Below are 115,343 nucleotides of genomic sequence, written 5' to 3'. Positions count from 1 at the left end.
CATGAGAAAACGTGGGATTACGAAAAGCAACACCAATAAGGAGCACAAGTGGCATCAACGATGGATTCAGTAATATCTTTGGCGAAACGCCGCGGTTTTGTTTACCCCTGTGGTGACATTTATGGCGGGACGCGCGCGGCGTGGGATTACGGTCCCCTTGGTGTGGAGCTAAAGGAAAACATCAAAAAGGCCTGGTGGAACTATATGGTGCGGTCCCGCGAAGATGTGGTGGGTCTGGACTCCTCGGTGATTTTGCCCCCGAAAGTGTGGGACGCTTCCGGTCACCTCAAGGCTTTTACTGATCCCCTCATCGAATGTCTCAGCTGTCACAAGCGTCTGCGTGAGGACGACTTGCAAGAAGAGTACGCCGAGAAACACGGCGTTGAGAACCCAGACGATGTCAGTATGGATGACGTCCCCTGCCCGAACTGTGGCGTAAAAGGTAAATGGACGGAGCCTCGGGCGTTCTCGGGACTGCTTAAGACCTATCTGGGACCGGTGGACGACGAATCTGGTTTGCACTTCCTACGCCCGGAAACGGCTCAGGGCATCTTTATCAACTTTGCCAATGTGATGACGACTGCCCGCAAGCGTCCACCCTTCGGTATCGGTCAGATTGGTAAGTCTTTCCGCAATGAAATCACTCCCGGCAACTTTATCTTCCGCACTCGTGAGTTTGAACAAATGGAGCTGGAGTTCTTTGTGGAACCCGGTACCGACGAAGAATGGCATCAATACTGGATTGATCACCGCTTTGAGTGGTACACCGACCTGGGTATTAAGCCGGAAAACCTGCGGTTGTATGAGCACCCGAAAGAGAAGCTCTCGCACTATTCCAAGCGTACGGTAGACATCGAGTACGCCTTCGGCTTTGAAAACTCCAAGTGGGGTGAGCTGGAGGGTATCGCCAACCGTACTGACTATGACCTGGGCGTACATATGAAGGCTAGTGGTCAGAAACTTGATTATTATGACCAGGCCAACGATAAGCGTTGGGTTCCCTACGTTATTGAGCCTTCTGCCGGTCTGACCCGCTCCCTGATGGCTTTCCTAATCGAGGCCTACACCGAGGACGAAGCCCCGAACACCAAGGGTGGGGTAGACAAACGGACCGTGCTGCGTCTCGATCCGCGCTTGAGCCCGGTGAAAGTGGCGGTGCTGCCGCTGTCGCGTAAGGACGAACTGCCCGAAATCGCCCACAATATCGCTGCTGAGCTGCGTAAGCACTGGAATGTGGAATATGACGATGCGGGTGCGGTGGGGCGCCGCTACCGTCGCCAAGACGAAATTGGTACGCCCTACTGCGTCACGGTGGATTTTGATTCTCTGGAGGACCAAGCCGTGACGGTGCGTGAACGAGACACCATGACCCAGGAACGCATTGGGCGGGATAATCTGCTCGCGTATCTGCGTGATCGTCTGCCGACTTGCTAGTGTTGCGGCGAGTCTCTTCCACGACAGAAATACCGGTCGGAGGCGTTTTTGGCTCCACAGTATCCACAGTGTAAATATCCGCCCCTGCGAATTGGTGGGGTGGAGTTTGTGACCCCCATTGCGCTAGCGCCAATGGCAGGGGTGACGAATGCACCGTTTCGTGATTTATGCGCGGCATTTTCCCGCCAAGGTTTGCCGTCTGAGTCTGATAGCTCGCTTCGTCGTGACGGCGAAACGGGGGCGTTTCGTAGCGTTGAGGGCATGTTCGTCAACGAAATGATTACCGCGAAAGCGCTCATGATGAACTCGACTCGCTCGTGGGTCATGGCGCAATCCGGTCCGGGGCAAACTGTTCGAGTGCTGCAGCTTTACGGAGTAGTGGGAGCTGATTTGGCCTGGGCGGCTCGTGAACTAATTGCCCGGGATCTGGTGGATGTCATTGATTTGAATTTTGGTTGCCCGGTCCCCAAGGTCACCCGCAAGGGTGGGGGAGCCGCTCTGCCGTGGAAGACCGCGTATTTTGGCGACCTCATCGGTCAGGTGGTTCAGGCGGCGCAGGAGTCATCGCAGGCAGCCCGACGCGAGGTCGAGGTGCCGGTAACCGTAAAAATCCGGGTCGGAATTGACGAAAGTCATGAAACAATGCTGGACGCGGGACGGGCAGCACAGGACGCGGGAGCAGCCGCGCTCACGTTGCACGCCCGCACCACGAATCAGTATTATTCCGGGCACTCTGATTGGTCGCGGATAGGTCAGCTGGTCAACACGCTGGATATTCCGGTGTTGGGCAACGGCGACGTGTTTTCTGCCTCAGACGCACTGGAAATGTTTGCGCAAACGGGGTGCGCAGGTATCGAGATTGGTCGGGCTGTGCAAGGTCGTCCCTGGATTTTTCGTGAAATCACGGCAGCTCTGTGGGGTCAGCCGATTCCCGCGGGTCCGACTTTGGGGGAAATCGTCGAGGTCATTCGCGCTCACGCCTGTGGCTTAGTGGAACATTTCGGTAATGAAAAAGCGGCGCTGCGGGATATGCGTAAACATGTGGGATGGTACCTGCGAGGTTTCCACCTGGGCGGGGATACTCGCGCGGAACTCACTCGCGTCGAGACGTTGGATGACCTGGAGAGACGTCTGTACGACCTTTTGCAAACGCTCGACCCCAACACCCCTTACCCCGAGGCGGCGCAGGGCAAACACGGACGTTCGCGCGCTCAGCGTCATGTCAAACTACCCGAAGGCTGGCTCGACACCCGCGAAATCGACGCGGCGGCGACCAAAGCCCTGCACCTGGCAGCAGACGATTTCGATGACCCTTACGCCAAATCAGAAGCGGAACCGTACCCAGCGGTTAGGCTTGATAAGTGAGTGAAATTGGAGCATATCCCCGGGAGGTACACGAACGTTTTGTTACGGAGACCCACAAGCGGGGTAACCGCACGGACTTTGAGCGTGATCGGGCGCGAATCTTGCATTCCTCGGCGCTGCGCCGCCTGGGTGAAAAAACTCAGGTTTTGGGACCGATTGCCAATGATTTTTCACGGACGCGCCTGACACATTCCCTAGAAGTTGCCCAGGTAGGGCGCGAACTCGGTAAGGGACTGGGCTGTGACCCGGACGTGGTCGATGCCGCTTGCCTGGCGCACGACTTGGGGCATCCACCTTTTGGGCATTCCGGAGAACGGGTGCTCAATGACTTGGCTAAAGATATTGGCGGGTTTGAAGGCAATGCTCAGACGTTGCGCTTGGTTACCCGCCTAGAGCCGAAAGTTATCGGTTCACAAGGGCAGTGGGTGGGGTTGAACCTGACTCGTGCCACTCTCGATGCCATCGCGAAATATCCCTGGCTGCGGGGGGAGGGACCGCACGGTGCGGATTCCCCCAAGTTTGGGGTCTATGCCGAAGACCGGGAGGTCTTTCAATGGCTGCGGCTTGGCGCTCCCGATAATCATCGCTGTATAGAGGCTCAAGTAATGGACCTCGCTGATGATATTGGTTACTCAGTCCATGATGTCGAGGATGCTGTTGCCCTAGGATCAGCCAACTTGGGTGATTTGGAAAATGAAGAAACCTTTGTTGATGTGGTTGACATAACGAGGCGTTGGTACGCGGGGTCGTTCGGTCCGGGCAAGTTCAGCGCAGACGACTTAGCGGCAGCTCATGAAAGGCTGCGGCAAATGCCTTTCTGGCTCACCGAGCCAGTGTCGGATTACCGTTCCCAAGCCACTCTGAAAGATATGACGTCACAGCTCATCGGGCGCTTTGCGCTAGCCTGTCATGACGCTACCCGCCAACGATACGGAGACCGTCCCCTGGTGCGTTACGACGCGGACGTAATCGTGCCTCCTGAAACTCAAGCAGAAATACTCCTGTTGAAAGGCATTGCCGTGTACTATGTCATGGCTCCGCGCGAAACGACTCATGACCACCTCAGTCAGAAACAAATTCTCTCCGACCTGGTGTGGGCACTATTGGAACAGGAAGCTACGGGGCAGCGTGTCTTGCAAGAGCCTTACCGCGCCGAGTGGCTGCGCGCGGAAGAACATCATTTGGGTCGAGATGCGGGTCGTCTCCGGGCGGTAATAGACCAGGTAGCGAGCTTGACTGACCTGTCGGCAGGCGCTTGGCATGCGCGTTTGGTGGGGATGATTACACAACCTGTCTGACCTAAAACTTAGGCTAGTATGATTGCATGGTTTCCAAGTTCGACCCCGAGGACCTGCAAAAGGTCCGTGATATTCCCATAGAGTCGGTGGTCAGCGACTATGTGAGCCTGCAGCGCAAAGGCAGTTCACTGCTGGGCTTGTGCCCATTCCATGACGAAAAAACAGCATCTTTTAGCGTGACGCCGGTACGAAACATGTGGCATTGTTTCGGCTGCTCTCAAGGTGGGGACACCATTGATTTTGTGCAGCTCATCGAAGGGTTGACGTTTCCCGAGGCGGTCGAATTTTTAGCCGCGAGAGCCGGCATCACGATGCATTACGTGGAAGGCGCAGCCATTACGAAAGAGCGCGTGGAGCCGGGAACTCGGCAGCGGTTGCTGGAATGCAATCGGGTCGCCCAGGATTTTTTTGTGTCTCAACTCGTGTCTCCGGAGGCGCAGCGAGCGAGGGATTTTGTCGAGGGGCGAGCTTTCACCTCCCAGGATGCTGCTCATTTTGGGATGGGCTACGCGCCGCCGGGCTGGAACAACCTCACCGATTACTTACGTTCGAAAGGCTTTACTGACCAGGAAATTGTGACGGTCGGTCTGGGCAAACCGGGACAGCGCGGGATTTATGACGTGTTTCGCGACCGTGTCATGTGGCCTATCAAAGATGTAACCGGGGCAGTTTTAGGCTTTGGCGGACGGCGTTTGGATGATTCAGATCCGCAAGTCCCGAAATACATCAATACCCCAGAATCCCCGATTTATCACAAATCTTCCGTGCTCTACGGACTGGATTTGGCGCGACCGAACATCGGGAAAGAGCGGCGCTGTGTCATCGTCGAGGGCTATACCGACGTGATGGCGGCGCATTTGTCCGGAATCACCACCGCGGTCGCGACCTGCGGTACGGCATTTACGGACGAACATGCCAAACAGATTCGTCGGTTTATCGGGACTTCTGCGGATAGCGCTTCGTCTTTGAAACTCCCTGGAGGTCTGCCCCCGCGCGGCGGTGAGGTCATCTTCACTTTTGACGGTGACGCTGCCGGACAAGCCGCAGCCCTCAAAGCTTTCCGTACTGACCAGGACTTTGCCTCTCAGGCTTTTGTGGCGGTGGCTGACGATGGCTTAGATCCCTGTGATTTACGGATGCAGCGCGGACCGGGAGCCGTACGGGACCTGATTGAGGGTCGCAAACCACTGTTCGATTTCGTGTTGAAAACCATCATCTCGAAATACGACTTAGATAGCCCCGCGGCTCGCATCGAGGCTATGCGTGCCACCGCTCCGGTGCTGGCAGAAATTCGTGACAAGGCATTGCGAACTGAATATGTGAAACAGGTCAGCGGTTGGCTGGGGGTTAATGTCAGAGACACTTGGTACACAGTGAATGAAGTGTGGCGAAGGATTCGCTCCCAACAGCGCGCCAGCAGCGCTAGCAGTTCTCAGCCAGGGGGACTCGGGGGACCCGGCAATGCCGCGGGTGGTTCTGAAAAAAGCGCCAACCTGGGAAATCTGACCGGGTCAGACGCGTCCGGCAGCCCACAGGTGATTCCGCAAACTCGGCTGGACCCGGCGGTAAACACTGACCCGGTGTGGCGAGTCGAACGTGACGTGCTGATAGCAGCTTTACAGTTTCCGGGTTTCGCAGCCCAGACCGCTTTCGACACCCTGGATCCGCAGAGCTTCACCCAACCCACATTGCGAGCCATTTTTGAAGTCATCGCGGCGGTGGGCGGTGCGGGGGAATATCGGCGTCTCGCGGAGGTCGCTCAAGCAGCGGGAGAACCCCATCCGGGAAACGTGGCTCTAAACCGGTGGGCGGCGGCAGTGAAAGCCCAGGCTGGATCCGTTTTAGTGGGAGCGTTGACGAACCTGGTGACTCGTCCGGCTCCTCTCTATGAAGCGAATCAGTCCGCGGAAGAAACTCGCATCGCGGCGGAATCTTGGGTGCAAAACGCCGTAGAATCCATGGAACGCAAGGGTCTGAACGCTCAAATTGCCAGTCTGAAAGCTCAGTTGCGACGTCTCGATTCCAACTCCCCGGAAAAGGCGGAAGTATTTGGCAAACTCATCAATCTGGAAAATCGGATGCGCGAACTGAACCCCGAATTCTGAACTGTTATGTCTCTGTACGGTCGGGTTAGAAAAATTTGCGCCCTCACATAACGTTTCGCCACGAGCCGAAATATCTCAAAGTTAGGGAAAATCGGGGAGGCAACCTAAAAACCAGATGCCGGATAGCGCAGTTCGAGCTGTGCCAACGGCAGTTGTCCCGGTGCGGACTGTGGACCTCCTACGGTGACGAAAGTACCCCAGTTACCCAGTTGCGGACCTGCTAGGCGAGTAGGCTGACCCAGCGCGCCCATCCCAATCAAAATCGTGGGTCGGTGAGTGAGCAGGAAAGTGGTCTTCCCGCCCTTTTGAAGGTTTGCTAGCTGTTGTGGGGTTTGCGGCGAAAAAGCTGCTTTGGACACGTCTGCTCCCAAATTGAGTTGATAAATGAGCAGGTCGCTGACTTCTTTTTCGCTGTTCGGGGAAGGCTCCCAACAGTGACGGGACAAAATAACGCCCGTACCGTTGCCGTGTATGTTGCGCAACAAACTGGTCAAACGTTTCTCATTGTCCTCTTGGACGTGGGGATTCTCGGCCGCGGCGGTGGCTTGTTCCGCGGTCATGCCTAGGTAGGGATAGTTTGACTCGACATCCACCCAGTCAGCGCACTTCGCGGCTTGTGCCACGAGGCTTTCATAGACTTCCGCAGTAATCGAGACGTGCCCGCCTTCGGTCCGGAAAGTCGCTAAAATCGGGCGTTTTACCTGTTCGCGAGCTTGTCGCAAGAGATTTTCGATTTCGGCAAAGTCACGTTTTGTACCTTGAAAAGATCCACGGGACAGCCACACCCCATCCAGACGAATCTCGACCAGTTCGACTCGTGGATGCATATCGCGGATGAGCCGGTCATAGCCCAGCATCCCCGGATTCACCGAGGTAATAAACGTGGGGCGACGCCAATCCGCAAATAAATCAGACATGATTCTACTTTAGCCTTTCGCTACGCTGCTCGAAGAGCGGGAACGTTTTTTCTTTAGTCAGACTTGCGAAAATCGAAGCATAGCACAACGGTCTGCAGACCCGGAATTCTCCGGTTTAAAGCCTTATAAAAAAGGCGCTGCAGCCGGAGCGTTAGAATCAAATCGCACAAAAGCACCAGAGCAAGGGGGCAACAGTGACCGATTTTTTCTATGCTGACATCTTGCCGCACGGCGAAGACACCTATACCTACCGCAAGCTGACATCCGAGGGGGTTAGCGAAGTCGAGGGACCGGATGGCACCAAATTCTTGAAAGTTTCCCCCGAAGCACTGACTCTCCTGTCTGAGACAGCTTTCCACGACATTTCCCACTACCTGCGCACCGCTCATCTTCAACAGCTGCGCAAGATTCTCGATGACCCGGAGGCGTCGGGCAACGACAAGTTCGTAGCGATGGACCTGCTGCGCAATGCCAACATCGCGGCAGCGGGGGTCTTGCCCATGTGCCAGGACACGGGTACTGCCATCATCAAGGGAGAACGCGGTCAACGCGTGCTGACACCCGGTCCGGATGAAGAAGCGCTGTCTCGTGGGGTTTACAACGCCTACACGAAACTGAACCTGCGCTATTCCCAAAACAGCCCCCTGTCCATGTATGAGGAAAAGAACACCGGGTGCAACCTCCCGGCGCAGGTGGAGTTATATGCTGAGACCGCCCCAGGACACGAAGCAGAGTACCGTTTCCTGTTCATGGCCAAAGGTGGCGGTTCAGCCAACAAGTCCTACCTCTACCAGATGACCAAGGCGATTCTTGACCCCGAACATATGATGCAGTTCCTGGAGGAAAAGATTCGTTCCCTCGGCACCGCCGCCTGCCCGCCCTATCACTTGGCAATCGTCATTGGTGGCACTTCCGCGGAATACGCGCTCAAGACCGCGAAGTACGCTTCGGCGCACTATTTGGACGGCTTACCCACTCACGGCGGCGAACAGGCGCAAGGGTTCCGTGACCTCGAGATGGAGGAACAAGTCCTGGATATGACCCGCCACATGGGCATCGGTGCTCAGTTCGGCGGTAAGTATTTCTGCCACGACGTGCGGGTGGTGCGTCTGCCGCGTCACGGTGCCTCACTGCCGGTAGCAATCGCAGTCTCTTGCTCGGCAGACCGGCAGTGCGTGGCAAAGATCAACAAGGATGGGGTGTTTATCGAAGCTCTGGACACCGATCCGGGACGCTTCATGCCCGACCCCAGCGAGGCGGAACTTGGCGGGGATGAAGCGGTGAAGATTGACTTGAACCGCCCGATGAAGGACGTCCTCGCCGAACTCACCAAATACCCCATCAAGACGCGGCTTTCCCTGACCGGAACCCTCATCGTGGCTCGTGACATCGCCCACGCCAGACTCCGCGACCGTCTGGAAAAGGAAGGCGACCTGCCCCAATACTTCAAAGACCACCCGGTGTACTACGCGGGTCCGGCGAAAACCCCCGAAGGCATGCCGTCGGGGTCGTTCGGGCCGACCACGGCTTCACGTATGGATCCCTACGTGGACTTGTTCCAAGCTCACGGGGGCTCGATGATTATGCTGGCCAAGGGCAATCGTGGTCAGGTCGTCACCGATGCTTGTCGCAAACACGGTGGTTTTTACCTTGGTTCTATCGGCGGTCCCGCCGCGGAGCTGGCAGCTCATTCCATTAAGAAGGTCGAGGTTCTGGAGTACCCCGAGCTGGGGATGGAGGCCGTGTGGAAGATTGACGTCGAGGACTTCCCGGCTTTCATCGTAGTGGACGATAAGGGCAACAATTTCTTTGAGGGCTTGGACAAGGTCGTGCTCACCTTGAAAGTGCCGCCAAAGAAGTAGTCATTAGCGATTTGTTTCCGGGCGGGCGTCTCGAAGGGAGTTCTCTGCGGGATGCCCGCGCCCTATAGCTGTTGGTGGAATTGGTTTACGGAACAGACTGGTGCTGAACAATACACCCAACACCTGAATGCGCTTCACGCGAAAATCCGGGGCTAAATACACTGATAAAAACAACTTCCATGCGGTACACTTTGTATCGTCCAACTCATGAACCCATGAGCTGTGTGTACAACGAGGTATTCGCGGAGGGCTTTAAGATGATTATTGGTGTACCCAAGGAAATTATGAACGGTGAAGACCGTGTGGCTGCCACCCCCGAAACAGTGGCGGATATGGTCGGCAAAGGCTTAACCGTTTTGGTCGAAACAGGTGCCGGGGAAGGGTCCTTCTTCCATGACCCGGAGTATGTCTCAGCAGGCGCGGAGATGGTTAGTGACCCGGAGGAAATCTACCAGAGAGCGGACCTGATTTTGAAAGTTAAGGAACCGCTGTTTAACGAGGCTAAAGGGCGATCCGAAGTCTCGATGATGCATAAAGGTCAATACTTGATTACCTTTATTCACCCGGCGGCTCCACCCAATCACGAGATGGTCAAGGAGATGGCGGCGCAGGGTGTCATTTCGCTGACTTTGGATGGTGTGCCGCGTATTTCTCGGGCGCAAAACTTAGACGCCCTGACTTCGATGAGTACCTGTGCCGGGTACAAAGGTATCCTGTTGGCGGCGAACTATCAGCCGTCCTTCATGCCCCTGATTCACAGTGCTATCGGGCGGATTGATCCGCTGAAGGTGCTGGTCGTCGGGGTAGGCGTGGGCGGCTTGCAAGCCCTGGCTACCGCGAAGCGTTTAGGTGCGGTGGTGTACGCGGCAGATATTCGCCCGATGGCATCCGAACAGGCCACTTCTCTGGGCGCCAAGCCGGTAGAACTCGGGGTGGATCCTGAAAAGGCTATAGGTGAAGGCGGCTATGCCCAGGCTCTGCCGGAAGATGAACTGGTCAAGGAACGTGCCGCTCTGGCACAGGTCATTCCGGATATGGACATTATCTTCGCTTCGGCGCTGGTGCCGGGTCATTTGGCACCACGGCTGATTACCGAGGACATGGTGAAAACTATGAAGCCCGGTTCAGTTATCGTGGATATTTCTATTGACCAAGGCGGTAACTGTGAAATTACGCCTCCGGGAAAGGTGGAAGTCAAGCACCATGTCACCCTGGTGGGGATTAAGAACATCCCCGGTATGCTGCCGAAGAGCTCGACCTTCATGTTCGCCAAGAACATTGCCAACTTCGTGGACTTCCTGGTGAAGGACGGTCAAATCGTCCTGGATCGTAGCGATGAAATTATTGCCAAGACCCTCACGACTATCGACGGAGAAATTGTTCACGTCGGTGCGCGTGAGGCGATGGGCCTGGCATAGCCTGACTCGAGATTGTGACGATTGGGGCGACCGACCGGTCTACGGTGAGGTCGCCCTAATCGGTACCACGGGATGTGGTGACAGATTCGTCCCGCCACCACCGTTGGGTCAAATTCAATACATTCCTGACAAAACCGTAACTCAAGGAGAAACCGATGACTCCATTCCAAGGTGTGTTATTGGTCGTACTGGTGGTGTTTACCCTGTTCGGCTATAAAATCATCAGTCAAGTTCCCAGTCTGTTACACACTCCGCTGATGAGCGGGATGAATGCTTTTTCTGGGGTAACCGTGCTGGGCTGTCTCAGTGCAGCCGCATTAGCGGTGAGTCTGGGGTCAAAAGCGCTGGGCTTGCTGGCAGTCGCACTGGCGATGGTGAACATTGTCGGCGGGTTTGGGGTTACTGACCGGATGCTGCGGATGTTCGACAAGAAACCCAAGTCCGTTGCTGATGGAGGCGCTCAGTCGGGAGAGGGTGAGTGACTATGAATAACGCTTTGGCTCTGGTGGGAGCACCAGCCCCGAACAGCCTGCTCTACTATGCCGTTTCGGTAGTGTTGGTGATACTGGTGCTGGCGGGATTAAACATGCTGTCGAGAGTGCAGACGGCAGTGCGCGGAAATCTTTTGGGCGCCTTGGCGATGGCTTTGGCTATCGTAGCGACGCTGTGGAACTTCGGGATTCTCAGCGCGGTCGAGCTCTATGCCGCGATGCTGGTCGGATCGCTATTCGGGGTCATCATTTGGCGTAAAACTCAGATGATTCGGATGCCGCAAACCGTGGCTCTGCTCAATGGCTTGGGCGGTATGGCCTCGATGCTCGCCGGGGCGCTGGCTCTGACTGGGCACGCCGATAACAATGCTTTTGCCCAGTTCACTGCCGGTTTAGCGATCGCTGTTGGTGGCGCTACCTTCTTTGGTTCCCTCATTGCAGCAGGGAAGTTGCACCAGATACTCGATCAGCACCCGAAAGTGCTCCCCGCGCACTCCGTGTGGGTGGGGCTGAGTCTGCTGGTCAGTTTAGGTGCTGCCCTCGCTTACGTTTTTCCACCGTTCAGCAGTCCGGGTGGGGCACAAACAGTGTTGCTCATCGTCCAGATTGTGGCTGCCAACCTGTTTGGTTACCTGTTGGCGGTACGGGTAGGCGGAGCCGATATGCCCATCACGATTTCCCTGCTCAACTCCCTGTCCGGGGTGGCGGGAGCCATCGCTGGCTTGGCGATTTCTGACCTGCTGCTGGTGGCTATCGGGGCTATCGTCGGGGCTTCCGGTCTGCTGCTGACCCAAATCATGTGCCGGGCGATGAACCGGCATCTCATGGAAATCTTACTGGGCAATACTTCCGTCAGCACCGCTGCCGCAACTCCAACTGAAACTGAATCGGAAAAACCAGACGACTCGGCTTGTGCAGGCGAGACTGACACCAGCGAAACCACCCGTGGGGACCGACCGACACTCGCAGCGCCTGTCGCGGATCCGGAAAATACGTTCGCAGACTGGGTAGAAAATGCTCAGCGCGTCATCCTGGTGCCCGGCTATGGAATGGCATTGTCTCAAGCTCAAGCCCAGGTCAAACGCCTGTTGGACTACCTGGAAAAGTCTGGAAAGACCGTGGACTTCGCAATCCATCCGGTGGCGGGACGGATGCCCGGACACATGAACGTGCTGCTGGCTGAGGTCGATGTGGATTACGAAAAGCTGCGGGAGATGAAAGACATCAACGATGATTTCGCGAGTGCGGATTTGACCGTGGTCATCGGGGCTAACGACGTGATGAACCCGGCGGCAAACACTGCTGAAGGCACCCCAATCTACGGAATGCCCGTGCTGAACGTGGGGGACTGCGCTCATGTGGCCATCTTTAACTTCGACTTGAAACCGGGCTATGCCGGAGTGGAAAACCCGCTGTATGCCCGGGCAGAAACCGAACCGGAACGGGTGTTGATTTTCCCAGGCGACGCCAAAGAAACTCTGGCGGCACGGTTGGACGCACTTGGGGCGCCGCCGGCGATTGAGCTGTTTTAGTCCCTGACTTTCAATCTGATTTGGCGAGAATTACGGGTCAACAGCCGGGCGCTCCGTAGATACGGGGCGCCCGGTCGGTTTACCCTCTGAGTGAGTTTTTGGCGGCGGTTTTAGCTGTCTTCATAATGTGGGCGTCGAGAGTTTTCTTGGAGGGAACCCCAAACAGCAACAGCACTCCGAACAGCGACACGAGGGTATAGAACCAGAACAAGCGGATAAATCCCCGATTGAGCTCCAGCTGGAACGTCGACTCGATAGTGTCCGCGTGAGCGTCGATGTCCTGGAGATAATCCTGGCGGGCTTGCTCTAAAGCTGGTGGGACGAAACCCAGCCGTTTCTTCATGGCGTTACTTTGGCTGGCGAACGTGTAATTCGCCAGCTCCTTGGAACGTGCCACAATGTTGGTGACATCCGCGCTCTGGAGGCGATTGAGCAACTTATCAGGCAAGTTAGACATGGAAAAATTGGGGTTGATTGTGTCTCGAGGAGGGACAGAGGATTGCGTGTCACCGCGGGGGTTACCGGTTGACGTTTGGTTTTTGCTGGAGTCTTGCCCTGCTGAGGGGGGCATTTGCCCCTGGCTCGATTGATTGCCGACCCCCGGCATTCCATCAGGAGCCGCTGCCATAGTGCTGGACAGGGCAGACATATCCGGCTTCGGCAGGACATCCATAACCTTTTCGGACAGACCACCCATAGCGGTGGCGAGCAGACCCACCATGATAGCTGGGGCGAGAGTGGTAGCTAGCGATCGTGTTAAGGACAGCGTCGCCTGACCGGTATTCGCGTCACGGCTGGGCACCAGGTGCAAAATCAGGTAGGTCAGGGGAGCTCCCATCAAGAACCCTAGTCCGAAGCCCATCACAAAGATGGATACGCTGGTTGACAGGAAACCGGGATACGGGGAAGTCCAGAAGATTAGCAACAGACCTGAGATGGCGGAAATCAGCATTCCTAGCCCCAGCACAAAGCGAGGACCGAGTTTATCGGTGAGTCGTCCGGAAATCGGTGCTGCGATACCGGAAGCCAGCCCGATGATAATCGTGGGGTAGCCGCCATCACCCGTAGACAGGCGCATAGAGTTCTCGGCGAACTGCGGGATGAACATCACGGTCATCATGAGCGCGCCTGCCACCATCCCGAGCAACAAAGTCACCCCGACCGGAATGTTCGCGAAATAATCAAAGTTGATTAACGGGTCATGGACACGATGCTCGGTAACCCAGAACACTATCCCCGCAATCGCGAAAATCAGCAGGGAAACCCGCACATTGGAATCCTGGAAAGAGTAACCGAGGTCGGTGAAATCCAGGTGTTGAAACATCCACAACAGGGCAGTGATAGCAACGACGATTAAGACGGTGCCCGGAATATCCAAGTGGCGACCTGCTTCGGCGCGCTCGCGGTCCAAGAACATTGCTCCCAGAACTACCACTGCCAGGGCAATCGGCACGTTAATGTAAAAAATCCACTGCCAGTTATCGGTGCCAGCGATGTCCATGATGAGAGAGCCTGCAGAGCCGCCAATGACTGAAGCCACGCCGTAAACCATGCCGACCAGCCCCAGAGCCATACCGCGCTTTGCGGGAGGAGCGATGACCCCAGCAGCGGCGGTAGCGACTGGCATCATGCCACCGCCACCCACGGCTTGCACCACGCGGGAGGCTAGCAGCAAACCGAAAGATTGAAAGTCTTGGGCGAGTCCACACCCTAGTGAACCAATCCCGAACAGGGCGATAGCCAGCACATATACCGGTTTGCGCCCTAACACGTCTGCCAGTTTACCGATGACGGGGATAGCAATGGCATACGCCAGGGTGTAAATCGTAAAGACCCAGACGCCAGCCTGGTCATCGACTCCTAAACTGTTTTGGATGACGGTACGCGCCGGATTCACGATGCCCATATCCAAAGCACCCATGAAAATTCCTGCCAGGTACAGCGCCAGAATCAATCCCCAACGATTCGGCACAGTGTGTTCCAGTGAAGCTAAACCTGTGGGGTTTTCGTGGTCATTTTGCGTTTCTGCCTCACTGTATGCCGGGGCAGCTGCGGGTTCATCAATGGTAGTAATCACGGTCATGTGATTAAGTATATTGATAGTTAAGAAACTTAATCAAATTAATAGAAAGCTCCCGCGGAACTGTGGGGAAAGGCAGGTTTTCCTCAGAGGTTACTGGTTTTTGTGGGGTTTAGGAGAAGACTTCGTGTGGTGGGACTCGCCAATCTGGTCGGTGAATTCTGACAGCATCTCCGTGAACTGTTTGATTTCCTGGTTAGAACGGTCGGCGAACACGCCATTCAGGTCCACATTTACGGAACCGACAAAGTTGTGACCCAGCTTGTCTCCAGATTCCGCAATCCGCAGCACTGCCCGGCGGCGATCTTCTGGATCTGTTTGCCTGCTGATGTATCCCAGATTGACCAAACGATCCACCAGATAGCTGGCGGCAGCGCGAGTAATGTGCAACCCATCGGCGAGTTCCGAGGGCGAGAGGGGTTTTCCGGCAATCTCGGAACGCCAAATCATCAGCAGACCATCGCCATCCTTGCCGTGCATTCCTAAGTCGGCTGAGATATTGGCAATCAAATTGTTAGCGGAGAACACCAGGCGGTGAAACTCGTAAACCAACTGTTCACTCAGCGCCGAGCGCTCCTTATCGACTTTAGCAACCTCACTCATGATGTTAAGTATATTGACAGTTAAGTGATTTTAACTAAACTGGGCAGTTTTCCGTGGCTGCCAGATCCCGAGTCGATGTCAGGTTTTCTAAAACAGAATGAACCCCGGCATATCCAGGGCTCACTCCATTTAAATCAAGCGAACCACCTGACGTGCGATGGCGAGCTCCTCGTTGGTGGGTACCACCAGCACCAGCACTTTTGAATCATCGGTAGAGATGCGCCAAATTGCCTTGGAACGGTCACGGTTTTCGTTGCGTTCGCGGTCAATCTTGACCCCGATGAACTCGAGTTTTTCACACAAGCGCCGCCGGATGCGGTCATCGTTTTCACCAATGCCGGCGGTGAAAGTCAGCACGTCCAAGCCGCCTAACTCAAAAGTATAGGCACCGATGTACTTCAACAAGCGCTGCTGATAGGTCTGCAAAGCCAGCAGGGCATCGGAATCGCCCTCATCACGGCGTTTCCAGACATCGCGCATATCATTATCGCCGCACATACCTTTCATACCGGATTGCTTGTTAAACAGGGTGTCGACTTCATCCACGCTCATTCCTTTGCGCAGCAGGTGGAACACCACAGCGGGGTCAATATCGCCGGTACGGCTGCCCATGACCAGACCCTCCAGCGGCGTCAAACCCATAGAAGTGTCCATGGGCAGGCGCCCCAGTTCTGCGCAGGCGGACGCACCATTTCCCAGATGCAGGGTGATTTGTTTGACTGTGTCGTCGCCCAGGTAGTCACAGACTTTGTTGGCTACAAATTCATGGGAGGTACCGTGAGCGCCATAGCGACGGATACGGTAGTCATGCGCTACCTGCTTGTTGAGGGCGTAGCTGCGGGATTTTTCGGGCAGACCGGCAAAGTATGCGGTATCAAAAACAGCTACGTGGGGCAGGTCGGGCCACAGTTCCATAGCGGTGTCGATGCCGATGAGGTGGGCGGGATTGTGTAAAGGCGCCAAGTCGCACAGTTCCTCAATCTTGGCGCGGACATCATCGTTCACGATAGCCGGTCCTTTGAAATGCCAGCCACCTTGGACGATACGGTGACCAAAACCGGATAAATCTACGTGTTGCAAGTCAGGCCCGTGGGCTGCGAACATCTCGATAATCTGGGTCAAGGCTTCCTTGTGACTCGGAAGGGGCAGCGCCGCGCTGAACTTGCTGGCATGGACTTCGTGGGTAACTTCCCCTCGATCGGTGCCGATGCGTTCCGCTTGACCTTTGGCCAGCACGTCACCGCTGACGGGTTCGATTAGCTGGTACTTCAGGGAGGACGAGCCGGAGTTAATCACAAAAATGGTTTGGTGGCGCATAATGATTGTTCCTTTTTCTCTTCACAAGGGCGTTCGTGGGGTTTCTTCCCGCGGGAGCCTAACCTTGGGCTTGGATAGCAGTAATGACGATGGTGTTGCTGATGTCATCCACGGTGGCTCCGCGTGACAAGTCGTTGACCGGGGCGTTTAGTCCTTGCAAGATAGGTCCCACCGCCAGCGCGCCACTGGTGCGCTGCACTGCTTTGTAGGTGATGTTTCCGGAGTTCAAATCGGGGAAGATAAACGTGTTTGTTTGTCCGGCAACGGGGGAATGCGGAGCTTTCTGGGCAGCCACGGACTCGACTACTGCGGCATCAAACTGGAGCGGACCGTCGATGGACAACTCGGGGGCTGCCGCACGGGCTTTTGCCGTCGCCTCCCGGACCAGGTCAACCAGCGGACCTGAACCGGAGTCAAGCGTGGAATAGGACAGCATGGTAACTTTCGGTTCCAAGCCAAACTGGGCCGCAGTCTTTGCGGAAACCACCGCAATGTCTGCCAGCTGGGCGGCATCCGGGGAAATCGTCACTGCACAATCTGCATATAGGTCAAAATGATCGTCAAAAACCATGAGGAAAGCCCCCGAAACCAGTTTCACGCCGGGCTGGGTCTTAATGAGTTGCAGCGCGGGACGAATGGTGTGGGCGGTAGTGTGAGCCGCTCCTGAAACCATGCCATCGGCATCCCCGCAGACAATCATCATGGTGCCAAAGAAAGAAACATCTTTTAGAGTCTCCCGCGCAGTGGCTTCGTCCATACCCTTATGCGAGCGCAGTTCCACCAGCTTGGCGGTGTATCGTGCCAGCTTTTCGTCATCGTGGAGACTAACTATTTCAGCCGCGTCCAGGTCTAGGTGCAGTCGTTTGGCAGATTGTGCGATTTGTTCCGTTTCTCCTAGGAACACAATGTCCGCGGCGCCGGTTTGCAAGACTCGAGCGCCAGCTTGCAGCACGCGATCATCGTCTGATTCCGGTAACACGATGCGTTTTCGACTGCCCGCAGCTTTTTTAGTCAAGCCGTTGAGGAATAAGGTTTTGAAGTCGCTCACGTCCAGCTCCAATTCTTTAGTCAGGGTTTGGAAACCACCGGTGGGATTAGACTAAGTCTAGAGATAATCCTACTAACGTTTTCCCAGACAGATTTAAATCCGGTATTGGTAATCCGTTGAAAACCTGACCGGTTTGCAGTCTTGGGGTGTAGCCTTAGTAAAAATTTTGCTCAGCGGGATGACAATTTCAGAAAGGAATCCGTATGTCCGGTCGCGTTACTCTGCCCATTGAAAATGGAATGGACGATGAAATCCGTCAGATAGCCAGGCTTTGGGGGGCTGATGCGGTACGCAACTCGGACGGAACCAAATTGCCCCCCATCACTTCTGAATTGGGGGCGAAAGTATATGAAACCTATTTCGTGGGGCGCGGAGATAATGATTGGGCTGCTGCTCATCCCCAGGACAGGCCACAAATTTTCCTGATGAGTCAGCGTTGCCCGGCCCTGGGTGAGGAACCGCTGCGTATCTCTGTCATGGACGGTTACCTGGATAAACAGGTCGAGCCGGATATTCAAGCTGACCTCCAGCGCTACTGGCAAGTAATCGATCGCACCACCGGGGAAACCCTTCCTTCTGAAAAGTGGAGTCTGACAGGAAAGGGAGCGGACACCCAGGTGTGTATCGCAAAGCCCGCAGCAGGTCACGTCTATACGGTAGATTTCCTAGCTTGGCAAAACTGGGATCCGGTGCAAATGTATAACTACATCACGAATCACTGGGAAGACGATCCGCAGCGGATACGCGAACAACCTTATGACATCCGTAATCCCGAAACTTGGGAATATGCCCAAGCCCACATGGACAAATGGCTAAAGGACCATCCGCACGTGGACGTGGTGAGATTTACGACCTTTTTCTATCAATTCACGTTGGTATTTAACAATCGAGAAAAAGAAAAAATGGTCGACTGGTTTGGCTATCTCGGTTCCGTAACAAAGTTAGCGCTGGCTGAATTTGAATCTAAATATGGGTATGCGCTGACTCCGGAGGATTTCGTTGATGAGGGTTACTATAACTCGCCTTTCCGGCTTCCTCGCTTGCCATTCCTCAATTGGATGGAGTTTTTAGGTGAATTCGTCACGGAACGGGCGCGCATTATGGTGGACAAAGCTCACCAGTCTGGTAAAGAAGCCATGATGTTTCTGGGCGATCACTGGATTGGAACCGAACCCTACGGGGATGATTTCCCTTCCATAGGTTTGGACGCCGTCGTTGGCTCGGTGGGGTCAGCGGCGACATGTCGGATGATTTCTGATATTCCGGGGGTGAAATACCACGAGGGGCGTTTCCTGCCGTATTTTTTCCCGGATGTTTTTTTCGAGGGAGCCGACCCGGTGCCCGAGCTAGAGGCGCGTTGGTCCCAAGCCCGTCGCGCGATTGTGCGTAATCCTTTGGATCGCATGGGATACGGTGGCTACCTGTCCCTGCCCGTGAAATTCCCTAAGTTTGTCCAGAGAGTCTCAGAAATCACCGATGAATTCCGTTCTCTCCACGAGGTCAGCGGGGGTGCGAGACCGGCAGTGTCCACAATTAAAGTGGCGGTATTAAATGCTTGGGGGAAAAAACGCTCCTGGATGACGTCGATGGTGGCTCATGCCAAGCCGTATTTCCAAACTTATGCCTACGAAGGTGTGCTGGAATCACTGGCAGGACTGCCGTTCACGGTGAGTTTTATTAACTTTGATGATGTGTCGCGCGGAGCCCTCGCGGATGTTGATGTGCTCATCAATGCCGGTCAGGCAAACACAGCATTTTCTGGGGGAGATTACTGGGATAAACCTGATATTTCGGCGCGAATTCGTGAGTTTGTAGCTGGTGGCGGCGGTTTTATCGGAGTCGGCCAGCCCAGTGCCTGTTTCGTTGAGGGGAGTGGAACGTTCTTCCAGTTGAGCGACGTTTTGGGGGTGGATCAGGAAGTTGGTTGGACGCTGTCTACGGACAGGTACGTTAACGTAGCCGAAAGTCACTTTATTATCGAGGGATTTGACGCCCTGGAACAACGCAGTCGGGGTAGGGGATTAAAGGAGATTAACGTCCTTGAAGTGGAGTCGCAGCTCCAGCCCGGACGGGAACAAGCGCTGCTCGATATTGGTCCCGGAGTGGGGAGCATCATTCCTACCGGTGGTCAGGTATTGCAATTTATCGACGGTTCGGTTGACTTGAGTGTTCACGAATATGGCAAAGGTCGGTCGGTTTACTTTGCGGGGCTCCCCTACAACAGTGTGAACTCACGGTTATTGCATCGTGCAATTTATTGGGCAGGTCACGCGGAGGAACGCCTTACGGAGAACTATTTTGCGGATCGACCAGAGGTAGAGGTGGCTTTCTACCCGGAGGCTCACAAGGCTTTTGTCTATAACAACTCTGACACTGCACAGAGTGTCAATGTGAGAGGACCGAAGCCTTTCCAAGTAACTTTAGGGGCACGAGAATCCCGTTGGGAAACTGTCTGAAATAATTTAGAAAACCCTCCCCAAGGTGGAAAAAACTGTGGTTGTATTTAACGTGTGGTTTCCTTAAACCATGCTCATAAATAACCGAGGAAGGTAGATTAAACATGCAATTAACGTCTAAACTGCGTTTTGCTGCGATTTTTGCGGGCGTTGGGGCACTAGCTTTGACCGGCCTGACTGCGTGCTCTGATGGAGGCAAGGGGGGCGATACGGGTGCTTCCGGTAAGCCGGTGACGATTAAATACCTGCACCGTTTGCCTGACGGGGAAGGCATGACCAAAGTCGACGAGGTAGTCGCGCAATGGAATAAAGATAACCCGGATATTCAGGTCGAAGCTGTTAAATTCGATGGTAAAGCTCAAGAGCTGATTAAGAAACTTGAGACTGACGTGAAAGCAGGCACGGCGCCGTGTCTGGCACAGGTCGGTTATGCAGATTTAGCTGAAGTTTATGTGAAACAGCTGGTAGAGGATGTTTCCGGAGAAATCGATAAGTACCGCGATAAATTTGCCGCTGGTCCGCTGGATTCCATGAGTATTGATGGAAAGTATTTTGGGCTGCCTCAGGACACCGGTCCGCTGGTGTACTACTACAACAAGGCAGCCTTTGATGAACTAGGTTTGACTGTCCCCACTACCGCCGACGAGTTCGTGGAGACTGCCAAGAAAGCTGCTGAAAAGGGCAAGTTCATTGTGGACTTCCAGACCGATGAGGCCGGTAATATGCTTCCGGCGCTGAGCGCCGCTGCCGGAGATCAGTGGTTCAAGGTCGACGGTGATGCGTGGAAGATTGATACTGCTGGAGCTGGCTCCTCGAAGGTGGCTGACTTCTGGCAGAAACTCCTTGACGCGAAAGCGACGGCTACCGTGCAGCGTTGGGATGAAGAATCCTGGAAGGCAGCTTTGAACAACAACCTGATTGGCACCATCGGAGCGGCTTGGGAAGCTCCGCTGCTGGCAGGCGACATGGCTGGCACTCCGAACGAAGGCAAGTGGGCAGTAGCTCAACTTCCGAAATTTGGGGATGAGGCTGCGTCCGGTCCTGACGGTGGTTCCGGTGTGGCTGTGGTCAAGGGATGCGCTGCCCCAGCAGAAGCTATGAAGTTCAACGCTTGGTTCAACACGCAGATTGATGCTCTGGTTTCTCAAGGTCTGGTAGTCGCCGCCAAGGGCACCATGACTACCCCCGAAAAGGTTTCCGCATTCTACGGAGGTCAGGATGTGTTCGCAGAGCTGACCAAAGCTAACAGTGCGATGAAACCCTTCACCTACATTCCGGGTTGGTCGGCAGTACAGGCAAACGCTGAAGTTGCTGCTAAGGCTGCGGATGGTTCCGGTAAAGTGGCTGATATCTTCAGCTGGAACGCGGATACCGCCAAGTCTACGTTGAGCAATCTGAATTTGAAGGTTTCTGAAAAGTAGCGTGTTTTGTTCCCAACGGAACAAAAGCGAAAATTTTGAGTCATGGGTGTTCACTGAGCAGTTAGTTTCAGCGAACACCCATGACTCTGCTCGAACCAAATTGATGGGGAACCAGAATGGAAAAACAAGTTGAGGAAACAACGTCAGCACCGCTGACGAGACCGGAAAAACAATCGTCTCTGTCTAGAGAGTCTCGGAGTGCGGGGAATACACGGCGAAAGACATCACCGCAGGCAAAAATCCAAATTCGTGCGGGTTGGGCTTTTTTAGCTCCTTTTGTAATTTTATTTGTTCTGGTATTCCTGGTTCCCATTCTGGTATCGATATACTCCAGTTTTTTTCAGCTCAAGACTACCGGTGGGGGTGCGTACGGTGGGGGCGAGTCTGCTAACACATTTGTAGGACTGCAAAACTATCAGTACGTCATCACCTCTCATGATTTTTGGATGGGAATTGGTCGCGTCATCCTCTATACGTGTCTGCAAGTTCCAGTAATGATTATTGCTGCCTTGGTTCTGGCGCTGGTGCTGGATTCATTCTTAGTGAGACATGCGACGATATATCGATTAGGTTATTTTCTGCCTTTTGCCATCCCCGGTGTCGTGGCGGCAATGATATGGCTCTACCTGTATAACACGGAGGTTTCTCCCCTGGTGAAGGGCTTAGCGGCAATAGGGATTAACGTCAATTTTCTGAGCCGGAACGTCGTGTTAGCTTCTATGGCAAACATGACGACCTGGACCTATACCGGATATAACATGCTGATTTTTTTGGCAGCGCTCCAGGCAATCCCGCAGGAACTCTCCGAAGCGGCGCGTATTGATGGCGCCAGCGGGCTGCAAATTATGACTCGAATAAAGATGCCTCTGCTGCGACCAGCGGCGCTGTTGGCGGTCTTGCTCTCTATCGTGGGCACTATACAGCTATTCAACGAGCCAACAGTCATCAGCTCGACCCAAACTTGGATGGGTAAAGCCTATACGCCCATGATGATGGCATATAACACCACTATGGGAACTTTAACTCCCAGCGGAGATGGACCTGGCTCTGCGGTGGCGATTGTCATGGCGCTCATTGCCGGTGTGTTGGCAGTGGGATACTTCTTTGTCGATCGAAAGGTGGGCGGAAATGATTAAGAATCGTAATTCTAAACTTTCACATATGGTGACTGAGCATTCTCCGCAAGGCTTCGACTACATTCCGTCTCGAGAAGGAATGCCGCCGCGGGCTATTGCTCCCTCCATGATTTCCCGCGGAATTACAGCCTTTATGCTGATTCTGGTACTCCTTTATTTCATATTCCCGGTCTATTGGGTCATCATCTCAGCCACAAAAACTAACGCAGAGTTGGCTAACACGTTTGGATTGTGGTTTGCGACGCATGGTGAGGACACTGAGAGTAAAAGTCTCATCGAGGCGATTGGTGTCAATTACGACAAGTTAATGAGCTGGACTCGAGGCAATTTCTGGCGCTGGGTAGTGAACTCTTTGCTTTATTCCACAGCCTCAGCCGCGATCGGAACTCTGATTTCTGTTATGGCGGGGTATTCCTTGGCTAAGTTCACTTTCCCCGGAAAGAACTTGTCTACGGGTATCATCATGGCGGGATTGTTAATGCCTGCCGCGCTTTTGACGGTTCCGATGTATATCGTCTTTTTACATCTGGGGATTTCTAACACTATGGCATCCATTATCGTGCCGTGCTGTGTGTCCCCGTTCGGAGTTTTCCTGGGACGAGTTTACGCGCAAACTTCGGTTCCCACCGAACTAATCGAAGCTGCACGTATTGATGGTGCCTCGGAAGCGCGCATTTTCTTTACCATAGTATTGCGCATCCTTGCCCCCGCTATGGTCACGATTTTCTTGTTCATCTTTGTGGCTTGCTGGAACAACTTCCTGCTGCCTTTGATGATGATTTCGACCGATACTCTGAAACCGGTCACTTTAGGGCTGTACGGGATGATGAGTTACTTTAACCCAGAAAAAGGCGCCGTTATGATGGGTGCTCTGTTCGGGGTAATCCCGCTGATTATCCTGTTCTTAGGTCTGCAAAAGTACTGGCAGTCCGGGCTAGCTGCCGGTTCGGTCAAAGGTTGATTTTCGTTCCTTACCTACCGCGGTGACTACTATCTAAGGTTCAGAACTTTCACAAGAGGTGGCGAGAACAACATGACTTTTGCTTTCCCGGAGCGTGGCGTAACTTTGTGTGCTTCACAAGTTGGTATTTCGATAGAATTTATTGAGGCTCTGCTGGAGCGGATGCACGAACTCGAACTAAACACGCTAATTTGGGAGCTGAAACTGAAATCACCGCGTTGGGAACGCGCGAATACCTGGCATTATTACACATCATCGCAAGTATCGCAGATATTAGCGTTAGCGCAACGCCTCGGGATTGAAGTTATTCCCGAGGTGAATGCGCCCGGGCATATGGGAATTTGGCTAGAAAACTATCCGCAATATGCCCTGCGGCGACCCGATGGAAGTGTAGACCCGGAGGGTAGATTAGATATTACCAATCCGCAAGCAATTGAGTTCTATCTCCGGATAGTCGCTGAATACCTGCGTATTTTCCCCAGTCGTTGGTGGCATATGGGCGCAGATGAATACATGATTCACGATTCCTTCGCTAACTATCCGTACCTCGCGGAATATGCCCACCAGACCTTCGGACCCGATGCTAGTGAATACGATGTTTTTAACTCTTTTGTTAATCAAGTTAACCAGTTTGTAAAAGGGCAGGGCAGGCGTTTACGAACCTGGAACGATGGAGTACACGAAACTTCCGTGGTGCATCTAGATACCGATATTTTGATTGAATACTGGAAAGACGAAGGTCTGCGGATCGCAGATTTTAGACAGCGGGGACACGAGGTCATTAATAACAGCGAGGTTCTATATTGGTCCAGATCTCATCCCCCGTATCGAGTCGACGCCCCCGCCCTGTGGGAAAGCAACTGGGATGCCCGCACTTTTATCGGCAATCAATACCTCTCCGACCCACCACGGGACGGTGCAGGCAGGCAGCGAGGCTTGCGAGTTTCAATCTGGCCTGATGAATCCTATCGGCAAACCGAGCATGAGGTTTGGGAAGCCATTCAAGATTCCTTGATGCTGGTCGCGGAGCTGGGTAAAGACGGCACCAAATGCAATCATGATTGGCGCGCCGTCCGGATGAGTTATCCACCTGTGCCCACAATCGCGGGCAGTACCGTGTCTCCCGGTCTGTATGAGATACCTGGACTGGACGCGGTAGGAAAGGGGCCCTGGCGAGTCCAGCACACGCCAGACGGATATTGCACCCTCGCGGATACAGCTTGCGGAAAGAACTTGACCTTGAAAGACGGGCAAAAGCATTTGGGTGTGGTTACCCAAGCCGGGGCGCGACCGTCGCTGGAGCCCCCAGCTGACATGTCCGTGAGTTGGCCTGCAGGATGGGATGAAGCTGAAAGCCGAAACACTCAAAAATGGATAATCAGCGCTGCAATTTTCACAGATAACCCAAACCTATCCCAGACTGATGAAGTTTTTTGCATAAAACCTGCCCTAACCGGTCAAATCCTAACCCACACTTGTGAAGGCGTGGCACAGTGGCCCTTCGACAGCCTACAGGGCGAGGGCACGTTCACCCTCCGTAAAGTAACGCTCTCGACAGTCGATAAAAAACCCAGCTCTGACATCATTTGATGCCAGAGCGAAGAAGGGGTTCGAAGAATCTAGTGTGCGAAGAGTATGTTCTTCAGGGCAAAGCGGTCTGCCCGGAACAGATATTCGCCATAGGCGGCAATCTTTCCGGATTCGTCATAAGAGACATTTTGGATGCTCAGCACCGTGGAACTCGCAGGAATCCTCAGGAGCTGAGCCTCTGGACCACTGGCCTTACGGGCAGACACCGCTTGACGAGCCATTGTCACGACAACGCCACGCTCGGCTAGGGCACTTTCAAATGAATCACGTTCTAAGGCGGTGGCAGCCGGAGCAATAGAGGAACGAATCATGTCAAACATGAGTCCCGCGGGCTGCCGATCAATCATGCGCAGGCGACGGATAGTGGTTACGTTGGTGCCTGGAGCCACCTCCAGTTTCGCACTGACTTCCTGGTTAGCTGGGGAGGCGCCGTAAGACAAAACTTCCGTAGACGGCTTGTGCCCGTCCGCCTTCATCTGGTCAAAGATGGTGGAGAGGGCATTGGGGCGATGCACTCGGGTCGGAGCTACCTGAGTGCCGACACCACGGCGACGCACCAGCAGTCCATGGTCACCCAGCTGCTGGAGGGCTCGACGAGCAGTAGGGCGAGAGACATTGAGGCGTCGTGCCATGGAAAGCTCATCTTCCAAACGCGTACCGGGGGTAAGCTGACCAGAAAGAATCAATTCTTCAATCGGCTGAGCTATCTGATGGTAGAGCGGAACTGGGGAGTTGCGATCCAGTCGAACGTCAGCTTCGAAGTAAGTTGGTACCTGACTCATGGCGGGTCTCCTTTCCCTTATGTCATTGGTCTATCCTTTGACCCTACATATTATTGTATCGACAATTAATGCCTATACATTAGCGAAAACCGTTGAAATATCAACGAAATATCCCTGAATAAAGTCTGGGAAATTCGGAGTCAATTTATAGCGAAGAAATGTTTTAGGATTAACCCATGGCTGAAAACTTGCAACACGGTAAACCCGTAGGACCTGTCTTAGTTGTCGACTTTGGTGCGCAATATGCCCAACTTATTGCGCGCCGAGTTCGCGAGGCGAAAGTTTACTCGGAAATTGTGGGACATAACCTGACCGCCCGGGAAATATTGGATAAACAGCCTTCAGCCATCATTCTCTCAGGTGGACCGTCCTCTGTTTATGCTCCGGGGGCTCCGACCTTTGACCCGGCAGTTTTTCAGGCAAATGTGCCGGTACTGGGCATTTGCTACGGGTTTCAGGTCATGGCACAAGCCCTGGGGGGCACTGTTAGCCCTACCGGAACTTCCGAGTACGGTCGAACCAACTTGGAAGTGACCCCGGACAGCCGGCTGCTGGAAGGAACCCCTTCTGAACAGGTGGTTTGGATGAGTCATGGGGATGCAGTTTCGGCTGCTCCCAGCGATTTTCAAGTTACCGCGGCGACGGATGATACAAAGGTAGCAGCCTTTGAGAATCCTGAACGAGGGCTGTATGGAGTGCAGTGGCATCCCGAAGTTCGTCACAGTGCCTACGGTCAACGGCTCCTGGAGCATTTTTTGCATGACCTAGTCGGGCTGGATCCGGTGTGGACGCCACAATCCATCATCGACACTCAGGTGGAGGAGATTCGCCAGCGCGTGGGCGATGCCCAGGTTATCTGCGGATTGTCTGGCGGGGTGGATTCTTCCGTGGCGGCTGCCCTGGTTCATAAGGCTATCGGTGACCAGCTGACATGTATCTTCGTAGACCACGGTTTGCTGCGTGCGGGGGAGCGCGAGCAAGTGGAACGAGACTACGCCGCCAACATGGGAATCCGGGTCAAGTCTGTAGACGAGTCCGCCCGCTTCTTGGGAGCGCTGGCGGGGGTGAGCGAACCGGAACAGAAACGCAAGATTATCGGTCGCGAGTTTATCCGCTCTTTTGAAGCCGCCCAACGTGAGCTCGTGGCAGAGATTGGCGCCAGCGGTGGGGAAGTGAAGTTCCTGGTACAGGGGACTTTGTACCCCGATGTGGTGGAATCTGGTGGCGGCAGCGGCACGGCTAATATCAAGTCGCATCACAATGTGGGCGGATTGCCTGAGGACTTGAAGTTTGAGTTGATTGAGCCGCTGCGCAAACTGTTTAAAGACGAGGTCCGTGCTCTGGGGCGCGAATTGGGGTTGCCCGATGTCATCGTGAACCGTCAGCCTTTCCCTGGCCCGGGCTTGGCTATCCGCATCATTGGGGAAGTTACCGAAGAACGCTTGCGGATATTGCGAGCGGCGGATTTGATTGTGCGCAACGAGCTGAGCGCAGCCGGGCTGGACACGGAGATTTGGCAGTGTCCCGTGGTGTTGCTGGCAGATGTGCGTTCTGTAGGGGTACAGGGTGATGGGCGGACCTATGGGCACCCCATTGTGTTGCGCCCAGTTTCCTCCGAGGACGCCATGACTGCGGACTGGTCGCGCTTGGATTGGGAATTGGTGGCGCGGATTTCTAACTTGATTACCAACCAGGTCCCCGAGGTCAACCGCGTGGTACTGGACTGCACGTCCAAGCCGCCGGGGACCATTGAGTGGGAGTGAACTTAGCCCTCGTTCCATCTAGCTGCAAGCCGCCCGTCTAGTGGCGGTGGGCTAGCATCTAGTGGTAGGAATAGGACAAAGCCACCGGAAATTTCGATGAGTGGAATTCGCCGACCAGCCCCGAAATCAAGCGATTTCGGGCTTCTCTTACCTCCTTTGAACTGCGGAAATACTCTTAACGCCTGTTCAACGCCTGCACAGGATGAGATTAGTTGGCATGAAACAGGACTTGTCCCGAAAACGTGCCAATGCCAACGAAATGATTCCATCGCGTTTTTCGGTCACGGCGCCATCTTGGGGCCCTGCGTGTAGTCACCGTGTAATCACCCCGCCTTTTGGCGCTCCGATTCCGTGTATGCGCAGGTAGGAGCGAAGAGTGACAAACCTCCCGGAAACCGGGTTCGGACGCGTTTCCGACAGGTTCTGACGGCATCCGAAGACCCTGGAGTCACTCTCGCCGCGCGTCCCAGAACCCTACTCCGAACGTTTATGGGACGCTTCCGAATTGCAGTAGTTGCCGAAGAGTGACAATCCCGGCGGAAAGAGAAGGGGGCGCCCGCGCCCCCGACAGCTTTATCTGTGCGCCCTCAGCCCTTGAAACGGGCCTTCCAGGCCCCGTAGTCCTCCTCGGAGATCTCCCTGGCGGAGAGCCAGCGCGCATGCGCTTCCACGCCTCCAGGGCCCGGTCGGCCTTCTGGGAGCCCGGGCGCCGGCCGCGTGCCTGGCTCGGCCGCCCTAGGCGTCGTCCTCCACGGCAAGCCGGTCCTCCCTCGACCGGTAGCTGCGCCAGCAGCAGTAGAGGTATCCCAGCACCGCTGCCGCCGACAGCGCGGACACGATGACGAAGATGGCGACGTCATTGAGCCACATCACGGAGGTCCAGCCGCCGAGGTCGACCTCGCTGGACAGCCTCCCGAGTGCCGCCGCGACCCCTATCAGCAGGGAAACACCCGCGCCCTTCCAGACGAGGCCCGTCCCGCCGAAGGTCTTGGCCTCCAGAACGCGGAGAGAGTCGCTGACGGCACCGCTTCTCGCCTTGGCCAGCGCGACGAGAGCGAGCGCGGCGACCAGGGCTGCGAACTCGACCGACTCCCCGAGGGAGCCTCCGCCCGTCCTGGCTAGGTAGTTGAAGCGAGAGGAGATGTCGAACAGCACCCCGCCGGCCAGGATGTAGAAGCCGGCCCGGTAGACTGGGGCGAGGACCGACGACATGCGCTCGTCCTTCCCCTCGCTCTGAGATGTGATGATTTCTTTCATGATGCCCCTTTCGGCTAGTCCCAGAACAGCTCGTCAAGCGTCTTGCCGAGCTTCTTGCAGATGAGCTTGCAGAGATTGAGGCTGGGATTGTAGTTGCTGGCCTCGATGCTGCAGATGGTCTGGCGGGTTGCGCCGACGTCCTTGGCAAGCTCGGCCTGCGACAGTCCCGCCTCCTTGCGCGCGGCGCGCATCCTTTCGTTTCGTTTCTGAATCACGCTCTTCTCCTCCGCGAAGCAATGGTAAATGTCAAATATATCCGACATGAAAAGTATCCACGATATTTCTCTTAATGTCAAATATATATGACACGAAACGCCCCGCATCGCCGCATGGGCGGTGAGTCGCGCCTGCATCGTGCCGAACGGCGTGCTGTTCCGCAGTAACTCGAAGGCCTACGAGCAGCTGCGTCGCGAGCTGGTGGAAAACCAGAAGCTTGAGACCATAATCTACATGCCGTCCGGCGTTTTCAAACCCTACTCCGGGGTGAGCACCGCGATTCTGGTATTCACCAAGACTGACGCGGGTGGCACCGATGATGTGTGGCTCTACAATATGGAGGGCGACGGTTACACTCTCGACGACAAGCGCGACCCCGATGAAAAGCACGATGACATCCCCGACATCCTGAGCCGCTGGCACAATCTCGGTGCCGAGCGCGACCGTGCTCGCACCGAGAAGAGCTTCCTGGTGTCCAAGAGCGAGATTGTAGAGAACGGCTATGACTTCAGCTTTAACAAGTACACGGAGACTGTCTACGAGCGCGTAGAGTATCCGCCCACCGAGGAAATCCTGGATGACCTGGCCGACCTGAACAGGCAGATGACTGAGAGTCTCGCGGAGCTTCGCCGTATGCTCGGTGGTGGTCAGAATGACTAACAAACCCCAATTTGTAGACCTGGGAAGCGAAAGAAACGAAGTCCTTTCTATTCTTGATGTGGTTGCGTATGTCTGCTAAAAGCGTACAATTGCAACGTGACTTATTCGAATCACATAGCTGCTCTCAACGAGCTCTCCGCCTCGGAGGGTGTCTTCACCACGGCTCAAGCCGCACGGCTTGGAATCACGCGCAATGCCCTGTCCCAAGCCGTGGTCTCCGGCCGAGCCGAGCGAATAGCGCACGGCGCATACCGGCTTGCCGGAACACAAGGCGATTTCATAGACGAGCTTGCGGCTGTCTGGAAGCTAACTGATCCAGCCGCATTCACCCACGAGCGCATAGAGGTCGGCGCCTGGGACGGAATCGTCATCGGCGGAGCGACTGCGGCAAGTCTGCAGAACCTCGGCGACTTCTACCTGTCACCGTATCGCATCTACGCACCGCGTAGAATTAATTCCCGCATGAAATCCGCGAGTTTCGCCATCAGAAGAGTCAACCCGGACGACGTGGGCTGGATTAAGGGGCTACCTGTTACACTTCCCGAACGAACGCTCGTCGATCTTTGCCTGGACAACGAAGAATGGTCTTTGGTGGAAGACGCCTTCAACTCTGCGGGAAATCTCGACTATGACCGCCTGGTGAAGATAATTGCCGACCAGCCGGAGAGGAAGAGCGTCCAGGAATCGTTATCGGCGATTCGCGGACTCATGGAACAGCACCTCGACAAGGAGTGCGCCAGATGAGATACCAGACTCCAGCGGCACTCGAGATGGCTGCAAAGGCGGCAACCAGACGATCGGCGCTCGACACGGGTCGAGCCATGACCGGGTTCTATTTCCACAGACTTCTTTGCCGTATTTTCAGCGACCCGCATCACGCTTTCGTGCTTAAAGGCGGCCAGAGCATGCTCGCCCGAACCGTGGACGCGCGTGCGACGAAGGATATCGATCTGCTCTGCAGGGAGCGTTCTCTGGAGCGTGCCCTCGAAGAGCTGAAGAGGCTTGCCTCTGCGGACCTTGGCGATTACATGCGGTTCACGCTTACATCCGCTGACCCGATAAAGGTAGAGGACGAATATCGGAGCGGACTGCGTGTTGTTTTCCTGCCTATGCTCGGCGCGAAGAGCCTGCAGCCCATTGCCATCGACCTCGTTGTCGACGAGGTTCCCCTAGAACGTGCGGAACTCGTCACCCCTGCGGACAGGATTGAGGTCGAAGGGCTGCCGGTATGCGACTATCTGGTCTATCCCGTCGAGAGCGCGTTGGCGGATAAGCTCTGTGCACTGGTTGAAAGGCACGACAGGAGAGCCTCCTCCCGTGTGAAGGATCTTGTTGATATTGCGGTCTATGCGGTGACATGCTCCATAGATGGAGGAAAGCTACGAGAGCGCGTGCTACAGGAAAGCGCCGTGCGCGGCATCGCCCTACCTGAGACATTTTGCATCCCAGATGAATGGGGCGCTCCTCATGAGCGGCAGTACGAGAGGCTGTGCTCCCAGACCGGTCTGCCCCATTCGCTTCGGAGCATTGACGCGTCAGTCGAACTCGCAGGCAGACTTTTCAATCTTGTGTATGCCGGTTTTGCAGATGGTATGACCTGGAATCCGGTAACGTGCGAATGGGAGTAGGCATCCACGTCCTCAAATGAGCAGTGCTTCCAGTCGGGCAAATTGAGGGCACATGGAAAATCTCCGGGTTTTTTGAGGGAGGAACCCATTGGGCCTCGCTCTAGTTTTATAAGGAAGAGATGCTCCCCGGCGGGTTCTTTCAGTCTGCAGTTCGGTATGCAATAAAAGGGGTGTCGCACCATGTGGCTGTGGCGATGTGGTGAGAGGCTCCCGCGAGCAGGCGCACAGCAATGGGATGCCCGATCAGATGTCGTTGCCCATGGTGCGGAGCGCTTCGTCTAGCTCGTCTTTCCTGACACGCAGAAGTCTCCCAATCCTTATGGCGGGAACCTCCTGCCGCTCGGTGAGCTTGTAGACAACGTATTCGATACGAGCAGGTAGTCCGCGGCCTTCGGCAAGTCCATGAAGCCGTCGGGCAGGTCGTTCGCATCGGAGGTCAAGAATGCAGCAGATCCTCGTATCTCCGCCCCGGCATTCTCGCGGTTACGTAACTATTATCGGACAAGTCAGCATTCGCGGCTTTATCCCCTTGCAGGGGTCCGCTCCTGTGTGAAAATCTCGTCTGCCATGTGTCACCTCTCGTTTGGCATCTATTCAAATTAAATTCTCTTAATGCCAAGGAGACCTTTCCTTGGACGACATCTAGAAATCTAATAGTTCTTTCGCGGTCCCGTAACGCGGCACAGGACTCTAGGCCACGCTAAGCCACTGTAAGACGCTTTTCTGGAAACAATTCCCCGCAGAATTGGCCACAATAGATTTCGTCGATGTCGTCTAACACTCTCCAGGTGAGATAATGCTGTAGAGCATTAGAGTGTTATAAAGACCCTTGGAGCTATCGGCGAAAGAATAGGACAGACGGTGAAGATATCTTCGATAACAATCAAAAACCACAGCCGACTACCTGACTGCGTGTTGGATGTTCGGAACAATTTGATACTCGTAGGTCCGAACGGAAGTGGAAAGAGTTCGTTAATCAGGTGCCTTGACCTGCTCTTGGGCAAAAGCATGCAGCAACTGTATTACAGCATCAGCAATTCTGATTTTCGGGATGCAGAGCAACCTCTTTTTATTGAAGCGAAACTAACAAACCTTAACAGTGACGAACTCTCCTTTTTCCCAGATGAAGTAGACGTCCAAGACAACTCCCTGACGATTCGATTGGAAGCAAATCTCAACGGCGAGGATCTCACCATTAGCCGCTTCTTCCCATATGGGGTTGGTAATGCCCCTTTAAGCTCAGCACAACTTAAAATCACCGGATGGAATATGGTCCCATCCGACTTTTCGACGAAAACGCTCGCCCCAGGCCGGAGGAACATCGTCGATGATTACCTTAAAGAAATCGATGCATCGGGCGATCAGGTTAAGTTGGGGGAAGCGATAGACGCGCTTGGCAGCGCCATTAATGACTCCAACGCCTTTACCGGCGCTTTGAGCTCCTTGGCCTCTAAGCTCAATCCGGCGCTAGAGGGTGGAGTGACAACCGAAAATCTCCGATTCGTCCCAGGGGCAGCAATCGAGGGGAATCTTTTAAGCGATGTGCGGCTTGAGATGAAGGATAAGTCTGGCTCTATGCGGGAGGTAACCGAGCAGTCAGATGGCACGAAGGCTCTAATCTCGTTTGCAATATTTGGACTGATTAATTCGAACGGGATTATCGCGATTGATGAGCCTGAAACTCATCTTCATCCGTCTGCGCAGCGAAATTTGATGCAGGTACTGCAGTCTTCGGATAGGCAGCTAATAATTGCTACGCATTCCGGTGTTGTTGCGAGCGAGTTTAGCCCGGACAACATTGCGGCAATGCGAGAATCCATGCCTCCCGCTCAGCCAAAGAGTGGATTCCTCGAAGGGCAAGAGGACCAGAAAATGCTTGCCAGATGGTGGATTAGCAGCCGAATTGAGTTGCTAACAGCTAGGAATATCATTGCCGTAGAAGGTCAGTCGGACAGAATGGTAGTAGAACGGGTTGCCGAGTTAGTCGGAAATCACTTGAAAAGAGATGGTATTGAGATTCTCGAGGCAGGTAGTTGCAATGAAATGCCGTACGTTATGGACATTTTTGGCGCCAATGGGTTTGGAAAGCAAGTAAGTATTCTGATTGATGAAGACGCTGAAAATAAGACAGCCAGCGCACTCAGTATTGCACTCAAAGATCTCGCTTCAAAATCCGTGTTCGTATCGAGAGTCGATCTCGAAGACGAGTATGTGGCGGCTATTGGATCCAGCTCACTTTGGGAAGCGCTCGGCAAATCTAACCTGTTTCCTCCAAACAGGCTGAAATGCTGCCGTATTGCCAGAGGAGCCAGTCTGCCAAGCGCAACCGAATTGGCAACCTTCTGCAGGAGGAAGAGAAACAAAATCGCTTGCGCTATAGTCGCGTGCAGCCTCATGGATGGTACTTCTGCTTCAAGGTTATCCAGCGTTGTAGAGATGCTTAATAATGCCGTCTAGCACGAATCCAGCAACTCAAGAGCAGCAAGAAATCTACGATTACGAAGCGTTCGACATGGTTATCACCTCTCCGGCGGGGTGCGGCAAAACAGAAGCTCTTGCATATAGGGCTAAAGGGCTTCTCGAACGATTCGATTTCTCCGGAAACGGCAGGAAGCTTCTCATTGTCGCATTCACGAATCAGGCGCGGGACAATATTACTGAACGACTAGCAAAGTACATCAGCGTTCAAGCATTGAAGCGGCACGTTACTGTGTGCAACTTTCACGGCTTGGCGTCAAGAATAATTAAGGCGCATGGAAACGTTGTTGGCATCGACGACACTTGGGAAGTCGCGAGTTTCGATTGGACGAGGAAAGTCGTTCAGAAACTGAATTGCGACAAAGAGACAAGAACGCAAGTGGAAAATGCCCTGAGGACTGCAAAGCTCACTTGTCTGTCTGACGATGGGGTTATGGAAGCGCTCCAGGCGGAAAGTGGCCAGATTGGGCGGCTGGCGACATCAATTGAATACAGTCGTCGCGAGCGAAAGATTGTTACATACGATGATCAGATAAGAACCGCATTATGGATACTGCAAGACGAGAGGGTCGCACGGTTGTACGAAAATCACTTCTTTGCGGCACTCGTCGACGAGTTTCAGGATTTGACACCTCAGCAATTGAAGCTTGTCAAAGCGCTGTGCGGAAATAACATTTCGTATGCAGGAGACCTTGCGCAAAGTATTTTTTCGTTTGCGGGTGCGGATGCGAGCTTTACGTATCGGGAAATCTCCAAGAGTTGTGGCAAGCAAGTCAAATTGATCAAATCATTTCGGTCAGCACCAGCAGTACTAGATGCAGTCAACTCGCTTTCCACGCTAACTGATAGCGAGAACCTATCTACTGCTATGCCCTTCCATTGGGGTGATGGCGGGCTTTCGGGCTATTCGTGTTTTAGGTCTGAGGAAGATGAAGCCAGATGGGTAGTGGCCATGTCACAGGCAATTTTGTGGCACTGTCCAAATCAACGAGTTGGTATTGTGACCAGGACGGGTTTCCGATCAAATGCTATTAAGCATATTCTTGCGTCGGAGAAAATTGGTTATACCGACTGGGGAAACGGGCTATTTAGACCTGAGGTGGCAAAGACCCTACGAAACATTTGTGACGATATGGAAGGCAAATCCTTTGATGGCACGCTGGAAATCTATCGGTACATAATGGAGCAGGCCGCTCAAGCTCAAGGGGGATTGCCCGAGGAACTCGAAGAGGCGAGCGCGTGGCTTTTTGATCAGATTTTGCAGCACAAAAATGGCCTTTCTGTAATACCTGAGATCAGGCGGTGCATCGCCGAAAGAAAAGGCAATGAGACGATGGCAACACGTGTCGGTATACATTGCCTCACAGGACACGCCGGGAAAGGCCAGCAATTCGACTGGGTATTCATTGTTGGTCTTGAGCAGGGATCGATACCGTTCTACAAGGCAGGCACAAAGGAAGAGTTAAAGGAAGAGGCGAGGATTCTTTCGGTAATGATTTCTCGCGCGAGAATCGGATTCGTGGCTACTTCGACCTTAATCAGCCCCTATAACTACTCTCGAGAACCTTCAAAATTCCTTCCTTATCTTCAAAAGAATCCGAGTTTCCTCAACAATAAAGATCGGATCGAGGAATGGTGTGCTGCTGCAGACTGGGCAACCATTGCTCAGATGTAATGCGCCTTACCCGGCTGTCAATTGTGGTAACAACAGCAAATAGCAGACGGGCGTGTAGTCAGGTGCGTGCAAGAAATCCACGTTTCTGCAGTTCAAACGGTTACTCTTCAGTCGGGTGAAAATACTCTTCCCGGGTGACTACAGAACATGTAGTCACCACTGACTACACGGAAACGGGCTCTGTAACGATTAAGTGGGAATAAACGTGTGACTCTCCCGATGCGGATTACCAGGTCAAGCCCTACGATGGGTTCAGAGGTGACTTGAAATGCAACGGTTTGAAAACAATGTCTTTGACACGGCTTTGCTGTTTGAAGGCGGGGCTATGCGGGGCAGCTACAGCGGGGGAGCAGTAAACGCCCTGTTGGAGGCTGAAGTTTACGTGGACTACGTGGCAGGGATTTCTGCGGGGGCAACCTGCCTGGTGAATTATCTGGCTCGGTTGCCGCAACGCTCCCGGCGCTGTTTTGTTGATGTTTCTACCGATCCTGCTTTTGGCGGCTGGAAGACCGCCATCAAAGGTAAAGGGATTTTTGATACCCATCACATGTACTACGACATGACCGAACCAGGGGGAATGCTGGAACTGGATTATGAACGGTTTGCGGCTAACCCAGCGCTGTGGCGTGTAGGGGTGTACAACGCTGAGCGTGGAGAAAATGTTTATTTCTGTGCAGACCAGGTGGACACGGAGCAAAAGCTGACCCATGTGTGCAAGGCTTCTGGATCCATGCCGATTGCTACCCCGGTCACCTACATCGCCGGGGAGGCTTGCATGGACGGTGCTATAGGTCCCAGCGGTGGGATTCCTCTAGATGTGGCGCAGGCAGATGGTTACGAAAAGTTTCTGGTCATCCTGACACGACCGCGGGATTATGTTAAGGAAAACCGTCTGCCCGATTGGATTTATCGGTCTTTGCTGGCGCGTTATCCACGGGCGGCGCAGGCCTTGGTAGACCGTCCCGCGAATTACAACCGGACCCGGGCGGAGCTGGAACGCTTGGAGGCTGAGGGCAAGGCCTACGTGTTTTATCCCGAACATATGGGGGTGGCGAATTTCGAAGATAATCCCGCCAAACTGGAAGAAAATTTTGCTGCCGGATACGAACAGATGCAACGTGAACTCCCAAAGGTCAAAGAGTTCTTAGGGCTGTAAAGTCGCGTGGGATTCCTAGCCTGAATCTGGCTGTGAACGCTCAAAACACCGCGCGAACCCGGAATCTTCCATGTTGGATTTCGCATGGAAGACCGCGCGAACTACCAGAATTCCAACACAGGGTTATGATTGGGGAGTGAAAGATAGCTGGCGGGTGTTCACCCGTGACGTGAAGCGGATTATTGCGGTTCCGCGGTCCCTGATTATCATCATCGGCATCTTAGTCACCCCAGCCCTCTACACTTGGCTGAATATTGCGGCCTTTTGGAACCCTTATAAGGCAACGGAAAACCTGCCCATAGCGGTAGTGAATAATGATGTGGGAGCGGCATCTGCACTGACTGGTCAGCTCAATGTTGGCGACCTAGTAGTCGAACAACTGTCCGAGAATAAACAGCTCGGCTGGCAGTTTACGGATCAGGACACGGCCAATCACAAAATCAGAGCCGGGGAAGTTTATGCGACTTTCGTCATCCCTCAGACCTTTAGTAAAGATTTGGTAGATATTTTCAGCGGTCAACGCCACCAGCCGACCATCGAATACTATGTGAATGAAAAGAAAGGTGCTATTGCGCCAAAAATTACCGATGTCGGAGCAAATGAACTTGATATTCAAATCACGTCTACTTTCCGAGGCCAGGTTGGCGAAGCCATTGCACAGTCTTTGCGCGATGGTGGGTTAGAGATTGACGCAAATGTTGTCGGTGCTCAGGGTAGTGCTTTAGATGCCTTAAGCGGTATCAACCGGGATTTAGCTGATGCGCAAGTCGCCTTGGATTCAGCCAGTACGTCTCTGACGGGTTCCTTAGAGACTATGAAAAAAGTCCGGGCTGCGCTGGCTGCAGCTGACCCCGCATTGGCTGATGTTTCTGCGGCTTTGAGCAACTCCCAAGACATTTTAGGAACGATCGTCTCCGATGCTTCCGAATTCGCGGTCACGGCGGGGCAAGCCAGCATTAACGCCCAAAAAGCGCTCAATGAGTCCTCGGCGGCCGCGGGTTCGGCGGTATCGAATGCGACGAGTAAACTCACCGAAATGAACTCGCAGCTGCAATCCGGTATTCAGCGGGCGAATGCTTCGACAGCGAAAATGCGTGATCAGATTGCGGTTTTACAAGGTTACCCGCAGACACAAAAGCTCGCTGCGAAGTTGAATTCCCAGCTGAGCGACATGCAGAATCTGCTCGCTAAGGTCGGGAAAACCGGATCAGATGCGGCAAATGCCAGCGAGGATTTGCAGGCGCTAATGAAAGCCTTTGATCAGGCTCAGACCGATGTGCAAAGAGTTACCACTGGTCTGCGTGAACAGTCCAATCAGGCTGCATCCACATTAAATGCCCGGGTGACGCAGCTGTCGGCACAGCTGGGAGCCATCAAATCCGCGGTGGGTGTTGCGCGAATTTCCCTTACGGAAATTTCTGCGCTGACCCACGGAGTTGATGACCAGATTGTGAACATGCAAAACGTGCTTGACCAGGTGCAGGGCAACCTGAATGGGCTGGCCAGTACGACTCGCGTGGCGCAAACCGATGTGGCGACTCTGGCCACTGCGCTGCGGACCGGAACCTTGGAAAAAGTCATTGGTTTGGACCCGACCAATATCGGACGCTATCTGACCTCACCTGTGGAATTTGACCAACAAACGCTCTTCCCCATCAACTCTTATGGTTCGGGAATGGCGGCCATGTTCATCAATCTTTCCCTGTGGATTGGTGCGCTTATCCTGGTCATTATTTTCCGGGTGGAAGTCGATAAAGAGGGCTTTGGCTGGTTGAGCTTGCGCTCGGCTTATCTGGGACGATTTATGCTCTCTGGTGTGCTGTCTATAGGGCAGGGGTTGATTGTCAGCGTGGGCAGTTTACTAATGGGAGTTCAAGCGGTCAATGCTCCCGCTTTTATTGCTACATCCATGCTGATTGGGCCGTGTTATTTGGCAATTATCTATGCTTTAGCGGCCGCTCTCAGTCACGTTGGTCGAGCCCTGGCAATCTTACTGGTGGTGTTGCAGATTCCCGGCGCCTCGGGCATCTATCCGATTGAGCTCATGCCCGGATTCTTCCGCCAGCTTTCCCCAATGCTCCCGTTTTCCTATGGTATCAACGCGATGCGAGAAACTATCGGCGGGTTCTATGAGGGGCGTTTCTGGCATGTTATGGCGGTTTTATTGATTATGAGCGTCACGGTGTTCCTGTTGGGGTTTGTGGGGAGGCGTCGCTTGGGTTACTTCACCCAGCTGTTCTATGACGAGTTGGCTCGCACTGAACTGGTCGTGAATGAAAACGTGCAGCTGCAAAGCCCTGGTTATCGGTTGAGTAACATCATTGCGCTGCTGGGCAACCGGAAAGAATTTTCCACCCGTATCAGTCGACGTCAAGAAAATTTCAATGCTCGTTATCCCGCTTTGATTAATGGACTGAGCAGCGTGGGGATTTTGGGACTGGTTGTGCTGGGGTTGATTTCCCGGCTCACCTCCGCCAGTAAGCCAGCGCTTCTGGGCATAGTAGCGATTTGGGGACTGGTCATTATTGGGTCGCTGGTTAACGTGGTCGCGCTAAAGAGCTCAATAGAACGGGCCGAAAGGCTGTCGCATCTGACGGAAGATGAGCTTTTCGAGAGCCTCGCCCGCCAGCGAGATGCAAATGCTACCAAAACCACTACTCGGTCGGAGAGCCTGAACAGCGGACATAACTCGAGCCGCGGTGAACGCCACCTGATTACCGCGTCGGAGCAGGAAGACGACGCGGTGGAATCCGTTCTGGGGACCGCCGTCGGAACATTGGATGAAATCGGAGGCGAAAGCGCGGGGAACAACCCCGAGGAAACTCAGAACGAAACCGTGGACCAATCTGCTGATGAAATCCCGGACGAATCCCAGGATTTAGCCCGGAACGACGCAGCGGATCAAAGTACCGAGAAGCCGACGGGCGAAACCGATGCCTCAGTAACCGGGGAGGCAGCACGATGAACAAAGTACTTTTTATCATTCGTGACGACTTCCGCCAGATTCGCAGCAGCGTCATGGTTCGGATTTTCATGGTTCTGTTGATTACCGTGCCCTTGTTCTTCACCTGGTTCAACGTACTGGCGACCTGGGATCCTTTCTCGAATTCGGGACGTTTGCAGATTGCCGTGGCCAGCACCGATGAGGGTTACACCAGCAAGCTCCTGAACGTCAAAGTTAATGTGGGGGATACGGTACTCAAGGAACTGGCCGTGAATGACCGGTTCGACTGGGTTCTGACCAGCAAAGATCAGGCTTTGGAAGGTGCACGCTCAGGGGAGTATTACGCGGCAATTGTGTTGCCGGAGGATTTTTCGCAGTCCATGTTCACGTTCTATGCCGGCGGGGCCGCCCCGGCGGATATCACGCTGTACACCAACGAAAAGAAGAACCCACTGTCCGCCAATCTCACTACGCAAGGCGCTCAGGGTGTCACCGCGCAAATTAACACGACTTTTTCGCGAACCTTGGCCGAAGTCGCCGTGGGTATTGCCGAGGACGTGTCCTCCTACTTGGGCACTGCCGACACTCAGGCGGCCTTGGATCGGCTGAGCAACCGCCTCGAATCCCTCTGTGCACAACTGAATTCCGGGGCGAATACAGTCAGTTCTCTGTCTACCGTGATAGGTTCGGCGGTGCCCCTGGCCACAGGGGCTAAGCAGCTGGCTGCGGGGGTGCAGGACTCTTTCGATGAGGCTGTTGGCGACACAGTTGGTTCCGGGGTCAATAGTACCGGGGGGACGGATAATCCCTTCGCGGTTGTTTCCTCTGGGCTCGATGATGCTGTGAGCCTGGCCGCAGGCAATATTTCCAACCTGCAAAATCAGTTGGACAACTTGCTGGATTCGGCCAATAGCACCACCCAAAGCACCGCTGCTGCAATCGAAGAGCTGCAGACCTTGTTGAATAAACAAATCAGTGGATTCCAAAAGACTCGGGACGTAATCGAGCAGTCACTGGGCTCGGACGGGGCGGATTTGCTGGGGAAGGATCCGACTGTAGACCGGTTCCTGGCCGAGATGGACGCGGCGGTTGCTCGCCAACAAAGCCTGTCGAAGCAACTGGGCACTATCGCTGCTGACCTGCACCGGGGGGTGCCTCTCGATTCTGACCTGAGAGAGTCGGCCCACCTTGCCATGTCGGACGCGCAACAGGCTATTGACACGGCCCGTTCCCACTACGAGAACAACTTGCAGCCAAAGATTGAAAGCCTGCGCGAAAACCTGGATTCTGCCGGCAAGAATGAGGAAGTTTTCCGTTCATACCTAGAGGCGATGCGAGCCGACCTGTCGGAAAGTTCAGGCGGGATGATTGCGAGTATGCGCCGCTCCCAAAAGACCCTAGCCGATACCGCGCAAAAGATGCGTGACGGGGCTAGCCGCCTAGACCGGGCTCGTGAACAGATAACGTCCACTCGGGGGGAAGTGGACTTGGACCAAATCGCAACGACGTTGGGAGCTGACCCCAAAAGCTTTGCCCGCCTGATTTCTTCCCCCGTAGCAGTACAACGCAATGCGGTGTTCCCAGTCGCCACTTTCGGGGTGGGCATGGCTCCGCTTTTCACCGTCATAGCCCTGTGGGTTGGGGCGCTCCTGGCGGGGGTATTCCTGCGCACTGACATTTCTCCGAATGTGGGTCAACGCTACCTGGACAGCGTTGCAGACCGGAAACATCCGGATACAGCCGCTAGCGCGGATACGAATGCTGCGGAATCGTCACGATCAGCAGAACCAAGTACGAAATCGGGCGAAATAAGACCGACTCCAGCTGCGAAATCGGTCGTGAAAGCCGCAGTAAAAAAGCCTGTCTTCATCGGGGCTCAGGAGTACCTGGGACGCTACTTCATGTTTTGGGCAATAGGGATGGCTCAATCCACCTTGCTGATGATTGGGCTGATTGTGTTCGTGGAGATTGAACCGGCGCATCCCTTCCTGCTGATTTTGGCGGGATGGATCATTTCCACCGTCTTTACCAATATTGTTTATACGCTGGTCGTGGCGCTTTCCAATGCAGGCAAAGCCTTAGCCGTGGTGTTGCTGGTGTTACAGATTTCTGCCGCTGGCGGCGCCTATCCGCTGGAACTGCTACCGCAGTGGTTCCAAAACATCAGTCCCTGGCTGCCGGCCACGTATGCGATTAACCTGATGCGTTCAGCTATCGCCGGGATTTATGCGGGGGACTTTGCTTATAACTTGGTGATAATCCTGTTGTTCCTGATTCCGAACCTGGTGCTCGGGCTGGTCTTGCGGCATACGATTGCCGGGCGGATTCACGATATGACCAAAGCCATTGAAAAAACGAAGGTCATGTAGTCGGGGGCTATCCTTACGGGGACCAATTGGCATTGTTTCGTTTGTAAATTAACCATCAAAATGCCAAAAGGGCAGAAAACCACAACACAACCCGGACTACCACAAATAATTCGAGAAATCCTAGGCAAACTCGGTCACTAAAGTTGCACGAGTAGGGTTCAGTGGCGACCAAAGGTACGGAGTCGCGACTCGCCAAAATCTATCGCTTATCACCTTTACGGAATGTGTAAAGGTGATAAGCTGAGATTATGAGCAACGTCGCTGATTCTTTCGATTCTTTTAATTCTAATTTGGACTCGACGAATTCCGAGTGTTTGGTTCCCCTGCCTCCTATGGAGCACAACCTGTGGGGGACGCCAGATGAATCCAAAGAGCTGTCTGCCTCGGTGCAAAAACTGCTGCACAAACTGCTGGGAGTAGGGGAGCTGACGCTGCATCGTCGCACCACAGCACAGACGGAACTGTCCCCAATCCGTCTGGGCGATGCTGACCTTGCAGAGCTTGGGGAAATCGTAGGACCCGGCTACGTCACCACCGACAAAGAGCAACGCATCCGTCGCGCCCGCGGCAAGTCCTACCCTGACCTGGTCGATTGGCGGATGAATCGGGTGATTGAAGCTCCCGACGCGGTAGTTGCTCCGGGAACAGAAACGGAAGTCTGGGAGGTCCTCAAGTTCTGCAGCCGCGAAAAGATTGCGGTGGTTCCTTTCGGAGGGGGATCCTCTGTCGTAGGTGGTCTCAGTCCCAAGAAAGGCGGGATGCGGGCAGTCATCAGCATTGACCTGCGCCGCTTTGACCAGCTTGAGGACGTGGATCCGGTGTCTTGTGAAGCGACCTTCGGGGCGGGGCTCTCCGGACCGCACGCCGAGTTGCTGCTGGGCGAGTATGGTTTGCAGATTGGTCACTATCCGCAGTCTTTTCCTTATGCCTCCCTGGGCGGATTCGCGGCGACGCGGTCGTCGGGACAAAGCTCCGCTGGATATGGGCGTTTTGACGAGATGGTGCGTTCGCTGACCGTGGTGACCCCCAAGGGCATTATGGAAGTCGGATGGAAAGCGCCTATGTCAGCCGCCGGCCCCGATTTGCGTCACGTATTTTTAGGTTCCGAGGGTAGTTTCGGGATTATCACTAAACTGCGGTTACAGGTGCACAAGATTCCGCAGACTAAACGTTACGAGGCTTTTCGATTCCCAGATTTTGCAGCCGGCGCCGCTGCGGTGCGCGCTGTAGTACAGGAAGGCTGCGGTCCAACGGTGATACGCCTCTCTGACGAGATTGAATCCTCACTGAACCTGTCCAATACCGACTCGATGGGTTCCGCTGCGACCAGCAAAGTCGGATGCTTGTGCTTGACCATGTTTGAGGGCAGCGAAAATCACACCAAGTCCCGCCATGAAGAAACGCGGGCAGTGCTGCTGGCGCACGGGGGCACGTCGTTGGGCGAAATGCCGGTGCGGGAATGGGAACAGGGACGTTTTGGGGCTCCGGTACTGCGTGACGGATTGATTGACAACGGAGCTATCTGCGAAACCCTGGAGACCGCTACTGACTGGTCAAACATCACCAGGCTTAAGACCGCCGTGACAGAAGCCCTAACTACGGAGCTTGCTAAAACCGGCACGATTTCGGTGGTTATGTGCCACATCAGTCACGTCTATGCGGGAGGCTGTTCCCTATACTTTACGGTGGTGGCGGCGCAAAAGGGCGATGACCCCCAAGCTCAGTGGTGGCCCGTGAAACACGCGGCATCCCAGGCAATTATTGATGCGGGAGGGACAACTACACACCACCACGGGGTAGGCACGGATCACCGTCCGTTCCTGAAAGGCGAAATCGGCACACCCGCAGTGGAGCTTATCCGTGCGATTAAACACGAACTTGATCCGGTAGGGATACTGAACCCAGAGAAGCTGGTGTAGTGATGGAAAAAACGTTTGATCGTCACGAGATTCGGCATATTGCCCTGCTGGTGAACCCGGCTGCGGGTAAAGGGAAAAGCAGTGCCGCAGCAAAACTCGCCCACAGCGCTTTTGCGGAGGCGGGAGTGAAAGTAACGGTGTTGGCGGGAGCCTCCCCCCAGGAGTCCGATGAACTGATTCGGCGCAGCATTGACGATAGGTCTCTGGATGCCCTGGTGGTGTGCGGGGGAGATGGTCTGGTCAGCCTGGCTTTGCAAGCACAGGCGAAAACCACTGTGCCGTTGGGAATAATCCCAGCTGGAACTGGAAACGATCACGCTCGGGAGTATCGTATTCCGCTCGATCCCCGGCACGCCGTCAAGGTCATTACTTCCGGTTACGCCACCCGCACGGACCTCGGTCTGATGCGCGATGAGGAAGGGCGGGAGAAGTATTTCGGGACCATTGCCTGCATGGGGTTTGATTCATTGTCATCGGCTCGTGCCAACACGATTTCTTTTCCGCGGGGAGCTACACGCTACGTTGTGGCAGCTTTGATTGAATGGGTACGGTTTCGCCCGCACAATACCCGCATTTATGTCGATGGGCAGGAGGTCTGTTCCGGTCCAATCACCACCTGCGTAATGGGGAATACCAAGTCATACGGGGGAGGTCTGAAGGTGTGCCCCCATGCCAATCCTCGAGACGGACTGTTGGAACTTTCCATTTTGGGAGACCTGACGAAACTGGGAATGTTGCGCCATGCGGGTGTCTATAGTAACGGCACCTGGTGGAGATTACCCCAAGCACAGACCGCTCGTGGCAAGGTAATCCGCATCGAGATGCCCGCAGTCACCGCTTATGCGGACGGAGACGCCTACTTTGATTCTGCCATCGAGTGCACAGCCGTTCCCCACGCCGGATACTACCTGGTGCCACGCTCATGAAGACGCCAGGTTTCAGCTCCAAATCCCCGCAGCGGGAACACACGCCGGATGAAATGGCTATCGACCAGGCTATTGAAAAGGCTGCTCGAGATAGCCTCATCCGCAATGGATTTTCGCGCACCACCATCGCTCAGGTCGCCCGCGAAGCTGGGGTATCGCGCCCCACCGTGTATGCCCGCTATCACAATGTGACGCAGCTCGCTGCTGACACTCTGACACGAGAATTGCTGCCATTGGCGCAGCGGCTGCAAACGGTACCACAGACGGTGGAAGAGTTGGTGAAAATCCTGGTACAAGCCGCTCATGATTTGCAGCAAAATGAGCTGCTCGCTGCCATGATTGAGCGCGATCCGCAGCTGTTGCAAACCTATCAATTCCAACGCTTAGGTCGGGTACAAACCCGATTTATCGATTTGCTGGCACAGATTTTGGAACAGATGTCCCGTAACACTGAGTTGCGCGATGAAGACCCGCGTGTACTCGCTGCGATTGTGGTGGTGTCAGTGCAGACCGCCGCTGTACAACAAAATATTTTCCGAGCTGTGAGAGACGACGCTGACGTGTGGACCAAACAGCTAGAAGTACTGCTAAAGGAGTATTTGTTACCATGAAATTTTCGGCTGCTCTCAATGCGGCAAGGCGTCGCAACGACCTTGACGAGGTGATGAACGCGAACGAACCGGTGGATTTGGTGATAATCGGGGGAGGAATCACCGGGGTAGGTACGGCTTTGGACGCGGTGACCCGCGGGCTGAACACGGTATTAATTGAGAAACATGATTTGGGATTCGGGACGTCGCGCTGGTCGTCCAAGCTGGCGCATGGTGGTTTGCGATACCTGGCCAAGATGGATCTTCAGATTGCGCACAATTCGGCGGTGGAACGAGGAATCTTGATGACCCGTACGGCGCCACACCTGATTCACTCTTTGCCGCAAGTGACGGCCTTGGGGGCAGATACGAATTTATTTCAGAAGTCCGCGATGCGGCTTGGTTTCATCGCCGGGGATTTGCTGCGGATTTCGGCAGGGACTTCGAGTCGAGTCTTGCCTCACTCACACTACGCGTCACCTAAACAGACATTGGCGCTGTGTCCTGCGGTTTCACGAGACAGATTGCGCGGCGCTTGGGTTAACTACGATGGTCAAATGGTGGATGATGCCCGTATTGTTTCTGCCATCGCGCGGACCGCTGCCGGTTACGGTGCGAAAATTCTGACCCGCGTGGAGGCGTTGCGGATGTCTGCTCACGAGGTCCAGGTCCGCGACACGGTACGTGGTCAGACGGGGGTCATTCCCGCTAGAGCGGTCATTAATGCGACGGGCGTGTGGGCTGCCGGACTGGATACGGATATTCATATCCGTCCTTCTCGCGGCACGCATTTGATTTTCAGTGCCGAACGTCTGGGGAATCCGCGAGGTTCCCTCACGGTACCGTTGCCGGGGTCAATCTCTCGCTATCTGTTTATTTTGCCGGCACCGCACCATCGGGTGTACTTGGGATTGACGGATGAGGATAATCCCGGTCCGATTCCTGACGTGCCTGAGACTCCGGATGCGGATATCGATTTTCTGCTGCGTAACATCAACCTCGCTCTTGAACAGCCCTTGAGTTGCGATGATGTAATCGGGACGTTTACCGGGCTAAGACCCCTTATTGATAACGGTGGGGGAGGGGCAGCGGCAGATGTATCGCGTAAGCACGCCCTGATTCGTTCCTGTGAAGGTGCGTTTTCTGTAGTGGGCGGGAAATACACGGAGTACCGCCTGATGGCTGAGCAGTGCTTGGATCGGGTGCTGGCTGCAAGCGGGATTCGCGCCGGAGCTTGCCGTACCAGGGACTTGCCGATAATCGGGGCGCATCGTCACCCGGACTTCCGGGGAGTTTCGCGTGATGCCTTGGTGGGTTTACCCAAGCCTCTGGTGCGTCGGTTTGGGAGGGAAGCGCCGCTGGTGGCTCAGGCAGAGATTGCCCGACCTTTGGAATACTTGGATGGTACCGATGTGACGCGTGCCGAGGTAGCTTTTGCGCTGACTCACGAGGGAGCTATGAATGTTGCGGATATTTTGCAGCGTCGTACCAGGTTGGGGCTGGTGAAAGACGATGCCTCTCGGGTGGATGCGGAAGTCCAGGAGATTATTGCCGAAATAGCCGAAAAGGGGAATTACGATGTCATTGCCTAAATGGATGCTTATGTTGATAGCAAAGGTACAGGCTCGTCATCCCCTGGTGGTGGCTCGGGTGATACACCGATTGACCGCAAAGAAGCATCATAATGTCCCAAATGTTCCTGCCGCCGCGCCGCAGCTTCCCAGTAAGGGCACGGCGCATCTGACTTTGACCCGCACCGATGGGGTGCTGGCAGCTAATCGCGCCGCGAGAATCCCCGGTGCTTGAGGACCGCCTGCGGTGAGTCTCCATGCGTGAACGGTGAGACGTCACAAGGGTCGGTCGGGCGGTTTAACTGCCAGATAGGGTCGTTCTGTGGGAACGACCCTATCTGAATCCAGAATTTTGTTTGTATGGTTGTTGTTTAGCCCACACTTACGGGTGCGGTCGTAACCTCTTTCTCAGGTTGTGGGGATTTATTCGTTGATGTCTCGGCATTGCGAGCGGCTTCGCGTTCAGCCATGCGACGGTAAATGACCGAGAGTAATGCCCCAGACAGGTTGTGCCAGATGGAAAAGATAGCGCCGGGCAGGGCAGCTTCGGGAGTCATCGCAAAGTGGGTCTTTGCCAGAGTGGCAGCCATGCCAGAGTTTTGCATCCCGACTTCAATCGAGACCGTGCGTGACACCCGGTTATCCGCCCGCAGCAACTTCGAGAAGCCGTATCCCACGCCGTAACCCAGCATGTTATGCAGGATGACCGCGACCAAAACCAGCAGCCCGGTTGCCTTGATGGCGTCTACGGAGGCACTGACCACACCTGCTAAAACCGCGGAAATACCCAGGGTAGAGATCCAGGGGAGAGCCGGCAGGATTCGGTTGATGAACTTGGGGAAAGCCAGTCGTAGCACCAAGCCAGCCACAACGGGAACCAGCACCATCTTCACGATGCTCACCGCCATCGCCCCGGCATCCAACGGCATATATTTACCAGCCAGCCACTGCGTCAGCAGCGGGGTCATCATGGGAGCTAGCAGTGTAGAAATCGCGGTCATGGTGACGGAAAGAGCTACGTCAGCTTTCGCGAGGTAAGAGATCACGTTCGACGAGGTGCCACCGGGGGCGCATCCGACCAGGATCACACCTACAGCTACGGCATCGGGGAGACGTAGCACAGTAACGATTAATACCGCTAGTGCGGGCATGATGACGTATTGGGCGACAACACCCAGCAGGATGGGCCACGGTCTGGTGAATACCAAACGAAAATCCGGCAACGTTAGGGTCAGACCCATTCCGAACATAATGACACCCAAAAGAATCGCGACGTGCGGAGTAAGCATCCCAGCTGTAGCGGGGGAAAAGAATCCCCACAGGGCTGCCGCAATAATCAGAACTGGGAAAATCGTCACGGCCTTTAGGGCGCTGCGATCTTCGGGGGTAAGCGCTTTTGGCGCTACGGATTGGTTATCAGTTCGAGTATTTGTTTGAGTAGTCATGCTCCGACTATAGTCGTTTTGTCCATATAGCGGATAGCTGTATCAATATATGAGATAAAGATGGTGTTACCAAACCAAAGACGAGGTTTGAATTTGATTAAAATAGCATTTGTCGGTCGGTCAATGATTGATGATGCTCGCTACGACGCGGTATGCCGGTGGGTGTGGGTGTACCTAATAGGTTCCTCTAATGGTTATGGAGTTTCCGTAGTGCCGAGTCAACGAGTTTCATTTTTGTGGGTTCTGACTGCACCATCCAAGGTAAATATTTGTTGGTAATTATAGCCATCTGTTCATTAAGCGTGAGTGAATTGGAGAAGTTGGGCCGAGGAATGCCGGTGCTAGATTCATCATCGAGATACCATCGGAGTTGATTGAGTAAATGTACTCCTTTGACGGTTCCTATATTGCCAAGTTTAAAGCCGTGGAAGTTATGAGTCGCTAATGCTTTAGCAAAAGCATCTACTTTGAGAAATGCTTTATCGTTACCGATAGACTCTGCATCTGCATACATTACACCCAACAGAGCTTTTTGATTTGAAGACAATGAATTTGCAATTGTATCGATGCGAGATACGTATTTTGTAAAGGTGTCTGCACCTTGCGTGAGAGTAGTTTTACCCAAGGTGTTCGCTGCATCTTCGATTTGTAGACCGAGGCTTGGACCTTCTTCGGGATCAAGACCGGTATATTTGTTATATACACTGGCGGAGGCGTCAAAACGACCTAGAATACGTTTTAACGCATCTGAAAAACCGTCTAAATGAGAAGTATCTTCGAGGCGTGCTGCGGCGATTTGGTAATCATGTTGCCAAACTTTAATATCCAAGCGTGTAGCCCAGCGCCAATCGGATGAAGCATATTTAGCGGCAAGTACATCATTGTGAGGACGGTTCTTACGTTCGTTTGCTTCGTTAATCCTGAGATTATCTTGCTGCATTTGTTTGGATGAAACTGTGCGGGCGAACACTTCTAGCTTGTGAAAAAAAGACGATCCGGTTAAGTCTGCAGCAGTGAGATATTGACCATGATAATCAGAGCGTTGGTTGTTTTCAGTGGGGATGTTCCCCTTTGAATCGCTGAGAGCCTGAGTAAAGAAGCTGATGATATCGGTTTTGATGCCGTGAGCCTCTGAATCGCGCAGAAATAGTCCTTCGCTACCTTTATATCCGGAAATCCAATCCATAGCCACCAAGCTGGCGTCACTAGACGCCGCCTTGGTGGCGACGTTGTTGATGAGACCGACACAATCGTCGGCGTAGCTAGAAATGCGTTCCCTAAATTCAGAGTCGAGAGCTTCTAACAATTTATGTTCGTTAGCTTTATAGGCCTCATTTGCTGAGCAGGCTTTAAGTATTAAATCCCGGCGATGATTGTAATCTGTGACAAGTTCAGTTAGTGAGTCCTTTGAACGGTGTAGAATAGTATCAATTTTAGATAGATTACTAAAAGCGTCAGCGATAAAGTGCGCTTCGCTGTTAATATCTATAACGTCTCCCAGAATAGCCCGTAAACGAGAATTGCTTAGATTCGACTCTGAAGTAGAATCGATTCTGGTGTGAGAAATCTGCTGGGTGTATATCGACGGATTGTTGGATCCAATAAATATTTCGCTCACGTTTATAACTCCTCGTATTTTCCATTGTTGTTTAGCAAAACTATGGAGTTTTGGGTGGAGGTTACATTTTTCGCTGTTGTGGCGGTGGTGAGCCCTGTCTCACCCTTGAAACCATCTGCAAAAGTGCTGGATGTGCCCAGTGAACACCCTAGGATAAACGCTGCGACCAGGGTAATTAGGCGACGCGGAACGTTAATCATTTGAAATATCCCTTCTGGTTCGCACCAGTAATATAATACCTATTTTACGGCGGGTTATTTCAAGTGTAAATACACTATTTTCGGCGTGTAATGTCGTGAGTGCTCAGAGTAACCTATGCCTACATATCTTTAATCGTTGGTTTAACCAATCTGGACGCTTAGCCACCAGATGATTAATTTTTTTCCTAAATGCAGTTAGGCTGCGACTATATCGTCGAAGAAGTCGATGATGCCCCAGGCTACTTCGTCTTTTATGTCCGTGTAGTTGTGGATTTCGTGGCGATATCCGAAATAGAGCTGCGCCTGGGTCTGGTGTCCCGTATCCTCCAGCCAGTTCACGACCTCCATGAACCCGGTACCGAACATGCCGATGGGATCCTCAGAGCCGGCAATCAGGTAAACAGGCAGGTCCTGGGGGACCGCCTCCGCCCACTGCGGACCTTCGACCTGTTTCAGCATCTGGGCGAAATCGAGCATGGAACGGTTCGACGTCGGCTTGGTGAAGGCATCAAAAGGGTCCTCGGCGTGATCCTTTTGCACGTAAGGGTCCTCACAAATCCACTCGTTGCCAATCTTTACGCCCTCGGGAATGCGGGCAAAAGAAAAGCCGAAGAACTGCTGGATGATTCCGGGATCGCTGTTTTCACCCTCGCCAGCCGCCACCAGCTCTTGCAGCCGTGCTATCACCGCGTCCGTTTCGGGGAAGCGCCCCGTCACGCCGCACAGGGTGATTCCCGCGAGTTCGTTGCCATATTTCACCATGTAGTCTCGTCCAATCATCGAGCCCATAGAGTGACCGAAAAAGAACAGTGGCAGGTTTGGGTATTTTTCTTTCACAAGCACGGACAGGCGGTGCTCGTCCTCCATCATCGTGTGCGGGCCCTTGTCGCCCCAGTCGCCCCAACGGTCGTTCTCGACAGCGGTTTTACCGTGGCCAACGTGGTCGTCAGCTGCCACGATGTAGCCTGCCTCCAACAGATTGACGATGAGGTGCAGATAGCGGCGGGAATGCTCGCCGAAACCGTGAACAAGCTGAACAATGCCTTTCGGCTGCGCCGCCGGAACGTAAATCCAGCCGTAAACGGTGTCTCGTTCGTTGAAAGAGGGGAAAGTAATTTCGTGCAGCATTGCGCGTCCTTTCGTGGGGTAACGTATCGGGTGGACGCTCCTATCCTCACACATTTTCGGTCGATTTATACCGGGTTTGCAGCGAACACGTTGCCTCGGTGATGGTGCCAGTGCAGCAGGGCGAATGGATTACTGTCATGATGCGTCGTGAGTTATCGGGGATTTCGGGTACAGCAGAACTATGCCCGCTGTGCATGAACGACCGATTTCAAAGTGGGATTTGTGTTCATGCCTATGCGCTCTTTGGTAAAGATGCAGGTAGGGATGATTCGGGCTATAGAGAATTGCGTACGGGAGAAGTGAAATTGGTCGTTCGCGTCTCAAGCTTGAAAGCTTCGCTTTTGTAGTGGAAAAATTCTCGGTCTTTGGGTGCTCAACCTGCTGCGCGGCTTGCGCACCATTTCCTCGTTTTGTCACTAGGTCTGGGTGCGCAACCCGCCGTTTTCACGTCGGCTTGCGCATCCCTTAGCCGAAGCGGCAAATGCCTTGCGGCTTTTTCGTGGCGGGCTTCGCCCGCCGCGCGCCTCTCTCAACAAGCCGCTTACGTAAGCAAGCTTACGACGCGCTTGCCGAGAGAGACACCGCCTGCTGTGCAGACACGAAAAAGCCGGTCAAGGCGCATGCCTTGACCGGCGTCCGGGTATTAGCAAGGACTCGCTCCGCTCGCCTTGCATACCCTCCCTCGTTCGCGTCTCGAGCTCGAAAGCTTCGCTTTCGGCTTGAGACGCTCTCTCAGTCGGGTGGCTGACGAGATTCGAACTCGCGACATCCTGAACCACAATCAGGTGCTCTACCACTGAACTACAGCCACCATCGCTTGCGAAAAGCAACCCCCTTATCTTACCGGATTTTGCCGCTCAGACGAAACTCATGCCCCGCCTAATGCGAAACCAGTGTTTGCCTACCGCCGTACCGGGGGAACTCGTGCAGAAACGCCTCTGTTTACTTGAAAGGCGAAGTCTGCAAAATGTGGGCGGCTGCACTCTGCAGTTCTTCCGTGCTGGGACCCTCGCCTGCCGGCAGCAGTACCGAACGGTAATAGCGCAGTTCGTTGAGGGAATCAATGATGTCGCCCAAAGCTCGATGATTGCCGGTTTTTTCCGGAGCTAAACCGTACACCTTTGGATACCAGCGCATCGCCAGTTCTTTCAGAGTAGACACGTCAATAATCCGATAGTGCAACCAGTTGATGAGCTCCGGCATCTGTTTCGCCAAGAACGCTTTATCAGAATGTACTGAATTGCCCGCCAGCTGGGCTTTTCCGGGTTCAGGGACCAGGCGTTTCACGTAGTCCAGAACTTGACGACCGGCTTCCTCCACGCTCAAACCGGTATCAAGTTTCGCCAACAGCCCTGACTTAGTGTGCATTTCGCGGACAAATTCTCCCATGTGATTCATCGCGGTCGCGCTGGGCTTAATCAGCAAATCGATACCGGAATCCAGCGGGTTCAGTTCGGCATCGGTGACAATCACAGCGACCTCAATCAGCTCGTCAACATGCAAATCGAGCCCGGTCATCTCGCAATCAATCCACACCATCGGGTCGGTTTTTTTGTTTCCCATACGGTACTCATCTCCCATTCAATAGTTGTTTCTGGTGGCGAAATCTTCGCCTACCAGCAAAAGGCTTAGTTGCTTTCGTCAGCCAGGAATCGTTGCAAAATCACGTCAAGATCCACCATCGAAACTGCTTTTGCCATCGCTCCACGCAGGGGAGCGGACGAACCTAAGGCGCTCAGGCGCAACGTTGTGTCGGCGGCGCAATCCGGCAGGGCGAATTGGTTAATCGTCTCCCGAATCTGGTTTAAGAAACTCTCGCCTGCAAAGGACAGCTCGCCCCCGATAACAATCATCTTTGGGTTCAAAATGTTGCACACTTGCGCCAAGACGTAACCGATAGCACGACCGGCTTCTTGAATACGCCGAGTGACCCGCACGTCGCCCTCTTCAATCAGTCGATAGAGGTCCCTCAACGTGTGGACTGGAATCTCCAAGCTGCGCAGCGAAGCCATAATCGCGCTGACCGAGGCAATCATCTCCAGACAGCCACTGCCTCCACATTTACATAACTCATGATGGCTCGGAATCGGGAAGTGTCCGATTTCTCCCGAAATCCCGCCGGTTCCGTACAGGATTTTGCCACCTGCCATAATGCCGGCGCCAATCCCGGACGAGGCTTCAACATAGACGAAATCATCAACGTCCTTTGCGACTCCCCACATGTGCTCAGCTAAAGCCCCAGCATTAGCGTCGTTTTCGGTCAGAATTGGGAAAGGGGAAACTTCTTGAGCGATGTCTTCCAGGTTGATTCCGTTCAGTCCTGGAATCATGGAAGTGTAGTTGGACATGCGACCATCCGAACGCACCGCATCGGCAACTACGATGCAACCAGCCACAATCTGAGCGTTTTCCAGCCCCTTGGCTGCCATCATCGAGTCGAACAGGGCAACTGACATTTCCTTATTAATGGTTGCGTTAGCCTCTGGGGGAAGGGGGATGACTTGCGTATCCACAATCTCGTGATCCAGAGTGACAATCCCGACTCGTACCTGTTCACGTTCCAGAGACACACCCATGGCGTAACCAATTTCGGGGGCGAACGCAATCGTGTTGCCGCGTCGACCTGATGCGGCCTCCGCCAGACGCAAAATTTCGGCTTCGGTCAGTTCGCGAACGATGTTAGAAACGGTCGCGGGGGCCAGACCGGTGCGACGGCTAATCTCGGCCTGTGAAATCCCTCCGGCATCAATAATGGCAGACAAAACTCGCTTTTGGTTCGCTACGCGCAGAGACGAGGGGGAGCCGGGGCCTAAAAGGTTTTCCATAGTCACGAACCCCATTTTAGTGATTTTTCCCTATCAATGGTCAGCCTCCCCCACAAACTGAATACCGGTATCGGTATATTTCGGGAGGGTTGGTGCCCTCGGTGGGACTCGAACCCACAACCTACGGATTAGAAGGCCGTTGCTCTATCCATTGAGCTACGAAGGCTTACCGGTTAAACAAAATCTGTTAACTCGACCAGTTTAGCCTATTTCCGCGGTTTTTTCCCCTGTGCATAAAAGGGTTATCCACAGGCAAAAAAATATTTAGTTGGACATGACAAACCTTTGCGAAACCCTCGAACTGAGAGCTGTTTGCTTGACAGCTATCGACAGTAACGAGCGCAGAGGCGTTCGGGAAAGGAAAACAAAATGAGCTCCATGACAGTAACAGTAAGCGGATATTTGGGAAACACTCCATTTTTGCGCAAGACCTCCGCCGGTACGCACTGGGTCCGATTCTCTCTGGCCTGCAACGCCAGTTATCGTGATGTTAACGGCAACTGGACCAGCGGGGAAACCACGTGGTTCAACTGCAAAGCTTGGGGGACTTTCGCCGTCAACATTGCGGAATCGCTGCACAAGGGCGATCCGGTGGTTGCGCAGGGACGTTTAGTGCCCGGGACTTACGAACACGCCGATAAAACGACTGGCGTCGTCGAAAAACGCCCAGAACTGGCTCTGCACCTGACCCATATTGGGGTAGACCTGGTACGTACTCCTTCCATAAACATCAAATATGCCAAGGAAACCAGCGCCGAGGAAAACTCTGCGAAATCGAGCAAGTTCGATATTTCCGCGGACTCTTTGAACACCGTGAGGGATACGGGATTTGCGCAGACGGAGTCAGACCTCGTGGAGAGTGCGGATATTCTTGACGAATTAGACGTTGAAATGGAAGCTGCCGATGAGGAATCTTTGATTAGCGTCGGGGCTGACGCGGTACCATTCTGAAAAAGATTTGCGATTTCCGTTAGCATATTGGGGGTGCGGGTTTTTACCCCACCCCCAACAGACCTCCGGGCCAGATGTTGCTCGGCTCACCGAAACTGTAAGGAAGTTGCATGTCAGAGTACATTTATTCGATGTTAAAGGCCCGCAAGAAAGTCGGCGATAAGCTCATTTTGGATGACGTAACGATGGCATTCCTGCCCGGAGCCAAGATTGGCATGGTAGGTCCTAACGGTGCCGGTAAGTCGACCATCCTGAAAATCATGGCAGGTTTGGATGAACCCAGCAATGGTGAAGCCATTCTCAGTCCCGGATATACGGTAGGTATCCTCTTGCAGGAACCCCCGCTTAACGAGGAAAAGGACGTGCTGGGCAACGTCGAGGAAGGCGTGTGGGAAATCAAATCCAAGCTGGATCGATACAACGAGATTTCAGCCCAAATGGCAGACCCGGACGCAGATTTCGATGCCTTGATGGAAGAAATGGGTCAGCTCCAAGAAGCTATTGATGCTGCTGATGCCTGGGACCTCGACAGCCAGTTGGAACAGGCGATGGACGCGTTGCGCTGCCCGCCGGCAGACGCGGACGTGAAAACCCTCTCCGGAGGGGAACGCCGCCGGGTCGCCTTGTGCAAGCTGCTGCTGGAAGCCCCTGATTTGCTGCTGCTTGACGAGCCAACCAACCACTTGGACGCCGAGTCGGTGCTGTGGCTAGAGCAGCATTTGAGCCAATACAAGGGAGCGGTCATTGCCGTCACTCACGACCGGTATTTCCTGGATCACGTGGCGGGGTGGATTGCGGAGGTCGACCGCGGTCATCTGTACCCCTATGAGGGCAACTACTCCACCTACTTGGAAAAGAAACAGGAGCGTTTGGAAGTCCAAGGTCGTAAAGACGCCAAACTCCAAAAACGATTGAAAGAAGAGCTGGAGTGGGTGCGCCAATCCGCTAAGGGGCGTCAAGCCAAGTCAAAGGCTCGTTTGCAGGCATATGAAGCGATGGCAGCGGAGGCTGAGAAGTCGCGGAAACTTGATTTCGAAGAAATCCAGATTCCGCCGGGGCCGCGGTTGGGCACTTTGGTACTGGAGGCAACCAACCTCAAGAAAGGCTTTGGCGACCGTACCCTGATTGATGGTTTGAGCTTCAGCTTGCCCCGAAACGGCATAGTGGGAGTTATCGGACCTAACGGGGTCGGGAAAACGACCCTGTTTAAGACCATCGTCGGGCTGGAACCCCTCGACGGCGGTGACCTGAAAATCGGGGAAACCGTGAAAATCTCTTATGTCGATCAGACTCGCGCGGGCATTGACCCGGAAAAGACACTGTGGGAGGTTGTCTCCGACGGGGCAGATTATATTGAGGTGGGTAAGGTCCAGATGCCGTCGCGTGCCTACGTGTCCGCTTTCGGGTTCAAGGGAGCTGACCAGCAGAAGCCTGCGGGTGTTTTGTCCGGCGGGGAACGTAACCGCCTGAACCTAGCTCTGACCTTGAAAGAGGGCGGAAACCTGCTGCTGCTCGACGAACCAACGAACGACTTGGATGTTGAAACCTTGGGATCGTTGGAAAACGCCCTGTTGCAGTTCCCCGGTTGTGCCGTGGTCGTCACCCACGACCGCTGGTTCCTGGACCGAGTGGCGACGCACATTTTGGCTTATGAGGGTACCGAGGAAGATCCGGCTAAATGGTTCTGGTTTGAAGGCAACTTTGAGGGCTACGAAGCCAACAAAATTCAGCGTCTGGGACCGGAAGCTGCCCGACCGCATCGGGTGGTTTATCGGAAACTGACCCGCGGGTGAGGGTAAACGTACCCAAAAGTCACTGAAAAACGTTATAGCACCCCGTGTGCTTGCCCACTAACGGGTTTGAGCGGTTAGAATTAGTTAATGTAAACCGTCCAGTGTCGTACCGGTAGTGGTTGCGACGTGTGGCAATCAGCGAGCGGATTTTTGAGGAATCGATACAGTGGCCGAAACAACGCACTATCTTGAAGGATATTTGCCCCAAGTCCAGGACTTAGCCCGTCGACTGGGGGTGGACACGGACTATTGGGATTTTGCGGGCAACTACCATGAGGTGTCGCAATCGACTTTGGTTCGAGTCATTGATGCCCTCGGCTTTACGCTGCAAAGCTGTGATGACATTGGGCGTGCCTATGAGTCGCTGGATCGAGAATACTGGTTTTCCACGCTTCCGAAAGGGCTGGTGGTACGGCAGTCTCACGGAGCGAACATTCCGGTTCACGTGCCTGATGGCACCAGTTTGGAAGTTTGGCTGGAGACTGAAAACGGCGATACCAGACCGCTGGAACAGCTAGATATTTGGGTTCCGCCCCGTGACTTTGGTCCCGAAGGCAGGCGTGGTGAGGCCACGTTCCGCCTGCCTGAAGGCACCGAATGGGGCTACCATACCCTGCATGCCAAGACCGTGGAAGGCGACTTTTCCCAACAGGTTGCGGTCGTTCCGGATCGGCTGCCTTTGGGGAACCTGGAGCATTCCCGCTCTTGGGGCGTGATGACGCAACTGTATTCAGTGTCTTCTCGCGGTTCCTGGGGGATGGGAGACTTCCACGATTTAGGTCATATCGCTGAAATTTTCGGGCGCCAAGGCGCAGACTTCGTGCTGACCAATCCGTTGCATGCGGGCGAGCCCAACGTACCTCTCACGCCCTCTCCCTACCTGCCGGTGTCGCGGCGTTTCCTGAACCCGCTATACATCCGCCCTGATGACATTGCGGAATATAGCCAGTTAGATTCCACTTCTGAATCTCTGGTGAAAGTCGCTTTCGCTCAAGCCTCCAATGAAATTTTCCCCGTTGATGCGGTGAAATACATCGATCGGGATCGTTCATGGAAAGCCAAACGTGAAGCCCTGGAAGTCATTTTTAAGGTAAAACGCAGCCCCTCCCGCGAAGCAGAGTTCAGCGATTTTGTGGCAGTGCGAGGTCAGGACTTGCAAAACTTTGCTTTGTGGTGCGCCCTGTATGACCGTTTCGGCCCGGGACCTTGGGAAGATGACGTTGCCGATGTTTCCAGCCCTCGTGTGGCGGCGCTGCGGGAGGAACTCGCCAAACGAGTCGAGTTCTATTGCTGGCTGCAATGGATTGCCTCCACGCAGCTTCACGCGGCTCAAGAATCTGCCAAGAACTCCGGTATGACGATTGGCATCATGAACGACCTTGCGGTCGGGGTGCACAAGTGCGGTGCTGACGTGTGGTCCATCCCGGACGCTTTCGTGCGTACTATGAGCGTGGGTGCGCCACCGGATATGTACAATCAGCTGGGTCAAGACTGGTCCCAGCCACCGATGAACCCGCGTTATATGGCGACTCACGATTGGGAACCTTTGCGAGGGATTATTCACCGTGCCTTAGCCGATTGCGGGGCTTTGCGCATCGATCATGTGATGGGGCTGCTTCGCCTGTGGTGGATTCCGCAAGGAACTGACCCCAACGAGGGTACTTACGTTCGTTACAACCACGAAGCTACCGTGGGCATCATGCTGTTGGAAGCCGCCAGAGCTAACGCCGTAGTGGTCGGGGAGGACTTGGGAACAGTAGAGGACTGGGTCCGTGATTACCTGAAAGATCGCGGTATTCTGGGCACGTCGGTGCTGTGGTTTGAACGCAACGGTAGTGATTTCAGATATCCGGATCAATACCGCGAAATGTGCATGGCAGCTGTCAATACTCACGATTTGCCCCCGACCTTGGGATTCCTCCGTGCCGTCCACCTGGAAGTACAGGACAGTTTGGGGATTCTGCCACAGCCCCTCGAACAAGCCAAGGACGCTCTGTATGACGACATCTCGAAGTTGGTGGAAATGCTGCGGAACATGGGGCTGCTGGAAAATGAATATCCGACCGAGTCCGAGCTCATTTTGGCGCTACACCGTTTCATTGGCATGACCCCGGCAAAGCTGTCTGTAGTCAGCTTGGTCGACGCAGTGGGAGACCTGCGGATGCAAAACCAGCCCGGTACGAATAACGAATACCCGAACTGGCGGATTCCGCTAACGGATTCTCTGGGACGTTCGGTCAAAGTGGAGGAGCTGGAATACTACGTGGGAGTAGGCGAAATCTGCGAAGCGATGCGCGAATTGGTGAATCCGCAGCATCCGGAAAACACTGAAAACTAATGTTCTGAAAGGAATTATATTTTCAAAGCCGTAGCCTCTGTCGCGAAGTCGTCGCGTTGGGGTTGCCACTTTGCAATCCTTTAATAGCACGTCGAAAGACATTTTCCGGGCAGAATTTGTGGCAAAATTGAGAGAGCTGTTGGCTGCGGTATCCGTGACTACAGTCTGACCTGGAGATGCTGAGGAAAGGAAGTGCCAGCGTGGCGGGCAAAGGCAAAGCAGCCGACGCGGTATCCGATGTGGAATCGGATCGCATTTCTGGTGCTCAGAGCCGAACAGGCAAAGCCAAGCAAAAAGCCCAAAATTCCGCTGCGGCAAAGAAATCAGCGAAACGTCCGAAAGACGCCAAAGCCCCGGAGACTGCGGGTAAGCGGCAACATTTCGCTAGGTTCCTGTCACCAGGGTGGTACGAACGGTTCCTGCAGTATCTGTTTGTCGCGATATTGGTGCTGTGCGCATCTGAAATGTCCTTACGCCTAGGGCAGGGGCATATCCTTGGAGATCAGGGATTCGGCAAACTGTTTCCGGCGATATTGCCTGTGGCGGACATCTTTTACTATGTTGGTACCACGGTAGAGTCCTATTTTCCTCTGGTCGTGGCATTTCTGTTGGCTTTCGCGGCCGCTAAACGTGCTAACGCCGCCATCGGACTTGCGGTGCTGGGCGGTTGGGCTGGTTACCTGGGTGCCACAATGGCTTTGTCTCGATACAGTGCGGCATCCTCACAAGGGGAGGTTTCCGCTGTTGACTTGGGGCTGATGGGTGGAATCTTGGTGGGATTCCTGGTGGCTGGTTGCTGGAGCGAGTTCCGATTCCGCAAAATTGCTCCCTGGGCTCGAATGGTCAGCGGGATTCCTCTGGTGGTGATGATTTCCGCGACTGGGGGAGTAGTCCTCGGCATTCTGGTCGGCGTGTGTTACCAACTGCTTTATCTGCTCATTGCCGTGGCAGTTGGCACGGCAATGGTGTCCACTCCAGGTCCTTTAGGAGCTGCAATCTACGGTCTGCTCCATCCTTTTGCGGAGGTCGCCGGGTTTAGCTCCCTGCTGAACGTTGCGCCCTTTAATCTCTACGGCAGATGCCAAACAACCCAGGGCGACACCCTCAACGGTTCCTACCGCTGCTTTGTGTACGGAGGTACGCAGATGGAGGGGCAGCAGGCCCTGTTCCTCGCCGGGGGCTACCCGGTCGTAGCGTTTGGGCTGGCAGCACTGTTCCTGGTGTTGTGGCTGCAGCTGAAGGGCAGCAATCGTCAATACTGGCGCATCATGTATTGGTTCCTGATTGCCAGCACGTTCGTGGTAGGTGCCGACAAACCAGCGCTATATCTGTTGTTTTTCGCGGCTCCTGGTCTGTTATTGGTACATGCGGGAGCCTCGGCGTTTGCTTACGCTCTCACCGCGGTTTTCGGCGTAACTATTGGCTGGGCAGGCGGTCCCGGCATGCTGGACTTGCTGCGCTGGATGGGAACCGGTGCAGGCATTTTAGTGCTGCTCATCCTGGGAGTGATTTACGCTGCGATTTACGTCATGATTGCTATTTTCACAGTAAAGGCAAAAGGGAAACGATTGCGCCTGGGTGGATTTGGTGTGTCCTACATTACGAAACCGTTTATGGGCATCCCCAACAATTCCGGTGACGCGAAGTTCGCTCCGGTCCTCGTGAGTCAGAAATCGGAAGCTGTGAAGAACTCCACACAGACCGGCGCGTCGACCCCAGTTAGTGAAGATACTTCCGCGGTTTCTCCGGCTCCGGAAAAGCGAACTCCTGCAAAGGCAACTGCGGCAAAGCCAGTGGTGACAAAAGCGACCACCACAAAGGTCACTCCGGCAAAACCGGCAGCGGTTCAACCGACGCCCGCAAAGCCAGTCGCGGCAACACCAGCACCGACAAAATCGACACCGGCAAAGGTATCTCCGACAAAACCGGTTCCGAACCAACCAGGTATCGTTGAGCCTGTCGCCACGCAGCCTGTTGCCGCTCAACCCGTTATCACTCAACCTGAAGCAACCCGGGAACCGCGGATGGTGCGAACTGAACCAGCAATCAGACCCGCGCCCCAGTCTCCGCAGCCTGCGGTACGCTCGGCTGAGCCTTATTCTGAAGTCGCTGCCACGCCAAATCCCGCTTATACCCAGCAGGGATATGCCCAGAATCCCTATGGATACCAGGCGCCGAGCTACCCCGAAGGGTATCCGGCTTATCCCGAGTACGGACCGGAGTACAACGGTGGATATAATCCCCAACTATATGGATACCAAGGAAACGGCTACGCGTATCCCACCGCTTACAACTCCGCGGCAATGCCGCAGAACACTCCGACTGCGCAAAACTTTTCCGCGCCCCAGCCCCCACCGCGGGTTCCGGTCGCCCCGGCAGAGACTCACCCGAAGGCTAATCACCAATCGCGTTCGCATTAACCTGAGGCATGTATATCAGGATTGTTAAGATTGCCCGGCGGAGCGGGAAGCATTTCAATAAAAACCGCGGTCCCAGGAGCCAATAGCTCCTGGGACCTAAGTATTCTGGTGTCCACGGGGGACTTGCTCTCCGCTCTTTTGCGGGCACAGAGAGCTACCCGCCAGACTTTACCCTTCGCGGTCGCGCTGCTGAGCTTTCGCGATGCGTTCGGCGCCGGACTGGTTCTCGCGCATCATCCGCAGCAGAGCCGCAGGCGCGTCGGCATTGTTCGAGAGCCATTCCTGGGTGAGTGCCAGGACATCCACGCCACTGGATTCAAATCCCACCAGCGCGGCTGGATACATGCCCTCGATGAGCTGTTCGCCAATCTCGTGAGTACGACCATCATAAGTCTCCCGCAGCATCTCAAAGTAACGCTGAGCAAAAGGAGCCAACAGCACCGGGTCGGGTGTCCGATTGAAACCGGCGATGATGGACGCCAACTGGTCGTTCGTGAGAGTGGTATCGCTGTAAGCGCGGTCAAAGAACTCAGCCTTTACCGCCGAATCGGGCAAAGAAGCCGTGGCTTGCAGGACACGTTCGCGCCCGTTCACGGTGTCATCATTGCTCAGTTCAGCTTCGATAGCGCCACGGTCTACGTGTCCCACTGCTGCCAAAGAAGTCAGCAGATTCCAACGCAACTCTGTGTCTACCAACAGCCCGGTGAGGGTCTCGCTGCCATCCAGAAGGGCGGCACTGGCAGCGACGTCTTCGGGGGACTGTGCTCGACGAGCGGCAGCCCGAACCAGCTGCAGTTGGGTATCCGAATCAGCCTTGGCCAGGCGGGACAGCATCCGCAGACGCGAGGAGACGTTTCGAGCCACAGCTTCGCGGTTCTCCGCAGCAAGGTAACTTTCAACGCAGGTATCCAGATTACGCAAGGTGACCGAAACCACCATGGGGTGAGTTTCTACCATGAGGGCTTGCAAGGCAGTATCAACATAGTGAGAAGCACCGACCTCACCGTCACGCACCATGTCCCACAGAATCGACAAAATCTGGGATCGGGTCAGTGAGTCAGTGAAGGCGTCAATATGTTCACAAGCCGTACGCAAAGACTGTTCATCTAACCGAACTTTGCCGTAAGCCATGTCCCCATCGTTGACCAGAATGACGTCGGGGCGCGGACCATAGAAGCCGGGAAGAATGTATTCCTCGACCTCCATGTCGAATTCCTCGCGATGACCGGGAACAAACACGGTCTTGCCATCGTGCTGTTCCAAGTTGTAGGCACATACTGCCATATGCTGCGGACGCGGGGTGGCATCGGCATTGAAATGTTCTTGGACAATGCGCATGAAAGTAATCTCTCCGCTGTCGTCCGTCTGGATTTCGGGACGCAGCCACGTCATACCGGCTTCTTCCAGCCACTTGCGCGACCAGGCTTTCAAGTCTTTACCGGAGGTGGCCTCCAGCTCGGTCAGCAGGTCTGTCAGAGTGGCATTGGACCACTCGTGCTTGGCAAAGTATTCCTTAATCCCCAGGCGGAAGTTATCCCAACCTACGTACGTCACCAACTGGGACAGCACACAGGCACCTTTTGCATAAGTGATGCCGTCAAAGTTGACCTGGACATCTTCCAGGTCGTTGATGGTCGCCACAACCGGGTGGGTGGAGGGTAGCTGGTCTTGACGGTATGCCCAAATCTTTTCTGAACACGAGAAGGTCGTCCAGATGTCCTTCCACTGAGTTGCTTCCGCGGTGGCCTTGGTGGAGACAAATTCAGCGAAAGACTCGTTGAGCCACAAGTCGTTCCACCACTTCATCGTGACCAGGTCACCGAACCACATGTGAGCCAGTTCGTGCAAAATGGTCACGACCCGGCGTTCCACTCTGGTCTGTAGCGGGCGGGACCGGAATACGTACTCGTCGCGGAATGTCACGCAGCCCACGTTCTCCATTGCCCCGGCGTTATATTCGGGAACAAAAATTTGGTCATATTTACGGAACGGATAGGGGCGCTCAAAAGCGGTTTCGTAGAATTCAAAACCAGCGCGGGTGATGTCCATAACATCAGTGGCATCCAAGTGCTTCACCATAGAGGCACGACAGTAGACTCCCAAGGGGATGCGTCTGCCATCGCACGAGGTTACTTCGCCAGTTTCTCCCACGTAGGGACCTGCAATAACGGCGGTCAGATAGGACGAGATTTTTTCGGTGGGGGTGAAACGGTACGTGCGTACGCCGTCAGCGGCGATTTCAGGTTCCGGGGTGGGCGAGTTGGAGAATGCGTTCCACTCGGGGGGAACCACGAAAGTAAAGGTAAAGTCTGCTTTGATGTCGGGTTGCTCAAAAACTGCATATACGCGACGGGAATCCGGCACCTCGAACTGAGAGTACACGTAAGATTTGCCGTCTTCGGGGTCCGTGAAACGGTGCAGCCCCTCACCGGTGTGCATGTAAACGCAATTCGCCGTCACCCGCAGATTGTTGCGTTCCTGCAAATCTGGCAGGAAAATTCGGGAATCGGCGTAATTCGAGAGGTCTAATGCTGTCCCGTTCAAAATCACTTCGGTGACGGAATCGGCAATGAGGTCGATGAAAGTCGAAGCCCCTGGCTGGGCAGCGAAGTCAACTTCGGTCACGGAATGAAAAATTTGCTCTCCTTGAGTTAAATCAAGGTGTACGCGGTAGTGAACGTCGCTGACGATTTCCGAACGCTGCTCGGCTTCGACGCGGGTTAGGTTAGTTCCAGGCATTTACGCTCCTTTGAGTTTGCAATCGGTATATATTCTTCCACGTCTGAGCCCTTTTTGATGAAGTTTCAGCGTACAGATTACAGTTAAACTAGACTTAGGTTGTGGTCCGGGCGCGAACAGCAAGGGGAGGTATTTGCGTTGAGACGGAAAACCGCGGGCGATTTTGACTTCCAGATTTCAGCCTCGAAACTCCGCGGGGGGCGGCGTGTCCTCGTGGGAATTCTCTTAAGCGCAGTGGCTTTGACCGGATTGAGTGCCTGCGCAAAGAAAGACTCTGAGACCTCTACCCAATGGAACTCCACCATTGTGACCACGCCGGCCCCAAAGGGCTGGATTAACGGTAAGGACGGGGCTTTTCGGGTGCAGATTCCGTCATCCTACCTGGATGCTTACGATGCAATTAGCGGTTCCAAGCTGCCCGACGCACAGGTGGTGCTGTCGCTCGCTTCTGACAAAGCCCTCAACGGCTACGTTCCCGTCATGGTCATTGATCACGCCAAAGCGAATTCCGACCCTGATGAAGTGCAAAAGAACTTGAAACAGAATCCCATCTACAAGGATTACAAGAAGTTTACGGTACTGAACCCGACCCAAGTAGAGGGACTGAACGTCCTGGAAATGAAGTGGAGCTACGTCTATCAAGAGGTCGAAATGACCGCGTTTATGACCTTGGTCTCCGGGAATAATCATGCTTACGCCTTGAAACAAGACGTCCCTGATTACGCGCTGGAGACCTATCAGCCGATTATTGATTCCGTGCTGAAAACCTGGACTTGGAACGACCCGGTGAAAGGCACCAAGCCGAAACCAAGCCCCGCACCTACCAAATCCTGACTCTTTGATTCGGCTCCAGCCACAGGGCGTCTCCGGGCTTGGTCTGGAAAGTATCCGCGAATAGGTCGAGGTTCGCGACCACACCGTTGCAACGGAACTCTGCCGGGGAGTGGGGATCAACAGAAATGAGTTGTTTGGCCATTTCCGGGCGGACCTTTGTCTGCCAGGACAGTGCCCAGGATAGGAAGAAACGTTCGGCAGCGCTGAGCCCCTCGATAACCGGAGCATCTGCCGGGTCGGCAATGCCCTGCTGCTTGAGCTCTAACAGGTAGGCTTTCCAAGCGATGTCGAGTCCACCCAGGTCGCCAATGTTTTCCCCGATAGTCAGCGCGCCGTTGACATGGAATTCTGCAGGCAGCCCCTGGGGGACGAAAGCGTTGTATTGGTCGATTAGCGCATGGGTGCGTTTCTCAAACTCGGCTAGGTCCTGGTCAGTCCACCAATTTTCGACTTTGCCGGTGCCGTCGAACTTCGCACCCTGGTCATCAAAACCATGCCCGATTTCATGTCCGATAACTGCCCCGATAGAACCGTAGTTCACCGCTGCATCCGCATCCTTGTCAAAGAACGGGGGCTGCAGGATAGCGGCGGGGAACACGATTTCGTTTTCGGTCGGATTGTAGTAAGCGTTGACGGTTTGCGGAGTCATGTGCCAAATCGTGTGATCGACTGGACCACCCAGCTTGTCAATCCAAAAATTCGTCCCAAATACGCTGGCATTGTGAACCTTATCCATTAGCGTTCCGTCGCCGAGCTGGAGTTTCTCATAATTCCGCCACTTGTCGGGGTAGCCGATTTTGGGGGTAAACTGACGCATTTTCTGTAGCGCCTTGTCTCGCGTCTCCGGTCCCATCCAATCCAAAACCGCAATGGAATCCTGATAAGCCTGAATGAGGTTATCTACCAGGTGGCTCATAGCAGACTTAGCTTCGGCAGGGAAGTGGCGCTGCACATAAAGTTTGCCTAAAGCTTCGCCCATGACGGAGGACGCCAGGGAAACTCCGCGCTTCCAGCGTTCCCGCAGCTGCTCCTTGCCTGCCAGCTTTTGCCCGTAAAATTCAAAGTCCGCATTCACGATTTCGCTGGAGAGCAGGGAGGTATGCCCGTTCAAAGCGTGCCACAGCATCCACCATTTCAGCGTCTCAAAGTCGGTAGAATCCCAGAGTTGATCCATGTTTTCGAGGAAATCCGGTTCGCTCACGTTGACTTCCGTAAACATTTTATCAGGTAATCCCGAAGCCTTTCGCCAGGCTCCCAGGTCAAAACGCGGCAGTTTGGCAGCCAGTTCGTCCCAGGTCATTGGGTTGTTCGTAGCGTCCGTGTCGCGAGTTTTCACGTTATCCCAATGTAGTTTCGCAATCTCCGTCTCAAAGTTGACGATTCTAGCAGCCGCGTCCGCAGCTGCGGACTGTGAAGCATATCCGGCCAGGGTGAACATGCGAGCAATGTGCTGGCGATACTGATTCAACAGGCTGGCGTGTTTTTCTTCCAAGTAGTAGGCGCGTTCGGGCAAACCCAAACCGTCTTGCCCGAAATAGTTGACGTAACGTTCGGGATCGTTCACATCAATGTCGATGCCGGTATCAAAGAATCCCTCGTAGGTGCCTTCCGCAAAAGTCTGTGCCCACAAGTCACGCAGTTCCGCTTTCGTGGTGGCGTGGTCTAGGGGAGCCTGTAATTGTTGCAAGCTCGCGGTGCTGTCTGCTTCCACCGTGGCTTCATCCATGAAAGAGCCATAAAGGGAGGCAACTTTGGCAGCAAGACCGCTCAGTTCCCCAGTGATACGACCCGCGACACAATCTTCAATGATGGTACGGACCTGCTTTTCCGCTTCTTCAGCCAAGAGGTGAAATGAACCGTAACTCGCCTTGTCAGCAGGAATCTCGGTGCGCGCCAGCCATTTACCGTTTACGTAACGGTAAAGGTCGTCTTGGGGGCGGATGGTTTCATCAAAATCAGCGGGGTCAAGCATCCCCAACAGTGGGTTCTTTGTCATGGGTTCAACCCTACCGTGCCACACCAAAATTTTCCGAGCGACCCCGGCAACGTCACCGACAAAACTTGTGACTTTGCGACCGTATCGGTGACGACATCCCCGCAGAACTCAACGTGTTGAGAACCCTAGAGCGTCATACAGCTGCATCGCTTCGGGAGCGGCGGATATGTCCAATTGTAGCGTCAGAGCTTCAAGCCCCAACGCGTCCACAGCTCGGGAAGCATTAATCACCAGCCCCGAACCAATGCCCTGACGACGATACTCAGGATCTACAAACAAATCAGCAATATAGGGTTGGTCGCTGTTTCCGTCGGCGGTACACCACTCATCAGGAGCCTGGTGCAAGACGATAACCACGCCGACCAGTTTGTCCTCGTGCCAGGCCCCGAGGGTGGCTTCAGTCAACAGCGGACCGTAGGCGCCATCCCAAAACAAATTCAGCTGGCTGGCAGCACTCGACCCGGCATCCCGATAGGCAACCGCGTGCAGTTGCGACATCTGCACCACGTCATCGCGGGTTATCGGACGATAGGCAATCTTAATTTCTGACTTTGGCTCTGTTGCCGTCAACTCATCGGTCGACGGGGCTTCTAAGGACAGCTTGGACATATCCCAATTGTTTCATGTTTCGTACCTGCTGGGTAGTCTTTGCCGGCTGCTGAATAAAAATCATTCTGTCGGTCTGGGGGAACAACAGGTCGCGTCACTACCGAATTCAGATAAAACAGGTGATTGGGTCAGATACTCTCATCGGCGCGAGTTTGCCAAGGTCGGTAACATGGTGGAGTGGAAAACAAGCATGAAGAAGCGCACCAGCACCACCATCACCACGCCCATGAGCATCACTCCCCGGCGGTTACCCCCGAGGATTTGTCAGTTGACCCAGATTTGATTCCCTACCTGTTCGCGGCTCGAACCCCCGCCGAGCCGGAGGACCATAACAACCCGACCGGGGAACCTTGTGACCCAGAAAACGGTGACACACCCCGGAAAGGTCCCCTCGACCGCTTTGGCACTCCGTTGAGCCCCGAACAGCGCGAGCTTGTGGATGAAATGCACGACAGGCAACGTCCGGAGGCAACGCTGGGGCCCTCCACTATGGACGACCCGAAAGCTCGTGCTATCTACGAAACGTTGTTGACACGCCGTGCCGAACACCAGATTGAGCCCAGCTTGGAGCCGGTGCGGGGAGTGCTAGATTACCTGGGCAATCCCCAAGAATTGTTCCATTCCGTCCACATCACCGGCACGAATGGTAAAACTTCCATCGCTCGGATGATTGAGGCCTTGCTGGCAGAACTGGGATATCGGACCGGTCGGTTTACCTCTCCACACCTGGTCGACGTGTGCGAACGTATTTCAATCGACCAAGCCCCCCTGACCACCGAACAGTTCGTCCAGGCTTATGAAGACATCGAGGCGCAGCTGGCGCTGTGGGAGCACGCGCACCCCGGACGGCGGCTGTCCTTCTTTGAAGTCATGACTGTCATGGCGTATGCCCTGTTTGCAGACGTGCCGATAGATGTGGCAGTGGTTGAGGTCGGTATGGGCGGACGCTGGGACGCTACGAACGTCATTGATGCAGATACAGCTGTCATCGGACCAATCAGCTTGGAGCACGAACAGTGGCTCGGTAAGGGACTGACCAATATTGCGCGGGAAAAAGCGGGCATCATGCGACCACAGCGGGTGGCAGTGGTGGCAAAACAACCCGACGAGGCTCTCGCGGTGATTCGTGACACTGCCGCTGCCGAGGATGTAGTGCTGCGCTATGAAGGGGAAGATTTTGAAGTGCTGCGCCGGGTCCCGGCAGTCGGGGGACAAGTCCTCGACATTCGCACTCCGGCGGCAGTCTACCAAGATATTTACCTGCCCCTGTATGGGGAATTTCAGGCGGAAAACGCGGCGCTGGCACTCACGGCAGTAGAGGCACAACTGGGCGGTATGCCGTTGCACGGGGAATCTGTGGAGCGGGCTTTGGGGACGGTCAAGTCTCCCGGACGCCTGGAAGTGCTGCATTCCACCCCCATGATTGTGGCTGACGCGGGGCATAATCCGGGTGCGGCTCAAGCCTTGCGTCGGGCAATCGAAGATGATTTCCGTTTTGAACACACGGTGGGGATTTATTCCGCCATGGCGGACAAAGACATTGAAACTGTGTTGGGAATTATGGAACCGACCATCGCGGAGTTAATCGTGACCCAGATGCCTGGTGAGCGCGCCGCTAAAGTGGAGGATTTGCAGACCCTGGCGGCGGACGTGTTTGGAGACGAGCGGGTCTACGCTATCGGCTCCCTGCCCGAAGCGATTGCGAAAGCCGGAGAAATCGACGATTTACAAGGTGGCGTTCCCGGCTCCACCGGAGTGGTGATTTTCGGTTCTGTCGTGCTTGCCGGAATGGCACAAGACGTGTTGCGGAAAGACAAACTAAACTAATCACGATTGGTTCCCATCGACTGAATCTCGGTCGGAGCCAGTTGCGGAAATTTCAGGCAGTCGGGAAGGAGCAGCTGTGAGTTTGGACAAGCAGTGGGTGCTGCGCTGGATGGATGGCTGCGCTCGAGTGCTGGAACAAAACCGCGAAATGCTGGGGGATTTAGATGACGTCATTGGAGATGGAGATCACGGAGAGAACATTTCACGCGGGTTTTCTGCCGTTGACCAGCGCTTATCTGGAATCGTGGTAGAGAGCCCGAAGCAGGCATTACGGGTGACGGCAAATACTTTGTTGGCAGCTGTGGGGGGAGCTTCGGGATCTTTGTACGGCACGGCATTCTTGCGGGCGGCGCGTTCGGTGAGCACGGAGAGCCTAGATTCTCAGGCTGTGGCGATGCTGCTGGTAAAGGCGGCGGAGGGGATTGCGGAACGCGGTGGAGCCCAGCCGGGGGACAAAACCATGCTGGACGCGTGGTACCCGGCTGCTACGAACGCTGCTGCCGCGGTGGCGAAAGGCGCGACCCTGGAGGAAGTCTTGCGCGTCGCTGCGGACGCAGCCGCGAAGGGTGCCGAAGATACGGTGTCGATGAGCGCTGCAAAAGGGCGGGCGTCACTGTTGGGGGAACGTTCCATCGGTCACAAGGATCCCGGTGCCACCTCTAGTGCGCTCATTTTGGCAGAGGCGGCAAAAGCCGCCGCGCATTGAGCACTTTTCGGAAAAACCCTGATGAAATCCGGTAGGATGCACAGGTACTTACACAACTTGATGTTTCGCTCGACGTAGAACGAAACTTTTGACGAAAGGAAAGTCAATGGCTGACTGCCACATCCCTTATGATCCGAAGGAAGAACACACTCTGGTCATTATTAAGCCTGATGGCTACCGGCGCGGACTCATCGGCGAGGTGATTAGCCGGATTGAACGTCGCGGATTTAAGATTGTGGGCTTGCAAACCAAGACGGCGACCAGGGAAGAGCTTGAAGAACACTATTTTGAGCACAAAGATAAGCACTTCTTTGAAAGCTTGGTCAGCTACATGACGAGCGGTCCCATTGTGCTCATGGTTATCGAAGGCTCTCGAGTGATTCAGGCTTTCCGTAACATGATGGGAGATACCAACCCAGCAGTGGCGCTGCCCGGGACTATTCGTGGGGATTTGGCTCGGGATTGGGGCCCGGACGCGCAGATTCAAAACATTGTTCACGGTTCGGACTCGGTACAGAGCGCCGATCGTGAAATCGCGTTGTGGTTCCCCTACATGATTGACTAAAGGTCGTTATCGTGGCGCTCCCCCCGAAGGATCTCTCCGTTGGACAAGGTCGGAAGGACTGTTTTTTAGGGTTCGGGGGGTTGCGCTAGGGTAAGTGTGTGTATTTAAAATCCCTGACCCTGAAAGGCTTTAAGTCTTTCGCGAACACGGTTCACATGAGCCTTGAACCGGGGGTGACCTGTGTCGTTGGTCCCAACGGTTCGGGGAAATCGAACGTGGTCGATGCGTTGGCTTGGGTGATGGGCGAGCAAGGTGCCAAGAATCTGCGTGGCTCGCAGATGTCGGATGTCATTTTCGCGGGCACCAAAACAAAGGCTCCGCTGGGGCGTGCGGAAGTCCAGTTGACCATTGATAACTCCGATGGTGCGCTGCCTATCGAGTACTCGGAAGTGACGATTTCGCGCACTATGTTTCGCGCGGGTGGCTCCGAGTACGCCATCAACGGAACCTCCGTACGCCTCTTAGATATTCAAGAGCTGCTTTCCGATACCGGAATGGGCCGGGAGATGCACGTCATCGTCGGACAAGGTCAGCTTGATCGGATTCTGAGTGCCTCCGAATTGGAACGGCGCGCTTTCATCGAAGAAGCTGCCGGGGTGCTGAAGCACCGGCAGCGTAAAGACCGGGCGTTGAAAAAGCTGGAAAACTTGGCGGTTAACCTCTCACGTGTTCAGGACCTCACTAATGAAGTTGCGAAACGGCTGGGTCCCTTGGGAAAACAGGCCGAGGCTGCCCGTAAAGCCGCTCGGGTCCAAGCCGAACTCGCCGACGCGACTGCCCGCTTGATTGCGGATGCGGTGGCACAAAACAAAGAAAAAGCCGGCTCCCAAACCGCCTCCAAAGAACAGATTTCAGCACAGCTCGCCGATTTGGAAACCCGTCTGCAAGAACTGAACACGAAACTGACCGGGACGAAATCCAGCTTTGACGAGGTTAGCCCTCAGCTGGAGAAGCTCACCCAGACTTGGGCTGAACTGAGCACTTTAGCGGAGCGTTTGGAATCTTTGGCAAATCAGGCTCGGGAACGTGCCAACGCCCTCAAAGAAACCGCAGAACTGACCCGGACTGCCGACACTACCGAACTGGAAAAACGACTCGAAAAGACGCATGCGGAAATCAGCGAAAAGCAGGCTGCGGTAGCGAAAGCTGAGGAAGCGCTGACCCAGACCCAAACCGCGGAAGTACAAGCCAAAGAGCGTGAATTTGCGGTGCGTTCCCAGATTGAAAAGCTCCAGCGTGCCCAAGCGGACCGGCGGGAAACTCTGGAACGGCTGCGGGGGGCAGTAGCCACCGCTGCTTCGTTGGCAGAAGACGCGGTGACTAACCTCAACCGGATGGAAGAAGCCCTCCAAGCCGCTACGCAACGAGAATCAGCCTGTGCGGAGGAATTGAGTAAGGTCGAGGCGGAGCTTCCTCCCGGAGTAGCAGACGGAACCTTGGCGGCGCGAGAGGAAGAGCTTGCTACAGCCGTGGCGACAATTCAAGAGAAAGTCGCCCAGTTGGCACAAGAACTCGGCGACGCCAGGGAAGAAGCCGCGATTTGGGAAGCGAAACGCGAGGTCTTGGCAAAAACCCTGCAGCCCCAAGATGCTGCCGGGGCAGTGGCGAAAGCGGAGCTAAGCGGCATTAATGCGGCACTTTTGGAAACTATCCTGGTCGAATCCGGATGGGAAGACGCCATTGGGGCAGTGTTTGGGCAGTGGTCCAAGGCGTTGCTGACCGCGGGGGTGGAATCAGCTGCCGACGCGCTGCGATTTGTACGTCAGCAGTCCGCAGGTCAGGTTCACCTGCTGGTCGCGGACGCTGCGGGGACTCTCGCGGGGGCCCAGAAACCGGAGAGCCTGGAAAAAGCGGAACTTCCCGCCGGGGCGCGTTGGGCGAGGGAACTGGTTCATGCTCGCAAAGGACAGTCTTTGCCCCCGGTGGTGGCGACATTATTGGCTGGAGTGGCAGCGTGCCAAGATTTGTCAGAAGCTCGCGATTTGGTTTTGACCGGGGGAGTTACTGCGGCAGTGACTCAGGTAGGGGATTTTCTCTCGGCAACCCGGATTGTAGGAGGTGGGGATCCTGAGGCGGGAATTTTACGGCGTGCTACAGAATACGATGAGGCGGTGTCTCAGTCTGAGGCAGCGGCCGCGGCGGCAGATCAAGCCGACAGTGAGTTGGCTCAGGCAAAGACTGAGCTAGTTGCAGCTCAGGAAAAATACGACGCGGCAGCCGCACAGTTGAAAGCCCAAGATGCGGCGGCGGCCGCGGCGGCTGCGGCGGTGGCCGCCGCGAAGGCGAAACGCGGGGCGGCCCAGGCGGAAGTTGAACGAGCCGGGAAACATTTGGAACAGGCTCGTGCGGAAACGGAGAAGCGCCAGGAGTCTCTCAAACAGGCACAGGAAACTTTGGATGCCAGTCTGAAAGTCCAGGACGAAACCGGGGACGAGGAACCGGACTTTTCCGCCGAGCTACAAGCCGCTATCGAAGCTGTGTCCGCAGCTCAAACCGCTAAATCAGATGCTCATATCGCCGCGCATGTGGCTCGTCAAGAACTGGAATCCTTGGAATCGCGTGCGGCCTCGCTGCAACGTAACATTGCGGCAGAAAAAGCCGCCGCCCAAGCGGCAGCCAGCCGGGCGCTGGTGCGGGAACGACGCCGGAAACGGTCTGTCTACGTGATGGAACAGGCTGAATCTGCTCAGCAGCTAGCTCACGCCGCGGCTGCTCGCGCTCAAGCCCAGCGTCAAGCCAGTACCGCCAGCCGGGAACAGTTGCAAACTGAGATGGAGACGCTGCGCGCTGCCGTGGATGACCTGAGTCGGCAACGTACTGATCTCAAAGATGCTTCGATGCGCGATGAAGTTGCTTTGGCTGAGGTCAATTCCAAGTTGGCACGGCTGCTGGAACAAGCCCAGCAGGAATGCGGTTTGGACGAAACCACGCTGTTGGCGCAGTACGGTCCGCACAACCTGGTGCCCGTATTCGATGAGGCTGGTGAAACTATCGAACACGTGCCTTTTGTCCGGGAGGAACAGGTAGAGCGCAAAGCTCATGCGCAAACGGAACTGAAACGGATTGGGAAAGTGAACCCCCTGGCTTTGCAGGAACATGAAGCCTTGGTGGCGCGCCACAAATTCTTGGCTGACCAGCTGGCTGACCTGAAAAAGTCTCGTGACGACCTGATGAACGTGGTGGCAGAAGTGGATCGCCAAGTTGAAGAAGTATTCGGTAAAGCGTTCGCAGACGTCTGCGCCGCTTTCAAAGATATTTTCCAGGTCCTGTTCCCCGGTGGGGAAGGCAAGCTGACTTTGAGTAATCCGAAAGACCTGTTGAATACCGGTATCGAAATTGAAGCGCGTCCGGCAGGAAAGAACGTGAAACGGATGTCCCTGCTCTCCGGTGGGGAACGTTCCCTGGCGGCACTGGCTTTTCTGTTCGCGATTTTCCAAGCCCGACCCTCACCGTTCTATGTCCTCGACGAGGTCGAGGCGGCTTTGGATGACGTTAACCTGTCTCGGCTGCTGGGGGTTTTCGAAATTTTGCGTGAAAACTCGCAATTAATCATCATTACTCACCACAAACGTACCATGGAGATTGCAGATGCACTGTATGGGGTAACGATGAAAGAAGGCACCACGGCGGTGATTTCACAACGTCTGGTGAAAAGCCCTAGCGAAGGGGAGGGACCAATACTGCAAAGCACCGGCGTAAATTAGGCAAACCTGGGGAACTTAGAGATAAGATGGGGGACACCATATGTTCAAGCGGCTAAGAGACGTTTCTGCGCGGTGCTACGAGAGACGTTTTGGATGGAATCAATGAATATCCTGAGTACGACACTAAATAATTCGCAGGGTCTGGAAGGCTACACCGATCCGCTCATTTTTATGATTCCGTTGGCTATCGCCTTCATAGTTATTGTTATCGTTGCCAGCGCCTCTCAGATTGACTCGAAGCAGCGCAAGATTCGCAGCGAGGATCGTCTGTTGGACACCTTAGAGCGGATTCGTGAGGACAGCAGTGAGGACGGAGAAAGCACTGCCGAGGCTCCGCCACTCCGGCTGCGGCAAGGTGAAAAAGAACTCAGAAACATTATTGAAAAAACTATCCATGCTACCGGTTCCGACGAAGATGAACACTCTGACGAGGACACTGAGGTCCCCGAAGTGTCTCCGGATGCTCTCCAGCTCGCGTCTGACGATTTGGATGACGAAGACGACTTGGCAGAGACAGAAGATTGGGGTGAAGAGGACGAAAGCTTCGACGAAGAAGAAGCTGTGGTCAAGCCCGACGGGGTCTATTGTGACCCGGATGGGCTGTGCTTTCGACCTCTTCCTGGTCAGAGCGTAGAAGAAGCCCGCGCCGCGGCACGAGCAGCGATGGAAGCGGCAGCTGCAGCACTAACGGCGGATACAGCCGAAGACGCCGGCGCCGCCGAAACGGAGACAGCGGCAGAATCGGCAGAAGCAGTTTCCGTGGAACCTGAAAGCTCTGAGGTTCCAGAGGAACCCGTCACTCCAGAGGCGACTGATAGCTCCGAAACTGTAGAGACTCCAGAGGAAACCACAGAACCCGAGTCAGCCGCGCAGGCTGAGCCGTCAGCTGCGGACAATTCCGAGCCGCGGGAACCGGAAACCGAACCTGAAGTTGAGGAAATTGAAAAGCCGGAATCTAAGACTTCCCGGCTGCACCGTCTCAAGGAACGTCTCGCCGGCAAGGGCAAATTCGGGCGTGCCATTCTCAACGTACTGTCCAACGCGGATTTGGAAGAATCTGATTGGGAAGCAATCGAGGACGAATTGCTGGCTGCCGATTTGGGTGTCGAACCGACTGTGGAACTCATCGGCAAACTAAAAGTGAAACAAAAAGTAGCGGGCGAAAAGGATGCCACGCAGGTGCGGCGTATGGCGAAGCGGATGCTCACCGATATGCTCGACCGGAAAGCCGAACGTCGTCTCAACCTGGAAGTTCCCGAGGACTCTCCCACCCAGACTGCCGGAATCCTGTTGGTTGGCGTCAACGGGGGCGGGAAGACCACCACGGTGGGTAAGCTGGCGCGACTACTGGTTGCTGAACGCAAGACCGTAGTGTTGGGCGCAGCCGATACCTTCCGCGCCGCAGCCGGGGAACAATTGCAGACTTGGGGCGACCGCGTCGGCGTGCCCGTGGTACGTGCTGAAAAGGATCAGGCCGACCCTGCTTCAGTAGCTTTCGATGCGGCGAAAGCCGCGCGCGAAGCCGGTAGCGATGTCGTAGTGATTGATACCGCCGGACGCCTCCAAAACAAAGTCGGTTTGATGGACGAGCTGGGTAAAATCAAGCGCGTGGCTGAAAAACAGGTTCCCATTACCGAGGTCTTGCTGGTTATCGACGCTACCACCGGACAGAATGCTTTGAGTCAGGCAAAGATTTTTACCGAAGCGGTGGGCGTGACCGGTATCGTCTTGACCAAGCTGGATGGTTCTGCCAAAGGCGGGGTCATTGTGCCCCTGCAACGGGAACTGGGCATCCCAGTGAAGCTCGTTGGTTTGGGCGAAGGACCTGACGATTTAGCGCCCTTTGTGCCCGGCGATTTTGCCGACGCCCTGCTGGACGCCTAATTTTTCCTGGTGACAGTCGGAACCTGTAGCGGGTTTCCGGCGTTTGCTGCCAACTTCTCGCTTTGCCCTGCCGCGCGGCACGCCCTGTCCTCCCCACTTTTGCCCGAAAACTTTGCGTCATTATAAAATCGACGTGTGTTTAATAACCTGCAAGACCGCCTGACAGAATCGTTTAAGAACCTTCGCAAGAAGGGCAAGCTGAAGGACTCCGACGTTGATGCCACCGTCAGTGACATCCGTCGCGCCTTGATTGAGGCTGATGTGGCCTTGGAGGTCGTCAAGGATTTCACCGCCACCGTAAAGGAAAAGGCCTATGGAGCGGCGCGTTCTGAGGCTTTGAACCCAGCCCAACAGATTGTGAAAATCGTCAATGATGAGTTGATTAACATTCTGGGCGGTGAGGACCGGGAACTGCATTTCTCTAAGCCCGGCAAAGGTCCGACCGTGTTTATGCTGGCGGGTCTGCAGGGCGCCGGCAAAACCACCCTGGCAGGCAAACTCGGCAAGTGGCTGGCGAAAGAAAACCGGAAAGTCCTGCTGGTAGCAGCTGACTTGCAGCGTCCCAACGCGGTCAACCAGCTGCAAATTGTGGGTGAACAGGCCGGCGTCACCGTTTTCGCTCCCGAACCCGGTAACGGGGTGGGCGACCCGGTCGATGTGGCGCGACGCGCTCTGGCGTTGGCCTCCGGTTCAGGATATGACGTGATGATTGTCGATACCGCCGGTCGATTGGGCGTAGACGAAGAACTCATGGCGCAAGCCCGGTCCATACGGGACGAGGTGCAGCCCGACGAGGTACTGTTCGTCCTGGACGCGATGATTGGTCAGGATGCAGTGCGAACTGCACGAGCTTTCCAAGAGGGCGTGGATTTCACCGGGGTGGTCCTGACCAAGCTGGATGGCGATGCTCGCGGCGGTGCGGCGCTATCGGTTCGCGGGGTGACCGGGGTTCCGGTGCTGTTTGCCTCCACGGGGGAGGGCTTGGATGACTTTGAGCGGTTCCATGCTGACCGGATGGCTTCGCGAATTTTGGATATGGGTGACCTGCTGAGCCTCATTGAAAAGGCTCAAGAAACATTCGATATGGAGCAGGCCGAAAAACTGGCTGGCAAGATTCAGCAGGGTCAGTTGACTTTGGAAGATTTCCTCAACCAATTGCAACAGATTCGCAAACTCGGTTCGATGAAGAAGCTACTGGGAATGATGCCGGGGGCAGGCAAAATCCGGGAACAGCTGGACCAATTTGACGAGCGGGAAGTCGACCGGATTGAAGCTATCGTCCGCTCAATGACACCCGCGGAACGCCAGGACGTAAAGATTCTCAACGGATCGCGTCGCGCTCGGATTGCCGCCGGTTCCGGCACTACGGTCGCGGATGTAAACGGTTTAGTCGACCGATTCCAGATGGCGCAAAAGATGATGAGTGGCGGCATTCCCGGTATGGGCGGCGGTGCTGACGGAATGGGAATGATGCCCGGATTCGGTCGGATGCCCGGGATGGGGAAGCATTCAAAAGCGAAACAGGCAGCAAAGTCTGGCAAGAAAACCAAGGCCCAGCGCAAGGCAAAATCCGGCAATCCCGCGAAGGCAGCCCGTCAGGCTCGGGAAGCCCTGGAAGGTATTTCCGCCAGTTCCAGGGGCGGGACCCCCGCAATGCCCAACCTGCCGGGCGCGCTGCCGGCCGGTCTGGGCGGTCTTAACGGCACAGGTGGTTTTGGCGGAGGGACGCAGAAGTCCGCGCCGTCCACGCCCGCTCTGACCCCTGACGATTTGCCTGACGACATCAAACGGATGCTGGGCGGTCTGTGATGACTCCGCCGGGGGCGACAAACTCGGAAAACCTGCACTTTACTGGGGATTTTCTGTGGTCGGAAACCCCCAGCATGGAAGGGGAATACACCGGTCAGGCGACAACAGTATCTTGTGAATCTCGGTGGATACACGGCGAACTGTATATTCACGACGGTATCGTGAGCCGAACGGTAAAACCGGGGTTGACCTACCGAAAGGTCAGCGGCTACGCGATTCCCGGACTGGTCGACGTGCATTGCCATGTTGGGGTGACTCACGCGGGTAGCGTGTCCGTCGAAACCCAGCGAGAACAGGCTGAACTGGCGTTGCGTAGAGGCACGCTGCTGATTCGTGATTGCGGGGTGCCCGCCGATACCCGCTGGATTGACCAGGTGGCTGAGCTGCCGAAGATTATCCGCTGCGGTCAACACCTGGCACGACCGAAACGCTATATGCGCTACTACGGGCTGGAGCTGGAAAGCGAAGCCGATTTGCCCGCGGCGGTAGCCCAACAAGCCAAGCGTGGCGACGGCTGGGTGAAAATCGTGGGAGATTGGATTGACCGTTCTGATGGGGCAGACTCGGATTTGCAGCCACTGTGGTCGACCGCGGTGCTGCGAGATGCGGTGGCGGCCGCGCACCAGAACGGGGCACGAGTGACCGTACACACTTTCGCTCACCGTACGATAGAGGGTCTGTTAGATGCCGGTGTGGACTGTATCGAACATGGCACCGGCATGGATTCGGACGAAATCCTCGAAGCGCAACGCCGCGGTATCCGCGTGACTCCGACCATGCTGCAAATCGCGCGGTTTGCTGATTTCGCCGCCCAGGCGGGGACGAAATATCCGGTGTATGCCGCTACCATGACCGCTCTGGATCAGTCTCGAGTGGCGCATCAAGCCGCGTTGTATGCGGCAGGGATTCAACTGCTGCCGGGTACCGATGCCGGTGGCTATCAGCGTCATGATGCCCTGCCTCAAGAGCTGCGGCAGTGGTTGGAACTGGGGATTTCGGCACCCGAAATTATTGATTTGGCTACCTGGAAGGCGCGGGATTTCCTGGGTGCTCCCTCTCTGTGGGAGGGCGCGCCCGCTGACCTGGTGTGGTATGACTCTGACCCGCGCGCTGACCTCAGCATTTTAGAGCGCCCCGCTGGAGTGGTCTTGCGTGGTGTTCTCGTTGCTGGCGAGATTACGAAAGCTGCGTGCCGTGCCTGAAGGTCATGCTATTCACCGTCTGGCCGCCCAGTTTGCCCAAGTCATGAGCGGTGAGGTCGTGGCGGCGTCCTCTCCACAGGGACGTTTCACCGCGGGGGCTGCAGTGTTGAACGGGCAGCGTTTGACTGACGTACAGGCCTATGGGAAACACCTGTTCCTCGGTTTTGCTCCGCGCCAGGTCGATACTGCCCAGACCACTCCTGACTCTAAATCGCCTCCGACGTGGCTGCATATTCACTTAGGAATCTACGGATCCTGGCGCTTTTACGGGGACTCCGAGTTTACCTCCCGGCATGTCGGCACCGCCCTGAACCTCCCTGAGAGTACACAGCAAACCGCGGAAATCGTAGAGATTCCGGTGCATACTCACCATGATGACTCCGCTTTTGCGCCCCACGAACATTTTGCGGATCGCTGGTTTTGGACTCCCGCGCCTTTCACCGCGCCCCCACCCTATGGGACGGTGCGTCTGCGCCTGGTCACCGCTCACGGGGCAGCGGATCTCTCGGGACCAAATACCTGCGAACTGCTGGACGTGGAGGGCGTCGCTGCGGTGTTTGCCCGGCTGGGACCCGATCCACTGCGTCCCGACTGCGACTTTAGTGAGTTCGTGAAACGCTGCGCCACCCGTCAGAAGGGTATTGGCGAGGCTCTCATGGACCAATCCGTTATCGCTGGGGTGGGCAATATTTATCGCGCCGAAGTGCTGTACGCGGCACGTCTGAACCCGTTTACACCGGCTCGTGAGGTGACGTCGCGCAAACTGCGCCGAATCTGGGATTGGTTGAAAGAATACCTGCCTCTCGGAGTCGAATCGGGACGAATTACCACCGCGAGCCCCGACGATTACGCTGTTTTCGTGGAACGCGAGCTGGCAGCGGGACGTGAACCCCAGGCTATTGACTCCCGATACTACGTCTACCAGCGCCAAGACCGACCCTGCTTGCGCTGTTCCGCCACTGTTAAGCTGCGGATTGCGGGGGGACGAAAACTCTATTGGTGCCCGCGCTGCCAGCGCTGAGGAACGACGCGAAACTACAATCCGGGCGGGCTGATACCCGAAAACTGACCCCCGGTGACGCTGCCACGGTGGCACCGCTTGGTGCGAGTGTCCCGCAAAGGTGGAATAATCGAGGACGTGAGTGAAGTAAACCTGGGGATGCCCACCAAGTCTTTGTCCGCCGCGGAACCTTTGGCACCTCGCCACAAGACTCGTAAAATTCAGGTTGGCAGTGTCGCCGTGGGGGGAGACGCTCCGGTGAGCGTCCAGTCCATGACCACCACCCTGACTTCTGACGTAGCAGCGACCCTGCAACAGATTGCTGAGCTGACCGCCGCGGGCTGCGACATCATCCGGGTAGCGTGTCCTTCCGCGGACGATGCCGCGGCGTTGCCGGAAATTTGTAAGCGTTCCACCATTCCGGTGGTGGCAGACATTCACTTTCAGCCCAAGTACGTGTTCCAAGCTATCGAAGCTGGCTGCGGGGCGGTGCGCGTGAACCCCGGTAACATCCGGTCTTTTGACGACCAGGTGCGCGAAATCGCCCGTGCTGCCACTGACCACGGCACCGCGCTGCGGATTGGAGTCAATGCGGGGTCTCTGGACAAGCGGCTGTACGAAAAATTCGGGGGAGCCACCGCGGAAGCGTTGGCCGAGTCAGCCATGTGGGAGGCGTCGCTGTTCGAGGACGTAGATTTCCATGACTTTGCCATCTCGGTGAAACACCACAACCCGGTGACGATGATTCGGGCATATCGCCTGTTGGCTCAACATGGTGACTGGCCGTTGCATTTGGGGGTGACGGAGGCTGGTCCGACTTTCCAAGGCACTATCAAATCCGCTACCGCTTTCGGGGCGCTGCTGTCCGAAGGGATTGGTGACACGATTCGAGTTTCGCTGTCGGCGCCGCCGGTGGAGGAAGTTAAGGTTGGCTTAGAGATTTTGCGCTCGATGGGCTTGCGGAAACGTAACTTTGAGATTGTGTCCTGCCCCTCCTGTGGGCGTTCCCAAGTCGATGTTTGCACGTTGGCTAATGAGGTCACCGCCGGTCTGAAGGACATCACTTATCCCCTGCGTGTCGCGGTGATGGGCTGTATCGTTAACGGTCCGGGTGAAGCGCGGGAAGCTGACTTGGGGGTGGCGTCCGGCAACGGCAAAGGTCAGATTTTTATCAAAGGCAAGGTCATTAAAACTGTGCCAGAAGCTGAGATAGTGCCGACTCTGATAGCCGAAGCAAATCGTTTAGGTCAGGAACTGGGCTTGGAAACGGGCGAACCTCAGGTGAGCGTGGCAGGTTGAAGCCTCACTTCACGGTATCTGGATCCTGGCGGATTGCCCGGTGTCTTGCCTTGCCTAAAGCGGTCGACGGGTCGCGCACAGAGATGGTCTAGCTTCGTGAGGGGGCACAAGGGCGGGTTGCGGGTTTCCCGGTTTGGCTCAATCGTGAGGTGGCAACAGGCTAGGATGAGAGTTATTGCTTAGTTTTACCGAGGAGTTATGGAAAATGTCTGAAACCGCGTTGCAAAAAGCTACTATTCCTTTCGACGGTCGGGTGCAGTCCGGGGTGGAACAACCCCCGCAGGCTCATCTTGAAATGCTGGGGATGAACCTCGAGCCCAGCCTGGACCAGGCGGCGTTCATTGAGATGCTCAAGGACCTGACCGCTACGGCTCGCGAGCTGACCCAGGGCAACCCGATTCCGAACTTCTTGGCTCCGGAAATGGTCGCGGTCACCGCCAACCTGACCATCACCTGCGGTTTTGGAGAGAGGATTTTTGACTTCCTGGGCAAACCAGAACTGAAACCCGAAGGCTTGCATGACATTCCCGCTTTCAAACTAGACCAGCTGCAGGAACGCTGGGGGCAGACCGATTTGGTGTTCCAGATTTGCTGCGACGATCCCGGTACCCTGTTCGCAGCAGGTCGCCTGCTCCTGGTCAAGTGCCAAGGGAAAGCCACGTTGCAGTGGATGCAAAAGGGATTTACCTACGCTTACGGTTCTGCCCCGCGCGGCACCACTCCGCGGAATCCATTCGGTCAGGTTGATGGCACGGTGAACCCGTCCACCGCGGAGGATTTCTCCGAACAGGTGTGGTTGGACGGCACTGGAGAACAAGCCTACCTGGACGGTTCCACCATCATGGTGCTGCGTCGGATTCAAAACTTTCTCAATCCGTGGGAATTGCTGGATCGCCCCGCCAGAGAGCGAGTCATCGGACGCAAACTTTCCGATGGTGGTCCGTTGAGCGGCGGCGGTGAGTTCGATGAAGAGGACATGGATGCGGTGGATGAGTCAGGAAACTTCGTGATTAATCGGCGCTCCCACCTGGCGCTGTCCCGTGAACATGAAGATGACGGCTCCGATAAACTCCGTCGCCGGGCTTTTGCCTACGATGATGCGCCCGAGCCCGGACAATCTGACCTGACCAACACTGGTCTGGTGTGGATTTCTTTCCAACGTAACCCGGATCGTCAGTTCACAGCCATTCAAAAGCGCCTGGACATGCACGATTTGTTGAACAAGTTTATTTCGCATATCGGTTCGGCAGTTTATTGGATTGTGCCGGGAACCAGCACGGAAACCTATTGGGGGCAGGCTTTGTTGGAAAAATAGGTCGCCGCGGTCTTAGGAACTGGCGTCCGTACCCAGGGGCAGATTTTCGGTCCCGGTGGCGATGGATTGGCGAATGGCGCGGAGCAGACCACGCTGAGAGGCTTCGAGCTCTTGCGCGAGACCGTGCAGGCGGCGCAACGTTTCCGCGTTGCTGGCATCAGTAAACGTTTCCGGAGTGGGGTTTTTCCCCAAGGATTCCAGGAAAGCCATCTCTCCAGCCCATTCTCGCCGTGCGTCGCGCCACCGTTGCAGAGGGGCGACCAAGTTCGGATCCTTTGGGATGTAGCGCACCGCTTCGATGACTTGGTTATCCCGCACGACGACCCGGTCTGCGGCTGAAAGCGTTTCTTCGTAAATTAGTTTGATTTCATCTTGATGAGGGGCTGCGACTGAAATGACGGGGTCACCGTGAAAATGGCGAATTACCCACACGACGCCCAAAGTTAGGACGATAGTGCCCACCACAATCAGGCAATAGACCAGGTTTTGCATGGCGGACCATTTGTCTGGGGGAATGACCTGAGCGGGCAGCAGCATTTCCCAAGCGGGCACTGGCAACGTACGCATGACTGGATTTTAACAAACTTTTGTCTGTGACAGTGCCGGCGAGACCGGTTTGCCCCGGAAACCCTGGTTTCCGCTTAAACCCTCGGAATAGCGTGGTGTGGGAGGAGATAAATTTTTTGATAACCTGTACAGGCAGCGACTGGCGATGCCTATCCAACCCCGGACTATTTTGCGGGGTTGGTAGACAGGAGGAATAACCCTCCGGGAAGCGCATTTACACAATCGTACGCCTGGGTTGTGCTCGCAAAACTATGGAGGAACTATGACCGAAGTCATGAACCAGCCTCTTTCTGAGGTTGACCCCGAAATCCAGGCCGTGCTGGATGCCGAACTTATTCGTCAGCGCGACACTCTGGAGATGATTGCATCGGAAAACTTTGTGCCCCGCGCGGTATTGCAATGCCAGGGCAGCGTCTTGACCAACAAATACGCTGAGGGTTATCCGGGCAAGCGCTATTACGGTGGCTGCGAAAACGTTGACGTAGCTGAAAACTTAGCTATCGAGCGAGCAAAAAAGCTGTTCGGCGCCGATTTTGCGAATGTGCAGCCGCACTCTGGTGCCCAAGCGAACGCGGCGGTGCTTTCCGCGCTGATTAAGCCCGGAGCCAAGATTATGGGTCTGAGCTTGGCACACGGCGGTCACCTCACTCACGGGATGAAGATTAACTTTAGTGGTCGGCTTTACCAGGTCGCAGCCTACGGAGTGGAACCGGACAGCAAGCGTATCGACATGGATCGGGTGCGTGAACTCGCGTTGGCAGAGCGTCCCGACGTGATTATTTCCGGCTGGTCCGCCTATCCGCGGCACCTGGATTTTGCGGCTTTCCGTGCCATCGCGGACGAGGTCGGGGCCTACTTGTGGACCGATATGGCACATTTTGCGGGTCTGGTCGCCGCTGGTCTGCACCCCTCCCCGGTTCCTTACGCGGACGTGGTCTCCACGACCATTCACAAGACCATTGGCGGGCCGCGTTCGGGTCTGATTCTGTCCCGTGATGGGGAAAAGTTCGGCAAGAAGATTAACAGTTCCGTTTTCCCCGGTCAGCAGGGTGGTCCCCTGATGCACGTGGTCGCGGCGAAGGCGGTGGCGCTGAAGATTGCCGGCACTCCTGAGTTTAAAGAACGGATGCAGCGCGTCATCCAAGGTGCGCAGATTTTGGCGGAACGCCTGATGGCGCCTGATTGTCAGGCGGCGGGCATCGACCTGTTGACCGGCGGCACCGACGTTCATTTGGTACTGGTGGACCTGGTTAACTCGAACCTGGACGGGCAGCAGGCTGAAAATCTGCTGCACGCAGCGGGCATTACCGTAAACCGCAACGCGGTGCCGTTCGATCCGCGTCCCCCGGCAGTCACTTCCGGTCTGCGTATCGGCACCCCGGCTTTGGCTACTCGCGGTTTTGGCGAGGTCGAGTTCCGCGAGGTCGCCGACATTATCGCCTCTGTGCTGGTGGATGGCGCTGAGAATGGTGTTCAGTCAGTGGATGCGTCCAAGTACCGGGCGCGGGTGTCGAAACTGACCGAAGCTTTCCCGCTCTATCCGGGATTGGTGCAATGAGGGCGCCTTGGGAGGGGCCAGCGCAGGTTCTGGATGGCAAAGCCACCGCTGCCGCTATCAAAGCCGAGTTGCAGACTCGTGTCGCCGCGGTGCGTGAGCGCGGTGTCATTCCCGGACTTGGCACCATCCTGGTCGGTGAGGATCCCGGTTCTGTAACCTATGTTGCAGGCAAACACCGGGACTGCGCGGAGGTCGGCATCGAGTCCATTCGGATTGATTTACCTGCCACTGCCAGCCCAGACGAAGTCATGGCGGCGGTGGAGCGGTTGAATCAAGATCCAGCGTGTACGGGATACATTGTGCAGTTGCCGCTGCCTCAAGGCATGGACACGAACCAGATTTTGGAAGCAATCGACCCGGAAAAAGATGCTGATGGGCTGCACCCCATGAACCTGGGACGCTTGGTATTGCGGGTGTCAGAGCCGATTACTTCGCCTTTGCCCTGCACGCCTCGGGCAGTCATCGAGCTGGGACGTCGTTTCGGTTTGGATTTCAACGGTAAAGACGTGTGCGTAGTGGGTCGTGGCACTACGGTGGGTCGTTCCATCGGACTGCTGCTGGGGCGAAAAGACGTTAACGCGACTGTCACTTCGTGCCATACCGGGACTCAAGATTTGGCGACAAAGTGCCGCCAGGCGGACGTCATCGTGGCAGCATCCGGAGTCGCGGGCATTATCACCGCGGACATGGTTAAACCCGGCGCAGCCGTGTTTGATGTGGGGGTATCGCGGGTTCTCGACCCGGATACCGGCAAATCCCGGCTGTATGGTGACGTGGCTGACGGGGTGGATCGGGTGGCGGCCTGGTTGACTCCAAATCCCGGAGGGGTTGGACCCATGACCCGGGCGCTACTGCTGGTCAACGTGGTCGAAGCGGCGGAACGCGCAGCCGGACTGGCGTAGTTATTCCCATAATTTAAACAGTGTTCCCGGTCGGTTTCCGACCGGGAACACTGTTTATGAGGTCAGCTGCTAGCGACGTGCCCGGCGCCGAGACACGACCATCAGGGCTCCGCCAGCGAGGAACACAATCATGGCTCCGCCGGCCAGCGTGCCGGCAGACGAACCGGTAGTCGCCAAAGCCTTATGGGGACTCTGCACTGCCGGGGGTTGGGGCGCAGCCGGAGTAAATACTCCCGCGACCGGAGGCTGCGGCTCAGTCGGGGTAGCGACAACTCCCGCGACCGGAGGCTGCGGCTCAGTCGGGGTAGCGACAACCCCTGCGACCGGAGGCTCAGGCTCATTGGGAGGGACTACAGCCCCTCCCGGAATGGGATCTGGGTCAACACTCGGCGTATCCGGAGTGACCGGTGAATTTGGATTCACGGGGTTTGGCGGAGCGGGCTTCGGCTTGATGTCCATAGTTAAGGAAATACCCTGACTCTGGGGGCGAGTGGAATCGGTGCCGTTCCCGATGAGATTGCCCTCTTCCTGGCCTTGCAGGGTATACCAAGACCTAGACAGTCCTCCCATGAAACCACCAAAATACCTCGCTTTTTCACGTCGATTTGTGCTGCTAAATCCGCCGATGGACAGGTATCCTGTAGTGCGGAACTCCAACGTAGCCTGGTTTTCGGAGGCAACGTGGTCCTTAACCTTGACTCCAGAGATAACCAAGCCCAGCGGTTTATTTGCGTAGACCTTGAAGCCGTCCTTCAGACGCGAGTAGGCGCCTTTTTTACTATCTCCTGTTTTATAAAACTCATTCAAAGCCAAAGTAATAGCCAGCCGTTTTTCGGAACGTAACACGCTGACAATCCGGTACAACGGTTTGTCTCCGCCTTGAGGCTCCAGTTTGTAAGACTGCGGGTCGCTGGGCATTTCCAGGTATTCCGGAACCAAAATAATCGTCTGAAAGTTGGAATCGGCTTCACCGTATGTCAGATTCTCGACTTTAACTCGCTTAACTTTTTCCTGCCAGTCTTCCAGTGCTTGCAGTCCCACGGTGACATCCAGATTGCTTTTAATATCCAGGGTATCCCCGGAGTCTACCTTTAGAGTGTCATCGTGCTGGGTCGTGTAGTCTTTGTCCACAGAGAGTTTCCCCAGGGCATCGCCATACATACTTTTAGATCCGAAGTCACCATACTCCAGCTGTGGAATTTCACTGTCCGCAACGTCTTTGACCGTGAAGGCAGGGTCGCTTGGCTCTGCCGGAGCGGGCGTTGCCGGAGTCTCTGTAGTTGGAGCGACGGGAGTAGCAGTGACGCTGGGTGTCGGGTCTGGAACCGAAGTGGGCGCCGCATCGGATTGTTGGGAAGAAATTTCATCCGTGGGGGGAATAGTTGTTTCGGTTGCAAAAGCAGCCGGGGCAATACCGACCATGCCCAGTCCCAGGGTCAAAGTAGCTGAGGAGCCAATCACTAAAGCGCGGTTACTGAAACGAGTTAATAACCGGGAATCACATTGAAAAATTTTCATCTTAAGCATCTCTTTCTAATTCATTCGCCGGGCAGCTCTTAAGGCATTTCCCAGGCGATTAACACCACCCACATACATTCCATCGTCAGTTATCCCGCGCGATTAGAAATTTTTCAGAAATGCAGAGAATATTCCTGAATGCAGGCTGGAGGCGTGGGAATTACGCCGGAAAGTCGTAAGTTACCGTGACGGGGGCATGATCCGTGAAGCGGGCATCATAAGCCGGGGCGCGATACACCGCAGCCGATTGGGCTTGCCCTGCCAGACCGGGGGTAGCCATGTGATAATCCAGACGCCAGCCCGCGTTATTGTCATAAGCCTTACCGCGCCACGACCACCAGGTATAGGGGCCATCCGTGTCTCCGACGAGGGCTCGTCCTACGTCTACGCAAGGCAGTCCCTTACTCCCGGACAGTGTGTCTGCCATCCATGCGTCTAAGAACGCGATCTCTTCATCCATGACCCCGGAGGTCTTATTGTGATTAGATTTCCAGTTTTTAATGTCCCGGGCAGTACGCACAATGTTGAAATCCCCGCAAATCAGGGCCTCCTGTGGAGTATCGGAGCCCACTCCCGCCATAGCTCGCGCGCTCAGCTGCTGCACCCGTTCGCCAACTCGATGCAGGTATGCAATCTTTTGTTTCTGCTTTTCCGTGCGTAACTCCCCGGAATGCAAATAGGCGCTTACCAGGGTAAATGTTGTTCCCTGAGGTCCGTGAATGGCAGCCTCCAACCAGCGTCCGGAATCCACATCCGGTTCCCCACCGACCTCCGCATACAAATCAGGGGGGAGACCCTCGGTAAGCTGACCAATCTCCCAGTCGGAATCACGCCGTGCCCCCAGCGCCACCCCGGCACGACCTTTCACCCGGCAGGACCACACGTGCACGTCCCAAGCCGGACCAAACAAGTCTTGTGTGTCTTGGGGAGTGGCGCGGACTTCTTGCAGGCACAACAAATCTGAATCGTCGTTTTCCAGCCAGTCCCCAAATCCTTTACGGAAAGCCGCCCGAACGCCATTGACATTAACTGTGGTTACTTTCATGGGTTACCTTCGATTCAGTTTCTGAGACATCATGCTCGGGGCAACTGGGCGTCCCGACAGGTGTTTCTCGGCAGCGGTAGCAAAATGATGAGGCTGGTCCTGGTGGCTCCAGATGACCTGCTGAGACAGACGCCAAGCGGCTTCTTCCTGGGCAAGTGACCAGATTCGACCGGAGAGTGGATCGTGAGGCCAAAACAGGCTTGTGGGGGCTGAAACGGTCACGAAATTTGGGCGCTCGGAAAATTGCGGAAAGTCCCTCTCCGGAGCGGGAGCTGCCGGCGGGTTCGCAATCCAGCACGACATATACAGGAACAAGCGGCACAAGACATTGACCCACAGAACAATCGTCAAAATTAGGGTAAACGGGGCATAGGCAGGGGGCACACTTCCCGCTAAGTAAACTCCTGACATCTGCAGAGCCGTGGACAAAAATCCTAACGTTCCCGTCCCTATCCACAAATCGCGGCGCGGGGCACGCACCAAAGCTAGGTAGCGCAGCGTGAAAGCCAGAATCAAGGTTGTCAGGGCGCCGGTCAGGAGGAAAGCTCCGGCATTGATCAGCCCGGAAGGAGCCGGCAGCGCCAACGGCAGCCGACGCTGCAGAGTCTGTACCACCACTACGGAACCTGAACCTAAAACTGATGCCAAAATTCCGCCGAGGAACAAAACCAGGAACATACACACATCCCGCAGGGTATTTTTCCACCCCGCGCCGGGACGTTGCGGCAGTCCGAAAACGGTTTGGATACTGACGCGCAGTGCCGCAACCACCCGAATTCCTGCCATGATAGACACAACCAAAACCACCAGAGTTCCCCAGGTGAAACTGGGAGATGCAATCGCGGCGGGGTCAATCAGACCCGGCTGTCCATCAACTTGAATCGCGCCGGGAATCCATTGATTTACATCCCGAAAAATCGTGTCGCGGGTCAGGGGAAAAGCAAAAATCATGACTTGCGCGGTCATGATAATCAGAGTCACTATCCCTGCCATCGAAAACAGTGCGGTATAGGAAATACCTCCTGCCAAAAGGTTCGCGGAGGCATTCTGATAGCGCAGATAAGCCCGCATGAATCGTGTGGTGTTGAGCCGCTTCATGACAGCTTTCATCCGTTTCACCACGCCCACCGGGGTAGTGGGCTCGGCTGCGGGGGTATCAAGCGGTTTCGTCACGGGATTTCAGCACTTTCAGGGATGTAACTGAGGATGGGCGAAAATTTCGGGCAGTTCTCCGGTGACGCTTTCAGGTACTCCTGAACCTAGTTGGAGGATAGCTAACTGTTCGACATGGTTGGGTTCGAGCAGGGAACAATCAATACCATCAACCATGAAAAAGCCGTGTGAACGTTTCGACAGGGCCGCTACACGATCCAAATCTTCATCGGTGACGTTAGTCCCCAAAGTAATGTGCGGATAGTAGGGAAAGCGTGATTCGGTATCTAAAGGTCCGAAACGAAGTCGTTTCGCCAGTTCCTTACAGGCCTCGTGCCCGCGTTGCACCTCGATATAAACCACTGGGGACACGGGTCGGAAATCTCCAATGTTGCCGAAACTAATGACAAAGGGCGAAAAGGCTCGGCAAATTTCAGCAGCTTGAGCCTGAATTTCTGGGACCTGTTCGCGATCCACCGCGCGCGGTTCCAGGATGGTGATATGCGGGGGAACACCATCAGTCTTTGTGACTTTCTGCAGCTCACCAGCATAGGGCTCGGGCACGGGAATAATCATGCCCAGATAAACCTGACCTTCTTTACGCGGAGGTAAATACACAGGGTAAAGCCTACTCTGTTCAACGGAAAAACTCATCTCCCTACCTCCGGTAGAATTTGCGACGTGGAAATTCATGCGATAGTGCCTGCCGGGGGGTATGGGCGGCGGCTGTGGCCGTGGTCGACAGCGGCGAAGCCAAAGTTCCTGCTCAACATCAACGGAACGCAAAGTCTGGTGCAGCAAACCGCGACGCGTTTGGCGCCGATTTGTCAGTCTCTGACTTTCGTCACCGGCGCCCCGCACCGAGAGACGTTGGTCGCGCAAGTCACTGCTTTGGGCTTGCCGGTTCCAGTGCGTTGCGTGGCGGAACCCAGCCCGCGAGATTCAATGGCAGCTATCGCCTTGGGGGCAGCCCTGCTGGAGCACCGCTACGGGACCTGCGTGGTCGGGTCTTTTGCGGCAGATCATCTCATCACAAACACCGTTGCATTTTCGGAAGCACTTGCCCAGGCTGTTCCCGCTGCCGCTGCCGGATGGCTCACGACTATCGGGATTGCGCCGACCGAACCAGCGACCGGTTTTGGCTATATCGAAGTGGGACCCGCGCTGGATGGAGCTCTGAGCGGGGTGCATCGGGCGCAATCATTTACGGAAAAGCCGGATGAATCTACTGCTAGCGCTTGGTTAGCGACCGGGAACTACCTGTGGAATGCGGGGATGTTTGTGGTGCGCAGCGACATGCTGCTCGATGTCTTAGAAGCGCGGGTACCGGGGTCTGGCACGGCAGTGCGAAAACTGGCAGCAGCATGGGAAACGTTGAGCCCGGACGCGAAAACCGCACTGTGGGAGCGGGTAGTGGCGGCACCGATTGATACCGTCTTGGCTGAACCGTTGGCACAAGAGGGGCGGGTTGCGGTGGTCCCGGCCCGCCCGGACTTGGGATGGTCAGATGTGGGAGACTGGGAGGCGGTGCGTCACGTCGTCAGCAACGCTTCTGAACTGGCAAACCTGAGCCCACAGATACCGGTCTATACCGATGCGGCCCCCGCCGCTCTCGTGCGGGCAGAAAATCTCAAAGGTGTCGCAATTATCGGTATCCCCGGTGCGGTGGTAGTGGAATCTGCAGGTCAGTTGCTGGTAACGACCCAAGAATTTGCCCAAAACGTTAAAGTTGCTTCCAATGCGGCTGATAAATGGTGATACGGTTGCCAAGTCAAGGCAAAATCAGCAGGACAGCCAAGGCTCAAAGCCGTGGGTGAAAAAACCAAAATAAGGAACAAACTATGAAGACTTCGTATAGCCGGCGTGCTCGGAGCAGATTGCACCGGGAACTAGCGGACCAAGCCCTGTTGCGCTCGAAAGTTGATCCGAAGTGGACTGAAGAAGATCCGTGGCGAGTGTTGCGAATCATGGGGGAGTTCGTTGACGGTTTCGAATCTCTCGCAGAAGTCGGGAAAGCCATCACGGTGTTCGGCTCAGCTCGTGTCGAGCCGGGTACCGAGTACTATCAGCTGGGTGAAGAAATCGGGAAAGTTTTTGCCGAAGCCGGATTCTCCATAATCACCGGCGGCGGTCCGGGTCTGATGGAAGCGGTCAGCAAGGGGGCTCACACTCACGACGGGTCTACTATCGGTTTGGGTATAGAGCTGCCTCACGAGCAAGGCATCAACCAGTACGTCGATTTGGGGGTTGAGTTCCGGTACTTCTTTGTGCGCAAGACCATGTTCGTCAAATATGCCCAAGCCTTCGTGGCTCTACCGGGCGGTTTCGGCACCCTGGACGAGCTTTTTGAATGCGTTACGCTGCGTCAAACCAGCAAGATTCAGCAATACCCAATCGTGCTGGTCGGGCACGATTTTTGGGATGGACTCCTGGGATGGGTGCGTCAGCACTTGGTAGCGGAAGGTATGGTCAGTCCCGACGAGGTCGACATTATTCAGGTGGTAGAAACGGCCGCGGAAGCTCTCGCCGCGATTGAGAATACTCTGCCGAAAACGCGGTAACTACAGACGCGACGCGGAGGGGTATTTCCCATCCCGGTATCAGAAAATTCCTTATGCCCACCGCAACTTCCCGTATAATAGACAGGTAAAGCCGTTTTTGAAAAGAGGGACAAATGGCAGCCATGAAACCCCGCACTGGGGACGGACCCCTGGAAGTCACTAAAGAACCGCGCTGTAACGTGATGCGTATTCCTGCAGACGGGGGCGGTCGTCTGGTGATTGAACTAAACGACGAGGAAGTTGCTACCTTAGCTAAGGAACTAGAGAAGTTTTTGAAATAGTGCCGCGTTTTAACGAGTCCAAAATTTCTATTGATAAGACCTCAAGCTGGTCCTATGCGGAAGAATTCTTGCCGGAGTCTGAAATTATAGCAATTGCCAGAGACCAGGGCAGAGAACTCGGTTCCGTCCCGGTATCCCCCGGAGTGGGGGCGGCACTGCGGATGCTGGCGGGGGCTTCGGGAGCTCGGTCCGTGCTGGAAATCGGCACCGGAACTGGGGTGTCCTCCCTGTGGACGCTGGCTGGAATGCCTGCGGATGGGGTCTTGACCACCATTGATTTCGATTCAAAGCTCCACGCGGTCGCCAAGGAAATCCTCGCGGCGGCGGGCATCTCACTCACGCGAGTGCGCATGATTACGGGACGTGCCCTGCAAGTCCTGACGCGCCTCAGTCGGGGAGCCTACGACATGGCAGTGGTGGACGGAGATCCCGGCGAAACCCAAGCCTATATTGACCTTTTAAGCCCGGCACTGCGCCCGGGAGGGCTGTTAATCCTGGTCCACGCCATGTGGAACGATTCGGTAGCTGACCCCGCCCGCCGCGAACCGGATACCGTGGCGATGCGCGAAGTGTTGCGCCACATTCAGGAATCCCCAGAGTGGACGGAGAACCTGCTGCCGGTTGGCGACGGGCTGCTGGTCGCAATCAAGAATCGTTAAGGACATTTCGGCTGTCTGCAAGTCTCGGATTGCAGACAGCCGCCCCTGCACTGCCTTTATATCGGGAGCTATTTTACAGTGACGTTCAAACGGTGACCTTTTAAGCTGCGTGCTCGTTGGCTCAAAGTCGTGGCAGCGGAACGCAAAGCTGTGCCAGCTACGGATTCTCCGTTCTTGGCTGCCTCACTGATTGCCAGGGGCTCACCGCTATCGGAGGCTTCCCGATAGGCGACTTCCAGCGGAATTTGAGCCAGCAGGGGAACTTCGTAACCCAAAATCTGGGACAGTCGAGACGCCACCTGTTCACCACCGCCTGACCCAAAGACCTCGATACGAGAGCCGTCCGGACCGGTCAGGTAGCTCATATTCTCGATGACGCCGACGACTTTTTGATTTGTGCCCGATGCAATCGAGCCGGCGCGTTCGGCGACTTCAGCAGCGGCGAGCTGCGGGGTGGTCACCACCACGATTTCTGAGTTCGGCAGCAGCTGTGCCACGGAAATCGCTACGTCACCGGTACCGGGAGGCAGATCGAGCAGTAACACATCCAAGTCCCCCCAGAACGTTTCAGACAGGAACTGTTCCAAAGCCCGGTGCAGCATCGGTCCGCGCCACACCACCGGTTGCCCGTCGGGGACGAACATTCCCATAGAAATAACTTTTACCCCGTGCGCGGTGGGTGGCATCATCATGTCTCCCACCGGGGTTGGAGCCACGTCTTCCAAGCCGAGCATTCGCGGAATTGAGAACCCATAAATGTCGCAGTCCAACACGGCTACCTTTAGCCCAGAATCTGCCATTGCGGCAGCCAGGTTAGCGGTGACGGAAGACTTGCCGACCCCGCCTTTGCCAGAAGTAATCGCATAAACGCGGGTCAGGGAGTCTGGCTGAGTGAAAGGAATGACCGGTCTGGCACCCTGTAGCTTTTCTTTCACCCGGTCGAGTTCCTCACGGCTCATGACGCCCATTTCTACTTCTACGGAAGTCACGCCGGGAACTTCCGCCAAGCGCGCTTTGGCGTCTTGCTCAATCTGAGCCTGCAGGGGGCATCCCGCTATAGTCAGGGCGATGCGGGCAAAAACGTGGCCCGATTCGTCGATTTTCAGTTCCTGGACCATATCCAAATCGGTGATTGACCGGCGAATCTCGGGATCAATGACCTTTTCCAGGGCTTTCATCAGTTCATCTGTAGTGGGTAATGTCATACCTTCATGCTAATGCTAGCGCTGGGTTTTTTCACACTAGGGGGCTAGGCTTAACACTTGTTATATTTGCGGCTGTCATAAAGGAGTACGGTGGCTTTCAGATTTGGTAAGGCTCGGTTGAACGGACATCCTCGGTCTGCTGTGCCCCCGTTGCCAACACAATCACCGCGCCCGGCAGCGTCGGCGGCATCACCACTTGAGACCCGTGTTACGGACCCCGGGGAAAATGGAGAAACACCCCTCTTATCCCCGCCCAGCGCCGCATCTCGCCAGACTGAGAGAACCGTGCAGTCCTCGTCAAATCCCTCTTTACCAGACACTAAAATGCCTCGCTATCAGCTGCGCGGTCTAGACGGCATTCGAGCCTTGGCAGCTTTGGCAGTGTTGGTTTACCACGTGGCTCCAAACTGGCTGCCAGGAGGATTTCTGGGTGTCGACGTGTTCTTCGTGCTGTCAGGATTCCTGATTACGGCGCTGTTAACGCGCGAAAAGCGTCTCACCGGGCGTATCAATCTGGCTGCCTTTTGGCTGCGGCGTTTCCGGCGGCTGGTTCCTGCCGTAACTTTGACCGTCCTGGTGACCGTGCCACTGGCAGCCGTGGTAAACCGGGATTTTCTGGTGGGAATCTGGTATCAAGTCCTGGGAGCCCTGACCTATACCTATAACTGGGTCAACGTGGCTTTCGGGGGATCCTATTTTGACCGAACTAACCCGCAGTTCCTCTCGAACATGTGGACCCTGGCGGTAGAACAGCAGTTTTACCTGGCGTGGCCACTGATTTTACTGCTGATTTTCCTGATTCCGACCCGACATCGGTGGCTGGTGCCCGCACTGTTGGCGCTGGCTTCTGCCAGTGAAATGGCGGTGTTGAAAGCCGGTGGTGGGAACCTGACCCGCATCTATGAAGGCACTGACACGCACGCGTTCGGGTTGATGCTGGGGGCGACTTTGGCTTTGCTGTTCCCCCTAGCGTTGGAAAATACCCCACATTACTTAGATCGGTCAACAGTCCAGTTGCGCGGCTTGGCGGCTTGGATTGGCATGGTAGGTGTGTTCGTAAGTTTCTTGATGCTGCGTGACAACGACCCTTTCACCTATCCGTGGGGTGTGCTGGCGGTAAGTGTGCTGACCATCGGCATTATGCAGGTGTGTTTGGAGGAAGTCGCCGGTGTGAGTGGACCGGGTCAGATTCTGGTCGAATTATTGTCGTGGCGTCCGCTGCAATGGTTGGGGGTGCGATCCTATTCCCTCTACCTGTGGCATTGGCCGGTGTTTATGCTGGTCAACAGCCTGTGGCGAGGCTTGCCGCAGTGGGCGGCACTGGTGGTTATTGCCGCAGTATCGATTTTGGCAGCATCTCTGAGCTATAAATATGTGGAAAATCCCATGCGACGCAATGGTTTGTTAGCCACCTGGAAACGATGGTTTGCGCCACGTCTGTCTCAGGGTGAGAATCCGGCAGATTCCTCTCAATCGCAGGTGGCATGGTGGCGGCGCTCCCTGGTGTGGACGGCTGCCGTGGTAGCGGTGCTACCATTGGTCATTTCTATCGCCATAGCCCCGGAAAAAACCGCTGCCGAACAACTCGTTGCTGCCGGGGAACACTTTATTCATAAGGGAAAGCAAGTGGACAGCTCTCCTCGCAAGACTGGTGCGACCCCGCAATCACCCGGGCACGCCTCCCCGAAAAAGTCAACCGCGTCAACCAAAACTTCTGAAAATGTCGTGCCAATTACCGGGGACCAGGTAGACATTATTGGGGACTCGGTGACCCTCGCAGCAGCTCCGAAACTCGCTGAAGCCCTGCCCGGTGCCAATATAGACGCGGCAGTGTCGCGCAGCTCCGTGACTGGCGTGGGAATCATGCGCACCCTTCAGGCACAAGGCACGCTGCGCCCCTACGTAGTCTTTTCTTTGGCTACGAATTCGACGTTTAGAGTTAGAGACGGTGAAGCTCTGCTTGCCGAGTTCCCGCAGACAAAATTTGTGTTTGTGACCGGTCACGGCAGAGCCTCCCAGGAGTGGATTACAATCTCGAACCAAACTATGTATGCCCTGGCTGGAGCCCACCCTGATCGGGTGAAAGTCGCCAGCTGGGACAGTGCCATCGCCGGACATGTGGATCTCTTGGCCAGCGACGAAGTCCACCCCGGACCAGCTGGGCAGGACATCTATGCCGCGACCGTCCGCGATGCACTGCAGCAGTTTGCCACCAAATCGGGCAGAGATTCTTAGCTCAATGGCAACTCACCTAAAAGCGGGCTGGCGCCCATGGCGAGTATCTGGCGCAGGCTCGCTGCAGGCATAGTGTTTTCCCCGAGCTGATTAGGTTTGCCCGCCCCGTGATAATCCGATGCTCCAGAGACAAACAAATCGAGTTCCTGTGCCAATTCGGCAGCCAGCTGGCGGGCGGATGCATCGTGTTCACGATGATTGACTTCAATACCCCGCAGCCCGATTTGCGCAAGCTTGCGTACTGTGGCGGGATCGAGCTTCCGTTTGCTACGGGTCACTGAAAACGGATGAGCCAGCACGGGAACGCCGCCATCAGCGCAAATTGCCTCCACGACAGCAAAACTGTCCACAACTGGGCGCGTCACGTAGTAGGGAGAGCCGGGATTGAGTACTTTTTCGAATGCCTCAGAGCGGGTCTGAAAATAGCCTTTCCGTACCAAGGCATCGCCGATATGCGGTCGCCCCGGTGTTAATCCAGTAATTTCTGCCTCGACGTCTGACCACGTCAAGGGATAGTCCTGGCTAATCTTTGCGACCATGCGCTGCATCCGTTCCCGGCGGTCACGGTGGGCAGTTTTTAAGATTTCCCGGACGTTGCTGCGGTGAGGATCCGGCAGATAATTCAACAGGTGAACAGGGCATAGCTCCACACTAGTAGAAATTTCCGTACCCAAAATAATCGCGGGGGGTCTAACCCTTGTGGACATCAACGCGGCGTGAGCGACACGGAACGGCTCCCAGTGATCGAACGTATCGTGATCCACCGCACCGATTACATCCAGCCCTGCAGCCCGAGCCTTTTCCAGCAAATCACGTGGCGAGTCCGTGCCGTCGGAGAGCGCGGAATGCACGTGGGGGTCTATTTTCAAGGCCATATCCACATCCTAACGATTCGCCGGCGGACCCGGCAGTGACGTTTCGAGTCGCCAGAAATTACTGCGGGGAGTCGGAGCTGCCCGAAATCGAGGTTTCGCGGGATTATTCCGCCTGTACCCGGGCAATCCAGGCTTCCACGTCAGCCACGGTGCGGGGAATATTCTGTGAGATGCGCTCGCATTTGCCGCCGGGTCCCACCAAAATGTCGTCCTCGATACGCACGGAAATGCCGCGATATTCCGGGGGAACCGCCAAATCGTCCTTCCGGAAGTACAGTCCGGGCTCAATTGTGAAAATCATGCCGGGTTCCAGCCTGGCCCCGTTGTACATTTCGCGGCGTGCCTGGGCGCAATCATGCACGTCAATGCCCAGGTGGTGGGAAGTGCCGTGCACCATCCACCGGCGGTGATACTGACCGTCCTCCTGCAGTGACTCCTCCCAGGAAACCGGCAGCAGACCCCACTCGTCGAGCCTCTGTGCGATGACGCGCATCGCGGCGCTATGGACATCGGAGAAAATACAGCCCGGCTGATTCGCCTGTTCAAAAGCTGCGTCGGCAGCATCCAAGACCGCTTGATAGACCCGGCGCTGTACCTCGTTGAAACGACCGTTAATCGGCAGGGTCCGGGTGATGTCCGCGGTGTAGAGCGAATCGAGCTCCACTCCGGCATCAATTAAAATGAGGTCACCTTCCCGCACCACGCCATCGTTGTTAATCCAGTGCAGGGTGGCGGCGTGTTCCCCGGATGCCGCAATGGTGTCATATCCCAGACCGTTACCGACTTCCCGAGCCCGTGCCCCGAAAGCCCCTTCCACCACGCGCTCACCGCGGAAATGTTTCACCGCCCTGGGGAAAGACCGAATTGCTTCTTCAAAGCCTTCCTTAGTGGCGGCGACAGCCTTGCGCATCTCCTCGATTTCCCAATCATCCTTAATCAAACGCAATTCCGAAGTTGCTTCTTCGAGCGAATCGTCTAATTGTTTGGCGTCGTCGGGGTCGATTCCGGCTTGCTCCCGAACCTGATTCACCAGTGCCGTGGCTTGTGAATCAGAGGTAGAAATCATGGCAATCTGGACTTGACCAGCATCTTTCGCTAGGACATCAGGCAGCGTCTCCAGGTGGGCACAAGGAATTCCGCACATGCGCTCGAACTCTTCCAACGAGGGTCGCACCCCGACCCACAGTTCGCCGTAACGCGAATCGGCGTAAAACTCTTCAGAAGCCCGTGACGCGCGAGGACGGAAAAATACGGTGGCGACGTGCGTTCCTTCGCCTTCACCAACTTCGCCGTCCCGCACCGGGTTCAAAACCAGCACGCCATCGGGAATTAAATCAGTGCCTAAGCCGGTCAAGTGAGAAAAAGCAGAGTGAGGTCGGAAGCGGTAGTCGCAGTCATTGTTGCGCACCACCAGGGCACCGGCAGGAATGACGAGGCGCACACCCTTAAACTTTTCCCCCAAGGTCACGCGACGGCGCAGCGCGTAGGGCGCAGCAGCGGAGCGTTCGTAGCCATCAGTAGGGCGGGGACCCCAGTTTTCGCCAATAAACTTTTTAAACTCTTTGGACTGCGGTTGACGTGAGCGGTTCTTGCCGCGGGTATCTTTTTGTTCACTCATGCCTCCAAGTCTACGCGCTCGACCTCAACTCGCGACTATTTTCCTATCCTCCACCACGAAACTGTCTCTGTCGAAAACACGGAGAAAGGAATGGTTTACCAACCTAATATGAGGTTTAGGGTAAGTTCGGGGCGGAATCTTCAGGTGTAGCTTCGTCTGTCTCGGCGGCGGGCTCTCCTGTGTCTTCGTCCATTTCGGGGAAGGGAGCTACTCCTGCGGAGTCCTCAAGATCCGGGGCAGCCTGCTTGGCTGCTGCCTCCGGATCCTCCGGGGGTTGCCGAATCAAAGCGTTCAAAGCTGTTCCAACCAGCCCGGCTATCCCAATGCCGATAACGAAAGTCCAAATCACCCGATTTCCGCCGTCTTCGCCCAGGTCAGAAAACACAAAGAACTTCATCAAGCCAGCAATCAGTGCGGCGACAAAAGAGATTACGTACAAACCACCGGGTTCGCGATGCAGCAGGGCGCGCACCAAGGCGATGACCCCGCCCCAAAATCCGGCAGCCAGCAGGCACGCCCCGACCATCTGGGTATTTTCTTCAGCCGAGAGCATCGAGAGGAGACCTAATGCGATTAAAGCGCCAAAAACGACGCCTTCGTAAGGGGTGAGGTGATCAATCATTAGTGGGCTCCCTTACCTTTTCCAGTCTTATCAGACTTGTGACGGCGGGTACGTTTGCGTTGACGTTCCTTTTTAGCAGGTTCCTCAGTTGCCCCGCGCTTAGTGGTTTTTTCGCGTTCTTTAAAGTCGTGCTTCTTCTTGGTGTTTTTGCGTGTTCCGCGACCCTTCTCAGATTTGCGGCGCCCCGCACCAGAGCCTTTCCCGGCGTGGCGTTTCCCTGGACGTGCCGGGTCGCGCCCACCCAAATCCTCCAGCTCCTCGGCTTCCAATCCGGCGCGAACCCTGCGGAATCGTGGCAAGTATGCGGTAGCATCCGTGGGAATATCCAGGTCGGAATAGAGATGCGGGGAGGTGTGATAAGTCTCTTGCGGGTCCGCAAAATCCAAGTCGAGAGTCCGGTTAATAACTCGCCACCGCGTCAGGTCTTCCCAATCTATGAACGTAATGGCGCTGCCCTTGTTGCCGGCACGGGCAGTACGCCCAATTCGGTGAATGTAGGTCTTATCGTCCTCGGGGCATTCGTAGTTGATTACGTGGGTCACGTCATCCACGTCGATGCCTCGCGCTGCCACATCAGTGGCGACCAGCACATCCACCTTGCCGTGACGAAAAGCCCGTAAAGCCCGTTCTCGTGCGTTTTGACCCAAATCGCCGTGGATAGCGCCGGTGGCAAAGCCCCGCTCGGCGAGTTCGTCGGACAGTCGTTGGCAGGTTCGTTTCGTGCGGGTAAAGATAATCGTCAAGCCCCGGTTTCGGGCTTGCAAAATGCGAGCGATAACTTCCGTCTTGTTGAGGGAATGCACCCGGTACACGACCTGTTTGACCTGTCGCACGGTCTGCGAGGAGTCAGTCGGATCGGTGGCACGGATATGAGTGGGTTGGTACATGTATCGACGCGCGAGAGCTACTACCGGACCGGGCATGGTCGCCGAGAACAGCATGGTGTGACGGTGCGGGGGAATCTGGGAGATGAGCTTTTCTACGTCAGGTAGGAAGCCCATGTCCAGCATCTCGTCGGCCTCATCCATAACCAGGGTTCGGATTCGTCCCAGTTTCAAGGTGCCTTGATTCATCAGGTCAATCAGTCGTCCCGGAGTGCCAACGACGACTTCCACCCCTTTGCGCAGTGCCTCAATTTGGGAATCAAAACCAACGCCACCATAAATCTCGATGATGCGAGCCACTCGATGAGTCGCTGCGGCTCGGATTTCCGCCGCGACTTGTTTTGCCAGCTCGCGCGTCGGCAAAATCACTAGGGCTTGCGGGAATCCAGAATCCGGTATCTCATCCCAGCCTTCGTCACCGGGACCGATGATGTCATGCAAGATTGGAATGGCAAATCCGAGGGTTTTGCCTGTGCCGGTCTTTGCCTGACCGATAATGTCCTGACGATTCAGCGCGACTGGCAAGGTCAAAGCTTGAATTGGAAAGGGGTGAATGATGCCCTGGTCACGCAGCGCCGCAACGATTTCGGGTTCCACATCGAAATCGGCGAAAGTCTTGTCTTGGTTCGCCTCCAAGTCGTTAATACCGGTGATGTCCGCCGCGGTTTCCTCATCAGTTTCCGCGGTTTCCATGGTATTTTCGCTTCTCAATATGTATCTTCCTTATCGTTGTCAGTATTCAAAAGTCGTGTACCTACATCTTTCATTGTAAACCGCACCGGCTGGGGGATGTAGTGTTCCTGCCCGGTTCAACGGTTCACGAACATATGCCTAGAACTCGGTGACGTTGTGATTGACATAATCTGGCCAGTCCAGAGCGCTCTGGAGGGTTTTTTCACAGATTGCGGCGTATCCGCCCAGGGCGGTCACTTGGAAGGCATTGAGTTTTGCCAAAGTGCGCAGAGTAGCTTGGTCCAGGCGCCCGCACCCGCGCGGCACCAGCAAAATTGGTCCGTTGCGCAGATGCCCTCCCGAAACCGCATCAGCAAACACATCGCCGCGAGCCAGATAGGCGTGGGTTGAGGGTTGCAGACGTGCGGATTCCAAAGCAATTTCCCGCGATGTCTCATAGCGATCTCGACCGCCCAAGCGGGTTGCTGCTTTGCCATTAGCTACGCTGCGGAGCACTGCATCCGACACGGCGGCTCGTCCGCCCAGGGCAACTACCCGTTTCACTTGCAGGTCTGACGCCAGTTGGCGAATGGTGGCGATAGCGGGGGAGGATGAATCAACCAGAACGATAGGTCCGTCCCCCAAGGCAGCGCCGGTTAGCGCATCCGGAGAGACACTGCCGCCCGGTCCGTAGGCATTGGCAATGTAGAGAGAATTTGCTTTTGTAAAGGCTCTCCGGGCGACCATCACAGACGTATCGACCCGGTTCGCCCCGCCAACCCGCAATGCAGCGCGCCCCCCGGCGAGTTCATAGAGACGGGCGTCCGAAATTGCTCCCGTTCCCCCCAAAGCCGCGACCTGTTTGGGTTTCAGGGCGCGCAGAGTTTCAGAAATCACCGCGGGCACCGGAGACGAATCGGGAGGAACCAGTAGGACCGGACCGTCCTTGAGAACCCCACCTACCAAAGCGTCGGCAAAGACATCGGATCGGGCCAGGTATGCCACTGCCGGGCGTGAGTTTGCAGACTTGGCGATAGCTGCAGACGTTTCGAATCGATCCGCCCCGGCAATCCGGTCAGTATGCAGGTCGGGGATATGCGGTCGAGAATCTAGGGAGTTCACGACTCCGTCTTGATCCGCATCTCCGTCAGGGTCGGCCGGCCAGTCGGAGTTGAATAAGTTTATCTGATAGCTGGTCGAGGCAGGTACCGGCTGACAGTTTGGAGCGGTGTTGATGTTAGAAATACTGACGGTATAGCGGGCTACGTTGTAAAAGTCAGGAATGGTCAACTGATCCAGGGGGACTTTAAACAAAATCGTGTCATATCCGCCGTATTGCCACGGTGTCTGGTTAGGGTCGATTCCGGGTTCGGCACGGTGAATGACCTGTAGCGGAATCTCTCCCGTCGGACCGGTCACCCGAACTTCCGCATTACGCAGGTCTGCGCAGCGACCAGAATAAGACCAGCGGGACACGTTTTCGCCCGCTCCGGTAGGCAGGATACGGGAAGGGAAATACCCCGCTGCCGGCCACGCGAGGCTCGGGGGCTGCTGAATTGCAGGATTCCAAAAATTGGGGTGAGCAGGTTTGCCGGCAGCCTGGTAAGTCGTGTCAAAAAGTTGGATGGAAGTTGCCGTAGGACCGGAGGTGCCGATTGAGACCGCCCCTATAGCGGCGTTCGCTTGGATGGGTGAGAACATCTGCAGCCGATGTCCCAGATTGTCATTTGTGTTTGTGTTTGAGGCTTCGGTGATGTAGCGCAAGATTTCCGTGGCTGGAGTAACGATGCCATCCAAACGGGCAATCACCCCCGAACGGGAGGCAAGTTTCACGTCCTCGTTTAGGCACGCCGCGCCCGGAACGGAGTCGGGCACGGGGGAAGCCACCGGTCCTGCCGCGGCGGTGAGAGCTGCCTCTTGTGCCGGACCTTGCGGGGCGTAGCCCGCAGGCAAGCTGACCGGCGCGAGATGATTCAAAGACCGCAAATAGTTCCAGGTAGAGAGCATCGCCTGGACGGCTTCGGGCTGTGCCGTGCCGGGGGTACACGAGGAGATAACCGTTCCGGAAGAAAACGGAGTGACCTGATCTGTTGAGTTCCACAAGGTTTCAAACTCGGCGCGTGCTGTCGCCTCATTATTTCCCGGAGTCACCGGGGTACCGGCGCGCTGAACCGATACCGAGTTCGCCCCTGGTACTCCAACAACCAGCCCGGTTGCGGACAACCCCAGCGCTGCCAGTGTCACGCCGACGTGTCGCCACAGACGGCTTTTGCCCGCGAAAAGAGAGACCGGCGGGTGGCGGACGGGAGACTCGGTTGGTTTAAAATTCAGAACAGAAGAAATCCGCATCTCTCCATTTTGGCAACTTTTCCAGGCACTGTCTCGAGTTTCACATTCCCTACCGCAACGTGGCGCTTAGAATGAACCTATGGAAATTTCAGAAGAACGTACGGCGCATATGCTGGGTTTGGTTGCATTCACGAGGATTACGGCTTACGCCAGGCTGGCCCGGGACGTGTCCCAGACCACTGATTTCGCGGATCAGCTGGCATTGGCGCGCATGGGGGTTTCGTTCGTGACTGCCATTGATGATTTGGAAGCATTTGCGAATCGGCGGGGTTTAGATTTGGCTGATTTAACCCAGCCTTATGTGGGATTCTTTGACGATATGGAACTGCGCACTCGTCCTCGTGACTGGTGGGAGCGCATGGTGAAAAGCTATATTTTTGTGGGAATTTTGGCAGATATGGAGGACTTGGCAGCTCAGTTTGTCGGGGCTGACATGATTGAGATTTTGGGAGTTTCCGGCTCTGCAGGACTGACCCAGTGGGTACGCGCCAGGTTGCGTGACGGCATCGCTGCTGACCCGACGGTGGAGTCGCGCCTGTCCATGTGGGGACGTCGCGTTGCGGGAGAAGCCGTGGCGGGGGTCAGAGCCATCCTGGACGCTTATCCGCTGCTGCTGCCCGCTGGGGTAGAGGTCAACGACACGGTGGAAGAAATTCAAAAGCAGCATTCCCGCAGGATGGAAGACCTGGGTTTGGCTTTCTAAGGGAAATCAGATAGCGAAACCAATCCGGTTTTGACGCTCAGGGGCGAATTCAACGTAGGCGATGTTGCCGGCATTGATGAGGGTGTGTGACTCGCGTTTGTCCACCAAATCAATGATTTCCCCACCAGCGACGGCGTCCGTGAGCAGTTTTTGCAGTTCCTCGAAGGACTTGTCGATGTCCAGGGAGAGTTCGCGAGCTACGGACTTCATTCCGATTTTGATTTCCATTACCATTCCTTTCCGACTGTCCTCTCATTCTAGGGGTTTTGCCCGATGAGGGGGAATTTTATGTCCGAGGAGACGACGAGTTTTAAAGTTTCAAATTTTCGTCTTTGGGGCTACTGGTACTCTCAAACTATGGAGATTTTCGATGAGTTAGCGGACCGGGTTCGCCAATCGCTTGATGTCGGTGAATCCGTACTTTTGGCAGGGGTTCCGGCGAGTGGGAAAACCACGCTTTTAGCACAGCTGTTGGTGGGTAATCCCCGGATGCTGGTATTGAGTCCCAATGCGGGTGCTGCCCGCCGATTGAGTGAGCGAGCCTTGGAAATTCGGGCACAATCGGAAGATCCGGGTTGTCTCCTGGGGGTCAGTAAGGGTTTCGTGGCGGAAGTCTTTGCCCGCTTCAATCAATGGCGGAAAGCGGAAGGTCTGCCAGAAGTCAGATTGGCCACCGATGCCGAGGTCATGGTCCAGATTCAGGATTTCCTGGCTGGAATGCCTCTGGAAGAAGAACTGCGCGCGGCTCTGGAAACCCAAGGCTTCCGGCGTGACTTGGTGGATGGAATCTTTCGGGTCCGGGCTTTTGCTGGTGATGTCTCGTCAGACTCCGCAGCGTCCCCGGTACATCCGCTGGTGACCCGGCTGATTCAAGCGATGCAAGCCGACCGGGAAGCAAAACGCTCGCAGGCTCGTCAATCTGCCTGGCCTTTGGACACGGCTTCTCTGTTCGAAGAGTATCTTTTGGCGGTGAAAGCCGGAGCCCCGGTTCCGGAACTGGTAGGCATCGATGATTTGCAAAACTTCAACGGACTGATGATTGACATCCTCTCTCTGTGGGCGACGCATGGAACCACCTTGGTAGCCTGTACTTTGCCCGAAACCTGCGTGAATACCTTCCGTGGTGCAAGCCCCCACTTGAGCGAGAGGCTTTGGCAACAGTTAGAGACAATTCCGGGCAAAGGCGCCATCGAAATTTTGCTTACCCAAGAACACGTTCCCGCACCGTTGCGTCAAGCGTGGCGGATAGCGGTGAATCGTCTGGGCGTGCACGGCATCAGTGCTAGATTGTGGAACTCGATACAGGAATCATCTCCGGCCTCGACAGAGACAGACTCGCTCTGTGATGCAGACGGTCGAGACCGCATTATTTTGGTGGAAAAGTCCACTGACACTGCCCAATATCAAGAAATCGGGACTCTGCTGCAAGACGCTCATATCTTCTCTGATCGACCCCTGAAGTATTCACAGATGGCAGTTCTGACCCGTTCTTCCCGAGAAGCCCGGCAGGTCGCCGAAGTGCTGGAAAACATGGATATTCCGGTGGTAGTTCCGGGAGCCACCGGTCAACTCAACGAAGGGCGACTCACACGCTATCTGCTGAAGATGATGCAGGCGGTTTGCGTGGAAGATTGCGATCAAGTGAAACTATCGGATTTGGATTTAGCCGGATTGCTTTCTTCCGCTCTGGTGGGCTGGGACGTCTGGCGAATGCGGCGAATGGACTCCTCACTGTACGACCTGCGGTTGCAGCCACCGGCAGATTCAGAGAACGCTGCGGGGTCCACTGGGGTGATGGATTCCGCTGACACTGCCGATGATGAGGAGGGCGGAATCCAAATTGTTGGAAACTTACCCTACATTCAGCAGTTCTTGCGCCAGGTTATCTCTGGACAGAATGATTTCTCCGGGCGTTCAGTAGCTGAGATTATCTCTGCAATACCCGACGCAGCACAGCTGGTCGACTTGGCACAGGCTCTCCGATCGGGATGGCAACAATGGAAAGCCGATTCAGGATCAGTACAGCTGCTGCTCTGGAAACTATGGGACGGTCTGGGGCGTGGCGAAATCCTCCAGGCGCGGGCTTTGCAGCCCGGTTTGGTCCCCGCGGTGCGGTCTACGCTACAGATTGACCTGGATTTGGTGATGGACTTGTTCAAAGCTGCAGATTGGTTTGAGGCTCGTAACCCGGGCAAAACCGCGGCGGATTTCGCGCAGGGGATGTTGGCTCGCGACCTCCCCACCGGCACCGTGGCTCCTCATCATCTGGTGAAGGATGCAGTCACTGTAGTGTCAGCCGCAGCCACTGTCTCCCAGCACTGGCCCCTGGTGGCAGTGGTGGGTCTCACTGACGGAAACTGGCCGGCGATGCGTTGGCCGGGATCAATCTTGGGTTCCTCCATGTTTGAGCTGGAAAATTACGGCGACCCTACAAACTCCAGCAGTGCTGGTTACCTGTGGAATTGGCAAAACGAATACCGGCACTTCTTTACTGCCCTGACCCGCTGCACGCAACGCCTCATTTTGGGGACCACCGCGCAGGACGGTGTTGGGCGTTCCACCTTTCTCACCTCCCTGGTGCAGACTTTGCAGCTCGAACCGAAACAGCATCGTCGTTTACCCACCAATCTGCGTGATTTCGTCGCCTATCTACGCGCGGCTTGTCTGGGCGGGGAAACCAGTTGGGGAACTCCGACTATAGATGCTCCCACCGCCGCGGGTCTGCTCGCAAAATTGGCAGCAGGGGACTGCCCTTCGGCGCATCCGGAAAATTGGATGGGGGCTTTACCAGTCAGCGGAGACGAGACAGAATCTGCCGAAATTCACATTTACGCTTCCGGTTTGGAACGCGCCTTAGAAAATCCTCTGGATTACGTGCTGAGCTGGTCCGGTTACTCCAACGATGAAGATGACCCGTATGCGGCGAATAAAGTTGGCAACATTGTTCATGAAGCTGCCGAAATCCTGGGACGCAGGTACTGGTGGGAGGGGCACGGACCGCGAGATGACCTGGAGTTTGAGCAAGTCCTGACTGAGCTGCGCCAAGAAGTGCGGCGTCTGCTTGGTCCCTTGTCCGGTGAGACGTGGGTGGAATCTAACTTCCGTCGCCACATTGAGACCTGTCTGGTGCCCCTGGCGACCTTTCTGGTAAATCATCAATACCCCTCACGTTTTGAAGTGCGTTATCCCTGCCGGTTGGAGGCCAGCTCCGGGAAGGGTGCCTTGGTCTACAACGCCAGAATTGACCGGGTGATGTTTGCGCATGGGCGCGTCATCATCATGGACTATAAGACCGGTAATCCTTCTAATTTCAGTGCGGCTAAGGTAGCGGCTAATCTGCAGTTGGCGTTATATCAGGCTGCCTATAACGCCTCTCCGGACGGGCAAAAGCAGCCTTGTGACATGGCAGAAATTGTGGCACTGCAGGTTCCCCCAGACTCGAAAAAACTGTACGCCACACACGGCATTGAGGAACCTCGGGAACCGAAAGTCTGGGTGCAACAATCTCTCGAATCGGGAACGGAGGTGATTGCCCTCCCCAATCGGTTCTCCGGGGAGCAGCGTCAGATTCTCCGAGATCCCCTGGCGTGGCTGCGCGGCGAGACTCCGGGCGCGCCCGATCCGGAAGCCATGTTGTTGAGAGACTATTTGCAAGACCGTGTGAATTTAGCGGTGGCGGCGTTCAGTGGACCAAATTTGGCTCAAATTGAATCCCTCGGAGCTTGGGGCGCCGGTAATACTCTCGGAGTGGAAGTGAGACAACGATGACTACGACGAAACCAGTGACAGAAATATTTACCGCGTCCGAACTGGCTATTTTGACGGGAGCTAATCCGCCAACTCAGGAACAATCCGCAGTAATTACGGCGCCACGAGGACAGCTCCTGGTGGTAGCCGGGGCAGGCAGTGGCAAGACAGAAACCATTGCGAACCGGCTGGTTTATTGGGTCGTCAATGCCGGTATTGTCCCCGAAGCAATTTTGGGACTGACCTTCACTCGTAAGGCCGCGGCAGAGATGGCAGCTCGTTTTTCGTTGCGTTTGGATCGCTTCGCGAGTCTTTTAGAGTCGGTGCAAGAACGACGGCAAACCGCGGAGGTTACCGCGGTGTTAAAAGCCGCGGACTTTGATTTGAATCAGCTGCGCCAGCGTTTCGATACTCTTGTCCAGCGGGGAATGACTCCGGAAATGCTGCGTCACCCGGTTAGCGTCTCCACCTATGATTCCTACGCGGGAACCCTCTTGACAGAATTTGGCACGTTAGTCGGACGGGAATCCGGTTTCACCACCATCACGGATGCCGCCAGGTATCAAATCATGACTGACGTGGTGCAAAGCTGGACCGGGGCGTTAGGGACAAAACGTGAGGGGGAAAACGCTGAAAACCTGGTAAACATTCTGCTGTCTCTGGCTAACGACACGAATTCTCATCTCGTTGATTTGGCTGAGATGAAACAGACCTATCGTTCCTACCACGCAGCTGCCAGACGCTTGCAAGATACCGAAGGTGCCGACCTTAACAGCACGGCGTTACGTAATTTGGATACCATCATCGACACTATGGAATTCGGATGTAACGCTACTAACATCATCCAGGCTTTCAACGAACGTAAACGGGAACTCCTGATGGCAGATTTTTCTGACCAAACTCGAGAAACGGTTCGTTTGGTGGAACAACTGCCGGCAGTCGGGGAAAGTCAGCGGGAACGATTCCAGCTGGTGTTCTTGGACGAATTCCAAGACACCTCGGTGGCGCAGATGCGTTTCCTGGCAGGAATTTTCCGCGATTGTGCGGTTACTGCAGTGGGAGATCCGAACCAAGCCATTTACGGTTGGCGGGGGGCTTCGGCAGCCTCAATGGAGGACTTCGGTTCGATATTTTGCACGGATTCTCACCAGTTACTCACTCGGACCTTGTCGACTTCATGGCGTAACGACGCCGTCATCCTCGCAGTCTCGAACCGAATTTCTGCGGAATTGACAGGGGCGCCGGCAGTGGCTGCGGAGAGGAACATACCCCTGAATCAGGACGTCCAGTCGGCAATCAGTAAACCCCTGCAAGCCCGATCGGGGGCAAATCCCGGCATCGTCTACGGAATCCAGACGTTGACTGATTTGCAGCAAAGTCAAGCGGTGGTGAACTTTTTCCGGTTGTGGCAAGCTCAGCGGGTGAAGCTGCAGGGGGAAGGTGTGCCTGCCGAAAAATTACCTACCGCCGCAGTACTGTGCCGTGCGAAAAATGCTATTCCTGGCTTGGTTGAGTCCCTGCGCCAAGCCGGAATCCCTTACCAGACCAGGGGTATGCAGGGAATCTTGGAAGATCCGGGAGTGCGCCTGGTGCGCGCCGCTCTGGAGATCACTGACAATCCCGAGAAAAGCGCCAGCCTGTTGCTTTTGCTTGATAGATATAGGTTGGGATTGAGCGATTTGCAGGCAGTGGGACGGAATCGGCACCGTTTTACCCCCTACCAGATAGTAATGGAGGGCGGGGCGCAAGTTTCAACTGAAGCTCAAGCTCGACTGGAAAAACTACGCGGAATCCTGACGGAGCTAAAGGATAATGCCCCATTTGCGACCCCCCTGGTGCTGGCACGGTTAGCACATCGACTGCTCGATTTAGATATTGAACAGCAGTTACCCGGTTCCTCCTGCCAAGCTGGGGCCTATGTGGAGTTCTTAAACCTAGTTCGTGATTTTGGACGGACTCCCGGAGCGACGCTGAGCGGATTTCTTAACTGGCTCAGTGCCGGTGAAGACGAAGAAGCCAGCTTTGCTGACCTAGACTTCGAGGTGGACAATGCGGCGGTGCAGATTATCACCATGCACGCCGCGAAGGGGCTCGAATGGGATTGGGTGGCAGTTCCAAACCTAAACAAGAGCACTTTTCCTTCTGTCAGAGGTGAAATCTGGGTAACGCAACGTGATGTGTTACCCTACCCGCTGCGCAGTGATCGGGATCATCTTCCGGAGTTGGAACTGAAAACCCAGACCCTGCTGACTGCGACCGGAAGAGTGTCAAAGAAAAAAGGGTTACTCGAAACGTTTAAGGAAGATGCTGAGCATTACGCACTCCGGGAAGAATCACGGTTGGCATATGTGGCTTTCACTCGCGCCAAGTCCCGGCTCCTGTTGGGACACTGCTGGTTCGAACGGCAGACCAAGAAAGGACGTCCACCCAGCCAATTTTTCCTGGTAGAACAAGACCCGCAACAGCACATCTTTTCAGATGCTGATTCATTGGCGTCATCGGGCGGGGCAAACATTATCCAATCAGACTCATCTACGGTGTCAGTTGTGGAATCCTCGGAGGGGGGTGCGGTCGGCGCCGCAAACCTGTTGACTCCGTTTAACGCGGAGACATTTGCGCAGGAAGTCGCCCGATTGGGGATTGAGACTCCCGACGTGGACTGGCCTGACACCATAGTTACGTCCATTCCCGACAAAATTGAAAATCCAAACCAAGACCGGTTTGACGCTGGCATTTGGCCGGCGCTACCTCTCATTCAGACGCGCCCAGACTTTGCTCAGGCGGTGCAAGCCACTGAGGCTGCTTTGGATAGTGGCAAATTCTCTGGTGGAATCAGTCAGGACGCGGATGAAGAAGCTGAGCGCCGCTTGAGCCAACTGCTGCATCAGCCACAAACGCGCTTGGGCACCGGTGATTTGTTGGGACGAATTTCTGCTACCGGGATGGCACATTTGGCGCAAGACAGCGAGGGATACTTGCTCCAGCGTCTGCGTCCCCTGCCCCAACAGCCCAGTGTGGCGGCACGTTTGGGAACCTACATGCACGCTTGGATTGCCAGCCAGCTAGAAAATGAAGATACTTTCATTTTCGACGCCGGAACGGAAGACGGCTTCACGCCAGAACAGCGTGAACTGCTGCACAAATGGCAGCAGCGTTACGAAGATTTAGAACTACTACGGCGACTGCGTGGTCCACAGGTCGAATTTGACGGTGAACTCTACCTTGAGGAAGCCGGCGGTGCCGTGATTCCATTGCGGATAGATGCGCAGTTTGAAGAGGCGCAAACCGGAAAAATCTGGATTATTGACTGGAAAACCGGTCGACGTCCGACTCCGGAAAACTACGCTCAGTGGCTGCACCAGCTGGGAATTTATCGGCTTTACTGGTTACAGGAGCATCCCGAAACTCCGGCGGAAGATATTATCTGCGCCTACATATTCCTCAATGAGGACAATCCGGCGAAACAACTGCTCACCCTGCAAGACATCCTTGATGAACTGGGCATAGCCGAATACAGTCGGAACCTCTTGGTGAGTAACCTGACAGACCGGGGAGAGGAGATTGACGCAGTTTTAGAAAAATTTGGATATTGAAGTTATCCCCAGGCGCTGCAGTCTGGTGCCGGGTGGTTTCGTTCAAATGCTTTAGATCTGGCAGCGCTGCCCGTTCCGGCTTTATGCCCCTGCAGAAGCGGGGGAGGGCGCGTTGCCATGGTGAGGGCTTAGTGGCGCGACCTTCGTCTCAGCACCGGCACGGAGAGACAAAGGCGGGTCGGGGCGGGACCGTGACTTTGGAAGACCCCGCGGGGTCTGTGTTTGGGGGTCGGTGTGGCGAGGAAACGTAAGGAACACCGAGAGATTCAGTGAGAACCCTTGTGCTCTCAGGGGAAACGCGAAATTATCCCGTCATTAGGAGGCGTCATCCGCAGGCGAGGAAGTGCTCTCGGAATCTGATGCAGTGGCAATTTCTGCAGCAATTTCTGCGGTAATTTCCGTGATGCCCTCGGTGGAGGTTTCACTCGTGTCGGCGGTGTCGCCGGGGATATTTGCACTCTGGTCCTCATAGAGAGGACGACCCGTTAACGACAGGTCTCCGTCCAATCGCTCTAGCTGTTCGTTCAACAGGTCTTGGGCGTCGGCAATTATCGAGGCACTACCCTGGTTGACCCCCCAATTGAGCCAATTGACCAGCGCCAATTCAATACACAGGTCGGTACGTTGCCGCAAGAATGGGTCTGAGCCTTCCGCGCGTCCCAAATGGTAAGCGTCAAATACCAGGTCTACCGCCTCATCTGTCAGTTCAGACGCCACCCAGGATAAATCTTGGGAAGGGTCGCCCACGCTGACCTCGGCAAAACCAGAGATTCCCAAGATTCGGGAATCTGCGACCAGGACGTGCTCAGGATCCAGAGAGCCGTGGACAAACGTAGGATGGAAATGCCACCAGGCGTCTTCGTCGAGAGCTTGCTCCCAACGAGCTTGCAGCACCGGGGGCACCAAGCCGGTAGCGACCGCTTGGGACAGGTTTTTTCGCAAATCTGCGCGGATATCATCTACGCTGGGAGTGGGGAAACCAACATGAGCGACCAAGTTGGCGGGAATCTCGTGCAGTGCCGCGATGGCTTTACCCAGAGCGCGTAATAAATCCGGATTCTCTGCTAGTTCGTTGAGATTCAGGGGATTGCCTGGCAGCTGACGATAAACAATCACCGAAGTTCCGTCTTTCGAAGTGGCGCTGCCTTCGACACGGGGCACGTCAAAAGGAAGCCGGTGTGCATCGCGATAGTTCGTCAGCATGGTTAAAATCTTTTGCTGCTTATGCAGTGCTGTTTCCGCATCTGCATGCTTGGCACCAATGACGCTCCACCGGGCGGAGTGATTATCGAGGATTCCGGTCCAGCGGAAATCGCTGTCTTCGCCAACTGGCGGGCACAGAGACTCAACCTCAAGGTCTGGAATTGCCACGGTTGCCAAAGCCGCCAAGGTCAGAAAATCGGTATCGCTCATCTCTCAATTTTATGTCACCCGGGGAGGCAAACCGCCAGACCGCTCCGGAAAGCTGGAAATCTCGCCATTAAATGTCAGCCTTGGACAGGGGAATGGATTTATTGAGGGGAGTTGGTGCTGAATTTTGGCAAAACTATGGCAAAATCATAGAAGAACCTGGGAATTTTATGAACGTTAGATGGGAATTTTCCTTTCGGAGCCCGCAGCTTTGCACTGTAGCAGTAAAAAAGCGTTTAAACTAACCATAATTTATTGGCTCTCAAGTACGAGGGAGTTATTGACTTGGGCCTAAGCTACGGGAAACTGCAGCCACTGATGGACGATCCAACGGTGGAAGAAATCTGGCTGAACAGTCCTTCCCAGGTGTTTTGTTCCCGTGGCGGGCAAGCCCGCCTGACCAACCTGCTGCTGGCAGAAGACGAAGTAGAAGCCTTGGTAGAGCGGATGCTGCGAGCTTCGGGACGGCATTTGGATTTCGTCAACCCCTGCGTGGATGCCACCTTGGAAACCGGAGAACGTTTACATGTCGTCATCCCGCCTGTGACTGCTACCTGGTCCATCAACATCCGCAAGCACAGTGCGAAAGCCGTGAAAGTGCGGGATTTGGTCCGACTCAAGATGATGCCTGCCTGGCTGGCAAGTTTCTTGTCCGAAGCGGTGCGCATCGGCTTGAACATCGTGGTGGCAGGTCCGACCCAGTCTGGAAAAACGACTACGGTGCGGGCCCTGTGCGGGGAAATCCCTCCTGACCAACGTGTCATCACCTGCGAGGAGGTGTTGGAACTCAACCTGAAAGCCCCTGACACGGTGGCGATGCAGACTCGCAACGCCTCGATTGAAGGTCAAGGTGAGATTACCCTGCGCGATTTGGTTCGAGAAACTCTGCGGATGCGTCCCGACCGGCTGATTATCGGGGAGGTCCGCGGCGCCGAGAGCCTAGACATGCTCATTGCCCTGAACTGCGGGATTCCCGGTATGTCTACGATTCACGCGAACACCGCCCGGCAGGCGATTACGAAACTGTCGACCTTGCCGCTGCTGGCGGGAGAAAATGTGACCGCGGCATTTGTGATACCGACGGTAGCAGGTGCCATTGACCTGGTGGTGCAGCTGCGCGGAACGTGGCAGGGCAGCCGCGCGGTGACGGAAGTATTGGCTTTGGACGGGACACTGCGCGACGGTCAAATCGTGGCATACCCGCTCTACAGCGTGCCGCCCGAAGGTACGCAACCGGTCAAGAACTCTGCGAATTTCGATTTCCTCTCCGCCTTTGGCTCACGGGCTGGTCAGTTGTCTGCCCTCTGGCGGGAGGCGCCCCATGAATAGCCTCTGGCTGACCTGGGCAGCGGCTCTCAGTGCCGCTTCCGGTATTTTCCTGGTGACGTTGAGCCCGAAACGGCACTCAGCACATCGCGAAAGCTCCCTGAAACACTATTGGTCACAAAAATCTGCTCACTTCAACGACATCACCGCGGTAAGCGGAACGCGCCTCGGGTTGGGGCAGTTCTTGGTGCTGTCCCTGCTGGCAGGGGTGTCAGCAGGGATCTGCCTCACCGTGGTGACGGGTCTGGTGATGGTCGGGTGGTTAGCAGGGCTGCTGGCTGCGTATCTGCCATTTTTGGGACTGCAGAGCAAACTGCATTCGGTGCAGGGGCAACGCGGCAAAGCCTGGCCAAACCTGGTAGATGACTTAGTTTCCGGGGTGCGTGCCGGGCTGAGCTTGGGGGAAACCCTCCTGGAGGTTGCCGCGAGAGCCCCGAAGTCTCTGCGGGTGCCTTTTGCGCACTTCGCAGCTGATTATCGGGCGGGTGGGAATCTCGACGCCTCCTTAAAAATCCTGAAACGCGAATTGGCTGATCCAGTGGGGGATCGCATTGTGGAAGCGTTGCGCCTGGCTGCACAAGTGGGGGGCAACGACTTGGTAATTCTGTTGGAGGACTTGGGTGCGATGTTGCGCGCGGAGGAACGCACCCGCGGGGAAGTGCTGGCACGCCAATCTTGGACTGTGA

Annotated in this window: 84 protein-coding genes and 2 tRNA genes (1 of these 86 cut by a window edge); 55 read left to right on the top strand and 31 right to left on the bottom strand. The window is 55.3% G+C overall.

Annotation, left to right across the window (positions count from 1 at the left end; all coding sequences use genetic code 11):
• Nucleotides 1–48 precede the first annotated feature (48 nt).
• The 4 genes from HMPREF0573_RS01170 to dnaG are packed head-to-tail and all read left to right on the top strand — an operon-like array spanning nt 49 to nt 6,202.
• Nucleotides 49–1,434 (top strand): glycine--tRNA ligase, encoded by a 1,386-nt coding sequence (locus tag HMPREF0573_RS01170; protein WP_004008237.1) that lies wholly within the window; start codon nt 49–51, stop codon nt 1,432–1,434.
• Between the two features lie 48 nt (nt 1,435–1,482).
• Complete coding sequence (dusB, locus tag HMPREF0573_RS01165) at nt 1,483–2,799, top strand: tRNA dihydrouridine synthase DusB (RefSeq protein ID WP_004008236.1); 1,317 nt, start codon at nt 1,483–1,485, stop codon at nt 2,797–2,799.
• Nucleotides 2,796–4,097, top strand: coding sequence for a deoxyguanosinetriphosphate triphosphohydrolase (locus HMPREF0573_RS01160; RefSeq protein WP_004008235.1), 1,302 nt, complete (start codon nt 2,796–2,798; stop codon nt 4,095–4,097). Before dusB ends, HMPREF0573_RS01160 begins: the two co-directional genes overlap by 4 nt.
• A gap of 26 nt (nt 4,098–4,123) precedes the next feature.
• Nucleotides 4,124–6,202, top strand: coding sequence for a DNA primase (dnaG, locus tag HMPREF0573_RS01155; protein ID WP_004008234.1), 2,079 nt, complete (start codon nt 4,124–4,126; stop codon nt 6,200–6,202).
• Nucleotides 6,203–6,306: 104 nt separating this feature from the next.
• On the opposite strand, the gene HMPREF0573_RS01150 is transcribed toward dnaG, so the two are convergent.
• Complete coding sequence (locus HMPREF0573_RS01150; protein WP_236585923.1) at nt 6,307–7,119, bottom strand: type I 3-dehydroquinate dehydratase; 813 nt, start codon at nt 7,117–7,119, stop codon at nt 6,307–6,309.
• A 194-nt stretch (nt 7,120–7,313) separates the two neighbouring features.
• On the opposite strand from HMPREF0573_RS01150, the gene HMPREF0573_RS01145 reads away from it, so the two are divergent.
• From HMPREF0573_RS01145 to HMPREF0573_RS01130, 4 genes are all read left to right on the top strand, one after another.
• Nucleotides 7,314–8,981: a fumarate hydratase gene (locus tag HMPREF0573_RS01145; RefSeq protein ID WP_013188668.1), complete on the top strand. Its 1,668-nt coding sequence runs from the start codon at nt 7,314–7,316 to the stop codon at nt 8,979–8,981.
• 179 nt (nt 8,982–9,160) lie between these two features.
• Complete coding sequence (locus tag HMPREF0573_RS01140; protein WP_236585922.1) at nt 9,161–10,399, top strand: NAD(P) transhydrogenase subunit alpha; 1,239 nt, start codon at nt 9,161–9,163, stop codon at nt 10,397–10,399.
• 155 nt (nt 10,400–10,554) lie between these two features.
• Nucleotides 10,555–10,881: an NAD(P) transhydrogenase subunit alpha part 2 gene (locus HMPREF0573_RS01135; protein WP_013188666.1), complete on the top strand. Its 327-nt coding sequence runs from the start codon at nt 10,555–10,557 to the stop codon at nt 10,879–10,881.
• A 2-nt stretch (nt 10,882–10,883) separates the two neighbouring features.
• Nucleotides 10,884–12,422 carry an NAD(P)(+) transhydrogenase (Re/Si-specific) subunit beta gene (locus HMPREF0573_RS01130; protein WP_013188665.1) on the top strand — a complete coding sequence of 513 codons (1,539 nt, stop codon included), beginning with the start codon at nt 10,884–10,886 and terminating at the stop codon, nt 12,420–12,422.
• Between the two features lie 79 nt (nt 12,423–12,501).
• Here HMPREF0573_RS01130 and HMPREF0573_RS01125 read toward each other — a convergent pair whose 3' ends face one another.
• The 4 genes from HMPREF0573_RS01125 to pta all read right to left on the bottom strand — a co-directional run bounded on the left by HMPREF0573_RS01125 (nt 12,502) and on the right by pta (nt 17,470).
• The gene (locus tag HMPREF0573_RS01125) at nt 12,502–14,505 is read right to left on the bottom strand and encodes an MFS transporter (RefSeq protein ID WP_013188664.1); all 2,004 of its coding nucleotides are present in this window, start codon (nt 14,503–14,505) and stop codon (nt 12,502–12,504) included.
• Between the two features lie 90 nt (nt 14,506–14,595).
• Nucleotides 14,596–15,105 (bottom strand): MarR family winged helix-turn-helix transcriptional regulator, encoded by a 510-nt coding sequence (locus HMPREF0573_RS01120; RefSeq protein WP_004009956.1) that lies wholly within the window; start codon nt 15,103–15,105, stop codon nt 14,596–14,598.
• A 129-nt stretch (nt 15,106–15,234) separates the two neighbouring features.
• Nucleotides 15,235–16,422, bottom strand: coding sequence for an acetate/propionate family kinase (locus HMPREF0573_RS01115; RefSeq protein ID WP_013188663.1), 1,188 nt, complete (start codon nt 16,420–16,422; stop codon nt 15,235–15,237).
• Nucleotides 16,423–16,480: 58 nt separating this feature from the next.
• Complete coding sequence (pta, locus tag HMPREF0573_RS01110; protein WP_049776687.1) at nt 16,481–17,470, bottom strand: phosphate acetyltransferase; 990 nt, start codon at nt 17,468–17,470, stop codon at nt 16,481–16,483.
• Between the two features lie 203 nt (nt 17,471–17,673).
• On the opposite strand from pta, the gene gnpA reads away from it, so the two are divergent.
• The 5 genes from gnpA to HMPREF0573_RS01085 all read left to right on the top strand — a co-directional run bounded on the left by gnpA (nt 17,674) and on the right by HMPREF0573_RS01085 (nt 25,034).
• Nucleotides 17,674–19,926, top strand: coding sequence for a 1,3-beta-galactosyl-N-acetylhexosamine phosphorylase (gene gnpA / locus HMPREF0573_RS01105; RefSeq protein ID WP_013188661.1), 2,253 nt, complete (start codon nt 17,674–17,676; stop codon nt 19,924–19,926).
• Between the two features lie 104 nt (nt 19,927–20,030).
• Entirely contained in the window at nt 20,031–21,347 is a 1,317-nt protein-coding gene (locus HMPREF0573_RS01100; RefSeq protein ID WP_013188660.1) for an ABC transporter substrate-binding protein, read from the top strand.
• A gap of 116 nt (nt 21,348–21,463) precedes the next feature.
• A complete protein-coding gene (locus HMPREF0573_RS01095; protein WP_004009952.1) occupies nt 21,464–22,483 on the top strand; it encodes a carbohydrate ABC transporter permease in 1,020 nt (339 codons plus the stop codon).
• Entirely contained in the window at nt 22,476–23,444 is a 969-nt protein-coding gene (locus HMPREF0573_RS01090; RefSeq protein WP_004009951.1) for a carbohydrate ABC transporter permease, read from the top strand. Before HMPREF0573_RS01095 ends, HMPREF0573_RS01090 begins: the two co-directional genes overlap by 8 nt.
• 72 nt (nt 23,445–23,516) lie before the next feature.
• Nucleotides 23,517–25,034 carry a family 20 glycosylhydrolase gene (locus HMPREF0573_RS01085; protein WP_004009950.1) on the top strand — a complete coding sequence of 506 codons (1,518 nt, stop codon included), beginning with the start codon at nt 23,517–23,519 and terminating at the stop codon, nt 25,032–25,034.
• Nucleotides 25,035–25,063: 29 nt separating this feature from the next.
• Here HMPREF0573_RS01085 and HMPREF0573_RS01080 read toward each other — a convergent pair whose 3' ends face one another.
• Entirely contained in the window at nt 25,064–25,816 is a 753-nt protein-coding gene (locus tag HMPREF0573_RS01080; RefSeq protein ID WP_041797859.1) for a GntR family transcriptional regulator, read from the bottom strand.
• Between the two features lie 176 nt (nt 25,817–25,992).
• Between HMPREF0573_RS01080 and guaA the strand changes: the two genes are divergently transcribed.
• Nucleotides 25,993–27,579, top strand: a complete 1,587-nt coding sequence (gene guaA, locus HMPREF0573_RS01075) for a glutamine-hydrolyzing GMP synthase (RefSeq protein ID WP_013188657.1) — start codon at nt 25,993–25,995, stop codon at nt 27,577–27,579.
• A gap of 735 nt (nt 27,580–28,314) precedes the next feature.
• Here guaA and HMPREF0573_RS01070 read toward each other — a convergent pair.
• Together HMPREF0573_RS01070 and HMPREF0573_RS09870 are read right to left on the bottom strand one after the other, a co-directional pair.
• A complete protein-coding gene (locus tag HMPREF0573_RS01070; RefSeq protein WP_004009947.1) occupies nt 28,315–28,836 on the bottom strand; it encodes a hypothetical protein in 522 nt (173 codons plus the stop codon).
• A gap of 14 nt (nt 28,837–28,850) precedes the next feature.
• Nucleotides 28,851–29,051: a helix-turn-helix transcriptional regulator gene (locus tag HMPREF0573_RS09870; RefSeq protein WP_231294252.1), complete on the bottom strand. Its 201-nt coding sequence runs from the start codon at nt 29,049–29,051 to the stop codon at nt 28,851–28,853.
• A gap of 121 nt (nt 29,052–29,172) precedes the next feature.
• Between HMPREF0573_RS09870 and HMPREF0573_RS01060 the strand changes: the two genes are divergently transcribed.
• From HMPREF0573_RS01060 to HMPREF0573_RS01000, 13 genes are all read left to right on the top strand, one after another.
• On the top strand, nt 29,173–29,712 hold the full coding sequence (locus HMPREF0573_RS01060; protein WP_004009945.1) for an N-6 DNA methylase: 540 nt from the start codon (nt 29,173–29,175) through the stop codon (nt 29,710–29,712).
• 96 nt (nt 29,713–29,808) lie between these two features.
• Nucleotides 29,809–30,456, top strand: coding sequence for a type IV toxin-antitoxin system AbiEi family antitoxin domain-containing protein (locus tag HMPREF0573_RS01055; protein ID WP_013188656.1), 648 nt, complete (start codon nt 29,809–29,811; stop codon nt 30,454–30,456).
• A complete protein-coding gene (locus tag HMPREF0573_RS01050) occupies nt 30,453–31,340 on the top strand; it encodes a nucleotidyl transferase AbiEii/AbiGii toxin family protein (RefSeq protein WP_013188655.1) in 888 nt (295 codons plus the stop codon). The genes HMPREF0573_RS01055 and HMPREF0573_RS01050 overlap by 4 nt, the downstream gene beginning before the upstream one ends.
• An 861-nt stretch (nt 31,341–32,201) precedes the next feature.
• Complete coding sequence (locus tag HMPREF0573_RS01045; RefSeq protein WP_041797857.1) at nt 32,202–33,797, top strand: ATP-dependent nuclease; 1,596 nt, start codon at nt 32,202–32,204, stop codon at nt 33,795–33,797.
• A complete protein-coding gene (locus HMPREF0573_RS01040; protein ID WP_013188653.1) occupies nt 33,787–35,493 on the top strand; it encodes a UvrD-helicase domain-containing protein in 1,707 nt (568 codons plus the stop codon). The genes HMPREF0573_RS01045 and HMPREF0573_RS01040 overlap by 11 nt, the downstream gene beginning before the upstream one ends.
• A gap of 268 nt (nt 35,494–35,761) precedes the next feature.
• On the top strand, nt 35,762–36,649 hold the full coding sequence (locus tag HMPREF0573_RS01035) for a patatin-like phospholipase family protein (RefSeq protein ID WP_004008211.1): 888 nt from the start codon (nt 35,762–35,764) through the stop codon (nt 36,647–36,649).
• Nucleotides 36,650–36,785: 136 nt separating this feature from the next.
• Nucleotides 36,786–39,614, top strand: a complete 2,829-nt coding sequence (locus HMPREF0573_RS01030; RefSeq protein ID WP_041798115.1) for a YhgE/Pip domain-containing protein — start codon at nt 36,786–36,788, stop codon at nt 39,612–39,614.
• A complete protein-coding gene (locus HMPREF0573_RS01025) occupies nt 39,611–41,962 on the top strand; it encodes a YhgE/Pip domain-containing protein (protein WP_013188651.1) in 2,352 nt (783 codons plus the stop codon). Before HMPREF0573_RS01030 ends, HMPREF0573_RS01025 begins: the two co-directional genes overlap by 4 nt.
• 248 nt (nt 41,963–42,210) lie before the next feature.
• Nucleotides 42,211–43,881 (top strand): FAD-binding oxidoreductase, encoded by a 1,671-nt coding sequence (locus HMPREF0573_RS01020; RefSeq protein WP_041797854.1) that lies wholly within the window; start codon nt 42,211–42,213, stop codon nt 43,879–43,881.
• Nucleotides 43,882–43,883: 2 nt separating this feature from the next.
• Entirely contained in the window at nt 43,884–44,807 is a 924-nt protein-coding gene (locus HMPREF0573_RS01015) for a diacylglycerol kinase family protein (RefSeq protein WP_013188649.1), read from the top strand.
• A complete protein-coding gene (locus HMPREF0573_RS01010; RefSeq protein ID WP_013188648.1) occupies nt 44,804–45,418 on the top strand; it encodes a TetR/AcrR family transcriptional regulator in 615 nt (204 codons plus the stop codon). Before HMPREF0573_RS01015 ends, HMPREF0573_RS01010 begins: the two co-directional genes overlap by 4 nt.
• Entirely contained in the window at nt 45,415–46,989 is a 1,575-nt protein-coding gene (locus tag HMPREF0573_RS01005) for a glycerol-3-phosphate dehydrogenase/oxidase (RefSeq protein ID WP_013188647.1), read from the top strand. Before HMPREF0573_RS01010 ends, HMPREF0573_RS01005 begins: the two co-directional genes overlap by 4 nt.
• Complete coding sequence (locus tag HMPREF0573_RS01000) at nt 46,976–47,203, top strand: LysR family transcriptional regulator (protein ID WP_236585920.1); 228 nt, start codon at nt 46,976–46,978, stop codon at nt 47,201–47,203. Before HMPREF0573_RS01005 ends, HMPREF0573_RS01000 begins: the two co-directional genes overlap by 14 nt.
• Before the next feature lie 136 nt (nt 47,204–47,339).
• Here the strand turns inward: HMPREF0573_RS01000 and HMPREF0573_RS00995 are convergent, their stop codons facing one another.
• The 3 genes from HMPREF0573_RS00995 to HMPREF0573_RS00980 form a co-directional block, all read right to left on the bottom strand.
• A complete protein-coding gene (locus tag HMPREF0573_RS00995) occupies nt 47,340–48,413 on the bottom strand; it encodes a bile acid:sodium symporter family protein (RefSeq protein WP_004008203.1) in 1,074 nt (357 codons plus the stop codon).
• 187 nt (nt 48,414–48,600) lie between these two features.
• The gene (locus tag HMPREF0573_RS00990) at nt 48,601–50,031 is read right to left on the bottom strand and encodes a hypothetical protein (RefSeq protein ID WP_004008202.1); all 1,431 of its coding nucleotides are present in this window, start codon (nt 50,029–50,031) and stop codon (nt 48,601–48,603) included.
• A 395-nt stretch (nt 50,032–50,426) separates the two neighbouring features.
• The gene (locus HMPREF0573_RS00980) at nt 50,427–51,359 is read right to left on the bottom strand and encodes an alpha/beta fold hydrolase (protein ID WP_004008200.1); all 933 of its coding nucleotides are present in this window, start codon (nt 51,357–51,359) and stop codon (nt 50,427–50,429) included.
• Between the two features lie 98 nt (nt 51,360–51,457).
• Between HMPREF0573_RS00980 and HMPREF0573_RS09710 the strand changes: the two genes are divergently transcribed.
• Complete coding sequence (locus HMPREF0573_RS09710) at nt 51,458–51,706, top strand: hypothetical protein (protein WP_146741545.1); 249 nt, start codon at nt 51,458–51,460, stop codon at nt 51,704–51,706.
• A gap of 392 nt (nt 51,707–52,098) precedes the next feature.
• On the opposite strand, the gene HMPREF0573_RS00975 is transcribed toward HMPREF0573_RS09710, so the two are convergent.
• The 4 genes from HMPREF0573_RS00975 to HMPREF0573_RS00960 form a co-directional block, all read right to left on the bottom strand.
• A tRNA-His gene (locus HMPREF0573_RS00975) sits at nt 52,099–52,170 on the bottom strand.
• A 131-nt stretch (nt 52,171–52,301) separates the two neighbouring features.
• Nucleotides 52,302–52,940, bottom strand: coding sequence for an oligoribonuclease (gene orn / locus HMPREF0573_RS00970; protein WP_004008199.1), 639 nt, complete (start codon nt 52,938–52,940; stop codon nt 52,302–52,304).
• Nucleotides 52,941–52,987: 47 nt separating this feature from the next.
• On the bottom strand, nt 52,988–54,199 hold the full coding sequence (locus tag HMPREF0573_RS00965) for an ROK family transcriptional regulator (protein ID WP_004008198.1): 1,212 nt from the start codon (nt 54,197–54,199) through the stop codon (nt 52,988–52,990).
• A 75-nt stretch (nt 54,200–54,274) separates the two neighbouring features.
• Nucleotides 54,275–54,350: transfer RNA gene (locus HMPREF0573_RS00960), tRNA-Arg, on the bottom strand.
• Nucleotides 54,351–54,562: 212 nt separating this feature from the next.
• Here HMPREF0573_RS00960 and HMPREF0573_RS00955 point away from each other — a divergent pair.
• The 4 genes from HMPREF0573_RS00955 (at nt 54,563) to HMPREF0573_RS00940 (ending at nt 61,686) form a co-directional block, all read left to right on the top strand.
• Nucleotides 54,563–55,135, top strand: coding sequence for a single-stranded DNA-binding protein (locus tag HMPREF0573_RS00955; protein ID WP_236589550.1), 573 nt, complete (start codon nt 54,563–54,565; stop codon nt 55,133–55,135).
• Between the two features lie 110 nt (nt 55,136–55,245).
• Nucleotides 55,246–56,928: an energy-dependent translational throttle protein EttA gene (ettA, locus tag HMPREF0573_RS00950; protein WP_013188644.1), complete on the top strand. Its 1,683-nt coding sequence runs from the start codon at nt 55,246–55,248 to the stop codon at nt 56,926–56,928.
• Between the two features lie 166 nt (nt 56,929–57,094).
• Entirely contained in the window at nt 57,095–59,266 is a 2,172-nt protein-coding gene (gene malQ, locus HMPREF0573_RS00945) for a 4-alpha-glucanotransferase (RefSeq protein WP_013188643.1), read from the top strand.
• 176 nt (nt 59,267–59,442) lie between these two features.
• Complete coding sequence (locus HMPREF0573_RS00940) at nt 59,443–61,686, top strand: PTS sugar transporter subunit IIA (RefSeq protein ID WP_013188642.1); 2,244 nt, start codon at nt 59,443–59,445, stop codon at nt 61,684–61,686.
• A 168-nt stretch (nt 61,687–61,854) separates the two neighbouring features.
• On the opposite strand, the gene pepN is transcribed toward HMPREF0573_RS00940, so the two are convergent.
• Complete coding sequence (gene pepN, locus HMPREF0573_RS00935; protein WP_013188641.1) at nt 61,855–64,425, bottom strand: aminopeptidase N; 2,571 nt, start codon at nt 64,423–64,425, stop codon at nt 61,855–61,857.
• A 138-nt stretch (nt 64,426–64,563) separates the two neighbouring features.
• Between pepN and HMPREF0573_RS00930 the strand changes: the two genes are divergently transcribed.
• Entirely contained in the window at nt 64,564–65,259 is a 696-nt protein-coding gene (locus HMPREF0573_RS00930) for a hypothetical protein (RefSeq protein ID WP_236589552.1), read from the top strand.
• Here the strand turns inward: HMPREF0573_RS00930 and HMPREF0573_RS00925 are convergent.
• Together HMPREF0573_RS00925 and HMPREF0573_RS00920 are read right to left on the bottom strand one after the other, a co-directional pair.
• Entirely contained in the window at nt 65,246–67,255 is a 2,010-nt protein-coding gene (locus tag HMPREF0573_RS00925) for a M13 family metallopeptidase (RefSeq protein WP_013188639.1), read from the bottom strand. The two genes, HMPREF0573_RS00930 and HMPREF0573_RS00925, sit on opposite strands and share 14 nt — an antisense overlap.
• 108 nt (nt 67,256–67,363) lie before the next feature.
• Nucleotides 67,364–67,864: a GNAT family N-acetyltransferase gene (locus tag HMPREF0573_RS00920; protein ID WP_004008190.1), complete on the bottom strand. Its 501-nt coding sequence runs from the start codon at nt 67,862–67,864 to the stop codon at nt 67,364–67,366.
• A gap of 177 nt (nt 67,865–68,041) precedes the next feature.
• Here HMPREF0573_RS00920 and HMPREF0573_RS00915 point away from each other — a divergent pair, with 177 nt between their 5' ends.
• The 10 genes from HMPREF0573_RS00915 to HMPREF0573_RS00870 all read left to right on the top strand — a co-directional run bounded on the left by HMPREF0573_RS00915 (nt 68,042) and on the right by HMPREF0573_RS00870 (nt 83,175).
• The gene (locus HMPREF0573_RS00915; RefSeq protein ID WP_013188638.1) at nt 68,042–69,691 is read left to right on the top strand and encodes a bifunctional folylpolyglutamate synthase/dihydrofolate synthase; all 1,650 of its coding nucleotides are present in this window, start codon (nt 68,042–68,044) and stop codon (nt 69,689–69,691) included.
• Between the two features lie 76 nt (nt 69,692–69,767).
• Nucleotides 69,768–70,397: a dihydroxyacetone kinase subunit DhaL gene (gene dhaL, locus HMPREF0573_RS00910; RefSeq protein WP_004008188.1), complete on the top strand. Its 630-nt coding sequence runs from the start codon at nt 69,768–69,770 to the stop codon at nt 70,395–70,397.
• 106 nt (nt 70,398–70,503) lie between these two features.
• On the top strand, nt 70,504–70,962 hold the full coding sequence (gene ndk / locus HMPREF0573_RS00905) for a nucleoside-diphosphate kinase (RefSeq protein ID WP_004008187.1): 459 nt from the start codon (nt 70,504–70,506) through the stop codon (nt 70,960–70,962).
• Between the two features lie 98 nt (nt 70,963–71,060).
• Nucleotides 71,061–74,666, top strand: a complete 3,606-nt coding sequence (gene smc, locus HMPREF0573_RS00900) for a chromosome segregation protein SMC (RefSeq protein WP_013188637.1) — start codon at nt 71,061–71,063, stop codon at nt 74,664–74,666.
• Nucleotides 74,667–74,759: 93 nt separating this feature from the next.
• Nucleotides 74,760–76,550, top strand: coding sequence for a signal recognition particle-docking protein FtsY (ftsY, locus tag HMPREF0573_RS00895; RefSeq protein WP_013188636.1), 1,791 nt, complete (start codon nt 74,760–74,762; stop codon nt 76,548–76,550).
• A 135-nt stretch (nt 76,551–76,685) separates the two neighbouring features.
• Complete coding sequence (ffh, locus tag HMPREF0573_RS00890) at nt 76,686–78,359, top strand: signal recognition particle protein (RefSeq protein WP_004008184.1); 1,674 nt, start codon at nt 76,686–76,688, stop codon at nt 78,357–78,359.
• The gene (locus tag HMPREF0573_RS00885; RefSeq protein WP_013188635.1) at nt 78,359–79,561 is read left to right on the top strand and encodes an amidohydrolase family protein; all 1,203 of its coding nucleotides are present in this window, start codon (nt 78,359–78,361) and stop codon (nt 79,559–79,561) included. Before ffh ends, HMPREF0573_RS00885 begins: the two co-directional genes overlap by 1 nt.
• Nucleotides 79,554–80,582: an Fpg/Nei family DNA glycosylase gene (locus HMPREF0573_RS00880; protein ID WP_013188634.1), complete on the top strand. Its 1,029-nt coding sequence runs from the start codon at nt 79,554–79,556 to the stop codon at nt 80,580–80,582. Before HMPREF0573_RS00885 ends, HMPREF0573_RS00880 begins: the two co-directional genes overlap by 8 nt.
• A 117-nt stretch (nt 80,583–80,699) precedes the next feature.
• The gene (ispG, locus tag HMPREF0573_RS00875; protein WP_370446342.1) at nt 80,700–81,860 is read left to right on the top strand and encodes a flavodoxin-dependent (E)-4-hydroxy-3-methylbut-2-enyl-diphosphate synthase; all 1,161 of its coding nucleotides are present in this window, start codon (nt 80,700–80,702) and stop codon (nt 81,858–81,860) included.
• Nucleotides 81,861–82,065: 205 nt separating this feature from the next.
• Nucleotides 82,066–83,175, top strand: coding sequence for a Dyp-type peroxidase (locus tag HMPREF0573_RS00870; protein ID WP_004008180.1), 1,110 nt, complete (start codon nt 82,066–82,068; stop codon nt 83,173–83,175).
• Between the two features lie 12 nt (nt 83,176–83,187).
• On the opposite strand, the gene HMPREF0573_RS00865 is transcribed toward HMPREF0573_RS00870, so the two are convergent.
• Nucleotides 83,188–83,742: a hypothetical protein gene (locus tag HMPREF0573_RS00865; protein ID WP_236585917.1), complete on the bottom strand. Its 555-nt coding sequence runs from the start codon at nt 83,740–83,742 to the stop codon at nt 83,188–83,190.
• A 262-nt stretch (nt 83,743–84,004) separates the two neighbouring features.
• Here HMPREF0573_RS00865 and glyA point away from each other — a divergent pair, with 262 nt between their 5' ends.
• Together glyA and HMPREF0573_RS00855 are read left to right on the top strand one after the other, a co-directional pair.
• A complete protein-coding gene (gene glyA, locus HMPREF0573_RS00860; protein WP_004008178.1) occupies nt 84,005–85,300 on the top strand; it encodes a serine hydroxymethyltransferase in 1,296 nt (431 codons plus the stop codon).
• Entirely contained in the window at nt 85,297–86,202 is a 906-nt protein-coding gene (locus HMPREF0573_RS00855) for a bifunctional methylenetetrahydrofolate dehydrogenase/methenyltetrahydrofolate cyclohydrolase (RefSeq protein ID WP_013188633.1), read from the top strand. Before glyA ends, HMPREF0573_RS00855 begins: the two co-directional genes overlap by 4 nt.
• Before the next feature lie 69 nt (nt 86,203–86,271).
• Here the strand turns inward: HMPREF0573_RS00855 and HMPREF0573_RS00850 are convergent, their stop codons facing one another.
• The 4 genes from HMPREF0573_RS00850 to HMPREF0573_RS00835 form a co-directional block, all read right to left on the bottom strand.
• Nucleotides 86,272–87,720, bottom strand: a complete 1,449-nt coding sequence (locus HMPREF0573_RS00850; RefSeq protein WP_236589554.1) for a peptidase — start codon at nt 87,718–87,720, stop codon at nt 86,272–86,274.
• Between the two features lie 160 nt (nt 87,721–87,880).
• Nucleotides 87,881–88,765, bottom strand: a complete 885-nt coding sequence (locus tag HMPREF0573_RS00845) for an exodeoxyribonuclease III (RefSeq protein WP_004009902.1) — start codon at nt 88,763–88,765, stop codon at nt 87,881–87,883.
• Between the two features lie 3 nt (nt 88,766–88,768).
• Nucleotides 88,769–89,938, bottom strand: coding sequence for a YihY/virulence factor BrkB family protein (locus HMPREF0573_RS00840; protein WP_236589556.1), 1,170 nt, complete (start codon nt 89,936–89,938; stop codon nt 88,769–88,771).
• 15 nt (nt 89,939–89,953) lie between these two features.
• The gene (locus tag HMPREF0573_RS00835; protein WP_013188630.1) at nt 89,954–90,571 is read right to left on the bottom strand and encodes a 2'-5' RNA ligase family protein; all 618 of its coding nucleotides are present in this window, start codon (nt 90,569–90,571) and stop codon (nt 89,954–89,956) included.
• Nucleotides 90,572–90,598: 27 nt separating this feature from the next.
• On the opposite strand from HMPREF0573_RS00835, the gene HMPREF0573_RS00830 reads away from it, so the two are divergent.
• From HMPREF0573_RS00830 to HMPREF0573_RS00820, 4 genes are all read left to right on the top strand, one after another.
• On the top strand, nt 90,599–91,675 hold the full coding sequence (locus HMPREF0573_RS00830; RefSeq protein WP_004010427.1) for a mannose-1-phosphate guanylyltransferase: 1,077 nt from the start codon (nt 90,599–90,601) through the stop codon (nt 91,673–91,675).
• Nucleotides 91,676–91,758: 83 nt separating this feature from the next.
• Nucleotides 91,759–92,478: an LOG family protein gene (locus tag HMPREF0573_RS00825; RefSeq protein WP_004008171.1), complete on the top strand. Its 720-nt coding sequence runs from the start codon at nt 91,759–91,761 to the stop codon at nt 92,476–92,478.
• 113 nt (nt 92,479–92,591) lie between these two features.
• Complete coding sequence (locus tag HMPREF0573_RS09435) at nt 92,592–92,759, top strand: DUF3117 domain-containing protein (protein ID WP_004008170.1); 168 nt, start codon at nt 92,592–92,594, stop codon at nt 92,757–92,759.
• A complete protein-coding gene (locus HMPREF0573_RS00820; RefSeq protein WP_004009898.1) occupies nt 92,759–93,418 on the top strand; it encodes an O-methyltransferase in 660 nt (219 codons plus the stop codon). Before HMPREF0573_RS09435 ends, HMPREF0573_RS00820 begins: the two co-directional genes overlap by 1 nt.
• Before the next feature lie 68 nt (nt 93,419–93,486).
• Here the strand turns inward: HMPREF0573_RS00820 and HMPREF0573_RS00815 are convergent, their stop codons facing one another.
• The gene (locus tag HMPREF0573_RS00815) at nt 93,487–94,623 is read right to left on the bottom strand and encodes an Mrp/NBP35 family ATP-binding protein (protein WP_013188629.1); all 1,137 of its coding nucleotides are present in this window, start codon (nt 94,621–94,623) and stop codon (nt 93,487–93,489) included.
• 324 nt (nt 94,624–94,947) lie between these two features.
• On the opposite strand from HMPREF0573_RS00815, the gene HMPREF0573_RS00810 reads away from it, so the two are divergent.
• Complete coding sequence (locus tag HMPREF0573_RS00810; protein WP_013188628.1) at nt 94,948–96,858, top strand: acyltransferase family protein; 1,911 nt, start codon at nt 94,948–94,950, stop codon at nt 96,856–96,858.
• Here HMPREF0573_RS00810 and HMPREF0573_RS00805 read toward each other — a convergent pair.
• The 5 genes from HMPREF0573_RS00805 to HMPREF0573_RS00785 form a co-directional block, all read right to left on the bottom strand.
• On the bottom strand, nt 96,855–97,733 hold the full coding sequence (locus HMPREF0573_RS00805) for a PHP domain-containing protein (RefSeq protein ID WP_013188627.1): 879 nt from the start codon (nt 97,731–97,733) through the stop codon (nt 96,855–96,857). The two genes, HMPREF0573_RS00810 and HMPREF0573_RS00805, sit on opposite strands and share 4 nt — an antisense overlap.
• Before the next feature lie 103 nt (nt 97,734–97,836).
• Nucleotides 97,837–99,351, bottom strand: a complete 1,515-nt coding sequence (locus HMPREF0573_RS00800) for an aminopeptidase P family protein (protein WP_004009893.1) — start codon at nt 99,349–99,351, stop codon at nt 97,837–97,839.
• Nucleotides 99,352–99,466: 115 nt separating this feature from the next.
• Complete coding sequence (locus HMPREF0573_RS00795) at nt 99,467–99,973, bottom strand: transglycosylase (protein WP_013188626.1); 507 nt, start codon at nt 99,971–99,973, stop codon at nt 99,467–99,469.
• Nucleotides 99,973–101,550 carry a DEAD/DEAH box helicase gene (locus HMPREF0573_RS00790; RefSeq protein WP_004009891.1) on the bottom strand — a complete coding sequence of 526 codons (1,578 nt, stop codon included), beginning with the start codon at nt 101,548–101,550 and terminating at the stop codon, nt 99,973–99,975. The genes HMPREF0573_RS00795 and HMPREF0573_RS00790 overlap by 1 nt, the downstream gene beginning before the upstream one ends.
• 138 nt (nt 101,551–101,688) lie before the next feature.
• On the bottom strand, nt 101,689–103,878 hold the full coding sequence (locus tag HMPREF0573_RS00785; RefSeq protein WP_013188625.1) for a cell wall-binding repeat-containing protein: 2,190 nt from the start codon (nt 103,876–103,878) through the stop codon (nt 101,689–101,691).
• 79 nt (nt 103,879–103,957) lie between these two features.
• Between HMPREF0573_RS00785 and HMPREF0573_RS00780 the strand changes: the two genes are divergently transcribed.
• On the top strand, nt 103,958–104,581 hold the full coding sequence (locus HMPREF0573_RS00780) for a ferritin-like fold-containing protein (RefSeq protein ID WP_004009889.1): 624 nt from the start codon (nt 103,958–103,960) through the stop codon (nt 104,579–104,581).
• 6 nt (nt 104,582–104,587) lie between these two features.
• Here the strand turns inward: HMPREF0573_RS00780 and HMPREF0573_RS00775 are convergent, their stop codons facing one another.
• Nucleotides 104,588–104,809, bottom strand: coding sequence for a DUF3107 domain-containing protein (locus HMPREF0573_RS00775; RefSeq protein WP_231294236.1), 222 nt, complete (start codon nt 104,807–104,809; stop codon nt 104,588–104,590).
• Between the two features lie 129 nt (nt 104,810–104,938).
• Between HMPREF0573_RS00775 and HMPREF0573_RS00770 the strand changes: the two genes are divergently transcribed.
• Nucleotides 104,939–108,349 (top strand): PD-(D/E)XK nuclease family protein, encoded by a 3,411-nt coding sequence (locus HMPREF0573_RS00770; RefSeq protein ID WP_236589558.1) that lies wholly within the window; start codon nt 104,939–104,941, stop codon nt 108,347–108,349.
• Nucleotides 108,346–111,921 (top strand): ATP-dependent DNA helicase, encoded by a 3,576-nt coding sequence (locus tag HMPREF0573_RS00765; protein ID WP_013188623.1) that lies wholly within the window; start codon nt 108,346–108,348, stop codon nt 111,919–111,921. Before HMPREF0573_RS00770 ends, HMPREF0573_RS00765 begins: the two co-directional genes overlap by 4 nt.
• Before the next feature lie 315 nt (nt 111,922–112,236).
• Here HMPREF0573_RS00765 and HMPREF0573_RS00760 read toward each other — a convergent pair whose 3' ends face one another.
• Nucleotides 112,237–113,334: a macrolide 2'-phosphotransferase gene (locus HMPREF0573_RS00760; RefSeq protein WP_004009885.1), complete on the bottom strand. Its 1,098-nt coding sequence runs from the start codon at nt 113,332–113,334 to the stop codon at nt 112,237–112,239.
• Nucleotides 113,335–113,649: 315 nt separating this feature from the next.
• Here HMPREF0573_RS00760 and HMPREF0573_RS00755 point away from each other — a divergent pair, with 315 nt between their 5' ends.
• Nucleotides 113,650–114,660, top strand: coding sequence for a TadA family conjugal transfer-associated ATPase (locus HMPREF0573_RS00755; RefSeq protein ID WP_414018030.1), 1,011 nt, complete (start codon nt 113,650–113,652; stop codon nt 114,658–114,660).
• Nucleotides 114,653–115,343: the 5' portion of a type II secretion system F family protein gene (locus HMPREF0573_RS00750; protein ID WP_013188621.1), read on the top strand. 197 nt of this gene lie beyond the right edge of the window; the window shows 691 of its 888 coding nt (coding positions 1–691); the start codon lies at nt 114,653–114,655; its stop codon lies beyond the right edge, outside the window. The genes HMPREF0573_RS00755 and HMPREF0573_RS00750 overlap by 8 nt, the downstream gene beginning before the upstream one ends.

This window comes from Mobiluncus curtisii ATCC 43063 (genome assembly GCF_000196535.1).
GTDB classification, from domain to species: domain Bacteria; phylum Actinomycetota; class Actinomycetes; order Actinomycetales; family Actinomycetaceae; genus Mobiluncus; species Mobiluncus curtisii.
Note: the sequence above shows the minus strand (reverse complement) of the source record. Positions and strands in the feature narration are given on the sequence as shown.

Bases quoted from the DNA above. Each gene is read 5' to 3' on its own strand.
- dnaG (WP_004008234.1), top strand. From the start codon at position 4,124: ATGGTTTCCAAGTTCGACCCCGAGGACCTGCAAAAGGTCCGTGATATT.
- HMPREF0573_RS01150 (WP_236585923.1), bottom strand. From the start codon at position 7,119: ATGTCTGATTTATTTGCGGATTGGCGTCGCCCCACGTTTATTACCTCG.
- HMPREF0573_RS01140 (WP_236585922.1), top strand. From the start codon at position 9,161: ATGCGGTACACTTTGTATCGTCCAACTCATGAACCCATGAGCTGTGTG.
- HMPREF0573_RS01135 (WP_013188666.1), top strand. From the start codon at position 10,555: ATGACTCCATTCCAAGGTGTGTTATTGGTCGTACTGGTGGTGTTTACC.
- HMPREF0573_RS01130 (WP_013188665.1), top strand. From the start codon at position 10,884: ATGAATAACGCTTTGGCTCTGGTGGGAGCACCAGCCCCGAACAGCCTG.
- HMPREF0573_RS01125 (WP_013188664.1), bottom strand. From the start codon at position 14,505: ATGACCGTGATTACTACCATTGATGAACCCGCAGCTGCCCCGGCATAC.
- HMPREF0573_RS01120 (WP_004009956.1), bottom strand. From the start codon at position 15,105: ATGAGTGAGGTTGCTAAAGTCGATAAGGAGCGCTCGGCGCTGAGTGAA.
- HMPREF0573_RS01115 (WP_013188663.1), bottom strand. From the start codon at position 16,422: ATGCGCCACCAAACCATTTTTGTGATTAACTCCGGCTCGTCCTCCCTG.
- gnpA (WP_013188661.1), top strand. From the start codon at position 17,674: ATGTCCGGTCGCGTTACTCTGCCCATTGAAAATGGAATGGACGATGAA.
- HMPREF0573_RS01100 (WP_013188660.1), top strand. From the start codon at position 20,031: ATGCAATTAACGTCTAAACTGCGTTTTGCTGCGATTTTTGCGGGCGTT.
- HMPREF0573_RS01095 (WP_004009952.1), top strand. From the start codon at position 21,464: ATGGAAAAACAAGTTGAGGAAACAACGTCAGCACCGCTGACGAGACCG.
- HMPREF0573_RS01090 (WP_004009951.1), top strand. From the start codon at position 22,476: ATGATTAAGAATCGTAATTCTAAACTTTCACATATGGTGACTGAGCAT.
- HMPREF0573_RS01085 (WP_004009950.1), top strand. From the start codon at position 23,517: ATGACTTTTGCTTTCCCGGAGCGTGGCGTAACTTTGTGTGCTTCACAA.
- HMPREF0573_RS01080 (WP_041797859.1), bottom strand. From the start codon at position 25,816: ATGAGTCAGGTACCAACTTACTTCGAAGCTGACGTTCGACTGGATCGC.
- guaA (WP_013188657.1), top strand. From the start codon at position 25,993: ATGGCTGAAAACTTGCAACACGGTAAACCCGTAGGACCTGTCTTAGTT.
- HMPREF0573_RS01070 (WP_004009947.1), bottom strand. From the start codon at position 28,836: ATGAAAGAAATCATCACATCTCAGAGCGAGGGGAAGGACGAGCGCATG.
- HMPREF0573_RS01050 (WP_013188655.1), top strand. From the start codon at position 30,453: ATGAGATACCAGACTCCAGCGGCACTCGAGATGGCTGCAAAGGCGGCA.
- HMPREF0573_RS01040 (WP_013188653.1), top strand. From the start codon at position 33,787: ATGCCGTCTAGCACGAATCCAGCAACTCAAGAGCAGCAAGAAATCTAC.
- HMPREF0573_RS01035 (WP_004008211.1), top strand. From the start codon at position 35,762: ATGCAACGGTTTGAAAACAATGTCTTTGACACGGCTTTGCTGTTTGAA.
- HMPREF0573_RS01025 (WP_013188651.1), top strand. From the start codon at position 39,611: ATGAACAAAGTACTTTTTATCATTCGTGACGACTTCCGCCAGATTCGC.
- HMPREF0573_RS01020 (WP_041797854.1), top strand. From the start codon at position 42,211: ATGAGCAACGTCGCTGATTCTTTCGATTCTTTTAATTCTAATTTGGAC.
- HMPREF0573_RS01015 (WP_013188649.1), top strand. From the start codon at position 43,884: ATGGAAAAAACGTTTGATCGTCACGAGATTCGGCATATTGCCCTGCTG.
- HMPREF0573_RS01010 (WP_013188648.1), top strand. From the start codon at position 44,804: ATGAAGACGCCAGGTTTCAGCTCCAAATCCCCGCAGCGGGAACACACG.
- HMPREF0573_RS01005 (WP_013188647.1), top strand. From the start codon at position 45,415: ATGAAATTTTCGGCTGCTCTCAATGCGGCAAGGCGTCGCAACGACCTT.
- HMPREF0573_RS01000 (WP_236585920.1), top strand. From the start codon at position 46,976: ATGTCATTGCCTAAATGGATGCTTATGTTGATAGCAAAGGTACAGGCT.
- HMPREF0573_RS00995 (WP_004008203.1), bottom strand. From the start codon at position 48,413: ATGACTACTCAAACAAATACTCGAACTGATAACCAATCCGTAGCGCCA.
- HMPREF0573_RS00980 (WP_004008200.1), bottom strand. From the start codon at position 51,359: ATGCTGCACGAAATTACTTTCCCCTCTTTCAACGAACGAGACACCGTT.
- orn (WP_004008199.1), bottom strand. From the start codon at position 52,940: ATGGGAGATGAGTACCGTATGGGAAACAAAAAAACCGACCCGATGGTG.
- HMPREF0573_RS00965 (WP_004008198.1), bottom strand. From the start codon at position 54,199: ATGGGGTTCGTGACTATGGAAAACCTTTTAGGCCCCGGCTCCCCCTCG.
- HMPREF0573_RS00955 (WP_236589550.1), top strand. From the start codon at position 54,563: ATGACAGTAACAGTAAGCGGATATTTGGGAAACACTCCATTTTTGCGC.
- ettA (WP_013188644.1), top strand. From the start codon at position 55,246: ATGTCAGAGTACATTTATTCGATGTTAAAGGCCCGCAAGAAAGTCGGC.
- HMPREF0573_RS00940 (WP_013188642.1), top strand. From the start codon at position 59,443: ATGCTGAGGAAAGGAAGTGCCAGCGTGGCGGGCAAAGGCAAAGCAGCC.
- pepN (WP_013188641.1), bottom strand. From the start codon at position 64,425: ATGCCTGGAACTAACCTAACCCGCGTCGAAGCCGAGCAGCGTTCGGAA.
- HMPREF0573_RS00925 (WP_013188639.1), bottom strand. From the start codon at position 67,255: ATGACAAAGAACCCACTGTTGGGGATGCTTGACCCCGCTGATTTTGAT.
- HMPREF0573_RS00920 (WP_004008190.1), bottom strand. From the start codon at position 67,864: ATGTCCAAGCTGTCCTTAGAAGCCCCGTCGACCGATGAGTTGACGGCA.
- ndk (WP_004008187.1), top strand. From the start codon at position 70,504: ATGGCTGACTGCCACATCCCTTATGATCCGAAGGAAGAACACACTCTG.
- ftsY (WP_013188636.1), top strand. From the start codon at position 74,760: ATGGAATCAATGAATATCCTGAGTACGACACTAAATAATTCGCAGGGT.
- HMPREF0573_RS00885 (WP_013188635.1), top strand. From the start codon at position 78,359: ATGACTCCGCCGGGGGCGACAAACTCGGAAAACCTGCACTTTACTGGG.
- HMPREF0573_RS00870 (WP_004008180.1), top strand. From the start codon at position 82,066: ATGTCTGAAACCGCGTTGCAAAAAGCTACTATTCCTTTCGACGGTCGG.
- HMPREF0573_RS00865 (WP_236585917.1), bottom strand. From the start codon at position 83,742: ATGCGTACGTTGCCAGTGCCCGCTTGGGAAATGCTGCTGCCCGCTCAG.
- glyA (WP_004008178.1), top strand. From the start codon at position 84,005: ATGACCGAAGTCATGAACCAGCCTCTTTCTGAGGTTGACCCCGAAATC.
- HMPREF0573_RS00855 (WP_013188633.1), top strand. From the start codon at position 85,297: ATGAGGGCGCCTTGGGAGGGGCCAGCGCAGGTTCTGGATGGCAAAGCC.
- HMPREF0573_RS00850 (WP_236589554.1), bottom strand. From the start codon at position 87,720: ATGAAAATTTTTCAATGTGATTCCCGGTTATTAACTCGTTTCAGTAAC.
- HMPREF0573_RS00845 (WP_004009902.1), bottom strand. From the start codon at position 88,765: ATGAAAGTAACCACAGTTAATGTCAATGGCGTTCGGGCGGCTTTCCGT.
- HMPREF0573_RS00835 (WP_013188630.1), bottom strand. From the start codon at position 90,571: ATGAGTTTTTCCGTTGAACAGAGTAGGCTTTACCCTGTGTATTTACCT.
- HMPREF0573_RS00825 (WP_004008171.1), top strand. From the start codon at position 91,759: ATGAAGACTTCGTATAGCCGGCGTGCTCGGAGCAGATTGCACCGGGAA.
- HMPREF0573_RS09435 (WP_004008170.1), top strand. From the start codon at position 92,592: ATGGCAGCCATGAAACCCCGCACTGGGGACGGACCCCTGGAAGTCACT.
- HMPREF0573_RS00815 (WP_013188629.1), bottom strand. From the start codon at position 94,623: ATGACATTACCCACTACAGATGAACTGATGAAAGCCCTGGAAAAGGTC.
- HMPREF0573_RS00810 (WP_013188628.1), top strand. From the start codon at position 94,948: ATGCCTCGCTATCAGCTGCGCGGTCTAGACGGCATTCGAGCCTTGGCA.
- HMPREF0573_RS00805 (WP_013188627.1), bottom strand. From the start codon at position 97,733: ATGGCCTTGAAAATAGACCCCCACGTGCATTCCGCGCTCTCCGACGGC.
- HMPREF0573_RS00800 (WP_004009893.1), bottom strand. From the start codon at position 99,351: ATGAGTGAACAAAAAGATACCCGCGGCAAGAACCGCTCACGTCAACCG.
- HMPREF0573_RS00795 (WP_013188626.1), bottom strand. From the start codon at position 99,973: ATGATTGATCACCTCACCCCTTACGAAGGCGTCGTTTTTGGCGCTTTA.
- HMPREF0573_RS00790 (WP_004009891.1), bottom strand. From the start codon at position 101,550: ATGGAAACCGCGGAAACTGATGAGGAAACCGCGGCGGACATCACCGGT.
- HMPREF0573_RS00785 (WP_013188625.1), bottom strand. From the start codon at position 103,878: ATGCGGATTTCTTCTGTTCTGAATTTTAAACCAACCGAGTCTCCCGTC.
- HMPREF0573_RS00780 (WP_004009889.1), top strand. From the start codon at position 103,958: ATGGAAATTTCAGAAGAACGTACGGCGCATATGCTGGGTTTGGTTGCA.
- HMPREF0573_RS00775 (WP_231294236.1), bottom strand. From the start codon at position 104,809: ATGGAAATCAAAATCGGAATGAAGTCCGTAGCTCGCGAACTCTCCCTG.
- HMPREF0573_RS00770 (WP_236589558.1), top strand. From the start codon at position 104,939: ATGGAGATTTTCGATGAGTTAGCGGACCGGGTTCGCCAATCGCTTGAT.
- HMPREF0573_RS00765 (WP_013188623.1), top strand. From the start codon at position 108,346: ATGACTACGACGAAACCAGTGACAGAAATATTTACCGCGTCCGAACTG.
- HMPREF0573_RS00760 (WP_004009885.1), bottom strand. From the start codon at position 113,334: ATGAGCGATACCGATTTTCTGACCTTGGCGGCTTTGGCAACCGTGGCA.
- HMPREF0573_RS00755 (WP_414018030.1), top strand. From the start codon at position 113,650: ATGGACGATCCAACGGTGGAAGAAATCTGGCTGAACAGTCCTTCCCAG.